This is a genomic window from Streptomyces massasporeus (assembly GCF_014648995.1).
GTDB lineage: Bacteria > Actinomycetota > Actinomycetes > Streptomycetales > Streptomycetaceae > Streptomyces > Streptomyces massasporeus.
Genome location: NZ_BMSE01000022.1, coordinates 1 through 114,160 on the forward strand (window position 1 = coordinate 1; position 114,160 = coordinate 114,160).

Here is a 114,160-nt window from a genome sequence, read left to right on the forward strand (position 1 = left end):
CCACGACACCAGCACCACCGACTCTCACCACCACCGACCCCACACCGAGAGACCGCAGCCGAGCGCGTGTAGCCGGCGTGGGCTGGTCAAGCCGCTGCCGCAACCGGCGGCAGCGGTGGGGCCGTCCTGTCGATTGTGAGACTCTCCTTATCCCGACGGCGGGCAGAACAGCGCAGCCTCCGCCTGTGGCACGTGTGGGTGGTCCTACCGCTGGTGTTTTTCACCGCAGCCGCTGTTGCCACGGGTGTGTTCTTGGCTGGGTGGGACCTACTCGGCGTGCGGGAACTCAAGACCGAGCGTCGCATCGACTCCAAGACGCTCTTCGACTTGGTGAAGCTCTCCTTCGGTGTGGTGGCCGGGGCTGGCGCTCTGGTGGCCCTGGTGGTTGCCTACCGACGTCAGCGGGTCGACGAGGACGGTGCCGTGCGTGAGGCGACCCGACTGCATACCGAGCGTTTCACCGTGGCTGTGTCGCAGCTCGGCGACGCCTCCGCAGCGGTCCGTCTCGGCGGCGTGCATGCCCTGGCTGGACTCGCCGACGACGCGCCCAGCCGGGAGCTCCGCCAGACCTGCATAGACGTGCTGTGCGCCTACCTGCGCCTGCCCTACTCAGCAGAGTCCGAGGTGGCAGCCGACGACTCGGCCGCCCGGCACGACTACCTGGCACTGCGAGAGGTCCGGCACACGATCATCCGACTGATCCGCGACCATCTCCGCCTGTCACACCCCCACCCGCGCTCCTGGCAGGGATACGACTTCGACTTCACCGGCGTCGTGTTCGACGGCGGGGACTTCTCTGCCGCAGAGTTCGCCGGCGGCAGGGTTTCCTTCGACGGCGCGGAGTTCACTGGTGGCTGGGTCTGCCTCAACGAAGCTGAATTCACTGGTGGCACGGTCACCTTCAGGGGCGCAGGATTCATCGGCGGCGCGGTCACCTTCGACGGCGCAAGGTTCGACGGTGGCACGGTCATCTTCTTCGCCACGAAGTTCACGGGAAGTACAGTCACTTTCGATGGCGCGACGTTTGCCGACGGCATGGTTGCCTTCGAAACTGCAAGGTTCTCCGGCAGCACCGTCACCTTCGCTGGCGCGTTTGCAGGCGGCACGGTCAGCTTCCACAACGCTGAATTCACCAGCGGCTTGGTCACTTTCGGTGGCGCGAGGTTTACCGGCGGCACGGTTGACCTATCGGCTGCTTCAGGCGTGGCTCCCGGTGGCCTGCCGCAATCTCCTCTGCCCGCCGGGCTGAGTCTGCCTCCCACCTGGTAGCTGACCCCAGACGGCAGGTAGGTCGGCTGAGCAACTCACCATCAGCCTGCCGCCGCAGGCCGGCAAGCTGCAGGAACTTGTCGACTCCAGCCTGGTCCCTGGTCCACCGCCTGCAAACCGAACCGCTGGTACGCGCCGACGCCGCACTCGCCACAGGCAGTCCTGATCACTCAACTCACCTGGCGCTAGGGCTACTCCGCCGTCCTCATCGGCCTGTCGTCTGCACCCTCACCGCGCCCTCCGGCGCAGCATGGTACTGATCATTCAGCCGGCCCTGACAGCCCACCGGCATCTCATCCACTACCAGTGCCGAGGTGCCGGGCAGCGGTCGGCAGGGCGCATACTCAGTGATCGTCGCACCAGCGGGTAGGCGGTGGCGTGCGGCGTTCGATCCGACAGACAGGCTGAAGAGGGCATGGGGATATGAGCGAGGCGAGTGGGCCGGTGATGCCGGAGACGGTGGACAGTCCCGCGCTGCGGGCGCAGCCGACCGGTGCGGCGGCTCGGTGGCTGTTGCGTCACCGGGTGCAGCCGGTGGGGCCGGCGGCCGGTGAGAGTCATGCCGAGCCGCATGCCTGGTGGAAGGTGATGTGCCTGACCGGCGTCGACTACTTCTCCAGCCTGGCCTACGTCCCGGCGATCGCTGCCCTCGCGGCGGGGGCCGTATCGCCTCTGGCGACGCTGCTGATCGTGGCCTTGACGTTGCTGGGGATGCTGCCGATGTATCGCCGGGTGGCCAGGCAGAGCCCGAACGGTGCGGGGTCGGTGGCGATGCTGGAGGACCTGCTGCCGTTCTGGTGGGGCAAGCTGTTCGTCCTGGTCCTGCTCGGCTTCGTGGCCACCTCATGGATCATCACCATCACCCTGTCCACCGCGGACGCCTCCGTGCACGTGGTGGAAAACCCCTTCTTCCCCGCCGCCCTGCACGGCCATGAGGTGGCCCTGACGGTGGCGCTGCTGGTGATCCTCGGCGGCGTGTTCCTGCTGGGCTTCAGCGAAGCGGTCAAGGTGGCCATCCCCCTGGTGGCTGTCTTCCTCGCCCTGAACGCCGTCGTCATCGGCGTCGGCGTGGCCCACGTGCTCACCGATCCCGACGCCTGGTCGGCGTGGACCGGCTCCCTCACCGACCTCGGCGGCTTCGGCGATCTCGCGGGCCCCGCCCTGCTGGCCTTCCCTCTGCTGGTGCTGGGACTGTCCGGCTTCGAAACCGGTGTGAGCATGATGCCGCTGGTCGCGGCCGACGGCGCCGACGACGAACAGCGCCTCAAGGCCCGTATCCGCAACACCCGCAAGCTGCTCACCACCGCAGCGCTCATCATGAGTGTCTACCTGCTGGCCGCCAGCTTCGTCACCACCGTCCTCATCCCCGAGGACGAGTTCGAGCCCGGAGGCGCCGCCAACGGCCGCGCCCTGGCCTGGCTCGCGCACGAACACGTCGGTGAGGCATTCGGCACCGTCTACGACATCAGCACCATCCTCATCCTGTGGTTCGCCGGCGCCTCCGCCATGGCAGGACTCATCAACATCGTGCCCCGCTACCTGCCCGACTACGGCATGGCCCCCGAATGGGGCCGCGCAGTACGCCCCGTCGTCCTCGTCTACACCGCCCTGTGCATCATCATCACCATTGCCTTCGACGCCGACGTCGACAAACAGGCCGGCGCCTACGCCACCGGCATCCTGGCCATGATGGTCTCCGGCGCCTTCGCCGTCACCGTCTTCGTCGCCCGCAACCACCGACGCCCGGCCACCATCGGCTTCACCCTGCTCACCGCCGTCCTGCTCTACGCACTGATCGCCAACATCGTCGACAAGCCCGACGGCATCGCCATCTCCGGCTTCTTCATCCTAGGCATCATCACCGTGTCCCTCGTCTCCCGCGTATCACGCACCACCGAACTGCGCGCCGACAGCATCGTCTTCGACGAAGCCGCCCGCCACTTCATCACCGACACGCTCGCCCACGACCAGTCCATCAACATCATCACCAACCGCCGCCAGGCCGGCGACGCCGCCGAGTACAGCGCCAAGGAACGCGAACAACGCGGCACCAACCCGGTGCCGGGCCCGGCCGACGTGCTCTTCCTCGAGATCGACGTCGTCGACCCCTCCGACTTCAGCGACACCCTCACCGTCCACGGCGTCGAGGTCGACGGCTACCGCATCCTGCGCGCCCAGGCCCCGGCAGCGCCCAACGCCATCGCCGCCATCCTGCTGGCACTGCGCAACGCCACCGGTGTGCGGCCGCACTGCTACTTCGCCTGGGCCGAAGGCAGCCCCCTGGTCCACATGTTCCGCTACTTCCTCCTCGGCCGCGGCGACACCGCCCCCGTCACCCGCGAGATCATCCGCAGCAACGAACCCGACCCCGACCGCCGCCCCGGCATCCACGTCGGCGACTGAACGCACCACCTGCGATGGGCAGATGAAAGGCAGCAGGAGCATGGACAAAGCCCTACCAGCCCGACCGTGGCATCCGGCGCATGCAGTACGTCCTGCTCCTGCTCATGGCTGCACTGGGAACCGCCGGGTACCTCACCGACTCCATGTGGCTGTGGGGGCTCGCTGCCTGGGCCCTGATCACAGCCGGCCTCATCGAAATGATCTACAGGCCCTGAGGCCTTTGATTCTTGGCCTCGAGTCACCGGGCCGGCCGGTCGGCCTCTCACCAACACTCGCTTCCATGCCTTCACCGATGCTGTCCGCCGCTTCGCCTTGCAGCTACCTGTCCGCAGTGGGCGCGCCAGAGTCGGGTCCACCAGGGCTACCAAGGGCTTGTCCGGCGGATCCTGCCGGCGAAGGCCGTTGAGCGAGAGCGGTGGCATCAGTACGTTCGAAGGTCCCACACCACCTTCTCGCCAGCGTGGAGGAACAGTGCTCAAAGGCATGACGGCCGTCGTCACGGGCGGATCCCGGGGGATCGGTCGGGCGATTGTTGAACGCCTGTGCCGTGACGGGGCCGATGTGGTCTTCAACTACGCCACCAGCGAGGAAGCCGCCGCCGACGTCGTCCGCGTCGTCCAGGCGGACGGTGGCAAGGTTCGGGCAGTGTGCCTTGACCTGAAGAAGCCGGACGCGCCAGAGCGGCTGATGGAAACCGCAGAGAAGCATCTCGGCGGCCTGGACATCCTGGTCAACAACGCGGCGATGGTTTTCAGCCCGGCCCCGCTCGCCCAGACGGAGGTGGAGGTATTCGACAGCGTGATGGGGGTCAACACCAGGGCGGTCTTCCTGACGATGCGTTACGCAGCCAGGCGGATGCGCGACGGCGGGCGGATCGTGAACATCTCCACCATGAACACCGTGCGTCCAGTGCCGGGTATCGGGCCGTACGCCGCCAGCAAGGGCGCGATCGAGCAACTGACCGCGGTCGTCGCCCGAGAGCTCGGACCACGGGGCATCACAGTCAACAACGTCTCCCCCGGCGCGACCGACACGGAAATGCTCCGTGGCACCAATCCCCCAGAGGCGCTCCAGGCGGTCGCCGGCATGACACCTCTCGGCCGACTCGGGGAGGCGTCCGACGTGGCCGCTGTCGTCGCGTTCCTCACGGGTCCGGAGGGAAGGTGGATCACCGGCCAGAACCTGCGGGCGACGGGCGGACTGGCCTGAGCGCGGCTCGCGGCCCCGGTGCCGGCGGCACGGTCGGGTCCGCCGGTAGCGTCCCCCGCGGATTTGCGCGAACGGCCCGGACCCGCCCGGTCATGAGTCCGGGCCCCTTCTACCGTGAGGTGCGCTTCACCGGCCTCATCGGGCGTCGGCCGTTACATCGAGGCCGGACCGGTGATGTCGCTGCGGGGCGGGTCGGCAAGGGCGTAGCCGGCGCGCATCACGTGCTTGTCCGGCGCCGTACGGTCACCGTCCGCATCAGATCGCAATGGCCTTGTCCTCACTTCCTACGCGCCGGTGCCCGGGTACCGCGTGTACCGCCATGCATGTCGCGCTGATCGTGCGCGCATGCTCGCCTGGGTGCATCCGGCCGTAGCGTTGGGGCAGAATCACCGCGCCCCGCTCCGACAAGGGCAAGCCTAGATCGCAGTCGAGGAGACCGTGACCCGTACCGAGCAAGCAGACCAGCCCGACCATCTCTCTGCCGAGCACCGAGTGATCGACGGGGTCCGTGTGGTGACCCTGCGCGGCGAGATCGACCGCGACGTCCAGGGCGCATTCCGCGAGGCGCTGCTGGGTGCGGGCGAGACGGTGCCGACACGGATCGTCGCTGATCTCAGCAATGTGACCTTCATGGACTCCAGCGGCATCAACGTCCTGATCGCCGCCCACCTGCAGACCAAAGACGTACAAGGGTGGGTCCGCATCGCCGGCGCCCCGCCTGCTGTCCTGCGCGTGCTCCAGGTGACCGGCGTCGGCACCTTCATCTCCTGCCACCCCAGCGTCGAACAGGCCCTGACCGCCTAACCCGCCTCCTGAGGAGGATCAGGGTGGCCATCGGCACGTGGATGCCGCTGGACGGCCTTGTCGAGCTCTGTGGCCACTGATGGCGGCAGGGCCGCACCCAGCCCCCAGTCGATCACCATCTCCGCCAGGGCACGCACCTTGATGTTCGTGTGCTGAGATACCTCCCGCAGTACCTCGAACCCGTCCTGCGGGCCAATCCCGTACAGCGGGATGAGGACGCCGATGGCCTGGTCGACCACCGCATGCGAACCAACCGCCTGCCTCAGCTGCGCAACCTCAGCCCCCAGCCGCGCCAATGCATCCTCTTGGCCGGCAGCAGTCAGGGGCCGCTGCGCGCGGAACGCCGTCATCACCAGCTCTCCCAGCACGGGGCGGGGGTCTGCTTCCAGTACGCCTGCCCGCTCGCCGAGCTGCAAGACCTGCCAGCGCAGTGAAGATCACACCGCTGTGAGAGCAGGGTTCTTCGCCAGCGCAAGTCCGTACATAAAGGCAGGGCCTCCCGCGGCGAAGACGCCGACGTCCACGAGCTGCCGAAGAAGTCACGCTCCTCCTGATCGGCTCCAGCACGGTGAGCACCGCTGTCTGTCTGTTCGCCCGGTAGGGAGCGGGTACAGCTGCGCCAACCGGGGTCAGCGACGAGCCGACTTGCCCTCGGGGGAGGGTCCGAGCGGGCCTGTCGTACGGATGTGTGACCCGCGGAGCCGGCCCCGGCCCCAGGGGTGAACCCGGGGCCGTGCGGGTGGCGGTGTCGGCTTCGGGCGGGAGCAGGCTGAAGGCTGGGGTGCAAGACGGGTCCCCGCCCCGTTCCCGCTACGCGAAGGACTTGCCTCACGGCCACGCTTGCGCCGATCGGCGCTGAAGTCCCCTGCAGCTCGCTCGCCATCGACACTCCCCTGAAGGTCGGGGCCGAGGTGCTGTCCGTGGACTTCCGGGGGGCTTCAAGCACCGTGTCGAAGCCTCCCCCGACGACCCAGCGTGCGCCTGCGCCTGATCGGCCTCTAGTACACGGCGGATCTTCCTGACGGAGACGGCACGGTGACACTCGAGCAGACCGACATCGATGTCGATTCGAAGTCCCGGTTGACGCAGACTCAGCCGTTTCCACCCAAGTGCAACATCTCAATGGACCCGGGCGGCTGCAGCCTGACGATCGCACAGCCAGGTGACGAGCCGCTCGTATTGATGCGAAGGAGACCGATCGAGGGCACGCTCGCTACGCAGGCCCGCACGTTGCGAGTTACCCACCTCGTGGAACTGTTCAGATACAGATCGGCCTGTTCAGATGCAGATCACGATCTTTCCTCGGGTGCGCCCACGCTCGGCGTGCGCGTGGGCGTCGGCGATCCGCTCCAGGGGGTAGGCCTGTTCGATACGGGGTGTGTAGCGGCGTTGCCCGCCCAGTCCCGCCGCCACGGACAGGAGAGTGGAATCGTTCATCGCGTTGACCACCTGCGTGCCCAGGCGCTGCCCGCCCGCATGGTCGGCGACCGTCGCGACGCGCTTCGGGTCCCCCGCGATCGCGACGAGGTCGTCCAGGGAGCCGGAGGCCGCAGTGTCGAGCACGATGTCGACGCCGTGCGGAGCGAGGGTGGGGAGGCGCTGAGCGAGGCCGGGGCCGTAGGTGGTGGGAACGGCGCCGAGAGAGGTGAGGAACTCGTGGTTGCGTTCACTGGCTGTCCCGATCACAGCGGCACCTTGTGCTATCGCGATCTCGACTGCCGCGCTGCCCACGCCTCCGGCGGCGCCCTCGACGAGGAGGGTGCGCCCCGCGAGGGAGCCGAGCGCGTTCAGTCCACCTATCGCGGTCACGGACGCGAGACCGGCACCAGCGGCCTGCTCGTCGTTCCACGTGGTGGGGGTGTGCGCCCAGGCCGACAGGATGAGCAGCTCCGCGGTCGCGCCGGTGACGCCGCCCAGCCCGAAGACGCGGTCGCCGATGCTCACCCCCTGCACCCCGTCACCGATTTCGTCGACCACACCGGCGGCGTCGCGCCCGGGAATGGCGGGCAGCTCCAGGGGAATCAGCTGGTGCAGGGCGCCGGCGCGCAGTTTCCAGTCGATGGGATTGACGCTGGCCGCCGCGACGCGGACACGGATCTCACCGGGTCCGGGGTGGGGGTCGGGGGCCTGCTCGATCACCAGGCTCACCGCTCCGCCGTATTCGTGGAACCGGGCTGCGCGCATAATGGTCTGCCTTACTTTGACGGGCCGGAATGACGTGTTCATCCGACGCTCGTCACTCTAGAACCTGACGTTGACGTGAGGTGCAAGCCGCAACTGCCGCCCGGCCGGAGGAGGGCAGGCGCGGATGGGTGAGGTTGCCGAGCGGGCGGGGGTGAGCGTGGGGGGCCTGCGCCACTACGAGGGATCACGCCGCCCATCACGGTCGACACCCATGTGCCCTCGGGCGGGCTCGGCGATCCCGGCACGACGCGAGGACTGCCGCACGTACGTGAACTGCGTGAACGCCCGCGGGTCCGCCACCGGGTCATGATCAATCTCTGCGCCGGCAACGGTTCGATCGGCCCCCAGGGCTGCCCACGGAGCCGGTGTTGCTAGCCTAAACCTGACGTCGACGTGAGGTACGAGCGGGAAGGGAGTGACCTGCGTTATGCGCATCGGACAGCTCGCCAGGCGGTCAGGGGTCAGCGTGCGGGCCCTGCGCTACTACGAGGAACAGCGGCTCCTGGAATCGGCGCGGACGCCTGGTGGCCAGCGCGACTATCCCGACGAAGCGCTGGAGCGGGTCCAGCTCATCCAGGACCTCTTCGCGGCCGGCCTCTCCAGCCGTACCGTCGTCGAACTCCTGCCGTGCGTGAGCACCGGCGTCGCGACCCCCGCCATGCTCGACCAGCTCATCATCGAACGCGACCGCATCGCCGCACGCATCCAGGACCTGACCCGGGCCAAGACCAAACTCGGCCGCGTGATCGAAAATGTGACCGCGGCGAAGGTGGTGCAGGACTGATCAACCCGTCGCGAGGGGCGGGGCCCCGACCTATCCGGCATCTACCGGACGACATCGCACGTGGACAGGCCTCCCCACCCGGTCGGGTCCGTGACGAGGGCGGCGACCAGCTCAAGCGGCGTGCCCAGTCCAGCCGCTGAGGCGGTGTAGCTTCCGGCTCGGCTCCCTCCTGCGGATCGGCCGTGGTGCGTCTGGGCTCGGCCGCGCCGACTGCCGCCGGTGACCGTCGCGGCCGCGGCACGGCCGGCCCGCCGCGGGCGGTGGGAGAGGTGCGGGCCTGTAAGGCTCGCTCGCCAGCACGCTGGAGTTGTCGGGTGCGTCGGTAGGGCAGAGTATTTGACTCCAGCCCCGCGGGCATCCGCAGCGGTTGCGCGACAAGTCGTGTGCGCCTCACCGGCGGCGGCACCAGTGGCTAAAGGCGTCAGGGGTCCGGCAGCGGCGTAATCCGATGTCGATGCGGGAGGTCGGCCAGGCGGCCGGACTGTCCAGCACATCGTCAGTCGCACACCAGCTGATGGCACTGGAGCGCAAGGGGGTTCCTCCACCGGGGCCTGCGCCCCTTCTGCTAGGTAATACGCGGCGCCGATCAGGCATCGCCGTGCAGCCCATCCTCACGGCCGGGATGCCCGCCATGTCGTGCAGCTCCCGCGCCTGCCGCATCACTCTGGCCCCGGTGAGGACGTCTCCGGCGGTCCGGTGGGGCGTTCGGCCCCGCCCAGCGACCAGCGACCAGCGACCGACGGCAGCAGTGAACGGACAAGACGCCGACCAAGCCTCACCTGCCGCAGAGTCGATGTCCCCTCCGACTTCGCTGGCTGTAGTGGTGTTTCCGGTCGTAGCTACAGGTTCCGGACGATCTGGCGCAGCTGCTTTTCCACCTCAACCGGCGCCTACCTCTGCGGAGAGCGGTGCGTTCGCATGGGTCATGTATTGATTCGCCTTCCATACAGGTCGGGGCTTCGCGGGACGGGACGAGGCAGTTACACGAGCATGTCTCGTTGCGTGTCGGCGGCTGATTGTCGGTCGACGGCCCAGATCATGAGTGCGCAGAGGGCGAAGGCGGCGCCGAGGAGGCTCGATCCCGCCCACCCTGTGGCGGAGTACACCGCGGTGGTGCCGGTTGCCCCGACGGCGGAGCCGAAGGAGTAGAAGAGCATGTAGCCGCCGATGACGCTGCTCGTCTGGTGTGAATATGCGGCCGTGAGCAGGTGTTGATTGCTGACGTGTACTGCCTGCACCGCGAAGTCGAGGACGATCACGCCGACGACGACCGCCCAGAGCGACCAGGACGCTTGTCCGGTCGCCAGCCATGAAGCGGTCAGGAGCACAAGTGCGCCGCCTGTGATGACGTTGGCGCGGCCGGCATCGGCCCCCTGCCCGGCTCGAGAGGCGCCCAGCGCCCCGGCGAGCCCGGCGATACCGAAGAGGCCGATCTGGGTCGTGCTCAGGTGCCATGGCCCGGCTGCGAGCGGCAGAGCCAGGCCGCTCCACAGCACGCCGAAGGACGCAAACAGGAAGAATGCAATCAGTCCCCGCGAGACGAACAGGCGCTCACGAAACAGGCGACTCACCGAGATCAGCACCGCGCCATACGTGACCCGGACGTTGTGCGGGTCGGATGGTAGGAGCTTCAGCACGAAGCAGGTAAGCGCGATGAGGAGCACGGCGAGCACCACGTAGATGCTTCGCCATCCCCAGAGTGCAGCGAGACTGCCCGCGAGCACGCGCGCTCCGAGAATGCCGATGATGACACCAGAGGTAACGGCGCCGAGTGTGCGGCCGCGTTCCGCTGCCGTGGACAGGTCGGAGGCGAAGGCCACAGTGATCTGAACGACGACCGCGAACAAGCCTGCGGTGGCCAGCCCGGCAAGCAGGAGCCAGAGCTGGGCGGCGAGTGCGGCCAGGGCCATGCCAACCGCAGCGAGGAGAAGATGCACGGCAATGAGCTTGCGCCGGTCGAACATGTCCCCCAGAGGGACAAGAAGGGCCAAGCCGATCAGGTAGCCGAGCTGCCCTGTGGTGACGATCCATCCCAAGTCGGCTTCCGGTAGGCCCAGGTCGTCGCCGATCTGGGCCAGTACGGGCTGCGCAACGTAGATCGTCGCGACCGCGACCGCACAGATCACGGCGAACAGCATCCTCCGGCAAGACGTAAGACTCACCAGCACCCCTCCAATGAGTAGCATATTGCAACCAAAATGAAGGTAAGACAGAATGGTTGTGATCCGCAACTCTTTAGGAGGAGTGATGGCTCGCACAGCGCCCCGTGCCGAGGGGATGTCCTGGACCGACCCCGCCTGCCCCGTCGCGCGCACCCTCGACCTGGTCGGAGATCGATGGAGCCTGCTGATCATTCGCGACGCGATGGACGGTGCGCGAGCATTCACCGACTTCCAACACCGCACCGGAATCGCGCGCAACATCCTCACCGACCGGCTGCGTCGCTTGGTCGAACGAGGGATCCTCGATCGTCAGACCGCCCCGACGGGGCGGCGACAGAACTACGTCCTCACTGAGGCGGGCCGAGACCTCTTCACCGTCATCGTGGCTGCGCGTCAGTGGGGCGAACGGCACGCCTTCGCGCCAGCTGAAACTCACTCAGTTCTCGTTGATGAAAGCGGTCTCCCGCTCCCCGAGCTGCGTCCCACCGACGCGCACGGCAGGCCCATGGATGTCGATACCACCTCAGTGCTGCACGATCGCTGACCCCAAAGGAAGCCACCTGACACTCCAGGCGGCCGGCGACGTGTTCGGCCGTCAACGCCGGGACAACCGCAAGATGGTGGGTAACGCCTCTCGGTGGGTCACTGTGCCGTTGGCGCAGAGCAAGCCCGACCGCTGCGGCCCCCTACGGCCGGCGTCAACAACCTCCTGGCCCGCAACAACTAGCGCTGGGTCTGCGCCATTGCGGCGATCTCGTGCGCCGTCGCCGTGGCCCGCCGGCCTCCCTGGACGTGCTGGAGTCGTTTGAGAGTGGCAGCCAGCGCGTCATGGGCGTCTGTGGGATCCGCGCCCGCGTCCTCCACTCCGACTCGGGCGATGACGGTGCCGGACCTGCTGCAGCCGTAGACCGTGCCACTCGATCCACTGTGCGCGAGGAAGACCGACTCCTCTCCGACTCGACCGGTCTCGAGGGGGGCCGTTTCATCCGTGTCCGGCCACAGGTCGTACGCCGCCTTCGTGTGCGCACCATTGCCGAACTTGCCTCCGGCAGCGGACCTGCCTCCCTTGGCGGGACCTGCCGCCCCGCTTCGGCAGGTGGAAGAGGGTTCATGACCGTCATCGCAGGTGGTCGACGGACGGCCGTGGGAGAACATCCCACAGGCCGTCCAGGCCGACGCCGATACCGAAGGCCGGATCGACTGGAGCATGGTCAGCGTCGATTCCACGACCTGCCGCGCTCATCAGCATGCGGCTGATGCCTCCACTCGTGCCCCGAAGATTCCGGGTCGGCGAAGGAGACCGGCGCGTCACCGGTCCGATGAGGCCCTGGGACGCTCGTGAGGCGGGCTCACCTGCAAGATCCACCTTGCCGGGGAAGGCGGGTGCCGCCCTCTCGGGTTTGTCATCACGCCCGGCCAGTGGGGGGACGCACCCCAGATGATTCCCGTGCTGGAGGAGATCCGCGTGCCCCGGCAGGCTGGTGGACGACCGCGCACCCGGCCCGACCACATCGGGGGCGATAAGGCGTACTCGTCACGCCGCAACCAGCGCCACCTGCGCAGACGCCAGATCAAGCACACGATGCCCGCGTGACCAGAGTCGGTGCCAGCAGGGTGGATCGAGCAGCACAGGCTTGACCCCCGCCGCACTGGCCGGGTCCTGGTCATGAGGCGTGGCGGAAGGCGGCGGGGCCGATGGCGTCAGGCCCGTACTCGTCGCGGACGCGGTCGATGGCGGCTTCGGACACCAGACGGGATTCGCGGGCGGTGTCGAGGCTATGCGGCGGGGGCGGGCAGCGCGGGGGACGACCGGGCGCGGGTCGACGCCTCGGGCGCGGCGAGCGGCCGGGCCGGCCGCCCAGGAGCCGCTGCACCGTGGCGGGCGAGATCGCGGCGAACAGGCCGACGCTGTGCACGCCGTAGTCGCACAGCGCCGCCGCCTGGCGCGGGCCGATGCCGTGCGAACCCAAGCCGCCGTTCCCGATCGCGCGGGGATCATCACCCGACTGCGTGCACAGCGCAATCATGTAAGTCTCCGGCCCCCGAAGCGGTGTTGCTCCGCCGACCTGATCGGCTGCAGCGTCATGAGTTTTCTCGTCACTCCACAGCGCGGCCGATGAGTTTCTGGCTCCCGGCCGGTCCAAGCTCGTAGCACCCTAGGAAAGGACACCGCCATGTCGGAGCTTCTCGTCGACTTCATCACCTCCCTCGACGGCCACGCATCGGGAGAGGGATGGCCCGGGTTCTGGGGCCTCGAGGGCCCTGAGTACCTCGCATGGCTCGGCGAGCAGCCCGAGGCCACCTACCTGATGGGAGCGAACACCTACCGCCTGATGTCGGGCTTCGCCGCAGGCGAGGTCCCGAGTGGCCAAGACGAGTTCAGGCCCGAAGAAGAGGCATCCGTCGACGAGCTCACGCAAGCGTCCAAGGTGGTGTTCTCCTCCTCACTCGAGGAGCCACTGACGTGGGCCAACTCCACGCTCGTCCGCGACGACGCCGTCGAGGCGGTTCGCACCATGAAGTCGGGTGGCTCCGGGCTCCTCAGCACGATCGGCAGCCTCAGCCTGTGCCGGTCCCTGCTACGAGCCGGACTCGTCGACCGCTTCCGTGTCGTGATGTTCCCGGTGATCACCGGGGCCACGGGCGAAGAACGCATCTACGACGGCTATCCGGACATTGCCCTCGAGATGACCGAGCACCGCACCTTCGACGGCCGCATCCAGCTGGTCGAGTACAAGCCCCGCGTGCTCGAGCACCCGCCGCTAGGCGTCCCTGCGTGACGTCGCCCCGTCCGCCGGCCTGGACAGCCGCCAGGCCGGCGCCGGCGGGCACGGAGCCAGACCTCGTAGGGGGCGAACGGCCAACGTCAGGACGCCCGGTCCAGCGACAGTGTCGGCGGTCGTCAAGGACACATGCCCCGCGGCCGCTTGGCAGGCTGTGACGCATGAATCGCTACGAGCCGGCGGACCAGCAGGGGGAGACGCCCTGCCCACTCCCCCTCGTCACCGAGGACCGTCCTCGTGTGTTCCTGCTGCGGTTGTGGGTTCTCTCACTTCGTGGTCGTGCGACAGTGCTCCAGCCTGCGGGCGTTCGGGCGGTCTCGCGTCGTGTCCCTGACAGGCACTCTCACGGCCCTTTGCGAGTCCTTGGGCAACCGCAGCATGGTGGATACGCGTGTGCTGCGGATCCTCGCGCCCTACTGGTTGGCCTCGTACGCACCGTCCGGTCAGGGCCCGCCCCGTGCCGAGCGGCAGCCGAGTTGATGCGGCTCGCCGGCTCAGTCCTCGGCGACGCGGATGATCGTCTTGCCGTGAGTCCGCTTGTCCGGTGTGAACGCGGCGACCGCTTCGGTGAGCGGCCGCACGTCACCGATCATCGGATTGAGGCGTCCGTCCCGCACCCGATGGGCGAGGTCGCTCAGGCGGACGCGGTCGGGTTCGACGACGAAGAAGACAGCACGTCCGTCGCGGGGGTGGACGGTGACCGGCTCGGTGATGGTGACCAGGGTGCCGCCGGGGCGGACCAGAGCGGTGGAACGCTCGAGGATTGCGCCGCCGATCACATCGAGCACCACGTCGACCTCGCCGATGTCCTCCAGTTTCTCGGCCTGGAGGTCGACGAAGGCGTGGGCGCCCAGACCCAGTGCGGTGTCGCGGTCGCCGGCGCGTCCTGTGCCGATCACCTGGGCGCCCGCCGCGCGGGCCAGCTGCACGGCGATCGAGCCGACACCGCCCGCGGCGCCGTGGATGAGGACGCTCTGCCCGGTTTGGAGGTGGGCGTGGTCGAACAGGGCCTGCCAGGCGGTGAGTCCGGAGATGGGCAGCGCGGCGGCCGTGACGTGGTCGACGTCGGCGGGGAGCGGGGCGAGGTTGCGGGCCTCGACCGCGGTGTACTGGGCCAGCGTGCCGTTGCGGGCCCAGTCCGTCAGGCCGTACACGCGTTGCCCGATGGTCAGACCGGTGGTGCCGTAGCCGAGTTCGGTGACGACGCCGGACAGTTCGTGGCCGGGCACGCTCGGGGTCCGGTCGCGTCCGGCCCGATCGGTCCAAGTACCGGGCCAGTCCAGCTCGCCCGGCGTGAAACCGGCGGCGTGGACCTGCACGATCACGTCGTTCTCCGCGGCGTGCGGGTGGGGCAGCTCGCCGAGGACCAGGCCGCCGGCACCGGCCTCTCGGTCCTGGACGGTGATGGCTTGCATGAGGGTTTCCTCCGAGGTACGGGAGGTGGGCGCTGGCGTGCGCCACGGTGCTCAGCTTCGACCATAAGGTCCAGGCAGCCCAAGCATGTGGGCCATTCCTTACCACTTCGAGTGGGCCATTTACTCACGAGGACACTGAGCGTGACGTCTGTGAACGACGTCCCCGGCCGGTCGAAGATGAGCCGCGACGAACGCGTCGACGCTCTCGCCCGCGCTGTGGCCAGCCGTGCCGTGCCCGGGTCGGCGCCGTCGTCCAGCAGGCCGGGCTCAATGCGGTCGGCGTGCGGGTGTAGGCCCTGCCCGAACGGCAGCGAACGGGCGGGCACCGACCGCCTGGCCGCGCGGACGATGTGCGTCGTCGCCCCGCTCACCGCTCGTCCTCCCAGCCATACTCGGGGGACGGCAAGGGATCTGTGACCCAGCCCGCGGTCAGCACGAGCCGCGTGTGGCGATGCACGGCGAGGAAGCCGAAGGGTAGGTCGAATGCGGCACTGATCTGGGTGGTGACGTAGCGGAGGTCGGGTAGACCGCCGGGGACCGCGCCGAACGCCGTCACCGCGGCGGCCTCGAAACCCAGAGCGCCGAACTTCGCCATCGTGTTCTGCTCGGCCGACCCGATGGCGAGCGGAGAGTCGCTGATGCCGGGGAAGTGCCCGCGCGAGATGTCCCGTGCCGTCGTGAGCCCGAACAGCCGGTGCAGCTTCAGCAGATCATGGCTGGCGTTCATGTGGTATGCCACGGTCGTCACCTTCAGCGACGGCGGCTCGGGCCGCCTGCAGCGCACCTTCTCCACCCACAGGCCGGGGCCCACGTTCCCGTACGGCAGCTGCAGCCCCGGCACGACCGCATACCGGCCGGCGAGGATGTCGACCCCGGCTCCCAGTACCTGCCCCGGCTTCATGTCCTTCTCGCCGAGCAGCAGGTGCACGTCCAGGGCATTGTTCCCCAGCACCTTCAACTCCGTGACGTATCCGCCGAGTGTGTCCGCCACCCCGACCCGGTCCAGCACGGCGCTGGAGCGCCGCAGGCCCAACCGCGGCTTGGTGGACCAGGGCTCGTACGCCGTCTCCAATTCCACCTCGTGGAAGGGGCTCAGCCACCGCGTGCGCATGGTCAGCGCGCTCGCCAGCACCATCTGCGTGTCCTCGGTCAGCGTGACCGGCATACGGTCGATCAGCCCGCCGGTCCGCTTCACCGTCCAGGTGTCCAGCGCCCGGTGGTCGGCCGCAGGGTCACCGGTAAGCACCCCATGGGCGTCGGCCGGCAGGCCCGCCTCCCACTCGTGCCTCAACTCCAGCGTTCGCTTCGTCCATAGCCCCAGAGCTGTGTCCAGTCCCCGCATGGCGCCCATCGCCGCGAGCAACTCACGTGCGGCGTCGCTCGCTTGCCCGGCAGGGAGCCCGAGAGCCTCCGCCAGCTCGGCTCGCGCCGCGCCCTCGGCCCCGTTGGCCAAGTGGGCCAGCAGCGGCCATACCCCCGCCGCCGAGAACACCGTGCCGTCCTCCGAAACACCCGCCCACCGCGCGGTCAATCCGTTCACCGCACGAACCGTTGTCGTCGCGACTCCCATCCCACCCCCATCGTCAGCGCGCCTAGGAGGAGACGCGCCCTCCAACTCGTCCGGCCCCTCTGTACCAGGTTATGAGGGCCGGGGACTTGGAAGGACGCTCACCGGCCGGGGACTCCGGATCCCGGCCCGGGTTGGGCTGTGGCGTGTGCTGCTGGGCGGCGGGACCGATCGCGTCGGCCGACTGCTCTGTCTGCTGCCGCCGCAGCACCGCCGCATTGCGGTACGGCTCGGCCGCCTCCTGGCGCCTGCCAGGCGGGAGATGCGGCAGCTCCGCTGCGTGAGGGCTTGTACAGGTAGGTGGGTGTCCCGGGTGAGCAAACGGCGGAGACCAGGCCGGCGCGTGACAGGCGGGGCCGCTTCCACCCGTTCCTCAGCGGACTTTGGCGGCTCTCTTAAGGCTTCTTGAAGATGACCTTCGAACGGAGGTCTGAGCCCCGGCCGGGTCCTAGGCTCTCGAACACCCCCCACAGGTCCGGTGGCCGCGATCGCGGCCACCGGACACGGGGCCGAGTCAGCCCACCGACCAACCGAGGTGTCCTGCATGGGTTCCCGCCGAGCCGCTCGCCCGTCCCGCTTCCGCGCCCTCCCCCGCAGTGGGCCGAAGACGCGTGGTCCCGCGCTGGCCATCGGAGCCGTCGCTGCGATCGCGGGCGTCGGGATCACCCTGGCCGTCGTCAGCGGCGAGGACGGCGACACGTCAAACCGGGTGGTCGCGAACAGCACGGACGGGACGCCGGGCGCCGGGGACGCCGCCGGCGGTGAGGCGCCGCTCGCCTCTGCTTCGGCGAGCCCGAGCACCACGGCGAGCAGCTCGCCGAGCGCGAAGCCGAAGCAGAAGCGGAAGCAGTCGGGGAGCCCCACCCCCCATGCACGGAAGACGTCCCTCCCCGCGTCGAAGGCACCCGTGGGGACGGTGGCGAAGAGCAGCGGCGGCGAGTCGGCAAGCGGTTCTGGCAGCATCCGGCCGGGCGGCACCGGATCGGACTCCGGGTCGGGTTCCCAGTCCGGTGGCGGGACCGAGGCCCAGGTGCTCGCGCTCGTCAACAAGGAGCGGGCCGCGGCCGGCTGCTCGCCGGTCACGGCGAACGACCGGCTCACCCAGGCCGCCGACGACTACAGCGACGTCATGGCGAGCAGCGGCGTGATGTCCCACACCGGCCCCGACGGCTCGACGATGACGACCCGGGTCGAGGCCGCGGGGTACCAGTGGTCGACCCTGGGCGAGAACATAGCGCGGGGCCAGGCGGACGCCGCCTCGGTGATGAAGTCCTGGATGAACAGCCCCGGACACCGCGCGAACATACTCAACTGCTCTTTCAAGGAGCTGGGCGTGGGCGTCCACTTCGGCGACGGCGGCCCTTGGTGGACGCAGAACTTCGGCGCCGGTCGCTGACCTCGCTCACCACCCGCCGGTGCCGGTCACCGACCCCGGTCACCTCACCCCGCCGCCGGCCCCTCCCACGTCAGTCAGTACGAACGACACCCGCACCCGGGCGCCGCCCAACGGCGCCCGGGTGATCGTCAGTTCGCCGTCCGCCGCGCGGGACGCCCGGGCCACGATGTCCAGGCCCAGCCCCGTCGAACCGCCGACGCTCACACCCCGCGTGAGCGCTGCGTCGGGGTCCGCCACGCCCGGTCCCGCGTCGTCGACCGTGAGGAACACGTGCCGGTCCGCCCGCTCCACGCGCACGGCGAAGGCGGTGCCCTCCGGGGTGTGCCGGAAGACATTGCCGATCAGGGCATCGACGACGGCCGAGAGGTCGTCCTCGGGGAAGGCGACGGGCACCAGTCGCGGCGTGAGGGAACGCTCGTAGGGCCGTCCTTGCTTGGCGGCGAGAACCGACCAGAAGTCCAGACGCATGGCGACCACCTCCGCGACATCGCACGCCTTCACCGCGCCGGTCGCCGCACGGGCCGACTGCGCAGACGCCAGCGGTGTACGGGCCGCGGCGATGATCGAGTCCAGTTCGCTCTCCAGCTGGCCGGCCGCCTCCGCGACCCGCCGGGCGCTGGGCGTCGACCCCATCCGGTCGGCCTCCAGGTAGAGAGCAGTCAACGGGGTGCGCAGCCGGTGCGAGAGGTCGGCGACCAGCTCGCGTTCCACGGCGAGCAGGTCGAGGACGCGGTCGGCCATGGTGTTGAACGCCGCACCGGCCTCCTGCAGTTCGGGCGGGCCGTCGGGTTCGACCCGCGCGTCCAGGTCGCCGGAGCCGAGAGCCAGTGAGGCCCGCTTGAGGGTGCGCGAGGAGCGGACGACGCGGGCGCCGAGCCGGTCGGCCACGAGTACCGAACCGCCGACCAGACCCAGCGCGAGCAGCGCCATGACGCCCCAGGACGCTGCCACGCCCCGGGTGAGATCTGCGGACGGCACGAAGGCTTCCACGACCGCGACCCGGTCGCCCTGCAGGACGACGGGCTGGAGGTAGACCCAGCCGCCGGCGGTGTCCACGGCCAGCGTCTCGCGCCCGCGCACGGCCCGGTCGAGCGCGTCCTCGGGCGCGTGCGGCGTGCCGACGAAGCTGCCGTCGGGCAGACGCACGACGAGCTGGTCGGAGGAACCGAGCTCGGCGACGGCCTGCTGCACGTCGGCGCGCCGGGTGGTGAGGGCGAGCACCGGAGACAGGGCGGACGCCCGCTGCTCGGCAGCCGTGGTGGCCCGGTCCCGTACCTGTTCGCGCACGAGGAGGGCGAGGGGGATGAGGAAGGACAGGGCCACCATCGAGGTGACGGCCAGGGCGATCCCGGCGAGGGCACGTCTCATGGCGAGCTGACCAACTTGATGCCCAAGCCGCGAACCGTGCGCAGATAACGGGGCTTTCGCGCCTTCTCGCCCATCTTGCGGCGGAGCGCGGAGAGGTGGACGTCGACCGTCTGGTCCTCGACGTACGGCTGCTGCCACACCTCGGTGAGTATGCGCTGCCGGGTGACGACCTGGTCGGCGTGGGCGGCGAGGTAGGCGAGCAGATCGAACTCACGGCGGGTCAGGGGCAGTTCCCGGCCGGCCAGGTGCGCGGTGCGCGCCGTCGGGTCGATGCGCAGGTCTGCCACCTGCAGGACGGGCCGCCGGGCCGCGGTCACGTCGGCGGGCGCCGACCGGCGCAGCACGGCGGCGAGCCGGGCGGCTAGCTGGCCGCCGGAGAACGGCTTGACCAGGTAGTCGTCGGCCCCCGCGTTGAGCAGCCGGATGATCTCGCTCTCGTCGTCACGGGCGGTGGCGACCAGGACCGGCACGCGGGAAATGCCCCGGATCATCCGCAGCACGTCCAGGCCGTCGAGATCGGGCAGCCCCAGGTCCAGCACCACGATGTCCGGCGTGCTCTGGGTGATCTCACGCAGCGCCTCGAAACCCTGATGGGTGGTCCTGACCGCGTAGCCGTGCCCGGTCAGGACCTCGATCAGCGCGGCCCGGATGACGGGGTCGTCCTCGACGACAAGTACGGAGGCCATGAGCAGGCACGTTAGCCGGTCCGTCACTATGGTGTCGTGTCCCGCCTCCTGCGCTACCTGATCATATGGCTGGCCTGCACGGCAGCCAGTGTCACCGCTGTCATCCTCACGATTCACTTCGTGGTGGGGTCGACCCGGCCGACCGCGCCGGTCGCGCAGTCCGCGCCGAGTAAGCCCCTGAAGCCCCCGCGGCCCAGCCCCACCATCACGAAACCCTCCCCGAGTCCCTCGGCGAGCAGCCGCAGGCCCAGCCCGCCGCCCCGGAGCAGCGAGCCGGCGACCGATCCCAGCCCGACGCCCACGCCGACACCCACCGCCCGCACCAGCACCCCGGGGGCGTCGACCGGCGCGGACGGCTCGGGGTGCCAGGAAGGCGGCGTCGGCGTCTACACGGTGGCGTCCGAGGGCGGCAAGGCCACCGTGCGGTTCGGCGACGACGCGGTCTGCCTGATCTCGGCCGTGCCGAACCAGGGGTTCACGGTGAGCACGAGCCGGACCCAGGCACAGACACTCAAGGTGACGTTCTCGGCCAGCCGCCACCGGTCGGAAGTCACCGCCACGACCCAGCCACAGAGCCGAGCCAACGTCCGCGAGGTGTCGTGGTGACACCCCATTGCAGGAACTCTCTGCAGTCCGAGGGTGAGCGATGAGTTTGTGCAGCCGGCCGGGTCTGCCCTGGTATGACTCGCATCATCGCTGACATCTCGGTTTCTCTGGACGGCTTCGTCACCGGGCCCGACCCCGGCCCGCGCAACGGTCTGGGCACGGGCGGCGAAGCCCTGCACACCTGGGCGTTCTCCGACGACCCCGAGGACCGTCGGGTCCTGTGCGAGGCGACCGCCCGCTCAGGCGCCGTCATCCTCGGTCGCCGGCTCTTCGATGTGGTCGACGGGCCAGAAGGCTGGGACGGCTCAACCGGCTATGGTGCCGGCGAGGTCGGCAAGCCCGCATTCGTCGTCGTGACGAGCACGCCACCGACGTCGGTGCGGCTCACCGACCTCGACTGGACGTTCGTCACCACCGGTCTGGCCGACGCCGTCGCCACCGCGCGCGTGCGAGCCGAGGCGGCGTCGTCGGCCGGTGGCAAGGACCTCGATGTGATCCTCATGGGCGGCGGCGCAACGGTCGGCTCGGCGCTGGAGGCCGGGCTGGTCGACGTGCTGTCGCTGCACCTCGCGCCCGTGGTGCTGGGCGCCGGGACGCCCCTGTTCACTGGTGGAGCGCCGCGCACGCTGGTGCAGCGAAGCGTGATCTCGACGTCGACTGCCACGCACCTGACCTACGACGTCTCCGGGTGATCCGATGACCACGGTCAACGCCCGGGGAATCACTTCGGGCATCGAATCGTTCGGTGACGACAACGCGCCACTGGTCCTGCTCGCCGGCGGGACGACGATGCTCTCCTGGCCCGACGCGCTGTGCGAGCGCCTGGCCGCCGGCGGGCGCCCCGTGGTGCGCTACGACCTGCGCGACAGCGGGAAGTCCACGACAACGGATCCGCAGGCGCCCGCCTACACCCTGCGCGACCTCGCCGCCGACGCGGCGGCCCTTGCCGACGCGCTCGGCAGGGGGCCCGCCCACCTCGCCGGGATCGGCGTCGGTGGGATGGTCGCCCAGGTGGCCGTCCTCGACCACCCGAGCGCGTTCTCGGCGCTCACCTTGGTCGGCACCCGGCCGGTTGCCCCTGGCCCGCCCGACGACGACCTCCCCGACCATGACCAGGTGACGATGAGCCGGCTGTTCGCACGCCCCATGCCCGACTGGGCCGACCGCGAGGCGGTTGCGGAGTTCGCCGCCGCCGGCGCTGAGATCCTGGGTGACGACCCCGTCGCCGCGCGGGCCATCGCCGCCCGCGTCTGGGACCGCACGCCCGGTACCGCTCCCCCGGTCCAGATGGCCAACCAGATGGGCATGGTGTTTTCCAGGCTCGACTGCAGACCGCGCTGGCGCGAGCGCCTGCCCGAGATCGAGGTCTCCACGCTCGTCGTCCACGGCCGCCGCAACCGGTTCTTCCCCGTCGGCAACGGCGAGGCGATCGCGCGTGTGATCCCCGGGGCACGGCTGCTCGTCCTCGAGGAGGCCGCCACCGCGGTCCCCGATGCGGCGGCCGACGAGGTCACCGAGGCGATACTCACGCTGGGTTAGGGGACGGCGGTCCCTGCTGCTCTACCCGGCGGGACGGCCGTCCAAGCCGGACCCCGAGGACGAAGGACGTGAACTGTGCTCCTCCCGAAAACCGCAGCCGAGCACGTCGATCCCTGAATTCACGCGGGGAGAAGCGCACCACTCAGTTTGCCGCTCACCCTTCGGCAACGGTCTGCCGGCCGGGGCGGGGCTCCACGCCGAGAATGTCTGCATGGTCGTCCGAGCGACTGACGATCCCCCCTCGGGTTCAGCACTGCGGGGCAACGAAGTTCCAGTGACTTGCTAGCGTGGCCCAGCAATTGCCTACTGCGTCTGTGTCGGTCCGGGGGGATCATGCGCCATGTCGCCGGAGCTGCTGTGCTCGCCGCAACCTGTCTGAGTCTTGCTGCCTGCTCTGAGGGCACGAGTGATCCGCAGCCGAGCCCTCGCCCCGCGCTCAGTTTCGGAAAGACCGCCGACACTGCTGGCGCCGACGGGAAGGGCACCGCGCAGATCACCCCAGAGACCGTCGTCTACGTCGATAAAGCCGGCGCCGACGCTCCAGAGCACGGTCTCTTCGCTGTGGTCACGTTCAAAGCCGGAAATCGGGCCGAGGAGTCGGTGACGACCACTGCCGTGCGGGGCGGCTTCCGGTGGAAGACGCTCGACGGGAAGACCATCAAGGCCGGAAACAGCAAAGGGGCACGAAGTGTCGCTCCCGTCGGCTTCAACGATGGCGGTGGCAAGCCAGCGGTGCGGGCCAACACCTACCAGGTCAACACCGTTGCATTCGACATCACCAGCGTCGAGAAGGGCGGCACCCTCGTCTACGTCGACGGCGACGGCGTCGCGTTTCGTTGGAAGGTTCCTTCCAACGATTCAGGGCCCACCGCGATGGCGCTGAAGTCCGCGTTGGAGTAGGTCGTTCCTGCCGAGGAGTCCTTGCGGAAGGCGAAGGGCCCGGCAACGTGAGGAGGGCGTCGCGGCGGACCGCAGCGGGCGCCGCCGCAACGCTGACGCGGGAGACGGCTGCCCACTGGGGACCCGGAGTCCGGAGTTGGGTGAGGCGGGTGTCCACGACCAGCACAGTTGGGGCTGGACATCACCAGCAAGACTGTCCGCAGGCCACCCGGCCCCTAGGGTCTGTCCGGCGAGGGGGTGCCTTCACATCTCGGGGGGCGGAACCTACGGTTTGTGGGTTACCCAGAGCAGTTCCGCGGGCCAGCGGTGTGCCCAGTCGGGTGGGTCGGTTTCGTTGTAGCCGTTGGGTGTTCCGCGTTCGGGCCGCGGCTCGATGAGGTCGTCGATGATGAGACCCGCGCCGCGCAGGACCTTGACCCAGTCGCCGTAGGTGAGCTGATAGCTGGTCGCGCCGTCGTCTTCGGCGATGGTGTTCAGCCCGAAGTAGTCCTGCTGCAACGTCGTGGTCACGCGGCTGGCCGCTTCGTCGTAGCAAGCTTCGAACCAGGGGCTGGCGACGTTGAACACCAGGCGCCCGCCTCGGCCCAAGACGCGTGCGGCCTGCGGGACGGCCAGGTGCGGAGGCGCCCAGCTCAGCCCACCGAAGTCGCAGAACACCAGGTCGAAGCTGTCGGCGGCGAAGGGGAGTTGTTCGGCGGCGCCTTGCACCAGCGGGTAGCGGGCCGCTCCCATCGCGCGGGCCGCTGCGGCGAGTTGGGCTTCGGACAGGTCGAGCCCGACCACGGTGGCGCCCTCGGCGGCAAGCGCCCTGGACCACTGGCCGGCGCCGCAGCCGAGTTCGAGGACGCGCTTGCCGGTGACGTCGCCCAGGGCGTGCAGGTGCGCGTCGGGGATGGAGTACATGCCCCACAGCCGGGGTGCGGCGCCGATGTGCGGGTCGTGCTCGTGCTGGTAGGCGCTGCTGATCCGGTTCCAGAGCCGCCGGTTGGCGGGGATGCTGTCCACGTGCCGACTCCAGCACTGTGTGCCGTAGGCGGTCAACACGATTCGGGCCGCCCTCCGCCACTGCCGCGATCACGGCGCCTCCCGGAGGGGAACTGATCGCTGATCACCTGGCCGCCATAGCCCGCTTGACCGAGTCACCACATACCCCCGCCATGACGGACGGCCTGGTCACGATTCGTCCTCCCGCGTGACCGCGTCCCCCAGCCGGACCGTGCACGCCGACCCTGCCGGCTGTCCTGCACGAAGGCCGGTAGCTCGCCCGTGCCCACCAGCAGGTTCGGACGGAACCGACGCGGATCGACATCGCCGGTGGGATGCGCGGATCGCAGTGTTGTCAGCGAAGAGGTGGTGACCAGGTGGACCCGGCCGAAGTCGAAGAACGTTCCTGACGCGACCTTGCCGACCGTGATCTTCTCTCCGGTGTCGTCCACGGACGCCGACGCTCGCACGGCATCCGGGACACCTCCCTCGTACTCCGGCCGTCCGGCAGTTCGACCTCGACGGTGTCATCCTCGGCTACCCGGCTTCGACAGCCCAGCAAGGGCCCCCACTTACGGGGGTGCTTGGCACTCCCGATCGCGCCGGTCTCATCGAGAACGGCGTGCGTCCGGTCCCCAGACAGTCCCGTGCGCAACACCACGGCAGACACCAGTGGCTCGCCCCGCATGGACTTCACCGAATACCGGTACAACGCCGTCACAGTTCCCATAGCGATCAATGGCGTCGCCCCCGGTTCCACGTCTCGCGCGCAGCTCCGCGCGTCCGGCACCAGGCATGCACGATGGCCGGAGACGGCGTGATCAGTTCTGCCGGTGTCATCGTCATGGCCGCGAGCCGAAGAGCCCTGAGCCGCGGCGCCCTGGCAGACAGAGCCGCAGGCCGCCCGTTCTGCGGTGATCCGGCTCAGCCGTTCAGGATGCCGGAGACCTCGGAGACGGGGACCGTGTCCCCGGCCCGCGGCACCGTCACGCGGACCGGCTCACCGATGTCCGAGAGGGCCATGGTCAGTGTCGACCGGGCCCCGGACATGTTCACGCTCATGCGGGTCTGCACCAGCCGTCCCCGGCCGTCGACCCACGCGTCGGCGAAGACCGGGAGGTCGCTGCCCAGGGTGTCGCGAGCCCGGTTCATCTTCGTGCGCACGTCCGGGGCCATGCGCAGGGTGACGGTCCGGTGGTCGAGGATGCCGCGGTAACGCACGGCGCGCACCCCCTGGATGTTCTCCTCGCGCTCCCGGGAGATCTTGCGCATGGCGGCGATCTGCTCCAAGACGTGCTCGGGGTCGTTGAGCGGGGCCCGCAGCAGGTAGTGGGACTCCGCCTCGTCCCGGGGCACGACCCCCCAGGCATCCTCGTCGATTCCCTGGGCGCCGCTGATGTAGATCTTGCCGTCCGCGAAGACCTGGTCGCTGTGGTCGATGGCGCCGCCGGGGAGTTCGACCGCCAGGTGGCCCTTGTCCGCGGCGAAGTCGAAGCCTCCGGTGACGGTGAGGCCGTACACCCGGCCCTCACCCTCCAGTTCGACCTCCTGGCGAAACCTCGCACTGCCCTCGCGGAGAGCCGCCACGGCTGCTCGTACGGCGGAGCGGGAGCCGGAGGACGATTCAGACGGTGACGTGGCCGCGGGCTTGTCACGGTTTCCGGCGTCGGCCGCGGAACAGCCGGCACACAGGAGCGCAGCGACAGCGGCGAGGACGAGTGGACGGCGCATGGGATTCTCCGAGGTTTCAGGGCGAGCACTCGGCCACTGCGGCACCGCCTCGCCCGAGATCTTACGGAGGCATGCACAACACTGGAGGCACGGGAGCGAAACCCAGTTCCCGGAACAGCCATGTCAAGGACCGCCGCTGCGGTGTCAGTCTGCTGACGTATCCTTCCCGTCACCGCGCCCACCGACTTCGAGGACCAAGAGAATTGACCGGCCTGTCCGCTTTACCCTTGCCCTTTCAAAGTTCCCGTTCGATAGCGTTCGCGACACCCCGCACGCTGCGGGAACTCCAGATGATCCAGTGCAGCGCACACATCCGGGCGAAGCCGGGGTGGGTCGAGAAGATGAACGATCCGGACATCGTCGCGAGGTGGACACGAGAAGCGGTCGCTCAGGGTCTCACCGAGGCGCAAGTTCGCTACGTGCTTGCCGAACTCGTGCACTATGCCGCGCTGCGGGACGCGCAGACCGGCGTCGAGGCGTCCGCCGTCGACGGGGTGTGGCAGTCGGACACCCTCGTCGACGACGAGCTCAGATCGCGACTGCGCACGGCGGTTCAGGTTCTGGAACAGGTCCCCGAGGCGGAACAGGACTGGCATCCCGGATCCGGCCGCCAGGTGTTGGATTTGGTTCATCCCTCGCTGTTCTGTCTGGTGAGAGAGGTGAGCGAGGCACCCGAGCGAGCTTGGCAGAACCCGACGAACCGCTACTCGAAGTACGAATTCTCGGAGAGGTTTCAGTGGCTGCCCACCGAGGTCGACGTCAGTGACGACGGTGACGTCGCCTTCCGCTCGTACGTCAACAACATCCACCCCGACACTCATCGCGAACTGGGATCCGTCCTGCCGGACTTGTTCGCGCGCATGCGCCCGCTGCTGGAGAACGTACTCACCGATCTGCGTCATCCGCGGCCCCTGCGGATCGAGGCCGATCCCTACGGCTGGTACGACTCGGAGCCGGAGTATCCGAACAAGTCCTCCTACGGTGATGACGAGGCCTACGCAGAAGCCCTCCGTGCATGGGAGGTCGCCCAGGACGACTGGTGGGAAAACCGCCGGCCGATCATTCCGGACGCCCCGGCCTTCACTGCGCCCGAGTTGCCGGATGAATCCGCCCGAGTTGATCTGCGCGGCCGGCGTCTCCAGGTCATCGTCAAGCTCGCGACCATTCACCTCACGCCCGACAAGCCCGACTACACCGGCGGTTCATGGCATGTCGAGGGCATGTTGAACGAGCGGATCGTCTCCACCGGCATCTACTACTGGGACAGCGAGAACATCACCGAAAGCCGGCTGAGCTTCCGAGCGGCACTCGACGACCCGCACTACGAACAGAACGACGACAACGGTCTCCGTGACGTCTACGGCCTGGAGGACGAAGACGCACTGAACCAGATGCTGGGATCGGCATCAACCCCGGCGGGCCGCTGCGTGGCATTTCCGAACATCCTGCAGCACCGTGTCGACCCATTCCGCCTCGTCGACCCCACCCGCCCGGGGCACCGCAAGATTCTCGCGTTCTTCCTGGTCGACCCTTCGGAAAGGATCGTCTCGACCTCTGATGTGCCACCGCAACAACCGTGGTCCGACACCTCGACCATGACGCTTGAGCAGGCCAAGAACTTCCGCGAACAGCTCATGCAGGAACGCAAGTTCTTCGTCGATGAACACAACGAGCAGCTCTATGAGCGAGAGTTCTCCCTCTGCGAGCACTGAGCCCGAATCCACCGGCTGATACTGGACGGCGTTGCGGCGTGCAGCCGCGGCGGACCGTGTAATCCGTCGCGGTCAGCAGGGATGTCGCGCAGACTCGTCGCGCGGCGCGTAGGCCATCCAGTCCACGATCTGTACCGCGGCCCCCGCGGCCTCCATGCCCCGGCAGTGGGTGTGGTGCCTGCGGGCGATGCCGTCCAGGTCGAGGTGGGAGCCGAAGGCGGGGTGCGCCGCCAGCCGCCGTGCGTACGCCCACACGTGGGGGTGCCCTGTGATGCGGTGCACCGCGGCGGCGTCGAGGTGGTGGCGGTGCACGGTGTCCAGCTGCACGAGCGACACCCACAAGTAGACGTCTGCGAGGGTGAGTTCATCTCCCAGCGCGCACTCCTGGGATGCGAGCCGCCACTCCAGCAGATCGAGCGTGCGCAGCAAGGTGGCCAGCGCCGTATCGCGTGCCGCCGAGTCCCCACCGGATTGCCCGGCGCGCTGGGCGGTCCAGGTGATGCCCTGCTCGCAGAGCCGCCCGACGGTGTCGATGGCCTTCTCGGTAGCGCGGGGATAGAGATCGCGGCCATGTCCGTCGAACCGCCGGGCCAGGTCCCGCAGGATGTCGGGAGTGTGGGTGCTGACGATCGTTCCCGTCCAGTTGTCACTCAGGACCGGTGCCACGGCCGGTCCTGAATGCTGGTGCGAACTTGCTTCGTACAGCGGGCGCAGGGCCACGTGTCCGCCGTCCGGAGCGTCGGGCACAGCGGGCAGCAAGGCCACGTGGAGGACGCGGTCGAGGCCGAGCAGGCTGTGCGTGACGGCGATCTGCAAGGAGTCCGGACAGGACAGCGAGAGGTGGAGCCGGTAGCGCTGCGGCGCGGCGTAGAAGCCGCCGCGCGTGTCACAGCCGATCCTGCTCCGGAAGGACGGCACGGAAGTCGGGGATGAGGCGGACATGCGTCTCCCAGGGTGCTCGGTCACAGACGTACGGGCATACGGGGACGGCGGCTCGTGGCGGCTTCGGCACGGCCGTGATCCGGTACTGGTGTGAGGATCAGGCGCGGGTGGACATGCACTCACCGCGCAGGGAACTCGCCGCACTGCATACGCGCAGAAGGTCGATGTGGCGGCGGGACGTCAGCAGGGGCAGCATCCGGACGACGGCGCGGACAGCCTGACGGCCGAGGTCCAGCACAGTGCAGTCCATCTTTCCCTACCGATTCACTAGGACTTCCTGCACTCGAGTGTCGTGTCGCGAACAGGCCTCGTCAAGAGTGCGCGTTACACCTTCCCCGGACCGTCTCACCACGTGAGAAGACCCGCGGGCGGGCAACCGGTGACGGGCCTATCCGAAGCGCTCCGCCTGCTGAGTGACCGGTGATGCCGGACTCACAGGGCCCCAGGCGAAGGGTGGGTCCGGGATCTGTCGACGCAGCACCGGGGCAACCTCGCACTGGAACAGCTCGAGGGAGGCGCGGTGCTGAGCGTTCGTCAGCCCTGCGGCATCAGCGTGCAGGTGAAGCACGGTGTGCCCGAGCCTCTCGTGATAGCGGTGTACCTTTTCGATGACCTGTTGCGGGCTGCCGATCAGTGCGGAGCTGCGTTCGACGAAGTCCTCCAGGGTCTCGAAGACCACGGGGAGGCCCGCCTGCCTGAAGAACGCCAGGTTGGCTTCGAAGATCGGCCGATAGGTGGCCAGGGCCTGCTGGGAGGTCGGGGCCACGTAGATGCCGGCCGTACCGGCGCCGACCGCGATCAGTGCCGGGTCACGGCCGTAGGACTCCCAGCGCTCGCGGTAGTACTTGATCAGCTCGGCGTACGGCTCGACGGGGTGGGTGACGTTCGCCGAGAACAGCGGGTCGCCGTAGCGGGCGGCCAGGTCGACCGACTCCTTGCTGGTGGCGCTGCCGTGCCAGACCCGGATCGGCCGTTGATACGGCCGTGGCCACACCTCGGCGTCGGTCAGCGGGGGACGGAAGCGGGTGTCGGCGGTGACCTTGTCCTGGCGCCAGATGCGCCGGAAGACCTCGTAGCTCTCGGCGTTGCGGTCCCACTGGTCCTCGGACGTGACGTGGAACAACTCGCGCTGGGCGGTGCCGTTGCCCTTTCCGATGATCAGGTCGAGGCGCCCGTTGGACAGGTGGTCCAGGGTCGCGTAGTCCTCGTATGCGCGGACCGGGTCCAGCAGGCCGAGCGTCGTGACGGCCGTGAACAAGCGGATCCGCTTCGTCAGGGCGGCCACATGACTGAGTACGACGGTCGGGGACGAGGAGATGAACGGCCGCTCGTGCCGCTCCCCCACACCGAAGCCGTCGAACCCCAGTTCCTCGGCCAGCAGCGCGCTGTCGAGGACCTCACGGAAGCGCTCGTGGGTCGGCTTTCGCACCCCGGTGATCGGGTCCGGGCGGTGCACGATGAGTGTGATGGCGAGGAACTTCACGACGCCACCCCCCGCTCACCCTGCGCGTCGTCCGGGTGGGCGAGGCCCAGATGGTGGCGGAGCGTCGGTCCCTCGTACTCGGTGCGGAAGACGCCCCGTTCCTGGAGCAGCGGGACGACCTTGTCCGCGAACTCGTCGAGACCGCCCGGGGTGATGTGCGGGACGAGGATGAAGCCGTCACTGGCGTCGGCCTGCACCAGCTCGTCGATGGTGCGGGCGATCGTGTCCGGCGAACCGATGAAGTTCTGCCGGTTGCCGGTCTCGATGACCAGGTCGCGGATCGACCAGTTGTGGGCCGCTGCGAGCTCGCGCCACTCGCGGGCGGTGGCCAGCGGGTCGCGGTACATGCGGACCTGGGCGCGGCCCTGGGAGATGTGGCTGTCGCCGACGTCGGGGTCGATGTCGGGCAGCGGCCCCTCGGGGTCGTAGGAGGACAGATCCCGGTTCCAGACGAATTCCAGGTGCTTGATGGCGGTGGCGCCGCTGACCTGCTGCCGGCGCACCTCCTTGGCCAGTTCCTCGGCCTCTTCGTCGGTGTCGGCAAGGACGAAACTCGCGGCGGGCAGGATCAGCAGCTGGTCGTGGTGGCGACCGTACTTGGCGAGGCGGTTCTTGACGTCCGTGTAGAAGGCCCGGCCCGCCTCCAGAGTGGCGTGCCGGCTGAAGATCGCGTCGGCTTCGGAGGCGGCGAACTCACGGCCCTCCTCGGAGTCGCCGGCCTGGAAGACGACGGGGCGGCCCTGCGGTGAGCGTGGGACGTTGAACCGGCCGTGGATGTCGAAGTGCTGCCCGGTGTGGACGAAGGACCCCGCCTTGGCGTCGCGCAGGAACGTGCCGGTGTCCTGGTCGGCGAGGATCTCGTCGCCGTGCCAGGAGTCGAAGAGCTCGTTCGCCGTGGCGAGGAACTCCTTGGCGCGGGAGTAGCGCTCCTCCTGCGGCAGGAAGCCTCCGCGGCGGAAGTTCTCGCCGGTGAAGGCGTCCCAGGAGGTGACGACGTTCCACGCGGAGCGGCCACCGGAGAGGTGGTCGAGGCTGGCGAACTGGCGGGCCACCTCGTAGGGCTCGTTGAAGGTGGAGTTGATGGTGCCGGTCAGGCCGAGGTGTTCTGTGACGGCTGCGAGCGCGGCGAGGATCGTGAAGGTGTCGGGGCGGCCGACGACGTCCAGGTCGTAGATCTTCCCGCCCTGTTCACGGAGTCTGAGCCCTTCGGCGAGGAACAGGAAGTCGAACTTGGCGCGTTCGGCCGTCCGGGCGAAGTGGGCGAAGGAACTGAACTCGATGTGGCTGCCGGCCCGTGGGTCGCTCCACACGGTGGTGTTGTTGACGCCGGGGAAGTGGGCGGCCAGATGGATCTGCTTCAGCGGCTTGCTCATGGTGGTCCTCTCTCCGTCCGGCTCAGACTGCGAGGTAGCGGTTGGCGGGGCGGGCAAGGCCCAGCAGCCCGCGCAGGGTGTCTGCCTCGTAGGTGCGGCGGAAGGCGTCGCGGCGCTGGAGTTCGGGCACCAGGCCTTGCGTGATCGCCGGAAGGTCGTGGCCTGCGACGGCCGGTCGCAGCCGAAAGCCGGTCAGGCCCGCGGTCTGCAACTCGCTCAGGTAGTCGGCGAGTTGGGAGGGCGTGCCGGTGAAGATCGGGGCGTCGCTCGTGTACGTCTGTCCCGCGAGGGCGTCGAGGCGTTCGCGGCGGGCTGCGGCCTTCGCGGGGGCGTCGTCCAGGAAGACCACGAGGTCGCCGAAGATGTGCAGCGGTTCGTCGACACGGCCGGTGGCCGTCTGCTCGGCGCGGATCTCCGCGACGATGGCACGGGCCTGGTCGGTGTCGTGCGGGGTGACGTAGCCGACGTCGGCGGCGCGGGCCACGAGCCGGTAGGGAATGGTGTCGTGAGCGAGGGCGGTAACGATCGGCTGGCCCTGAGGCGGCCGGGGCGTGATGGACGGGCCTTTGACACTGAAGTGGCCGCCCTCGAAGTCGATGTAGTGCAGCTTCTCGCGGTCGATGAAGCGGCCGGTGGCGGCGTCCCTGATCTCGGCGTCGTCCTCCCAGCTGTCCCAGAGGCGGCGCACCACCTCGACGTGGTCGGCCGCCTCGTCGAAGAGGTCGGTCACCACCTCCCGGGCGGTGGGGCTGTCGTAGGCCTGGATGCGCGGGATGGTGCGGCGGCCGAAGTGCGCGGCCTCGTTGGGACGCGCGGTGATCTGCACGCGCAGGCCGGCGCGGCCGGTGCTGATGTGGTCGAGGGTGGCGATCGCCTTGGAGATGTGGAACGGCTCCGTGTGGGTGGAGACCACGGTCGGCACCAGGCCTATGTGCCGGGTCAACGGTGCCACGCGGGAGGCGATGAGCACGGCGTCGAGCCTGCCGCGCACCTGGTCGGTGCGGTCGTCCGGGTCCAGCCAGTGGGAGGACTGCGGGCCGAGCCCGTCCTCGATGGTCACGAAGTCGAGCAGTCCGCGCTCCGCCTCGGCTACCAGGTCCGCCCAGTATCCGGCGGTGAACAGGTCCCGGGGCCGGGCAACCGGCTCGCGCCAGGAGGCGGGATGCCAGCCCGTGCCGTCCAGTGCCACGGCGAGGTGCAGGGTCGAAGGATGAATTGAGGACACGAGTCAGCGCCTTCCTGGAAGTCCGCAACGAGAACGCCGGATCCCCGTACACGAGGGTGACGGCGGTGAAGGAACGGGTCAGGGGCAACAGAGCGCGGCGGCCACACGCTGAAGATCGATGTGGGGCCGGGAGTGGAGATGGACGGCGTGGAAGACGTGGGTCACGTCCGCAGCCCCCATCCGTCGGGGCGCACGTCTCAGCGTCTCGCGCATCTCGTCATGCGTCACAGTGCCCTCACCTCGCGCGGTCTTCCCGGGCTGCGGACCAGCAGGATGGGCGAACGGCGGCGCAGGGTGAAGCCGATGGACTCGTACAGCCGGATCGCCTGGGTGTTGCCCGCGGCGGCGTGCAGGAAAGGGAGGTCGCCGCGGGCGCGGATGCCCGCCGCGACGGCACGCACGAGGCGCGTGCCCAGCCCGCGGCCGCGATGCTCCGGGTGTGTGCAGACGGCGCTGATCTCCGTCCAGCCGGGTGGCCGGATCCGCTCGCCGGCCATGGCGATCAGTCGGCCCTGGTGCCGAATGCCGAGATAGGTGCCCAGTTCGACGGTGCGTTTCAGGAAGGGGCCCGGTCTGGTGTGCGCGACCAGGTCGAGGATCTCGGGGACGTCGTCGGGTCCGAGTCGTACCGCTTCCGGGGCGGGCTCTGACCGCAGGGCGGTGTCGACGAGCTGGACTCCCTGACCGCCACCCACGACGTCCCATCCGGAGGGTACGTCGTCGACCGGCTTGAGCCGTACGACGGTTCCGGGTCCGACGAGCTCGCGCAGATCGGCCCAGGCAGCCAGGTCGGTCGGCTCGGCCAGGGCGGCGAAGTCGTAGACGTCGGCGGGGTAGCGGGCAGCGCGGCCCAGCCGTTCGGCGAAGCGGGCGTGCGGGCCGTTCAGTGCTGCCCAGACAGCGTTGTCCAGAGGCCGCGCGCTCGGGTCGGCCGGGGCTTCGCCGCCACGAACCTCGATCGAATGTGTCACAGGGGGCGGAGTCCTTTGAGGTCGGCGGGTTGCCGCACGGGCCACGGTCTGCGGTGCGGCACCTTGAGAGGTCGCCCCACCATGTCTAGCAGGCAGTTGGCGGACAGATCATTGCAGGTGCATGAATTTCAGGTCCGGCCCGCGCTTCCGCGCGATCTCTCCGCGTCGCGGTGATCACCCATCACCTGATCTCACTATGAGAGATCTCCGAGTCCACAATGCGAACGCACTCTTTGGATTCAAGCCACCTTCTGCCACTATCCCCAGCAATCAGGTAGGAAAGCTAGGGAATGAGGGGGTGGCCATGCGCACGTTCTTCAGCCGTGCATCTCGGTCGCTGCCCCTTCTGACCTCGCGCCGTCACGTCGACCTCCACCGCACGGCCAGCGCCATCTGTCGACCCGTGTGACGCCTCGGAAATCCTGGCTCGCCACACGCCTCCGCACCGAGATGCAGTGCGGGCCCGCTCGTTCGTATCTCCTTGATCACTCATCCTTGAGAGGACACCTTCGTGTCTGCCGTAAGACCACGCGTCGCTCTGCGCGCCCTCGCCGTCACAGCCGCACTCCCCCTGCTGCTCACCGCCTGCGGCTACGGTTCCGATGCCACTGACGACGACAAGCAGAGTGGCGTCGCGGCAGACGCCGAGAAGCTCTCCGCCGATGACGTGAAGATCGGCTACTTCCCCAACCTCACGCACGGCACCGCGCTGGTGGGCGTCCAGGAGGGGCTGCTCCAGAAGGAACTCGGCGGCACCACGATCAAGCCCTCGACGTTCAACGCCGGCCCCTCCGAGATCGAGGCGCTGAACGGCGGCTCCATCGACATCGGCTGGATCGGCCCCTCCCCCGCGATCAACGGCTTCGCCAAGTCGAAGGGCAAGAACCTGCGCATCATCAGCGGTTCCGCCTCCGGCGGCGTGAAGCTCGTCGTCAACCCGGACACGATCAAGTCCGTCGACGACCTCAAGGGCAAGAAGATCGCCACCCCGCAGCTCGGCAACACGCAGGACGTCGCGTTCCTCAACTGGGCCGCGGAGCAGGGCTGGAAGATCGACCCGCAGAGCGGCAAGGGCGATGTCTCCGTCGTCCGCACCGACAACAAGATCACCCCGGACGCCTACAAGTCCGGCTCCATCGACGGCGCCTGGGTGCCGGAGCCCACCGCGTCCAAGCTGGTCGCCGAAGGCGGCAAGGTCCTGCTCGACGAGTCGACCCTGTGGCCCGACAAGAAGTTCGTGATCACGAACATCATCGTGCGGCAGCAGTTCCTCAAGGAGCACCCGGACGTCGTCGAAGCCGTGCTGCGCGGCGCGGTGAAGACCAACGAGTGGATCAACGCGAACCCGGACAAGGCCAAGGCATCCGCCAACGAGGCACTGGCGAAGCTGTCGGGCAAGGCACTGCCCGCCGACGTCATCGACCCTGCCTGGAAGTCCATCACCTTCCTCGACGACCCGCTGGCCGCCACTCTCAACACCGAGGCGGAGCACGCGGTGAAGGCCGGTCTGCTGGAGAAGCCCGATCTCAAGGGCATCTACGATCTCGCACCGCTCAACAAGGTCCTCAAGGCCGAGGGCAAGGACGAGGTCGACGACGCCGGTCTCGGCGCCGAGTAGCCGCACCGGATCCGACAAGTTCCCAGGAGGTGCCCTGATGTCGCGCCGGGCGAGTTCGTCGGCCTCCTGGGAACTCCGGCTGCGGTACGTCGACGCCGCTCGGCCTGGTCGCGGGCCGGACTGCTCGTTCGTTCTCAGCCGATACCACCCTGAGCACGTGGCCACGTCGACCTCGGTGCCGCATCCCGTCGTGCCCAGCGCGAAGTTCACGGTCGTCGGTGGTGTCCCGGCCGGCTCCGGCCGGTGGCCTGGGTTCCGCCGTGTGGACGCCAGTTGGTGCGGGGCTGCGGCTCCTGTAGAAATGGGCCTCATGATCTCCGAGTCCTTGGTGCGACGCCTGGTCATCGACCTGTGCCGACGCCCGGGCTCGTGTTGTCGTTGATCCAGCCCTTGTGACGCGCCCGACGTGCGGTGACAGCACCCGCACCAGGGCACCTCCCCCGCTCTGCTCCAGGGCGCGCGCTCCCCCCTTCGTCCGGCATCACTCTCGCTCGGGGTCGGCAGCAGCCCTTGTCGTGTTCGACGGCGGCTGCTCCTGTCCCAGCGCTACTGGAGGACGCTCCATGTCCACAACTCCCGCTTTGCTCAAGCCTGATGACCGGGCGGACGTGATCCCCGAACCTCGCGTGCATGCGCGGGGCGGCTGGACACGCGTCCGCCATGTCGCGCTGCCGTTCGGCTCACTCCTGCTCTTCCTCGCCCTGTGGCACCTGCTGGCGGCGAGCGGAACGTGGAGCGAGACACTGGTTCCACCGCCGGCCAAGGTGTGGGACGCGTTCATCGAGGTCTCCGGCACCCATGGCGGCGTTCGGGGGTACAACGGCACCACGCTCGTCGAGCACCTGGGCATCAGCCTGCGGCGCATCGCGCTCGGCGCCGGAGTCGGCATCACCGCCGGAGTGGTGTTCGGACTGCTCATGGGCACCGTCGGCTGGCTTCGCTCACTGTTCGAGCCCTGGATCACCTTCCTGCGAACACTACCGCCCCTGGCGTACTTCTCGCTGCTCATCATCTGGCTGGGCATCAACGAGGAGCCGAAGATCACGCTGCTGGCCGTGGCCGCTTTCCCTCCCGTGGCGGTGTCCACCACAACGGCCGTCGCGGCCGTACCGAAGAGCCTGACCGAGGCCGCCCGTGCGCTCGGTGCGTCGCGGTGGGACGTCGTCAGGGACGTCGTCGTCCCGTCCGCCCTTCCGGAGACTCTCACCGGCATCAGGCTCGCCGTGGGAGTGGCCTACTCCTCCCTGGTGGCCGCCGAGTTGGTCAACGGTCTGCCCGGAATCGGCGGCATGGTCAAGGACGCGGCCAACTACAACAACACTCCTGTGGTGCTCGTCGGCATCATCGCCATCGGTGTCTCCGGCCTGATCATCGACGGCCTGCTGCTACGGCTCGAACGCACCGTCGTTCCATGGCGCGGTCGCGCGTAGTGCCCTCTCTCCTCCCCCTCTCCCCTCTGCACAGAAACGGCTCCACCATGTCCCGTGCCTCCCAAGGCCCGTCCCGCCGACTCCTCCTCGCCGGTGCGCTGGCCACCGTGTCCGCGGCCGTCACGGGCTGCTCCTCGGACGGTGAGGCGTCGGCGTCCGGCGGCTCCAAGCAGCTGCGCATCGGCTACTTCGCCTTCCCCAGCGGCGACTTGCTCCTGAAGAACAGAAAGCTGCTGGAGAAGGCGCTGCCGGACTACAAGATCACCTGGATCAAGTTCGACTCCGGCGCCAGCGTCAACCAGGCCTTCATCGGCAAGTCCCTCGACATCGCCGCGCTGGGCTCCAGCCCCTTCGCCCGCGGGGTGTCCGGCAGTTCGCCCATTCCTTACAAGGTCGCCTGGATCCTCGACGTCGCCGGCGAGAACGAGGCTCTGGTCGCGCGCAAGGCGACCGGTATCTCCGATGTCGCCGGCCTCAAGGGCAGGAAGATAGCCACCCCCTTCGCCTCGACCTCGCACTACAGCCTGCTCTCGGCGCTGAAGGAGGCCGGCCTGAAGCCGTCGGACGTCGAACTCATCGACCTGCAGCCGCAACCCCTCCTCGCCGCCTGGCAGCGGGGCGACATCGACGCCGCCTATGTCTGGCTGCCGACCCTGGACGAGCTGCGCAAGACCGGCACCCAGCTCACCAGCAGCAAGGAGATCGGCGCTGCGGGCAAGCCGACCCTCGACCTGGCCGTCGTCTCGGACGACCTGATCGCCAAGGACCCCAAAGCGATCGATGCCTGGCGCAAGGCGGAGGCCGAGGCGCTGCGCCTGATCAAGTCCGACCCGGACGGCGCGGTCAAGTCCGTCGCGGCCGAACTCGGCATCAGTGCGGCGGACGCCCGGGCGCAACTGTCGCAGGGGGTGTTCCTCACCCCGGAGCAGGTGGTCTCCGCAGACTGGCTGGGTACCGACGGCAACCCGGGCAAGCTGCTCACCTACGTCACCGACACCGGCCGGTTCCTGGCCGATCAGAAGCAGATCGGCGCCGCGCCGGCCGAGGACGTCGTCCGTGAAGCGTTCTACCTCAAGGGGCTGCCCGATGTCCTCAAGTGAGATCACGCAGGCGGCTGCTGGGACGGGCACCGTGCCCGCCGGATCGGTCCGCCTCGACCACGTCACCCACCGCTACGGCCGGGGCGGCGAGGCTTTCACCGCGGTCGGGCCGGTCGATCTGACCGTCCCGGACGGGGAGTTCCTGGTGCTGGTGGGTGCCTCCGGCTGCGGCAAGAGCACCCTGCTGCGGCTGATCGCCGGCTTCGAACAGCCCACGCAGGGCTCCGTGCTGGTTTCCGGTGGCCGGCCGCGGCCCGGTGAGACGGCCGGCGTGGTGTTCCAGACGCCACGGCTGTTCCCATGGCGAACGGTGCGGGGCAACATCGACGTGGCGCTGCGGTACGCGGGTGTCGACCGCGGCCAATGGCCCGAGCGGCGTCGGGAGTTGCTGACCAGGGTCGGCCTCGAAGGCACCGAGAACCGGCGCACCTGGGAGATTTCCGGCGGCCAGCAGCAACGCGTCGCGATCGCCCGTGCCCTCGCCGCCGAGAACCCGCTCCTCCTGCTCGACGAACCGTTCGCGGCGCTGGACGCGCTGACCCGGGAGCGGCTTCAGGAGGACGTCCGCCGGGTCGCCGACCTCACGGGCCGGACCACGGTGTTCGTCACGCACTCGGCGGACGAGGCGGTGTTCCTCGGCTCCCGCATCGTGGTGCTGACCAGGAGCCCCGGGACCGTGGCCCTGGACCTGCCGATCACCCTGCCGCGCGGGGATGTCGACGCGGAGGAGCTCCGCGGCTCCCAGGAGTTCGCCGAGCTGCGCGCGGAGGTGGCCCACGCCGTCAAGGCCGCCGCAGCGGCCTGAACCCCGTAACCAGGAAAGGACACCCCCCATGAACATCCTCAGTGAGCGGCCCCTCGTGACCCGGCTGCCCCTCACCGAACTCGGTCCGCGCTTCGGCGCCGAGATCCATGGCATCGACCTCGCACGCCTCGACGACGACCAGGTCCAGGCCCTGCGCGAGGCACTCGTGGCGTACAAGGTGCTGTTCGTGCGCGGCCAGCACAGCCTCGACGACGCCGCGCAGATCGAGTTCGGCAGACGGCTGGGTGAGGTCACAGCAGGGCACCCGGTCCACGACTCCGGTGACGTCGCCCCCGAGGTGTACTCCCTGGACAGCCAGGACAACGGGTTCGCCGACGTGTGGCACACGGACGTGACGTTCATGCGGCGGCCGCCGGCCATCTCCGTCCTGCGGGCCGTGGTACTCCCGCCGAACGGCGGCGACACCAACTGGGCCGACAGTCAGCTGGCCTACGAGTCGCTGTCGCCGGGCCTGCGGGCGTACGTCGACACGCTCACCGCGATCCACGACGGCAGCCGTGAGTTCGGCTACTACCTCGCCCAGCGCCGGCAGGGCCGCGGCAACCTGTGGGACGGGGAGGTGGTCACCGAACTGACGCCGACGGAGCACCCGGTGGTACGGGTACACCCCGAGAGCGGCCGCAAGGGCCTGTTCGTGAACCCCGGCTTCACCTCGCACATCGTGGGCGTCTCGGAGCACGAGAGCCGCGGCATCCTCGACATCCTGTACGCCCACCTCACCAAGCCCGAACACGTGGTACGCAATCGATGGCAGCCGGGCGACGTGGCCCTGTGGGACAACCGCAGCACGGCCCACTACGCCAACCGTGACTACGGCGACCAGCATCGCGTCATGCACCGGATCACGCTGCGCGGTGACACTCCGGTCGGCCCCGCCGCCACGGGCCGCTGACTCACGCGTCGCGCAGGTCGCCGGCATGCCGACGGCGACCGCCCTTCACGCTCGGGCGGTCGCCGGGCCGACAGCAGCGGGACGACATCGGCGAGAGGGGCGCCCGCCTAGGCGATCACATGCGTCATCGGGGGGATCCCGTGCCAGCGAACGGGACCTGAGCCGATGCCACGGTCTGCGGGAAGGGATGCTGCCACAGGCCCTGCGCCTCGAGCCTCGGCAGGACGCCCTCGCCGAACCAGTAGGCCTCCTCCAGGTGCGGGTAGCCGGAGAGGACGAACTCCTCGATGCCGAGGGCCGCGTACTCCTTGATGCGTTCGGCGACCTCGTCGTGGCTGCCGACCAGGGCGGTGCCCGCGCCGCCGCGCACCAGGCCGATGCCGGCCCACAGGTTGGGGTGGATCTCCAGGGCGTCCCGGTTGCCGCCGCCGTGCAGGGCGAGCATGCGCTGCTGCCCCGCGGACTCGCTGCGGGCGAGTCCGGCCTGCACGGACGCCACGGTCTCCGGGTCGAACCCGTCGAGCAGCCGGTTCGCCTCCGCCCACGCCTGCTCGGAGGTGTCGCGGGTGATGACGTGCAGCCGGATCCCGAACCGGATGCTGCGCCCCTGCTCGGCCGCCAGCTTCCGGATCCAAGCGATCTTCTCGGCGACCTGCGCCGGCGGTTCGCCCCAGGTGAGGTACACGTCCACGTGCCGGGCGGCGACCTCTCCGGCGATCGGCGAGGAGCCCCCGAAGTAGACCTCGGGGACCGGGTCGGGCACCCGGGCCAGCGTCGCGTCCGCCACCTGGAGGTGTTCGCCGTGCAGGTCGACGGTCTTGCCCTCCCACAGCGCCCGCACGATCTGCAGGAACTCGCCGGTGCGGCGGTACCGGGCGTCCTTGTCGAGGAAGTCACCGTAGGCGCGCTGTTCGTGGCTTTCGCCGCCGGTGACGACATTGAGCAGCAGTCGACCGCCGGTCTGCCGCTGGAAGGTGGAGGCCATCTGCGCGGCGAGGGTGGGCGAGACGAAGCCGGGCCGGAAGGCGACGAGGAACTTCAGGCGTTCGGTGTGCTGGGCGACCATGGCCGTCGTCAGCCACGCGTCCTCGCACCACGCGCCGGTGGGCGTGAGCGCCCCGACGAAACCGAGGTCCTCGGCGGCGCGGGCGATCTGGCTCAGGTAGGCGACCGTCGGCGGCCGGTCCCGGCCGGACGCGGTGGCCGGGGTGCCGTGGCCGCCGCCGACGACATGACGGCTGTCGCCGTTGGTGGGCAGGAACCAGTGGAACGTGAGGGACACCGAGGGTCTCCGATCGTGAGGTGGGGGTGGTCAGAGCAGTCCGTGCCGGGGCGGTCTGGTGCCGTTGAGGACGTAGCGGCCGATGTGCTGGACCTTCCAGCGGACCGGGTCGTGCAGGGTGTGGGTGCGGGCGTCACGCCAGTGGCGGTGCAGGCCCAGGGAGTCGAGCGCCGAGCGGGTGCCGGCAACCTCGAAGAGGGCGCTGGCGACCTCGACGGCCGTCTCCGCCGCGCTCACCTTCGCGGTGGCCACCGCGATCGACGCCTCGGCGGCCGAGTCGTCGGTCAGGTCGTCCCGGGCGGCGTCGACCGCCCGGGCGGCCTCGCGCAGCAGAGCCTCCGCCGCGCGCACCCGGATCGCGAGCTCGCCGAACCGCTGGATCAGCAGCGGATCCTCCGCGGCCGTCTCCAACCCGCTCTCGAACCAGGGCCGGCTCTTCGTGCGGACGAACTCCACGGCCTCCGCCAGCGCGGCGGAAGCGATGCCCGCATCGATGGCGGCATGCAGCAACTGAGCTATTGCTCCGTGAAGTTGAGGTCCCTGGAAGGTGAGATGGTGAGGTACGACCCGGTCGGCGGGTACGGGCACCCCCTCCAGTCGGACGGTTCCGCTGGCCGTGGTGCGCTGCCCCATACCGTCCCAGTCGTCGACGACCGTCAGGCCGGGGGCGTCGTGCGGTACGTACGCCACGTGCAGGGTGTCGTCGTCGGCGCGGGCCAGGACGGGGATCCAGTGGGCGAACAGCGCGCCCGTGGAGTAGTGCTTGAGGCCGTCGAGTACGTACGAACCGTCCGGGCCGCGCGCGAGCCTGGTGCGGATGTCCTGCACATGCTTGGTGCCCGCCTCTGACTGGGCGTTGCCGAACCGCCGGCCACGCAGCACCTCCCCGAAGAAGAACTCCTGCTGGGCGTGTGTCCCCTGGCGGCGCAGCACGTTGACGTAGACGAAGTGGCTCTGCGGGATCTGAGCCAGGCTGGCGTCGGCGGCGGCCAGCAGCCGGAAGATCTCGGCGAGCGTCCCGGCCCCGACGTCGGCGCCGCCGAACTCGGCCGGCACGCTGACGGCCGGCAGACCCGAGGCGGACAACCGTTCCAGTTCCGCGTGCGGGAGCCGGCGCCGCACGTCCCGTTCAGCGGCCTCCTTGCGGAAGTCCGCGGCCAGTTCGGCGGCGACGGCGAGAGCCTCGGCGTCATCGGCGATCACGTGGACCGCGCTCATCCGGTCGCCGCCAACAGTGCCGTACGGCCTCCCAGCGCGGCGGAGAACTGGTCCGTGACCTGGGCCAGCGCCTCGGCCGAGCCGGGTGCGACGGTCAGGGAGCCGTCGTCGCCCACGGTGATGTCCTTGTCGAGGGTGAACCAGCCCGGGACGATGTGCGCGGCACCCATGGAGCTCAGCACGGGCCGCAGGGCGTAGTCGATGGCCAGGACGTGGGCGGTGGAACCGCCGGTGGCCAGCGGCAGGACCGTCTTGCCGGCCAGTGCGTACTGCGGGAGCAGATCCAGCAGGGACTTCAGCAGCCCCGAGTAGGCGGCCTTGTAGACGGGGGTGCCCACCACCACCCCGTCCGCCTGTTCGACCAGGGCGGTGGCTCGGACGATCTCGGGGTGCCGGAAGTCCGCCCCGAGGAGCGCTGTGGCGGGGATGGTGCGGACGTCCAGCGGGATCACTTCGTGTCCCTGCGCGGTGAGCCGTGCGTCGAGGTGGCGCAGCAGTCGCTGGGTGCGGGAGGTGGCGGAGGGGCTGCCGGAGAGCGACAGGATGGTGGCCATGCGAGGACCTTCCGTTCGTGGGCTGTTCGAGGGCGCGCGGCGTTCAGGCCTGGGCGGTGACGGCCTCGGATTGCGGCTCCTGCGCCTCCAGTTCGCGCACGAGGGGCAGTACTCGCTTGCCGAAGTACTCGACCTCCTCGTGGTAGTGCAGGAAGCCGAGGAGGAAGAGGTCGACGCCGAGTCGCTTGTAGGCGACGATCCGTTCGGCGATCTGCTCGGGAGTGCCGATGAGCCCCGTACGGAAGCCGTCGTTGTACTGCACGAGGTCGTCGAAACCGGAGTCCTGCCACATTCCCTTGCCGTCGGCGGTGGACTGTCCGGCCTGCCGGACGGCGTCACGGAAGCCGTGCACGGCTTCGGTGTCGGCGTGGGCGACGATCTCGCGGAGCGTCTCGCGTGCCTCGGCCTCGGTGTCGCGGGCGATGAGGAAGCCGTTGAGGCCGAACTTCGGTGGCGTACGGCCTGCTTGGGCGGCGGAGGCCCGGACGTCGTTGATCTGCTCGGTGACGCCGTCGAAGTCCTTGCCGTTGCTGAAGTACCAGTCGGAGACGCGGCCGGCCATGGCGCGGGCGGCGGTGGAGTTGCCGCCCTGGAAGATCTCGGGGTTCGGGCGCTCGGGAGTGTTGAGGGGTTTGGGCTTGAGGGAGAAGTCGCGCACCCGGTAGAAGTCACCGGCGAGTTCGGCGTGGTCCTCGGTCCAGATGGTGCGCAGGGCCGTGATGAACTCCTCGGCGCGCCGGTAGCGTTCGTCGTGCTCCAGCCACGGCTCGCCGAGGGCGGTGAACTCGCCCTTGAACCAGCCGCTGACGACGTTGACGGCGAAGCGTCCGTTGGACAGGTGGTCGGCGGTGGCGCCGAGTTTGGCGAGGACGCCCGGGTGCCACAGGCCGGGGTGGACGGCGGCGATGACCTTCAGCCGCTGGGTGGCGAGCAGCAGGGCGAGGCTGAAGCTGGTCGACTCGTGCTGGTACTCGGCGCCGTAGCTGGCCATGTAGCGGACCTGGCTGAGGGCGTAGTCGAAGCCGTTGTTCTCGGCGAGGACCGCGAGCTCACGGTTGTAGTCGTAGCCCCAGTCGGTGCGCTGCTCGACGGTGCTGGTGACCAGGCCGCCGCTGACGTTCGGCACCCAGTAGGCGAAGCGGACGGGGTCGGATACGGGCGGTACGGACATGGGGGGACTCCTGGGGAGAGCAGAGATCGCGCGCGAAGAACGCAGGCGTCGGCACAGGAAGGTGCTCGCCGGAGGGAATTCAGGCGCGCCGGAGCAGCGGTGCCGGAAATTCCGTCAGCGGGACGGAAAAGGTCCGGGACCGCAATTCATGATCGGAGGAGGCGCAGAAAGCGAGTGGGAGGGTTTCCCTCGGGTGCGCTGCGCTCAGACGCGGCAGCGACAACAGGAACTGCAGACACGCGCGAGGTCGACGTGGCGTCGTCGCGTGAGGTCCTGTCGCTTCATGTCAACAATCCAACCAAGCGTGAGTCCGACCGGTCAAGCAGAGCCGGAGGTGAATCCACATGGTGAGAGTCGGTATTCACGAGGTTGTGACAGGGATTCCCTTGAACCCGGTCCGCGGTCGGCACAGTCTCCTGTCGTGCGCATAGAACAGCTGGAATACATCGCCGCCGTCACCCGGTTCGGTTCGCTGCGGCGCGCCGCGGAGGAACTGCACTTGTCACAGCCCGCGTTGAGCGAGACCGTGCGCAATCTGGAGCGGGAGCTCGGCGTGGACCTGCTGGAGCGCAAACGGTCCGGGGCGAAGGTCAGCGACGAGGGCAGGGAGCTGCTCCCGCACATCATGACGGTGCTGGACGCGGTGGACCGGCTGCGCGGCGCGGCCGGTGATCAGCACCGCATCAGCCGCATGGTGCGGCTCGGCACGGTCAACACCGCCACCGTCCCGTTGCTCATCCCGACCGTGCGGGAGTTCCGGTCCGCGCACCCGGCCACCCAGGTCGAGGTGGTCGGCGCGCAGCAGGCAGACATCCAGCGCGGACTGCTGGAGGGCGCCTTCGATCTGGGACTGGTGAACTATCTGCGGGGCGACGACATGCCGCCCGGCTTCGACACGACCGAGCTGCTGCGCGGGAGGCCCGTGGTGTGCGTGCGTCCCGACAGCCCGCTGGCGGCCCTGGACGCGGTGGATGTGGACAGCCTCCTGGCCGAGCCCCTCATCGTGATGCGGTCCGGCTATGTCATGCACCGCTTCGTCCACCGGCTGCTGCGCGGCAGGGCACCCTCCTTCTCGTACTCCACCGACGGCGCCGAGATGGGCAAGCTGATGGTCGCCGAAGGGCTGGGGGCCACGGTGCTTCCCGACTTCAGTGTCATCGGCGACCCCTTGGAGCGGCTCGGCACCATCACCGTGCGGCCACTCGCCGGGGACGAAACCGACGTGCTGCTGGTGCTGCAACGCCGCCACGCCGTCTCCGTCCCCCGGGCCGTGCGTGATCTGCACGCGTTGTTCGTACGCAATGCCGGACGGCACCGAGCGGAGTAGGACGGACACGGGCTGCTCGCGGACCGGAGACGGCGGACCCGTCCCCGAACGGCAGCGCCCTGGCCACGGCCCTCGCCCGGACGGACGTGCCTGTCCCGAGCTCCGTACGCTCGTCGAGGCGGTCCCCCGCGAGGCTGGTGGTACACGACCAGGGTTCCGGCCGGACAAGTGATCGCACACCTCACGGACACCGACCTGACCGACTCCGCACTGCGCACCGCCGAGGGACTCCTCGGCGGGATCGGGAACACCCGCCACGTCCGCACCCGCCTGGACGGCTACGACCCGGCCGACGCCCCGGCGCCACGCTGGACCTCGGCGCACGGGCTGCGCCTGTACCCGGCAGCCGGTCCCGGATGGATCGCCGCCGGAGACGCCGCCCTCGCCTTCGACCCGCTCTCCGCATCCTCGACGCCCTCCACACCGGAGCCCGCGCCGGCCTGACCGTCGACCGGTGCCTGTCCGGCCAGCCGGCCGCCCTCGCGGACTACTCCCTGTTCCTGAGCAGATCACGGGCGCCTACGCGCGGCCTCGCGCCGAGACCTATGGCCAGGAACAGCGTTGGCCGGGCCATACCTTCCGGAAACGCCGGCAGCACGCACACTGACGCGGTGCGCCGCGCGACGCGGAGGGGAGGAGTAGGCCTGTTTTGCGCCTGTCCCCCACCGCCCGGTCCCGACACACTGGCCCCCGGACCAGACCTGTCCGAGCCCGGGTTCGTCCAAGCAGGGGGAAGGATGCTCATGAGGTTGCGCATGCTGCTCGCGGGAGGCGCCGCCACCATCGCGGCTCTCGGCCTGACGACCGCCCCGTCCGGCGCCGCGGACCAGGAGTCCACCGGCCTGAAGTTCGGTCGCTCGGCGCTGGCCTGGGACTGCCCGCAGGGGTACGTCTGCTTCTATTCCGGCGCCGACGGAACCGGCGCCTGGTGCGGGTCGGAGGTGTCGATCGCGAACTCGGGGTGTGGCGCTCGCCGCTCGTTCTTCAACAACGGCTACGCCTCTCCCGGCCAAGATCACGTGCGTGTGTACAACAGCGCCAACTACACGGGCGCCATGCACGGGTGCCTTCACTACGGGTGGGCCGAGGGGCGCGGCAACTTCGCCGGTGCCGTGAACATCGGCTCCTACCGGTGGGGAGGGGAGTGCTGACGCTACAGCGCACGGCTCCAAAGGCCCTGCGCGCGATCCCGCCCCACCCCGGCGCCGAACTGGCTGGGACTGATCAGCGAGGCCGGATCGCCGCCTCGGCCGCTGCCTTGATCCGGGCACCGAAGGCGGAGGCGTCCTTGCGGGCGGCGGTGAGCGCCAGGCCGACCAGCAGCTTGCCGAGTCCATGGCCTTCCAACACGTTGTAGAGACGGACCCGCGTCCTGCCCTCGGCCAGCGGCTCCAGGTCGTAACCGCCCTCAGCCACAGCCACGCTGTTCTTGGACACCTCGGTCCACCGGATCCGCGCAGGGGCTTCGAGTTCGGTGACACGGAACTCCCTGGCTGTCTTCACCCCGGCGTCCTTGACCGTGCTGCGGAAGACCGTTCCCACGGCGGTCGGGGCCTCGGGAAGCCGCTCGATCCTCAGCACACGGGGGCTGAACTGCGGATCGTTGCGCCCGTCGGCGAGGTATTCGAACACCTCCTCGACGGGCCGGTCGATCTCGGTGATCGCTTCGAACTGTCCTGACATGAGGGCTCCTCGGTCACATGGCCCGCGCGGTCGTGAAGGTCGTCAGTGCGTCCTGCTGTAACGGCATCGAGACCCTACGGGAGCGCCAGGCGTCCCGCGAGGCGACAAGCAGGTCGGACATCTGCCGTGCATAGCGATACCCCTGGAACGTAAGGTCCGTCGTTCTGTGTCTGGCGGTGTGCGAGGAAGGCCGGGGGGGGATTGGAGGGCCGCGATCGCTGGACCAGGTCCGGGGTCAGGTTGCGCAGGGTCTCGAAGCGTGAAGGGCCGTGGAACGGGCTGTTCGTTCCCGGCGGGCCGGGGCTGGGGGCCGAGTCCGTGGCGGGGCTGGCCCTTGCGGTCGACGTCCCGGGCACGGCGTGGCTGGTCGACCTGCCGGAAGATGGTTCCAACCGTGGTGTGTCTCAGGTGCCCGCCCGTCCCTACGAGTAAGGGCCGACTGTGCTGGCCGAGGCGGCCCGGCTTCTGGACGACGTGGTCATGGTCGGCCATTCCACGGGCGGGATGTTCATGCTGCCCTGCCCCGAGCTGGAAGGGCAGCTCGCGGGTATGGCTCTGGTGAGCAGCGCCCCGCAGGCCGGCCGGCGCCAGACCCTTGCCCGGTGGGCCGGGGCCCGTCCGGTCGCGGGTCCGGCAGAGGCGGCCGATGCCTGCGGACAGGACCCGAACGACGAAACCTTGCGCCTGCTCATCCTCGCCGCCGCGGAGTGGAACTTCACCTCTGAGGGATTGGCCGCCCGTCATACCCTGCTGGACGGTCTCCCCTACTGTCACGACGCGGTTGCCTGGGCCGACGCCCACTTCGATGCCCCGTACCGGGCCCGCTGGAAGCCGCACAGCGGCCTTCCGGCGCTCATCGTGAGCGGCGCCGAAGCCCACGTGGTCGACCAACACCTCTGGGGGCGAACCGGCCCTCGGCCGGGCCCACGTGCTGCGGCGCACGATCGAGGGCGCCGCCCACCTCCCCTGGGTCGCAAACCCCCGAGCGGTCGGCGCGGCGTTCGCAGAGCTGAGCGCTTCACTGAGCCGCGGCAGGTGACCGAGCTCCGCGCGGGCGCTTCCGGGCCCACCAGCAGGTGACCCCTCACCCCCGTCGGCCTTGCGGAGTACGGGACGTGGGGCTGCTGCCCGCCATGGGGCAGCAGCCCGGGCCGCCAGGGTGAACGGTGCGCTGCCGCTTCAGGCGTTCGTGACGAACCGCTCCCACGCGCGGTGCTTGGACATCGGTTCCCGCAGCTGCTCCAGAACGGAGATACCGTGCCGGCCGACCACGACGCCCGGCGCGTCGGCGGGGATCCCGGCCGCTTGAAGCGCCGCGTCGCCGCCCGCCCAGGCGCCGATCGCCTTGCCGTGGCGGAATGCCTCCGACAGCAGCAGGCTCACCCTCGGGTCGACCGCCCCGGGCGCACCGGCGGGCTGTGCCTTGGCGTCGCGGGAGCCGTAGGCGTCGCTGCCGGCGGCGGGTGCCCCGGCCACGAGCAGTGCGTCGAACTCGATGGACCGGGCGGTCACGAACGTACGCTGTACGGTGACCGCGTCGTCGCCGCTGCCGAGCTTGCCGCCCGAGGGGGCGATGATCAGCGGCACCATGTCCGCGCCGAGCACCGCCTCGCGCACCGCCCGCACACCGTCCAGATCCCCGTCCGGACCGGTGACGATGCCGATGAGGCGGCCGTCCGTGGGCCAGGACTGCCCGACCTGGGACAGCGCCGGGCTCGGTTCGACCTCGGCCGGCGGCACGGTCGGCTCAGGGGCCGGCAGCCCCAGGCCCTCGGCGACGCCCGCGCACAGCTCCGCGTCGATGTTGGCCAGCACCTGCAGGGCCCGCTCCTTGATGGCCTGTTCGTAGCATTTGCCGAGCTCGAAGGTGTAGGCGGCGATGATGTGTTCCCGCTCCACCGCGCTCATGCTCAGCCAGAACCTGCGCGGCTGGCTGAAGTGGTCTGAGAAGGACTCGGGAGCCTCCCGGACCTTCGTCGCCTCCGGCACCCGTACCGGCGTTTCGATGTACGCCCCGGTGTCCGCGCCTGCCAGGAACGGGCAGCCGCCGTCGAGCGAGTTGGGGCGGTACGGTGCGACACCCCGGTGCACGGCGTCCTGGTGGAAGCCGTCCCGCAGCATGTCGTTGACCGGCGAGTGCGGCCGGTTGATGGGGATCTGGGAGAAGTTCGGGCCGGCCAGCCGGGTGATCTGGGTGTCCAGGTAGGAGAACAGCCGTCCGGCGAGCAGCGGGTCGTCGGTGATGTCGATGCCGGGCACGAGGTGACCGACGTGGAAGGCGACCTGCTCGGTCTCCGCGAAGTAGTTCGACGGGTTCCGGTTCAGTGTCAGCAGTCCGATCGGCTGGACGGGGGCGAGCTCCTCGGGGACGAGGTTGGTCGCGTCGAGCAGGTCGATGCCCTCGAAGGTCTGGTCGGGGGTGTCGGGGAAGGTCTGGATGCCCAGCTCCCACTCCGGGTACGCGCCCGCCTCGATGGCGTCGGCGAGGTCGCGGCGGTGGAAGTCGGGGTCGACGCCTCCTGCGATCTGTGCCTCCTCCCACACCAGGGAGTGCACACCGAGCTTCGGCTTCCAGTGGAACTTCACCAGCGTGGTGGAGCCGTCGGCGGCCACCAGGCGGAAGGTGTGGACGCCGAAGCCCTCCATCGTCCGGTACGAGCGCGGGATGCCCCGGTCGGACATGTTCCACAAGGTGTGGTGGGTGGCCTCGGTGTGCAGCGTGACGAAATCCCAGAAGGTGTCGTGCGCGCTCTGGGCCTGCGGGATCTCCCGGTCCGGGTGCGGTTTGCCGGCGTGGATGACGTCCGGGAACTTGATGGCGTCCTGGATGAAGAAGACCGGGATGTTGTTGCCGACCAGGTCGAAGACGCCCTCTTCGGTGTAGAACTTGGTCGCGAATCCGCGGGTGTCCCGCACCGTGTCGGCGGAGCCCCGGGAGCCCAGCACCGTGGAGAAGCGCACGAACACCGGGGTTTCCGCGCCCGCCGCCAGGAACGCCGCCTTCGACACGGTGGCCGCGGTGCCGTAGCTCTTGAAGACGCCGTGGGCAGCGGCGCCGCGGGCGTGCACGACTCGCTCCGGGATGCGCTCGTGGTCGAAGTGCATGATCTTCTCGCGCAGGTGGTGGTCCTGCAGCAGTACCGGCCCGCGTGGGCCTGCCTTGAGCGAGTGATCGGTGTCGTACAGGCGCGTGCCCTGAGCATCGGTGAGGTAGGCGCCGGACTGGGCCATGCGTGCCTGGGCCGCGCCGGTCGCCTGTCCTGTGGGTGACATCGTGTCCGGGCCGCTCTGGTCGGGCTTCGGCGGCAGGGGCTCGCGCGGTTCCGTGGACTCCGCGACACCGGGGGATTCCGGGGCCGGCTTGCCCGGGATTCCTTCCTCCGGTCCCGCCCCGGCGCCCTGGACGGCTTCGGTGACCTTGTCCGCCGCCCGCTTGAGGGGATTGGGCTGGCTCATCGTTATCGTTCCTCCGCGTCTGACCGGCCACGGCCGGCGCGGCCATGTGCACGGGGGGTGCCGTGAGATCCGGCGCCGGGTACCCGGCTGTTCCGTACTAATCACCGGTCGGGCTCGACGGGCACGGTCATCACAACGGTTCCACGCGGCCGTGCCCTTCGCACCCGGCGGGTGTCAGGGGGGTGAGGGCACCGTGCTGTGGGTGGGCCGGTGGTTCTTGCCACTGCAACGCACCGCGGGCATGCCGCATCAGTCACGCGTCTGAAGCGCCTCGCGCATGGTGCGCAGCCGGCGGTGCTGGAGGTTGCCGTAGAGGACGAGCCAGGTCAGGAAGGCTCCGGCGAGCACGGTCATGCCGACGGTCTGCCGCAGGCCCGCGGTGAGGGCCATGAGGACCACGAGGGTCGCCCACATGACGGCGAGGCCGATCTGGGCCGCGACACGGTGGCGGGTGCGGTGCAGACGTTGATCGACCAGGTCGCGCATGGCGTGGCGTGCCTGGGGATCGGTGGGCACCTCGCCCCGGCGCAGCATCCTGTCCAGCGACACGAGGTTGTCTGCCGAGCCACCTGCGGCGCGTTTCTCCTTCCTGCGTACGACCAGCAGAACGACGACACCGCCGAGGGATGTGACAGCCACGCGGGTCACGACCGAGACGGGCGAGCGCTCCGGGAACAAGAGCCAGACCACGGCGCCGGCGACAAGAATGGACAGGAGGACCTGGAGCCACAGGTGCTTGCCGAGATAGGAGTTGACGCGTTCCATGAGCGGCCTCCCTTCCTATATCCGGGCCCGGCGGCGGACGACCACGACCCGCATCGCCAGTGCGACGGCCAGCAGCACCCAGGCTCCGACGCAGTAGCCCCACGCCGTCACCCCGCGCACGACGCCGACGGAGGCCCAGACTGCCCACAGGGCGACGAGGACCCACAATGCGGTCCAGGCGATGTCGGCTATACGACTGGGCAATTGGGCGCGCTGTCTGGTACCGGGTTCGAGGGTTCCGAGCTCTGATGGCTGCGGCGTTTCCCGTCGTGTCATGGCTGGTTCCTCCGGGTGAGAGTGGGTCTCTGGGACAATTTCGAATTCCCCGGGGGTGAGGCTGCATGCTGCCCCATACGTGCCCCTATGCGGAATATGAGACTCCGCAGCGAAACGCATGTCGTCCCCGTGGGACCTGGAGGAGATTGACAAGGTGTCCGGGTACGCGTGCTCGGCTTCTCGACGCCGTGTCAATTGTTCGGTTGTGAACGGACGCGGCATGCTGCCCCCATGCCCCCGAAGACGCTCCCTCCACTCTCCCGCCGTACGTTGCTGCGCGCGTTGGGCTCCGGTACGGCGCTCGGCGGACTCGCCGGGTGTGGTGTCCCGGCCGCGTATGTGCGGCCCGGCGACCGCGCCGCCGCCGATCTGTCCTCCACCGAACAGCGGCTGAACTGGGCGAACTGGCCGCTGTACATCGACACCGATGACGAACACCCCTCGCGGCGGCCCACTCTGGAGGCCTTCGAGAAGCGCACGGGGATCTCGGTCGAGTACATCGAGGAGATCAACGACAACGACGAGTTCTTCGGCAAGATCAGCCCGGCGTTGATGAACCATCAGTCCACCGGCCGCGACCTGATCGTCGTCAGTGACTGGATGAGCGCGCGGTTCGTGCGGCTCGGCTGGGTGCAGGAGATGGACCGGGTCCGGCAGCCGAACGTGACCCGGTACCTCGACCCGCAGTTGCGATCGCCCGCCTTCGACCCCGGCCGCACATGCACCGTGCCGTGGCAGTCCGGCATCACCGGCATCGCGTACAACCGGCGCAGGACCGGCCGGGAGATACGGCAGGTCTCGGACCTGTGGGCGAGCGACCTGAAAGGCCGGGTCACACTGCTGTCCGGTCTTGACGAGGCGTTCGCGCTGTTGATGCAGGGCAACGGCGTCGACATCACCCGCTGGACGGCCGACGACTTCCACACCGTCTGCGACCAGGTGGAGAAGCAGGTGAAGGGGGGACAGATCCGACGCTTCACGGGCAACGACTACATCAAGGACCTGTCCAGTGGTGACGTCCTGGCCTGCCAGGCGTACTCGGGGGATGTGATCCAGCTCCAGGCCGACGACCCGGACATCGAGTTCGTCGTCCCCGACGAGGGCGCCGAACTCTGGGCCGAGTCGCTGATGATTCCCAACCTCGCCCGCCACAAGGCGAATGCGGAGCGGCTCATCGACTACTACTACGATCCCGAGGTCGCCGCCGAGCTGGCCGCCTGGGTCAACTACGTCTGCCCGGTGCCGGCCGCCCGGGACGTCCTGGCCTCCGCCAAGGACGAGGAGAGCGCCGCCCTCGCCGAGAACCCGTTGATCTTCCCTGACAAGGAGATGCGCAGCCGGCTCGCCATCGCGCGGGACATCGGCTCGGACGAGCGGGTGGAGTTCAGCAAGCGGTGGAATCGGATCGCGGGACTGTGAGGGCGGCGGCGGCCGGGGGCGGGAAAGGTGCGGTTGTCGTCGACAGCCGGACCGTGTCCTTCAGGCACGGGCCGGCGGTACCGGGTCCTGGTAGGCGCGGCGGCGGGCCGCGCCGGGGCGGCAGCGCAGCAGGCGCGCCAGGATCAGCCGACCGCCGCGGAGGGCGCCGTGGTGGTGGAGTGCCTGTACGGCGTACGTGGAGCAGCTCGGGGTGTACGGGCAGCACGGCGGCCGGGTCGGGCTGACCGCGACGCGGTAGTGCCGCACGGACCGGTACATCGCGGCGGCCACCCGGCCGCGCGGCGGGGGCGCGGCCGGGTCGGCGCCGTGACCGGTGTGGAGCGAGGGGTGCAGCAGCGTGAGCCACAGGGCCGCCGCCTGTGACCACACGCCACCGCAGCAGCACGGGTGCGTCAGCGTGTCGAGCGTGGCCGCGCAGCAGCCTTCGTCCGTCTCGCCGTTCTGCTTTCTCCCCCGGCCGCGCCTGCTGTTCCGCGCCACTGCCCACCCCGTTTCTTCGCAACGAGGAATGATCATACGAAGCAGCGCGAAGGCCCGTCCGCCTGCACGGAGCGGGTGGACGGGGTGGCTTGTCTCTCGCAGAGAGGTTGGGTGCCTGGATCTTCCAGAGCGGGAGAGCTGCTCCGCCTCCCCCAGTACCGTGGCTTCGCATGACCGACTCCGACATCCAGATCACCGCAGACCTGGTCCGTGACCTGCTGCGGGAGCAACATCCAGACCTTGCAGGGCTGGCCATCCGCGAGGTGGCGGGCGGCTGAGGCAGTCAAATGTGGCGCCTCGGGGACGAGTTGGCCGTGCGCATGCAGCGCATGGACCCCACCCCGGAACTCCAGCTCAAGGAGCGGCGGTGGCTACCGGTGCTGGCCCCGCGCTTGCCGCTCCCGGTGCCGGCCCCGGTGCGGTTCGGTGAACCGTCCGAGCGCTTCCCCAAGTACTGGACCGTGATGACGTGGGTTCCCGGCGAGCCGCTGGACCACTGCTCGATCAGCCGCGGCACCCACGCGGCCGACACACTGGCGGGCTTTCTCCGGGCGCTCCACGTGGAGGCTCCCCCCGAGGCGCCGATCAGCTCGGACTTCGGTGCTCACCCCAAGAAGTGCACGGACGGCTTCGACCACTTCTTCCACGCCGTCGTTCCCGACGACATCGCCGACGATGTCCGGGTCGTTTGGGACGACGCTGTCGCGGCGCCCGAGTGGGAGGGCCCGCCGCTCTGGGTGCACGGCGACCTTCATCCCGCAAACGTCGTCGTCCGGGACGGAACGCTCTCGGGCATCGTCGACTTCGGTGCCATGTTCGCCGGCGATCCGGCGTGGGACCTCGCGGCCGCATGGGTGCTGCTCCCCGCAGGCACCGCGTCACGGTTCTTCGACACGTACGTGAATGCAGACGAGGCGACGATCCGGCGCGCCCGCGGGCTGGCCGCCATGAAGAGCCTCTTCCTGATGCTCATGGGGCACAACGGAGATCGGGGCCTTCCCGGCGGCAAGCCGAACTGGGGACCTGTCGGCCGGGCGGCACTCGATCGTGTACTTCAGGACCGGTACTCATCCCCATCCCGGCCGTGATCCTGCTCGCTTCCACGGCCAATCGGGCCCATTGTGGCTGCACCGCACTGCCGACGGTGAGTAATTTTCGAGTACCGGGCTGCATGAATACCTGGCTCTGTGCGAGCGAGAAGGAGTCGATCCGCTGACTGCGAGCCGGACGCACGTGGCGCTCAGGACGTGTGGTTATGCGCGGAGATGACGAAGAAGCCCCGTTTCAGTTCGCCGCCGAGCTGCCCCTGAGGCCTTTCGCCCGGACCCTCGGTATCGACATCACCGTCGCCGTCGAAGGGCAGCGAACCGCAGCCGGCCTGGGCTGCCTATGGGCGGAGGCCAGACCAGCCCGGTCGTCGATGCCCCGCACCGACAACGACGCGCATACCTGGAGACTGTCGCCCCGAAGAGTCCGTCCACCCGGGGACCACCTGATGGCACCTCATGAAAGACATCGGGCTGGGCGCGTCGCCCAGCCCCGTTCAGCCATGGGCTTCAGCCGAGATCGAAGGCATTCGGCAGCCCGAGGAGGTGGCGAGTGCGGTCGTGACGTCTGAGAGGTTCCAGTTCGGGGGCTCGGTACAGGGGGGTCACGGTGCAGCGTTGTGCCGTGGATCCGGATCGGTCCAGAAGGGCGTTGACGGCTTGCCGGGCCGAGGAGTTGGCGCCCTCCATGGTGGCGAGGTCGATGGGCACGGCCACGTAGTCGCCGGCCAGGAAGAGGTTGGGGATCTTCGTGGCCGACCGTGGGCGGTGGTGGAAGGTGCCCACCGGGTGGATGAGCAGCTGTTCGTCGTTGACGGGATGCGGCGTGCCGAGGCCGTCGACAGCGGGGTCGAGGAACCAGGAGTGCAGCACCGAGTCCTTCAGGACCGTACGGCCGCTGTCGTTGAGCGACGCCTTGAGCTGAGCCCACACCTCGCGTGCTACTTCGGTACGGGTGCATTGCTTGGCCGTCTTGCCGTAGAGGATGCCCGGGCGGTCCCACTCGGAGACGTCCACGGACAGGCAGTCGGCGACCGTGCCGTCGCCGTAGTCGGCCGGGAAGTCGCGGCCGGGCCAGTGCTGGGCCTGGGCGATCGCGGTCAGCGACCACGGGGAGTCGATGAGGTCGAGATGGCCGTGCACGATCGGCGTGCGTTCGGTCAGGTAGAACTGAATGCCCGTCATCCAGTCCGTCTCCAGCCGGTCACACTCGGCCAGCTGGGGGTCGGCGGCGCGGACGGCGGAGTTCCATGTGCGGCGGGCGTGTTCGACGGGCATCGCCGAGATGTAGTGGTCGGCGGTGACGGTCCGGCGCACGCCTGAGGGGTCCTCCACGACGGCTCCGGCGATCGCACCCGCGTCCAGGGACAGGTCCCGTACGGTCCAGCCGACGCGGAACTCCACTCCCAGTGACTTCAGGTAGGTCACCCAGGGGTCGATCCAAGCCTCGTTGGTGGGCGCGTTGAGGATCCGGTCCAGGGGGCCGTCAGCGCCCCGCCCGAGGAGATTGAAGGCGAAGGCCTCCAGCAGTGTGCCGACCGTACGGGTGCTGGCCTCCTCCGCCTTGGTGGCCACGATGTTGCGGGTGATGCCGACGGCAAGGACGCGCTGGTAGTCGTAGGACATCCGTCCGGCCCGCACGAAGTCCCACCAGGGCGTCCGCTCCCACACGGTGTCGCGGCGCTGGTCGCAGCTGGTGAGGAAGACCAGGATGCGGTTGGCGAAGTAGAGGGCCTCGTGGAGGGGGAGGTTGAAGGCCGTGTCCAGAACGGCGGTGAGGGCGCGGCGGATTTCGTCGGGGGTGAGTTCGGCCGGTGTGCTGTCGGGCCAGGGCAGCGGGATCCGGATGTCCTCGCGGCCGCCCGACCGGGCGAACAGCATCTCCTTGGGGGCGACGAGGTTGTCGTGTACGCCGCCCGGGTTGCCGGGGAACGGGATGCGCCGCATCGTGTCGGGCAGGTTGTGGTAGATGCCGGGGATGAAGCGGAAGCCGTGCTCGCCCGGCAGGGGGCGTCGGCCGCCGGCGGCACTGTCCGGTACGTCCATGCTGCGGGCCTTGCCGCCCAGGGCCTTGCGTTCGTAGACCGTGACCCGGAAGCCGCGCTCGGCGAGTTCGTGGGCGGCCGTGAGCCCGGCGACGCCGCCGCCCAGGACCGCCACGGTCTGCGGTGTGGAGTTGTTCTCGGCCGAAGCCCGTCCGGGTGTTCCGAGGGCCACCCCGCCGCCGGCGGCGGCCGCGGCAGTGCCCAGGAACCCTCTGCGCGTGGTGCCGCTCATCGCCATCCCTTACCGTCGGTAACATCGGCCGCACGAGGATATGGGCGAGGCATCGATCCCGGAAGTCAGCCGACGTAACTTGGCTTGATGGCACATCACGTGGCGAGGTTCGTGTCCCGAGTTCTCGTCCAACTCCAGGTGAGATGCCGTCAGTTGTCTCGAAGTCAGCGGCGGACGATGCGAAGGAGAGCCACGTGCCAGCGCGTCTCGACGGCTCCCGGGTCGGCAGCGACACGCGCCGCCAAGCGGGTTCGGAACTCGGTCATCAACTCGGCGACGGCCTGGGAACTTCGGCTGCCGGGGCTCAGGGCGCTGAACAGGGACGGTCCGAACGCCGCCTCGAAGAATCCGGCCACCCGGTCTGCGAAGTGCTCGACGTCCCGCGTCGCGTGACTCATGCGGGCATCGTCGTCCGCATCGAGCAGTCCCCACTCAACCAACTCGACGAAGACCGCGTTCGCCGTGTCCATCAGAACTTCGGCGCCGCTGGAACCGTCGTCGGCCGCCGCTCCGCCCATCGGCTACGGACCGCTGCGTCACCGCTGCGCGGTCGAGATCGTGGAGCAGGACCCCGACGCCTACTGGCGTGGCGCGGTCTGGAGCAGCACCCCTCCCACCAGGGCGAGGTCGAGTTCAGGCCGACGGAGTCCGGCGGCACCGCGTTCACCGTCCGGGTGCTCCTGCAACCGCGTGGAGCCGCGAGGATCCTCACCCGCTCGTCCAGGGCCGCCCGGCTGACCGCCCGGCTGGTGCGTGGCCAACTCATGAACTTCAAGCAGTTCATCGAGGGGCTGGGGCAGGAGGGCGGGGCCTGGCGCGGCACCATCCTCACCATCCTCAACGGTCGCGTGCAGCACGATCACCCGGAACCGCCGTGGAGCCGCGTGGCCCAGTGGCCCGTCGGCTGAGCGGCGTACCGGACTTGGCAAGAGAAGGGCGAACCGATGCAGAACCCGCCTGGCGAGGAGCCGGAGCCCCCCTCTCCGTGACACCGCCGAAGAAGTGGGCTGCCGGGCCCTCCGCGGTCGTGCTCACGCTGGGGTACTCCCTGGAGCAGACCTCCCCGCGCAAGACCGGCGGGGAGCAAGGGCATCGTCGTCCGCCTCGAACCCACCCTCGACCGGACACAGCGCACACGCGCCTGACCGACGGCACGATCCCGAGCGGGCGCGCGACGACAGAGGGCTGCCCGCGGGTGAGGATGGCCGCACCGACGGCCGGATCTCGTCACCACGACGGCATTCGGCCAACACTTCACCCCTTTCCGCCCTTCGGACAACCGCGCAACCGGTCCGTTCCTCTCACAGCGCGGGCGGAGCAAAACGCCCTTTCGGGACGGCCCCGGCGCGGACCTCGTGGACGCGCCGTGCCGCCTGCTTCCTTCTCACAGCACCGGAGGACGAGGGAACCATGACCAGAAGACGCACCGCTCGGCTGCGGCGTACGCTGCTCGCCGGCACCACGGCCATCGCCGTGACGGCCGTTACGGCCGGCATCGTGGCCGCGGCTCAGGAGCCTGCGCAGGGCGCGAAGGGCCCCGAGTTGAGCCTCGTCGCGGCGACCACCTCGGTGACGCTCACCTCCTGGAAGGAGGAGCCGGGGGTGTACCTGGACCTCGGCACCTACCTCATCGCCGAGGGGACGCCGCTGGAGCTCAAGGTGACCCGGAAGTCCTACAAGGACCCGGTGGCCGTCACCCAGACCGTGTACGAGGGCGGCAAGCCCAAGGCGAAGAAGCTGCCCGCGGGCACCGTGAAGGACTTCTCCGGACTGCCCGGCTTCTCCGAGATCACCCTCACCGACAAGGCCGGCAAGAAAGTCCTCACCCGCAGCGAGAGCTTCTGCCCGAACAACGCCAGCGGCCGCGTGCGGCCCGACGCACCCTCGAAGTCCAAGTATCCGGAGAGCTGCCCCACCAACCCCTTCACCCTCGGCTCCGTGTGGGGCGTCGAGAAGGGTTGGGCGGCCAACACCTACGCGGGCTCGTACGGCGAGCCGGTCCAGCTGCCGGCCGGTACGTACACGGCCAAGGTCGGTGTCGCCAAGAAGTACCGCGACCTGTTCGGCATCGCCGACAAGGCGGCCACGGTCAAGGTGACCGTGGTGGAACGAAGCGAAGAGGACGAAGAAGGCTCCGCCGGGGCGGCGCCCCGTTCCGCGACGGCCGGCGAGCACGCCGGGCACGGTGCCGGTCACCAGGCGCCGACCGCGCACGCCGGTCACGGGCCGGGGCATGCCCCGAGCCGCGCCGAGGCTGCCGCGCCGGTGACGAGCGGTGCGGGTCCCTCGTACAACGTGGGCCACGGTCCACTGAAGGCCGCGCCGCCGGCCCTGCCGTGGGCGCTGAAGAAGAAGCAGCAGTCCGCACTGTCTCAGCAGGCCAGGGACGTCGGCGGCCAGACCGACGGCTCGCGTCAGGCGCCCGCTCTCAAGCCGCTGTCGAAGCGGCCCGCCGGCAAGCCCTCCGTGCCGGACGTCCCCAAGCCGGACCTGCGCTCGCTGCCGGCCTACGGCATCACCATCAGCGACGGCGACACGGACATCCCGGGCAAGGACTACCTGGCGTTCAGCGCCAACGTCTGGAACGCCGGTCCGGCGCAGCTCGTGGTGGACGGGTTCCGTTCGCCCGGCAAGGCCAAGATGGACGCCTTCCAGTACTTCTACGACGCCAAGGGCAAGCAGGTCGGCTACACCCCGACCGGCACCATGGAGTGGGACCCGCGCCCGGGGCACGTGCACTGGCACTTCACCGACTTCGCCAGTTACCGGCTGCTGAAGGCCGACAAGAAGGAGGCCGTGCGCAGCGGCAAGGAAGCGTTCTGCCTGGCCAACACCGACGCGATCGACTACACGGTGAAGAACGCCAACTGGCACCCGTACAACACGGACCTGGCCACCGCCTGCGGTGAGGAGAACTCGATCTCCGTCCGCGAGGTGCTGGACGTCGGATCCGGTGACACGTACACCCAGGACCTGCCGGGCCAGTCGTTCGACATCACCGGCGTGCCCAACGGCACCTACTACATCCAGGTGCTGGCCAACCCCGAGAAGCGGCTGAAGGAAACCAACCTCGACAACAACAGTGCCCTGCGGAAGATCGTGCTCGGCGGCGAGCCGGGGAAGCGGACGGTCACCGTGCCGGCGCACGACCTGGTGAACGCCAACTGACCCCACTACGCGACGGGGAGGGCGTCCCCGCCCGAGGTCGGGGCGGGGACGTAGCCGTGGACGGTGCCGTGTTGAGCGGCGCGTGGCGGACGGCACAGAGCGCTTGAGGTTCCCTCACTTCTCCGTGACAAAGCCCACCGCACCACTTCCATGATCATAGTGGTGCAAATCAGCCTCTCGGTGATGTGTGCACACCAGCCAGGCATTAGCTTTACGACTTCTTCATTGCTTCATGACCATCTGACCAAGGGTCGAATACACAGCATGCACATATCACCGCCCGTTCCGGGGGAACGGGACTCTTCGCGCGCGCTCAGACGCGTGCCCCGCACCACTGCCCTGCTCGCCCTCTCCCTGACTCTGCTGAGTGGGGCCCTCCTGACGACGCCCCGGCCGGCCGTCGCGGCGACACCCGCCGTGGATGCGCCGACCGGGAAGCTCTCCGCTCCCGACGTGCCGTCCGCCCTCGCCGAGGCGAAACGTTCCGGCAAGCGGGTGGAGGCGCTGTCCGAGCGCACCGAGACGTCCACCACCTGGGTCAATCAGGACGGCTCCCTGACGAGCGAACTCACCGCGGGCCCCGTGCGGTTCGACCGGAACGGCAGCTGGGTCACCGTCGACACGGATCTCACCGAACGCCGTGACGGCACCGTGGCGCCCAAGGCGCACCCGGCCTCGCTCACCCTCGCGGGCAAGGGCGGGACACCCGCCTCTTCCCTCGGCGCCACCCGCACGGCGGGTGCGCGCGACCTCGTCACCCTCGGCGAGGGCGAGCAGCAGGTCACCCTCCAGTGGAAGGGCGGCCTGCCGCAGCCCGAGCTGGACGGCAGCCGCGCCACCTACCCCGATGCCGTCCCGGGCGCCGACGTCGTCGTGGAGGCCACCCGTACGGGATTCGAGCAGTACGTCGAGATCAAGCACCGCCCGTCCACGAAGGACTACGGCTACACCCTCCCGCTGCGTGCGGAAGGACTGCGCGCCAAGCAACAGCCGGACGGGAGCGTGCTGTTCACGGACCGCGAGACAGGCCAGGAGCGGGCCGTCATGCCCGCGCCGGTGATGTGGGACGCGACGGTCGACGAACGGTCCGGTGAGCACACCCGCCGCGTGCCGGTGGCGATGCAGGTGAAGCAGCACGGCTCCTCGATCGACCTCGTGGTCACGCCGGACGCCGCATTCCTGGCCGACCCCGCGACGCGGTACCCGGTCACCGTCGACCCCTCGACGTCCGTCCTCAGCAACGTCTTCGACACGTACGTCCAGCAGGGAGAGACCCGCGACTGGTCGACCGACACCGAGCTGGACTTCGGCAACCCGGGCACCAAGAACGCGGGCGGCACCCCGCGCACCGCACGGTCCTTCATCACCTGGGGAACGGCCCCGCTCGCCGACGCTCTGGTGACGGACGCCGAACTCAGCCTGTGGAACTTCCACTCGGGCAACACCGACTGCAAGCCCCAGCCGTGGACGGTCTGGTCGGCCGACAAGGCCTCCGTCTCGAGCCGCTGGTCGTCCCAGCCCACCCTGCACACCCAGCAGGCGACGTCCACCCAGACCAAGGGCAACCCGAAGTGCGGCGCGGCCGGCTGGATCAACGCCGACGTGACCTCACTCGTACAGACGTGGGCCTCCTCCAAGGCGCCGCAGGCCGGCATGGGCCTGAGGGCCGCCGACGAGTCCGTCGTCGGGCAGTGGAAGCGGGTCAACTCGGCCAACGCCACGAGCAATCCCCCCAAGCTGACGGTCACGTACAGCTTCCGTCCGCGGTCGGGCAACAACCGCCAGGCCGGTCCGCCCTTCACCGGGGACGCCTCGGGCACCTGGCAGGTCAACACCACGACGCCGACACTGCGGGACACGTTCTCCGACAAGGACGGCGACCGCGTCACCGGCACCTTCGAGATCGTCGACGCGGCGACCGGCAAGCAGGTGGGTGACTACCTCGTCTCGCCGCGCGTCGACTCCGGACGCGCCGCGGCCGTGACCGTCCCGGACGGTACGCTCAAGGACGGTGCGACCTACCGGTTCCGCACCAGCCCCTACGACGGCACGCACTACAACCTCGCCTGGTCCGACTGGGCCACCTTCACCGTCGCCACCGGGCGCCGTCCCGGCGGTCTGCCCGACATGCCACAGGCACTGGAGTCCGGAGCCACGCAGTCCCTCACCCCCCTGCTGTCGGGGCTGGTGTCCAGCCCCGAACAGGGCCGTGTACGGGCCGAGTTCGTCCTGCGCGACGCCGACGGGAAGCAGCTCGCCGGGGTGAAGGTCCCGGAGACCTGGGTGGACAGCGGCCAGCGTGCAGCGGCGCGTGTTCCCCAAGGCGCACTGCGCACGGGGACGACGTACCTCTGGGCCATGCGTGCCTGCACCGACCGGGGCTGCTCCGCCTGGTCCTACGAGCAGGAGTTCACCGCTGCCGACGCGGGCGACCCGAAGGCACCCGACACCACGTCCGTCACCCTCACCGGCCCCTCTCTCGATGACGCCACGGTGCCGCTGGGCGCCAAGGCCTGTGCGAGCGGCGGCTGCCCGGCCGTGACCGACGGCCGGCTGATGCTGGGCGGCGGCGCCGACAGTGAGCGGGCCGCCTGGCTCAAGCCGGATCTCGGCAAGGTGCCGGCGGGCGCCAGGGTGACCCGGGCCCGCCTGGTGCTGACTCCGGCCGAATGCGGCACCGGCACCTGCGCGCAGCGGCCGGTCGAGATGTACCAGCTGTACGAACCCTGGGCCGCCCCGCGCACCGGAACCGGCCTGCTGGACGTGCTGGACGACGCCCCGTTCACCGAATCCGCGCTCGCCGACACCCAGGACCTCGCGCCTCTGGTGCAGTCCTGGATCGACGATCAGTCCGGCGAGGGGTTCGCGGTGCGTCTCCCCGCCGCCGACACCGGGTCGTCCGTCTCCTACCACTCGAGCCGCAGCACGGACCCGGCGAAGCGGCCGCAGCTGGTCATCACCTATGTGGCACCCACCGCGCCCGGAGCCCCGCAGGACCTGCGTGTGACCGCCGGTGACGGTGGGCTCCTGGCGACGTGGAACCCGCCGCTGGACCTGGGTTCGTCGGCGGACGGCGCGGAGTACACCGTCGTCGTCACGAAGGCCGACGGCAGCGAGGCTGCCAGGGCCACCACGCGCGACGCGCACATCGTCGTGGACGGACTGAAGAACGGCACCACCCACCGGGTGACCGTGACGGCGCGCACGCCGCACGGCAGCGGTCCCGCCACGGCGTCGGAAGCACTCACCCCCGTGGCCGTTCCGGGTGGCGCGGCAACCTACCGGGAGATCGTGCAGCAGTACGTCGATGCCCGGAGCGCCATCCTCACCGACAAGCATCCGACCGCCGCGGCGGCCCTCGCCGCGAGCTCCCGCGGAGCCGCGTTCCAGGACATGCTCGGCGCCCAGTCCGCGGACCTCGCGGAGGCCAGGGACGTGCTGGCCAAGCGCGGTCAGCGCTACACCGGGATGACGACGAAGCTGTCCGACGTCCTGGTCGGGGTCGACGACAGCGGCACGGTGTTCCTGCGCGCGGTGCTCGATGACTCGGCCGTACTGACGGGCGGAGGCCCGACGGACCCGGGCGACGCGGGCGAACCAAGCGGCTCGGACGGCTCGGACGGCTCGGACGGCGAACCGGAGGAGGGACAGCGGGAGCAGCGTTTCACCTTCAGCACCAACAGTGGCGCCCCGATCCTCCACGTCGAGGCGGACGCCCCCGCGGCGGAAACCGTGCTGTCGGCGTCGGCTTCGGCCGCCAACGGCCTGGAGACCACCGACGACTCACTGGGTCCCATCAGCGAGGTGCCCGACGAGCCGATCGCGCTCGACGCGGACGGCCTGCCGACCGAGGAACCGGCGCCGGCCGTGCAGCAGTCGGCACTGCGCGTCAAACGCGCCGCCGCGCAGGTGTCCGGCTCCGGAACGGTCAAGTGGGCGTCCCGGAACGTCGGAACCCGCTGGGAATACGGCCAGGACTGCACCAACTTCGTGTCGAAGGCGCTGTACCACGGTGGCAAGATGAAGACCCGTCACGGCGGGCGCAAGCACGACCGCGCCTGGTGGCAGCAGTACTACCTCTTCGGCAAGATCAAGAACAAGAGCTACACCTGGGCCGCCGCCGAGAACTTCCGTCGGCACATGATCCGCTACCGCGGGGCCAAGCACGTCACGGCCCTCACGGCCAAGCCGGGAGATCTCGTGCTCTTCAAATGGAAGAAGGAACGGGGCTACAACCACGTGGCCATCGTCGAGCGCAAGCGCCACGGGCTTCAGCTGATCCAGCACGGCAGTTCGAACAGGACCAGCCTCGCCGCTGCCATCCTGCGGTACCGCGGCAAGCCCAACTACATCGAGCGGGTCACCATTCTCCGCCCGAAGGCGAGGTCCTGACCATGACACGGAAGACAAGGCTCACCCGCTTCGCACTGTCCGCCGTCGTCGTCGCGGGCGGACTTCTGACGGGCTGCACGTCGGACGACAAGTCCCTGACGTATCAGACCGACTACAGCAATCACCAACCCCTGAAGGTCGTCGGCTACCCCTCCGCGGGGAGTCTCGAGACGGTGCAGAAGGCGGTGTGGCGGCTCGCAGACGGTGATACCGACGGGCTGTCGGCACTCGCCGTCGACGACAAGCAGGCCGAGGCCACGGCCCGCAACTGGGTCAAGGCCTTCGGCGCCGCCGCCAAGGGAGACGTGACCGCGGACTTCTACGACGAGGGTTCCGTGCGGCAGGTCGTGGTCCTGTACTTCGCCAAGAGCGGCCAGGTCAAGGAGATCGAGGCCCGCATCGGCGAGGACGACTCCTGGGGACTCACCCTCGCCGAGCCCGATCCGGCCGAGGCGAAGGCCAAGCCCACATGGGCCCCGCCGAAGCCGGGCGGCTCCGGTTCCCGCACCTCCGGCGCCCCGTCGGAGAACTGACGGGCATCTGTCTCGCTCCACCCTTTGAGGACCGCACTCCGACCAACCGGGGTGCGGTCCTCCGCACTGTGTTCTACGCACACATGGGAGGTGTACGGGGCGACCGCAGGCGGTCGTGGAGGACCGCGAAGGCCGTGAAGGTGAGGGGGAGAGTCACGACCGCGGCGACCAGGATTCCGACGAGGATCGGCACGAGGATCCCGGCGTAGTACGCGGCGAAGAAGTCGCTCGTCGCCTCTTCGAGATCGGCGCGTACGAGGGGGCGCAGGGGCAGAGAAGGCTCTGTCACCAGCCGAACCGTCCCGGCGGTGAGCGCGGCCAGCGGCAGCGCGAGGGCGAGGACGCGGGCGAATCCGGAGCGCGTCCAGGTCAGTGACCAGGAACGGCGCAGGGCCGCGCGCGGGCCGAGGCCGGCGGCTGCCACTGCCGGGGCCGAGGCGAGGGCCGGACGCAGCAGCACGGCAACCGCCACAGCGGCCGCGGGAGAAGCCTGGACGAGGGTGTGGGGCCACGTTCCGCGTTCCAAGGGCTCGGGGGTGTCGAGCTGGTAGCCGGTGAGACGGTCCGCCACGACTGCGGTGAGCAGCGGCAGGGGCCACACGACTAGGCCGCGCAGCGCGTACACGGCGAGCACCGGTCGGAGTCGTCCGGGATCCGCGAGACGCGGCTCGTCCCCTTGCGGTGCCCTTGAGTCCCCGCTGCGACCGCCCGGGAGCACACAGTGTGCAGGGCTGCGCTGCCGGTGCCGAGCAGGACCAGGAAGAGCGGGAGCGTCCAGAGGGCGACCGGCCCCAGGTCGGTGTGGTCGTGAAGACAGGGATCCTCGACGTGGCGATACCAGATGCGGTGGTTCCGCAGGTGGGTGAAGACCGGCCGGGCCAGCGCGAATATCGTGGCCGTCATCAGCAGCGTGACCAGTCCGCACAGGCTGACGACCCGTACGGTCGCGCCCGCCACGGTGCCGCGGTGCCGTCGCAGGACGGCGAACGGGGTGGCGGTGACGCCGCGTTCGGGGCTTCCTCCTGTCGGTGGCACCATGCGGTCGGTCTGTGGGGGCATGGAGGGCGCGCCTTCTGTACGTTCCGGGTCTGTTCCCGGCAAGGACGCCGGCCGGACCGGACAGGGTTCCCTCTCGCCACCAGGTCGACTACACCCGGCCGGACACGGCCCGCCCACCTCGTCGGCGTGGTGGGCGAGCCGTGTCCTGCCGAGTCTCGTCTAGCGGTCGTTCTTGGCTCAGCCGCCGCTCTTGCGCCGGAACGACCGCTGGTTGGCGGCCGGACCGTGCGCGCCGCGGATCTTTGACGCGTGGGGATTCGCAGCGAGGTCGGCGGCATCCGCCTGCATACCGCGCTTGCGGGCCAAGGCTTCCCGGAACTTGCGCTTCAGATCGTATTGTCCGTCGGCGTCGGGCGTAATGGCGGGGCTCTCGGCGTCAGCCGACTCCGAACCTTCTGGTGATGAAGACTCTGCGGCCATGGTGACCTCCTGGGCTCGGACGTTGGAGAGCACAGCTTGTCATGCCGAGTCCCGCATGAGGCGCCGCCGAAGGGCATTGCCCGCCATTCCGGCTCACAGCCGGGGCTCGACGGTACGGGTCCTCAGCCACGGCGAACCGCTCCGAGGTGGGCGCGGTGCAGGCCTGGCGCGGTGAACCGCTGTGCCACCGCGCGCAGGACTCGATCCATCGCCTGGGCGGGTGGGGTGGCGGGGCGGGCCGTGGCACGGGCGAGGAGGATGCGGCGGGTGGGGGCCGGGACGTCGGACGCGAAGGGCAGCAGGCGTACGTCACTGCGCCGACTGGTGAGGGCCAGGCGGGGGGCGAGGGCGATCCCGAGGCCGGCGGCGACCATGGCCTGCGCCTCCTGGTAGTCGTGCGAGGAGTAGGCGATGCGCGGCTCGAATCCCGCCTGGCGGCAGCTGCGGCGAAGGACATCGGCGACGGGGTGGTTGTCGGCGCGGATGATCCACTCCTGGTCGGCGAGGTCGCCGAGTCGCACGGCGGGATGGGTGCGCAGGGGTGAGTCGGCGGGGACCACCAGCACGGTGGGGTCGTCCAGGAGGTGTGTGAGGGAGAGCGCCGGATCGTCGAGGCGGTTCCACTCGTAGTCCCAGAGCAGCCCCTGCTCCACCTCCCCGGTGTGCAGCATCTCCCGGAGCTCCGCGAGGACCCCGGCACGCACCTCGATGCGGATTCCGGTGTGGCGGCGCCGGAAACGGGTGAGCGCGAGCGGCAGCAGGGATGCGCTCGCCGTGGGGAAGGAACCGAGCCGGAGCGTGCCCTGATCGAGGGCGGTGAAGGAGTCCAAGTCGGCCTGCGCTGCGCGTAGTTCACGGCGGATCGCCTGACCGCGTTCGGCCAGCGCGGCGCCCGCCGGGGTGGGGCGGATACCGCGCGGCAGCCGCTCGATCAGGGGCTGTCCGGCCTCCTGCTCCAGCAGGGACATCTGCTGTGAGGCGGCGGAGGTGGTCATACCCAGTGCCTCGGCCGCGGCGGTGAGCGAACCGCGTTCGGTGGCTTCGGTGAGCAGCAGCAGTCGGCGCACGTTCAGCATGCCTGTGACTTTAGCTGAGCTAAACCCATGTGAAGCGAACTGCGATTGTTCCGAAGTCACGCCTCTGCGAAGGTCTCCGCAATCGCCGAGCGGTTCACCGGCCCGCAATGCGCCCTTCACCACCGACTCGGCCCTCCCTCCCCTCGTTGCATCAAGGAAGAGCCTCAGACGTGCACACTCCCGCGACCCTGGTGCGTGGCGGCACCAGCAAGTGCTGGCTGTTCAATCAGGTCGACGTCCCCGCCGGCCGTGGCGAACTGGAGAAGCTGCTGGTCTCCGCGTACGGCGCGACAGATCCCGTGGAACTCGACGGCGTGGGCGGGGCGACCCCCACCACCTCGAAGGCCGCGGTTGTCAGCGCCTCCCCCGAACCCGGCGTGGACGTGGACTATCTCTTCGCCCAGGTCGGCATCGGCACGGGCTCGGTCGAGTGGACGAGCAACTGCGGAAACTGCGCCACAGGGGTCGCCCTGTACGCGGTCGCGAAGGGCATGGTGGCGATCACCGGTGACCGGACGCGTGTGGTGATGCGCAACACCAACACAGGCGCGGTCCTCGAAGGGCTCGTGGGCACCCCCGGTGGCGTCGTACACCACTTCGGCCGCCAGACCGTACCCGGAACGCGTGCCGGCGGGGTCGCCGTCGGTCTCACGTTCCGCGATCCGGCCGGTGGCACCACCGGTTCACTGCTCCCCACCGGGCGGGCCGCGCAGGACCTTCCGGTCGCTGCCGCCGCACCGGTACGGGTGAGCATGGTGGACGCCGGAGCACCCGTCGTCCTCGTCGACGCCCCCGAAGCCGGCCGCACCGGCGCCGAGCCCTTGGAAAAGGTCAGCACCGACGTGCCCTGGCTGCGCACCGTGCGTCATACCGCCGCACCGCTGATGGGATTGCTCCAGCCTGGCGAGGAACCGGGCGACGCGGTGCCCAAGGTGGGCCTGGTGGGCCCGCCGGTGCCCTACACCACCACCCTCGGCGAACACGTCGCGGCCGAGGACTACGACATCTCGGTGCGCATGCTCAGCATGAACGCCCCGCATCCCGCGATCGGTCTGACCTCCGCCGTGGCCGTCGCGGCGGCCGGGCTCGTCGAGGGCTCCGCGGTCTGCCGGATCACGGGCGGCCCGACCGACGAGTGGCTGCGGCTCGGCACCCCCGCCGGCATCGTCGCGGTCCGCTGCACCGACGTACGGGACGGCATGCCGCGGCGGGTCACCGTGCAGCGCGCGGCACGGCTGCTGGCCGACGCCCGTATCTACGTCCCGGAAACAGGCCGTACGCAAGCCGCCTGAACCGGGACGGACATCACCTCGGTCGGCCGGTCCCCCAGCCGCACGCACCGGGATCCCCTCGCGCCCTCGGGGCGCGCCCCTCCCCCATCGCACCAAGGACAAAGATGTCTGCTGAAGTGATCTCCATAGGCGCGCTGCTGGTGATGTTCGTGGTCGGCACGGTGCTGCCGATCAACCTGGGCATCCTCGCCTTCGTCGCCACCTTCGCGGTCGGCACCGCCTCGCTCGGCCTCACCGAGGACGAGATTTTCGAGGGGTTCCCGGCGAAGCTCTTCGTCACCATCGTCGGGGTCACCTACCTGTTCTCCGTCGCCCGCCGCAACGGCACCATCGACTGGCTCGTCGCGGCCGGGGTACGGCTGGTGCGCGGCAAGGTCGCGCTCATCCCCTGGGTGCTGTTCCTGGTGGCCGCCCTGCTGACGGCGTTCGGCACGTTCACTCCCGCCGCGGTCGCGATCCTCGCGCCGATCGGCATGAACTTCGCCTACCGCTACAAGCTCAATCCGCTGGTCGTCGGCATGATGGTGATCAGCGGCGGTCACGCGGGCGCCTTCTCCCCGCTCGCCGTGTCCGGTGCGCTGGTGCTCGGCCTGGTCGACAAGACCGAACTGCAGGTCTCCGCGGTGACGCTGTTCAGCGCCAGCTTCCTGATCAACCTGGTGCTCTCGGCAGTCACCTACGCACTGCTCGCCAAGCACCCCGCCCCGCTGGCCGAGGGCTCCGAGGAAGCGGCCGAGGACGAGAGCCTCGCCGTGTCCGGCAGGCCCGACTGGCGCCAGTGGCTCACCCTCGCCTGCCTGGTCGCCCTCGTCGTCGGCGCCCTCGGCTTCCACCTGGAGATCGGCTTCCTGGCTCTCGCGGCCGGAGCGCTGCTCGCCCTGGTGGACATGAGGCGGCAGGAGAAGGCCGTGGACGGCGTCAGCTGGTCCACCCTGCTGCTGGTCGCGGGCATGATGACCTACATCGCCATGCTGGAGAAGGCCGGCATCATCGAGAACATCTCCGAGCACGCCGCGGGCCTGGGCGCACCGGTCGCCGTCGCCCTGCTGCTGTGCTTCACCGTGGCCATCACCTCGGCCTTCGCCTCCTCCACAGCGATCCTCACCGCGATCATCCCCATCGCCGTGCCACTGCTGCTCTCCAGCCACCTCAACGCCGCCGGGCTGATCGCCGCGCTTGCCGTCTCCACGACGATCGTCGACACCTCGCCCTTCTCCACCAACGGCGCACTCGTCCTCAGCAACGCCCGCGGGGTGGACGGTCGTCGCTTCTACCGCCAGATCATCGGCTACACCGGTGGGATCGTCGCCCTCGGCCCTGTCGTCGCCTGGGGCGCTCTGGTCCTGCCCTGGTCGTAGCCGCACGGCAGATCACCGTGACCACTCCCCCGCCGTGGTGCCGCCGGCCATCACCGGGCGCCATACCCTGAGGTGACCAGGTGCCTCGCCGCTGGAGGTCCGGGGTCGGCGTCAGGTCGGGCGGATCACCCCCCTGATCGCCGACTGTCCGGCGTAGAACACCGACTCCTCACAGATGCGTGCTCCCGGGCCCGGTGCGTGAATCATCGTGCCGTTGCCGCTGCATATGCCGACGTGGCGGAGGTCGTCGTGGAAGAAGACCAGATCTCCGACCTGAACGTCCGCGAGCGTGACCTGCGTCCCGGACCTCCACTGGGCCTCGGCGGTCCGGGGAAGCGTGACGCCCGCGGCCTTCCACGCGGCCTGGGTGAGACCGGGCGCGTCGTACGATCCCGGCCCGACCGCGCCCCAAACGCAGGGCCGACCGATCTGCGCTCGGGCGAAGGCGATCACCAGCTCGGCCTGGGTCCTGTGGGGGGTGTCCGGGGACTGCCAGAAACCACCGTAGGTCGCCGAAGTGGCGGTGGCGGAGGTGGTTTCCCAAGCCGTGGAGGTGACTTGTGTCGCCGGCATGGCAGCCGCTGTGGGCACCGCGAGGGCGGGTACGCCGGCCGGCTCGGCGGGCAGTGCCGGAGCAAGTGCCGTCGCGGCAGACGCAGGGATGTCCGGCAGACCGCTGCCATAGGTCGCCGTGGGGTCCGGACCGGTGGGCAGCGCCGCGGCGGGCTGTGGGGCGAGCACTGGGCCGGAATCCAGGGCGGGAGATGGCTCGGGCTCGTACACCGGCCATGGCGCCACCGCGTCGACGGAGGCCGGCTGCGCATCGGCACGCCAGGCGCTCTCGTCCCCTCGGGATTCGCCTGCGGCGCCCGGTGCGGCGGGCCGGCCGGAGACCTGCGGGAGGGCAGCAGTCGGCGGGGGTGGCTGAGCTGATCCGCCGGTCAGCTCCCACGCGACGTCGGTGGGCGCCTCGGGCACCTTGGGCGTCCTTGGCGCTTCGAGAGCGAGGGGCTCCGCGGGACGTTCGGCCGGGCGCACGGGGCGCGCCGCTCCGGGTGCGCGGTCGGGAACGGCCGGCAACCTTCTCTCCGGCAGCGACGCCGGCACCGTCGGGCCCAGCTTGGCACGGGCAGCGTCGAACCACTGCCGGGCAAGGCCTCCGAACGCAGGCTCCGCGTCCTGCCGGGAACGATCGCGGGTGGTCGTACCCCGCTGGCGCGGGATCCCGGCGGCGCGGGTCGCGTTGAACTTGCCGGTGTCGCTCTCGGCCCGGTCGTAGAGGCTGTCGACATACCGCCGGACCTCGTCAGGGCTCGGCGCCTCGCTCTCAGTCGTCAACGCGGGCACCAGCAGACTGCGAGAGTCGGACCTCGACAGTGAGGGCCTCCGGGGCAAGGGAGTTGGCCCTGGCCGGGAAGCCGGTCACTCCGGGGCGCGAGGTTCGTTCCGACGCCATGGAAGGGGCGCTCCTTTCATCCGAGAGTGCACAAGTCCCACCTGTCGATCGATGGAACTCGTGCAGACGGTGACCAACTTAGCCACCTTGTGTTCCTCTCGTGAAGATCGAAGCCGCAAATGCCCGATATGCTTTTGTGACCTTGGTCCCTTGCTGACCATCACGTACCGCTGATCACTCTCTGGGGCACGGCGAACACCGCGGAGATGGGTTCACCACGGCCGGCGGGCGCGAGCGGGGGCCGGATCGTCTCGGTCGCTCCCGGGGAACAGCTGACCGGCACCATCATGGGTGCCTTCATGTCCTACGTTCTCGTGCCCCGGGGTCACGACTCAACGCGCCTAGCTGCTCAAGGTCGTCATGCGAACCAGCCGCTGGGCGCCACCTGGCTGTCTGTGGGCGATCGGGTCATGGCTCGACGGCAGCTGCTGAACTTCAAAAGACTCGCCGAGCGGCATCCGGGCAAGGCCCCGAAGAAGTGGCACGCCCTGTCGTCGAGGAACGCGTGCCCGCCCGGCCCAGGAGCTGCCACCGAACCCGTCCCTTCGCCCTCGGCGCACGTCCGTGGTGCGATGGAAACGGGGCGAAAAGGAGGACGATCATGCCCGCAGCGAAGCGAACGGGTGTCGCCGCCTCGGTGTCGGTCCGCCCGCTGGTCGAGTCAGATCTGGACCGGGCCGACGAGATCTTCAGGGTCGCCTTCGGGACCTTCCTGGGGGCCCCTGAGCCGGAGACGTTCTTCGGGGCGGCCGACTATGTCCGCACCCGCTGGGCGGCAGATCCACACGCGGCCTTCGCGGCGACCGTCGAGGGCGAGGTCGTCGGATCGAACTTCGCCGCCGATTGGGGCAGCGTCGGGTTCTTCGGCCCGCTGACCGTACATCCGGATCTGTGGGACCAGGGCATCGGCAGACGGCTCATGGAACCGGTCATGGCCTGCTTCGACGCCTGGGAGAACCGCCACCTCGGCCTGTTCACCTTCTCGCACAGTCCCAAGCACCTCGAGGTCTACCGCCGGTACGGTTTCTGGCCCCGATTCCTCACAGCCATCATGAAGAAGCAGGTCACCGCCGGTGCCGCAGCCCCCGGCCGTGTGCTGTACGGCGAGCTGACCGCCGCCGAGCGGCCCGACGCACTGAGCCTCGGTCGCGCACTGACGGGGGCCGTGTACGAGGGCCTGAGCCTGGAGCGCGAGATCGTGGCCACACAGGCGCAGGGGCTCGGTGACACCGTCCTCCTCGAGGGCGCCGACTCCGACCTCGACGGTCTGGCCGTCTGCCACTGCGGAGCGGGGTCGGAGGCCGGTGAGGACGTGTGCTTCGTCAAGTTCGGCGCCGTGCGGCCTGGCCCGGACGCCGGGGACCGGTTCGAGCGACTGCTGAACGCGTGCGAGCAGCTGGCCACCGAGAAGAGACTGGGACAACTGGACGCCGGAGTGAACCTGGCCCGCCAGGATGCCTACCAGCGCATGGTCGACCGCGGTTTCCGTACCTGGCTGCAAGGCGTGACCATGCACAAGCCCAACGAACCCGGCTACAGCCACCCCGACGCCTACGTGATCGACGACTGGCGCTGAGTCCATCGCCATACTCGGCTTCGAGGCCGGAAACGTGCTCGGCGACAGACAAGCGATCGACGTCGATCGACGGCACTCTGTGCCATGCAACAGAAGCAAAGGGACGCCGGCGAAGGAGGCAACCCACGCGACGGGGGCCGCTCCCGGCAGCTCCCTGCAGCGACGCGGCAGCAGGTAAAGCGGTCCGTGAGGAGATCTTCGGGCCGGTCCTGGCGGTCATGCCGTTCGACACCGAGGAGGAGGTCGTCGGCCTGGCGAACGACACCGACTACGGTCTCGCGACCGGTGTGTGGACGCAGAACCTCGCACGGGCGCCCCGTGCGCAGGACCGCGGAGTGCACCTCGTGCATCAGCTCCCTGAGCTGCGCCGGCGAACGGCCCCGCGCGATCGTGATCGTGATCTGAGAATGACAGCTCCGCATCACGAACGGGTCGGCCACGGGCTCCTCGCCTGTGTTGATCGCTGCCATCGAGGAGGCAGGGACCTGTCCTCCTCGATGGCAGCATCCTGGCCGAGAGGGATTACCGCCCGCTGTTCGCCGGGTGGCTCTCGCTCACTTCAAGTGCCGGTCGAGGAACCGGCACCCGTCCTCCAGCTCGAACCGCGGGGTGCCGGTGTGCCCTCCCAGGTTGGCGTGCAGTGTCTTCTCCTTGCTGCCGAAGGCGTCGAACAGGTCCAGGGCCCGCTGCCGCGGGTTCCCTTCGTCGTCCCACTGCAGCAGGAACAGCAGCGGAATGGTGACCTGCCGGGCCTCCTCCCGCTGGGCACGGGGCACGAAGCCGCCGGCGAAGAAGCCCGCGGCCGCGATGCGCGGCTCGACCACCGCCAGCCGGATACCGAGGGCGGTCCACCCCCCGGAGTACCCCACCGGGCCTCCGGTCTCGGGCAGCTCGAGGAGGGCGTCCAAAGTCGTCTGCCATTCCGGGACCGCCTTTTCGACCATCGGGCCGATGAACGATTCGAAGATCTCGTCGACCGGTTCGCCGGCCTGCATCGCCTGCCGGAGGTGGGCACGGGCCTGCTCTTCGGCGGCGGACCGGGGACGGTCACCGCACCCGGCGGCGTCGATGGTGGCCACCGCGTAGCCGCGCGCCGCGGTGTACCGGGCCCGGGCCACGAGCCGGGGGTCGGCCTTGGGCAGGCCGTTGTTGTGGGCCATCAGGACCAGTGGGGCCGGTGCGATTCCTGGTGTCCACAGGGTGCCGGGGATCTCACCGAGGGTGAATTCGCGCTCGAGGACTCCGTCGTCGAGGCGCTGTTCGGAAGTGAAGTGCACGGTCGTGCCTTTCGGGAGGGCGCTGGAACGGCGCTCCCGGACGACCTATCGCCCGACCGTGACCCCGGAGGGGAGCACCCATGTCGATACTGCGTTCACAGGTACCACCTCCTCGTTGTGTCGCACGGCCTTCGGGAGGCTAGCAGCGGTCGCCCTTCACGGCCAACGGGTTTATGCAGCGCCTCTGTAGCGCCTGCTTCACCTGAAAGGGTTAAGGGATGCCGTAGAGAGCGGCCGGGATGAATACTCGGCCACCAGCCGGTGAGACATTCGGCATGACCGAACCCTTACCGGACATCCCGATTGCGGCGCTTGGCGTACCGCTTTCCGCCCCCGTCGTCTTCACGGCCGACTTCACCTCCACCACCCAATGGGTCGCGGGCCGTTCGTGGGCCTATCCCGGCGGAGGCCCGGTCAATCCGCGCGATGACAAGCTCGACCACTTGGTTTCCGACGCCGCGTACAGCCGCGCAGGGGTCCTCCGCGCCAGGCGACGACCGGACGGCCGGTGGAACACCGGGCTGCTCACCACCGAGGGCAGCGAGGAGGGATTCACCGTCCGCCCTGGGGACGTGCTGGAAGCCCGGGTACGGCTTCCCAGGGAAATCGGCGCCTGGCCGGCGATCTGGACCTGGCGGGACGGCGACCAGGAGATCGACGTCTTCGAGTACCACCCGGACAACCCGGACCTCCTCGAATTCACCAACCACGTGCGCGCTGCCAACCGTTACCACCACGACGAGGCGGTTCGACCAGGCGCACAGGTGAACCTGCGCACCGTGTTCGGCTCCCGATCGGTGGAATGGTGGCTCAACGGCAGGCGGGTCTTCGCCGACGGACGGGGCGTGGGCCGCAACTGGTACGCCTACCTCATCGTCAACCTCTCCGTGTGCGCCGGGCGTTACCACCCGCCGCCCCAGCCGGAAACGACCGAGATGTCATACGAGGTGAGCCACCTGGTCGTGCGGCGGCCCACGACGTCGGGCACGCACGCCGACGGGACTTAGGCGTTGTTTCGCGCTCGTCGCCGTCCCCCGCAGCTGCCGGGCCCCGGGATACACTGCCCTGCTCCCCCTGACTGGAGGTCAGCTGAGTGTTCCCAGCACGGGTACTTGCCGGTGCTCCGTTGGCGCTGGTCGTTCTCGCCCTTTCCGGCTGCTCTTCCCCGTGGGGCTGCACCGACACGACGGCGGAGCGCGGTGCGGCAGGTGTCAAGGTGCACGTCGAGGACACGTCCGGGCGGCCTCTCGGTGTCACCGCCGAAATCGTCGACTGGCGCCTGGAGCCCCACCCGCAGGTGCCCTCCGAAGGTGACCGGGTCCATTTCCACTACCGCTTCGACGGCGCCGACGAGACATCGGGCCCTGCGGTGGACGCCTGTGCGGTCGATGAGAAGCGCGTGGCGTTGGGGTGTCAGACGCTCTATTCATCCGAGGCGTTCGGGCCGGGTGGTGACCGCACGGGTGATGAATGGCTCGCCGTCGAGCACCCCGGGCAGGTTGCCGGAGTGCTGCTGATTCCCAATGACCAGTCCTACGACCGACGAACCTGCGAGCAGGACGTCAAGGACGGTGGCGGGCTGCATCCTCCGGAACCAGCCGGCAGGGGGGACCGACTGTAAGCGATGGCAATGGCTGCAGTGATGACGCCCTAGAACAACCGCCCCTGATACCCACGTTGGACGGGGCGCGAAGTGGGTCCGGCTGCTCCTGCCGGTACCGGATCGTCGCCGAAGAGAGGCGCCGTACCGCACTCGTCCAGCTCGGCGGGGATCCGTCCGTCCACCTCCGGGCGGGGCGGCGCATCACAGTCGAAGTCGTCCGGAGTCATGCACACCCAGTCGCGGCCACCTTGCTCACCCACTCGTCGTCACCGCCTCTCCCCCGGGCCTTCCCCAAGAAGGCTTCCCTGGATCAAGTGTTGCCCATCCTTGATCAGTTCCACCATCGGGGCACCTACACACCGCCTGGAGCCGGGGCGGATCCGCCGCGGGTGCGGCACGATGGAGGCGTGCGGATGCGACCAGTGCTGATCTTCGACGGAGACTGCGGCTTCTGCACCACGTCGGTGGACGTCGTCCAGCGTCTGGTGCGGCCCCGCTGTGAGGTTGTGGCATGGCAGCACGCGGACCTCGAGTCGCTCGGCGTCACTGAGGAGCGGGCCCGCCACGAGGCCCTGTGGGTGACGCCCACCGGGCGGGTGTACGGCGGCGCGCGGGCCGTGGCGAAGATCCTGCTGAGCGCAGGCGGCGTGTGGTCCGTCGTAGGAGCGGTCCTCACCCTGCCGCCCGTGCGCTGGGTCGCCCATGGCGTGTACCGGCTCGTGGCCGACAACCGGGGGCGACTGCCGGGAGGGACGGCGGCGTGTGCGGTGCCAGGTGCGAAGACTCGCGGGGAGTAGCCTGCGAGGTCACGACGTCCACGACGTCCTCAGCGGCTCAGGGCACCGCGGGATGGCGAGGGCACGACGAGACGAGACACGCAGCCTGTCGCGAGTCCTCCCGTCACGCCGCTCCGGCGTTGTCCCGTTGCAGTGCCGCACGCAGCCAGTCGTCCGCTGAGCCGGGCGTCGGCTGGGGGCTGCTGCCCGGCGGAGTCAGGACGACGGCGGTGAGTTCCCAGTAGCGGTCCAGGCGCGGATCGGCCGACAGGCGGGTGTCGAGCAGTCGGCGGAAGTCGGGGGTGTCTCGGCTGCGGTAGGCGCTCGCGTATGCCGCGACATAAGCGTCCAGGGCCTCGCCCGGATGCGGGTCGCGCGCCCTGCGCAGATGGGGGGCGGCGAGTTCGAATGCCTCCACGAGGCCCGCGTACAGCAGGGCGGCGCCGCCGGCGCCCGCTGCTCGGTGCACTTCTGGTTGGGGCTGACGGCCGCCTGGGCAGGGAGCCGTCGTCATGGCGTGGAGCTGGGCGAAGGCGAGTGCCTGGGACGGGTGCGGTTCGTCGGGCGGCTGGGGGACGGCCACCTCCAGGAACGCCGCGGTTGCCAGGCGCGGCATCCGTGGTGGCAGCCAGGTGCGCCAGAACCTGGCCAGTGGTGCGGTGCTCGGCGGGGTGTTCAGCGTGCCGAGCAGCCTCAGCCGGCCGGCGCGCTGGGCCGGCGGGCAGTCCCGCACCAGCTGGAGTGCCGCTTCCCGCCAGCGCAGGGCCTTCAGCTCGCTGCCGAGCTCGCGCAGACGGCTGTCGACGGCGTTCTCCAGCGCATGGCCGGCCGCGTCTTCGTCCTCGAGGATGCGGCGTATCTCGGGCAGGGGCAGGTCAAGAGTGCGCAGGGAGCGGATCAGCTGCAGTCGTTCCAGTGCCTGGGGGCCGTAGCGGCGGTGTCCGCCACTGCTGCGGGCGGCTTCGGGAAGCAGGCCTTGGTCGGAGTAGAAGCGGACGGTCTTCACCGTGGCACCGGCGCGCTCGGCGAGTTCCCCGATGCTCCACAACAGCTCGTGCGACGTGGACAGTTGAACCTCCCTTAAGGGGAGTTCCTACGGTACCGGTGCGCGGGGCGGGGCAGGTGCCGTGGCCCGCGGAGGATGGCGTACGCGACCGGCGCGGCGTCATGTGACGAATCCGGGGAGGCCTTTGTGCAGGTGTTCATCATGGTGGCGGGTGTGTTCACCGGGGCCCATGTCTGGCAGGAGACGGCCGAACGGCTGGTCGCGGCGGGCAGCGCGGCGCACGCGGTCCCGCTGACGGGCATCGACCCGTCCCGGCCCGCCACGTCGGGGCACGTCGGTCTGGAGACGCACATCGAGGACGTGATCGCGGCGATCGACGCGGTGGACGCGACGTCCGGGCCTGAGATCGTGCTCGTCGGTCACGACTACGGGATCCACCCGGTGCTCGGCGCCGCCGATCGGCGGGCGGAGCGCGTGGCACGCGTCGTGTACCTGGACTGCGGGATGCCGCAGAACGGTGTTCCGGCGCTGGCCGCCGTACCGGACCAGGCTCTGCGTGCACAGTTGACCGAACGTGCCGAGGCGGGTGAGCGCGAGGGTGTCCTGGCGCCGCCGGGCCTCGACGAGTGGGGACGCTGGGGCAGTACCGCCGGTGTCGGGGAGGCGGAGCTCAAGCGGCTGACCGCTCTGGCGGCGCCGCAGCCGCTGGGAACCCTGTTCCAGCCGCTGCGGTTGACCGGAGCGGTGGCCACGGTTCCCGTGACCGGCGTGCTGTGCGCCCGGAACGGCGCCGGCATCGACCAGGTGCAGAGGCTCGTGGACTTCGGTGATCCCGCGCTGGCCGTCCTCACCGAACCTCAGGTCACCTTCTTCGAACTGCCCACCGGGCACTGGCCGATGTTGTCCTGCCCCGACACACTGGCAGACGTCCTGCAGCGGGCGGCGGCGGGTGAGGGGCACCGCCTGCGGCCTGCCGGAGACGGTGCGTCGGCGCCCGCCCACCTGCGCCCGTTCCCACTGGACGTGCCCGAGCTGCCTCGCGACCGCCGAGGGCATGTCGATCTGTACGTCCCCGACGGTGACGGCCCGCGACCTGCGGTGATCTTCGTGCACGGCGGGCCGGTGCCCGCCGGGGCGCGGCCGCGCCCCCGTGAGTGGCCGGCCCTGGTGGGATACGCCCGCCTCGCGGCCGCCGAGGGCATGGTCGGCGTGACGCTCGACCACCGTCTGCACGACGTCGCGGACTACCACCGCGCCGCCGCGGACGTCGCCGCCGCGGTGGAACTGGTGCGGGCCGACACGCGGGTGGACTCGGACCGGATCGCCCTGTGGTTCTTCTCCGGCGGCGGCCTTCTCACCACGGACTGGCTGGCACGGCCACCCGCCTGGCTGCGCTGTTTGGCCGCCTCCTACCCCGTCCTGGCCCCCCTCCCCGCTTGGGGGATGGCCGGCAGCCGCTTCCACCCCGCCAGGGCGGTCGATCAGGCGGGGCCCCTGCCCGTCGTCCTCCTGCGCGCCGGGCGCGAGGCACCCGAGATCGCCGCGACCGTCGATGCGTTCGTGAGCGCGGCCAAGCGGTGCGCAGCGCGACTGGAGTTGGTCGATGTCCCGGGCGGCCACCATGGGTTCGAGACCATCGACCCACCGGAGGAGACGCGGCCGGCGTTGCAGCGTGCGATGCGCTCGGTGGTCGCCCACCTGACCGGCTGAGGGCCTGGCTGCGGTGTTCCCCCCACAGCATGGTGGCGCCAACTCCACCCCAGCTGGGGGGTGAACGCCATTCTGCCGCCGGAGAATGATCTGAATACTGAGCTCCATGAGCAAATCCATGGCGCTTCCGGTGGACCCGCCGAGGCAAGAAGAACGACAGGAGAAGAACAGGGGAAGTGACTTCTCTGAATTGTCTCGTCGTATAACCGAGGCCGGGCTTCTCCGGCGTCGCCCTTTGTATTACACGGTCCGATTCGGGCTGGTCGCCCTCACCCTCGCGGGGTGCGTCGGCGCGTTTCTCGCACTGGGGGACAGCTGGGGTCAGCTGTTTGTCGCCGTCGCTCTGGCCGTGGTCTTCGGCCAGCTCGGACTGGCTGCCCACGACCTCGCCCACCAGCAGGTCTTTTCCCGGCGGAGGCCCAGTGAGGCAGGCGGTCTGCTGGTCGCCGACCTGTTGCTGGGCATGAGCTACGGGTGGTGGATGAACAAGCACACCCGGCATCACGCGAATCCCAATCACGAGGGAAAGGACCCGGATGTCTCGCCGGACATTCTCGTCTGGTCGCGTCGGCAGGCGCGCCGGGCCCGGGGTCTGCCGCGTTTCGTCGGAAAGCACCAGGCCGCGCTCTTCTTCCCGCTGCTGACCCTGGAAGGTCTGAATCTGAGCTTCAGCAGCTTCCGCGCTCTGAAAAGTCCGTCGGTGAAAAGGCCCGCACTCGAGTGCACGCTGCTCGTGGCTCACTTCGTGGTGTACTTCGGCGGCCTCTTCGCCGTCCTCTCCCCCGCCAAGGCGCTCGTCTTCCTCGCAGTCCACCAGGGCCTGTTCGGCATCTACCTCGGTTCGGTGTTCGCGCCCAACCACAAGGGGATGCCGATGATCGAGGAGGGGACCCGGCTGGACTTTCTGCGCCGCCAGGTCCTCACCTCGCGCAATGTCCGCGGCGGTGCTCTGGTCGACGCCTTCATGGGCGGGCTCAACTACCAGATCGAACACCACCTCTTCCCCAGCATGCCGACACCTGCACTCGCCAGGGCGCAGGTCATCACCGAGCGGTACTGCGCGGAGCTGGGCATCCCGTACCACCGGACGGGGCTGATCGCCTCTCACCGGGAGGCTCTGCGCCACCTGCGGAGTGTCGGCGAGCCGCTGCGCGCCCCGGCCCAGAGCTGACCCGGAGCACGGCCCGGCAGGGACTGGACGGCCTCTGTGGGGCACCGCGCCGTCCCAGGGGGTGGCGCGGTGCCGTTACTCGCCGCGCCGGCGGTGAGCCGAGGCCGTGTCGGATCCTGCTGGGCGTCAGTGGAGCGGCTTGTCCAGGACCGCCTTGCGGTGGCTGAAGGTCTCGATGGAGTAGCGGCCGTGATAGTTGCCCATGCCGCTCTCCCCCACCCCGCCGAACGGCAGGTCGGAGACGGTGAGATGGGCGAGCGGAAGGCCGTGGCCGAGGCCGCCCGATGAGGTCTCGGCGGCGAACCGGCGCCGCGTCCCGTCGGACTCGCTGAAGACGTACAGGGCGAGCGGCTTGTCCCTGTCGTTGATGAAGTCGATCGCCTCGTCGAGACCGGGGACCGTCACGATCGGCAGGATGGGGCCGAAGATCTCCTCCCGCATGACGGGCGCGTCGGGGTCGACGTCTGCCAGGACGGTGGGCGCGATGTACTTCGCCGTTCGGTCACTCGTGCCGCCCACGACGGTGCGGCCTGAGTCGAGCAGGCCGGTGAGCCGGTCGAAGTGCCGTTCGTTGATGATCCGCCCGTACTCGCCGGAGGCCGCCGGGTCGCTTCCGTACAGCGCCTTCACGGCGTCCGCGAGCAGCGGCTCCAGGGCCGCCGCGGTCTCCGGGTCGGTCAGGACGTAGTCGGGGGCGACGCAGGTCTGTCCGGCGTTGAGGAACTTGCCGTGGGCAAGCCGCTCCGCGACGACGGCCAGGTCGGTGTCGCGGTCGACGAACGCCGGTGACTTGCCGCCGAGTTCGAGGGTGACCGGGGTGAGATGCTCGGCGGCGGCGCGCAGCACGATGCGGCCGACCGTGCCGTTGCCGGTGTAGAAGATGTGGTCGAAACGCTCCGCCAGCAGGGCCGTGGTCTCGGGAACGCCGCCCTCCACCACGGCGACCGCGTCGGTGTCGAGGTAGGCCGGCAGCAGCCGGGCCAGGGTGGCGGAGGTGGCCGGGGACAGCTCGCTCGGCTTGGCGACCACCGCGTTGCCCGCGGCCAGGGCGCCGACGACCGGGGCGAGCAGAAGCTGAGCCGGGTAGTTCCAGGGCGCGATGACGAGGACGACACCCAGCGGGTCGTACTGCGTCCAGACCGTCACGTCCGCGCCGAGGTGGTCCGGGGTCGGGGCGGGCTCGGGGCGCAGCCAGTCCGCGAGGTGATCGAGCGTGTGGTCGATCTCACGGACAGTGAAGTCGATCTCGGTGCGGTAGGCCTCGGTGGCGCTCTTGCCCAGGTCGGCGTGGAGGGCGGCGGCCAGGTCCGCGCCGTTCTCCGTGAGCATGTCGCGCAGCCGGCGCAGCTGGGCCGTGCGCCACTCGACGGGCTTGGTACGGCCGGTGCGGAAGGTGGCGCGCAGGCGGGCGACGACGTCGGCGGGCTGCTCAGGGGCGGAGTGGTTCACGGGTTCCTCGCAGAGTCACAGTCGGATGTATATACCAACCTTCTGACCGCACCTCTGGATTCCACCCTTCATGAACCGCGTCCGTGCCGTGTGTCACAGCGGGTCGAGTCCCCGCCGCAGGACGGGGGGCGGCGGGGATCGACCGGACGACTTTTGGGTGGCACCGTTCGGTCGGGGGGCCGAGGGGCCCTTCGGGGGTTATCGGGTCCTGAAGCGGCGGAAGAGGTTTCGGGCCACGTACACGCCCGGGCCGCCGAAGCCGACGATGTCGACGCGTCCGTCGCCGGTGATGTCGGCGAGGAAGCGGGGGTGACGGTCTACCCGCCAGGCGCCGGCGTCGTCGTTGTACCCGAAGCCCCGGCACACGAGCTGGGCCTGCTCGAATCGGCCACCGCCACGGTTGTGCGCCACCCAGACCCCTTCGTCGCCGAAGCCGACGATGTCCGGGGTGCCGTCGCCGGTGACGTCGGCGAGGAACCGGAGATGCCTGTCACTCGTCCATCCCTGGGCGAGCCCGAAGTCGTTGAGGACGAGCTCCGCGGCGTCGAACATGCCGTCACCGCGCCCGCGTGCGACGACGACGCCCTGCGGACCGAAACCGACGATGTCCACGGCTCCGCCATGGGTGGTGCCGACCAGGAACCGGGGGTGCTCCCCGGCCGTGCTCCACCCCTGGTCGACGCCGAAGTCGTCGAGGATGTACAGCGGGTCGGCGAAGGTGCCGTCTTCGTCCTGGAGTGAGATCCAGACGCCGTCGTCGTGGAAGCCGACGATGTCGAGCCGGCCGTCACCGGTGGTGTCGCCGAGGAAGCGAGGGTGCTTGTCAGCGAGCCACCCACCCGCCTTTTCTTCGTGGCCGAACGCCCGGAGGACCGGTTCGTCGGCGAGTGGCGCGAACTTTCCCTCCTCGTCCTGGAGTGAGATCCAGACGCCGTCGTCGTGGAAGCCGACGATGTCGAGCCTGCCGTCACCGGTGGCGTCGGCGAGGAAGCGAGGGTGCTTGTCGGCGAGCCACCCGCCGGCCTGTCTGCCGTGCCCGAATGCCTTGAGAGCCGGCTCGCCGCTCGTGAGTGCGAACGTTCCGGCCTCGTCCTGCAGGAAGACGCGGACACCGTCGGCGGCCAGCACGACGGCGTCAGGCTTGCCGTCGCCCGTCGTGTCCGCGAGAGTCCACAGGTCTTCGGTGCTCGGGGAGGGTGCGGGCGGGTGCAGGACGCGCTCACCGTCCTGGAAGGTGCCGTCGCCTCTGCTGGAGGCCGTCACTGCCCCCTTCGCGGGTTTGAGCCCCACGATGTCCGCCTGGCCGGCTCCCGTCGTGTCGGCGAGGAGCCGGTCACCGACCCACGCCCATGGGGCCGCTTGCCCGCTGTGGGAGCGGCCGTCTGCTCTGGTGCTCTTCCAGCCGCCGGCTGCCTGGTCGCTCCCGAAGCGTTCGAGGACCAGCAGCATGTCGCTGAAGGAGGGCGTCGCCTCGGGTGCGGGCCGCAGCGCGGTCGAGCGGGCCAGCCGCCAGGACCGGCGGCCGTTCCAGTGGCTCAGTGGTGCCCAGCGCAGCGCGGGGTCGCTGGTGCGCCGGGGCTCGGCCGGGACGAACCGCCAGCGCTGGCTCTCCGCACTGTCGTCGTACTCCCGCAGGACGACCCGAATGTCCTCCTTTCCGGGGTCGGCGAGGTCGAGAACGGCCCGGCCGGTCGCGTCCTCGATGAAGTAGAGGCCCGCTTCGCCCTCGACGGGGACGACGTGCCACTGCTGCGCCTTCTTGCCGGCGGCGGCGTCCCACTGACGGACGCCGCGGTCCGCGGCGGCGGGGTTGTCGAGCACCTTGCCGCTGACCGCGTTGCGGATCACATAGGTCTGGTCGCCCTGCGCGGCCTGGACGCGGGTGAGCTGCCACTGCTCCGGGCCGGGCCCGCCGTCGGGGAAGTCGCGGACGACGAGCGCCCCGTCCGTGCCCGGCGCGGCCTTGGCGCCGAGCGTCTTCCCCGTGGCGGCGTTGACGATCTGAAGCTTCAGTTCTTCCGTGGGCACGGGCATCGTGGTGCCTCTTCCAAACGGTGCGGGCATCGGATCGGGACGGATGGGGCACGGCGGTGGCCGCGCATCACGTGAAGACGTGGTGGTAGGGCACGTTCCACTCGTTGGGCAGTCGCGGGTAGAACGTGTTGATGACCGTCCCGGTGAAGTCCCCGCCCCAGTTGTAGGTCAGGCGCACCTCGCTGTCGGCCGTCACCGTGTGGTCCTTGAACCCGAGGATGGCGTCGGGGTGGGTGATCGGCACGAAGGTGATCCCGCCCCACGGAGTCACCGTGACGACCCAGAGCTGGGTGTCCTCGGGCGCACCGTTCTTCCCGCGCCACTTGTCGCCGACCTTGTCGGGCAGGCCGACCTGGACGGTGTCGGCTGTGCTCTTGGGGGCCTCTTGGTGGACGGTGACGCGCCTGCGCTGCGGTTTGGGCGCGCCGTCGTCGCCGCGCCCCGCGTCCCCGTCACTCGCCCCGGCGGGCGTGGGCGGCACCTGGCCGGCGGCGCTCTCGATGAAGTACAGCGGTCGCTGCCCGAAGAAGCCGGCGGGGGTGATGTGCCAGAGGTGACCCTGCGCGTCCTTGGTGGCCGGGTCGAGGGCGGTGGCCAGCTTGACCCCCTTGTCGTGACTGTCCTCCTTCAGCTCGGCAGGGCGCAGGTAGCCGCCGTTGAAGGCGTGGACGAGCATGACCGGCCGGTTCTCGACCAGCGCGGCCACGATGGCGTTGTCGTAGCTGTTCACCGCCACCGGGCCGCCGACCACCAAATTCGCCATCGTCGTGCGTTCTTGGGTGTACATCGCGGAACCTCACCTGTTCTCGATGCGGAGGACGAATACGCCGGGCGCTCAGTGCAGTGACCTGTATGCGGAATTACCGCAAGCACTATCCCTTTCGGCCGCGGAGATCGGAAGGCCGAGCAATCGGCGGGCGCCTCAACTTACCTTTTATTACTGCCAGTTGAGAGCCTCCGGCGAACCTCTTTCACTCGAATGAGCGTGATACGCAATGACGTCTTCCCGCTCAATCGGGTACCTGCTAGCTTCGATTTCCGTAATGCGCGCAGATCACTGTTTCCATTTCACCAAGTGCGGTTCTGCCGGATCGGCCAAGGATGTGAAATGCCTGCCAACGCGTACAACCTGGAACGGGTCAAACGCCAGCCGCTGACGAAGAAGAACCTGCGGGAACTGGACATCGACAGCACCTGGCAGTCGATCCTCAACCACCCCAACCTGGTCTACACCGACAACAACGGCGTGCAGCACAAGCCCATCGGGTTCTCCATCAACAAGGTGAGTTTCGGCGCTTTCCCCGGATCCGCGTTCGACCTGGGCTGGCTCGCCTACATGACCCTCGGGGAACCGCTGATCGAGGAGCGGAGCAACATCGCCCAGCCCCCGCCCGACACGTTCTCCTCACGCGCCTACGTCAACCGCAGCCAGACGTCTCCGATGACCTTCACCGACTCGGTCGATTTCACCGTGTCGAACGGGGTCACGTGGTCGCTCCACGGGGACGCCAAGCTCACCTTCGGCGGCAGCGTCGGCGCGCAGCTCCAACTGCAGCTGCAGAACCAGCTCAAGCTGGATCTCCAGGCGCAGCTCCAGACGCAGCTCCGCAACGACATGGCGAACAAGAACGCGAACACGGTGACCAACAAGAACAGCAAGGACAACGTCGGCGTCGACAACGCCAACTCCACCGAAACGGCCGCGACGAACTCCGTGGGAAACTCCGCGGCGAACTCGGTGACGAATTCGGTGGCGTTCACGACCCAGGGCAGCGCCACCGGCAACGCGTCGCTCAACGCGCAGTTGGCGCTGGGCATCGCTGCCTCCGTCGGCGGCTCACTGACCACCAGCTGGTCATCGAAATCGCAGATCTCCGGCCAGGTCCCGCCGAGCTCCCGCGTGGAGACCATCGCCACACAGCGGCGTACCCACAAGCACTTCACGTACGAAATTCCGGTGACTTTCTCCGGGTTCGTCGCGGTGAAGTACGCGGTACCGGTGGCGGTCCTGTCTCCCCCGCAGCCCGGGAACCTGCCGGGCCTCGACCAGGTGGTGGCCCGCGATATCGGGGACATCGACCTGGCGGGCGGCGCCGGCTTCCGCATGAAGGGACTGGCCGAGGTCGTCTCCGCCCTGGAGGTCCACCACACGATGTTCGACAACGAGAGCCTGACCTACAGCCAACGCGCGCTGTACAAGGGGCCTTGACCGGGGCCGCACCGCCGCCACGACGACCAGGGGTGATGACCATGGTGTTCGACAACATCTTCGACTTCGCGAAGAACAGCGCGGGGCTCTTCTCCGTGACCACCGACGCCACCAAGCAACAGCCGGGCGCGGACATCGACTTCGAAGACGCCGAGGAGGACACGTACGACGACAAGAGCACGAGCCTGTTCAGCCGTGAGATCCACGGGGCTTCCTCCCGAGCGAAAGTGGTGCAGGAGCAGTCGCCCGAAGCGCGGGCCGTACTGGTCTTCCTCGGCTCCTTCATCCAGACCACCCGGGCATCAGCCGGTGAACAGGCCCGGCACCCCCATGCCGGCTCGGTGTCCGACGCGGCCTCCGCCGGCATGAACCAGGCGAGTACGACGGTGACGGACCACAGCGGCCTGCAAAAGGACGAGGACCTGGAGAGCAGGCCGAAAAGGAGCGACTACACCAAGCCCCCCAAGACCCCGGAAGCCTCCAAGGCACCAGAAGCACCCAAGGCACCCAAGGCAACTGCCGAGACCCCGTCCAAGTCCCAGTGACGGACGGGTGATGAGGGGCAGGGGTGAGACCGTCCCTGCCCCTCGCGTGTCACACGGGCAGCAGTTGCCACTGCCGTTCCCGGTGATCGCCCTCCGACCCGTCCTGTTTGATCACCGCACGGGCATTGGTGTCGACCCGCAACAGCAGACCGCTGTTGTGGTTCGCGATCTCGTACACCCGCGGGATGTCGGTCACCGGCCCCACCGGGATCAGCCGCCACTGCTGGTGGCGGGCTTCAGCCCCCTCGTAGGCGCGCTGCGCCACCACTGCACCGGACCACTCCTGCGCTCCGACCACCTCCAGGACCTTGCCGCTGCGCACGTTCTCGATCCTGTACAGGACGTCGCCGTCGTCCTGGCCCGCGGCGACCAACCGCCACCGCTGGTGATCCCTGGAACTGGCGAGCACCTGCTGGACCTCGGCCCCGTCCTTGACGGACTCACGCACGACCCCCATGCGCAGCCTGCTCCGCACGTTGGCCCAGGCGACCACCGTGCCCGACTCGGGCCGCCCGGCCATCTTCGCCGACGCGATCTTCCGGGCCCTGTCGTTGGCATGGTCGGCGAAGTAGAGGGCGTCGACACAGTCCACGGCGAGCGCGTAGGGGTTACGCAGTTGGGCCGAGGCGGCCGGGCCGCCGTCACCGCCGAAGTTCGCGGCACCCGTGCCCGCGACTGTACTGATCATCCCGTCGACCGTGACCTTCCGGACCCGGTGATTGCTGTGGTCGGAGAAGTAGACGACGCCGGTGCTGTCCACCGCCACTGCCACGGGGTAGTTCAGCTGGGCTGCGGTGGCGAGACCGCCGTCACCGCTGAAGTTCGCCGTGCCCTTGCCGGCGAACGTGCCGATCTTCCCGTCAGGCGTGACCTTCCGGATCCGGTGGTTGTAGTAGTCGGCGATGTAGAGGTTGCCCGCGCCGTCCACAGCCACTCCGACCGGGTGCCTCAGCTGGGCTGAGACGGCAGGGCCGCCATCACCCAGGGCGCCCGGGGACCCGTTTCCCGCATACGTACTGATCTTCCCGTCGGGCGTGACCTTCCGGACCCGGTGGCCGCCGTGCTCGCAGATGTAGAGGTTGCCTGCGCTGTCCACCGCCACGCCGAGTGGGCTGTTCAACTGGGCGGCGGTGGCGAGACCTCCGTCACCGCCGGAGCTTGCCTGGCCGGTGCCGGCGAAGGTGCTGATCTTGCCGTCGGCCGTCACCTTCCGGATCCGGTGATTGCCTGCATCGGCGATGTAGAGGTTGCCCGCGCCGTCCACCGCCACCTCGCGCGGGTTTCTCAACTGGGCCGAGACGGCAGGGCCGCCATCACCCAGGGCGCCCGGGGACCCGTTCCCCGCACAGGTGCTGATCTTCCCGTCAGTGGTGACCTTCCGGACCCGGTGGCCGGCGTACTCGGAGATGTACACGGTGCCGACACTGTCCACCGCCACCCCCAGCGGACGGTTCAACTGGGCCGCCACAGCGGGCTCGGCGTCCCCTGTGGACCCCGCGACCCCGGTCCCCGCGAACGTGCTGATCACAGGGGCGGCTTGCTCGTCCCCCGTCGTCGCTGCTTGATCAGTGCTCATGGTCATCCCTTTCGCCGTTCACCCCAGCGCCGACTACAAGCGGTACTCGGCCGGCTGCGCACCGCCGCCACGCCGGTACCGGCGCTCTGCGATGGTGACGCCCACAAGGGACAAGCAGGGACGAACAGCGGGACTCCAGATCACGCAATCGTCTGGAAAAGGAGTGTTTGCCCAACCCGCCGCCCCGGGCGTCCTGTTGACGGGGTGAGGCGCTCACCAGGATGCGACCGAAAGGCCAGTCACCCTCAGGAGGTAATGACAGACGCGACGTTGACGCCGCCAGGGCGGGTGCGGAAGCGGGGGCATGGGCGGGATGGCAGCGCGGCCATGCCCGCCCTGCGGCGTCCCGTCAGCCGGTGGCGAGGAGCTGCAGCGTGTCGATCACGCGGTTGGAGAAGCCCCACTCGTTGTCGTACCAGGCGACCACCTTCACGTGGCGGCCGTCGACGCGGGTGAGGGCCGAGTCGAAGATGGACGAGGCGGGATTGCCCACGATGTCCGAGGAGACCAGCGGGTCGTCGGAGTACTCGAGGACGCCGGCAAGCGGCCCCTCGGCCGCGGCACGGTAGGCGGCGAGCACGTCGTCGCGGGTCACGTCGCGGGCGACCGTTGTGTTGAGTTCGACGATCGAGCCCACCGGCACCGGTACGCGGATCGAGTCGCCCGACAGCTTGCCGTCCAGGCCGGGCAGGACCAGTCCGATCGCCTTGGCGGCGCCGGTCGTGGTCGGCACGATGTTCACGCCGGCGGCCCGGGCGCGACGGGCGTCGCGGTGCGGACCGTCCTGCAGGTTCTGCTCCTGCGTGTAGGCGTGCACGGTCGTCATGAATCCGTGCTCGATGCCGGCGAGGTCGTCGAGCACCTTCGCCAGCGGGGCGAGCGCGTTGGTGGTGCAGGAGGCGTTGGAGACGATCGTGTGCAGGTCCGGGTCGTAGGAGTCGGTGTTGACCCCGAAGGCGAGGGTGACGTCGGCGCCGTCCGACGGCGCGCTGACCAGCACCTTGCGCGCGCCCGCGTCGAGGTGGGCGCGGGCGGCCTTGGCGGAGGTGAAGCGGCCGGTGGCTTCCAGGACGATGTCGACGCCGAGTTCGGCCCAGGGCAGCTGCGCCGGTTCACGCTCGGCCAGCACCTTGATCCGGCGGCCGTCGACGATGAGGACATCCCCCTCGACGGTCACCGGGCGCCCGAGGCGGCCGGCCGTCGAGTCGTAGGCGAGCAGCCGGGCGAGCGTGGCGGGCTCGGTGAGGTCGTTGACGGCGACGATCTCGAGGGCGCTGTCGCGCTCCAGCAGGGCGCGCAGCACGTTGCGCCCGATGCGGCCGAATCCGTTGATGGCGATGCGAGTCATGAGTGATGTCCCTTCGTTATCGCCACCAGGCTCGCTCGCAGCTCACGCCGCCGACAGTGGCGCGATCGCCACGGTTCAAAAGGATCCCGCCAAAGCGCCCGCCACGGATTCTTCCACGGACTTCTCCGCGGATCGCACCTCGATTCCCGTCGCGGATCCCGTCGCGGATCCCGTCGCGGCTACTCGCCCCGGGTGAAGGTGCGTCGGTACTCGCTCGGTGTGGTGCCCAGGATGTGCTGGAAGTGCAGGCGCAGGTTCGCGCCGGTACCGAGCCCGACGTCGGCGGCGATCTGTTCGACGCTGCGCTCTGAGCGCTCCAGCAGTTCCCGGGCCCGGTCGATGCGGGCGCGCATCACCCACTGCATCGGCGTGTAGCCGGTCTCCTCCACGAAACGCCGGGAGAACGTGCGCGCCGAGACCCCGGCCTGCCGCGCCAGCAGGTCGAGCGAGAGTGGCTCGCCGAGCCGGCGCAGCGCCCACTCGCGGGTGGTGCCGAAGCGCTCGCCGAGCGGCTCGGGCACGCTGCGCGGCACGTACTGGGCCTGGCCGCCGCTGCGGTAGGGGGCCGCGACCAGACGACGGGCGGCGTGATTGGAGGCGGCCACTCCCAGGTCGCCGCGCAGGATGTGCAGGCACAGGTCGATGCCGGAGGCGGCACCGGCCGAGGTGAGCACGCTGCCCTCATCGACGAACAGCACGTTCTCGTCGACCTGGACGCGCGGGTACCTGGCCGTGAGGGCTCGCGTGTAGTGCCAGTGCGTCGTGGCGCGCCTGCCGTCGAGCAGGCCCGTCGCGGCGAGCGCGAAAGCCCCGGTGGAGATGGCGGCCAGCCGCGCGCCGCGCGCATGGGCGGCGACCAACGCGTCGACGACGGGCGGCGGCGGGTCCTCGAGGTCCGGGTGCCGGTAACCGGGGACGAAGACGATGTCGGCCCACGCCAGCGCGTCCAGGCCGTGGGCGACGTGGTACGCGAGTCCGTCGCCGCCTGTCACGAGACCGGGTGTCGCCCCGCACACCCGCACCTCGTACGGCATGCTCGCGCGGGTCGTGAAGACCTGCGCGGGAATGCCGACGTCGAGCGGCTTGGCACCCTCGAGCACGAGGACGGCGACGCGGTGGAGACGGGAGGACGGCACGGAAGAGAGGCTACGGGGAGCGGGGCGCCGGAACGCCCACTGCCCGGGCCGAGCAGCCGACGCCATCCGGGCCGTCCTCCCTCGGCGCACTCCACACCCTGTCCCACCACCGCCCCGGCTGCCGCAGCGCGCAGGGCGTCGTCGGCGTTTTGGCCACCCCCGGTCGCAGCCTCGCCCTTTGCACGGCAAGGGTCGGTGCACTGCGCATGCTCCGTCGAGCGCTCAACCGCAAGGTTCCAGTTCCGTCCGAAACACAGGTGTTCGAACACCGGGCGGGGTCGTTGAGCCACGTGACCAGCCGCGACGAAGGGGGAGCCACGTTGACTTCAGCTGAATCTCACGGGCAGCAGGACACCGCGCCGCCGCCGTTTCCACCACCGGCGGAGATCACCTACAGCGGGCAGTACGCGGTCAACCCGCTGGCCGAAGTGTCCTTCGGGCGGATGTGCGCCCACATTCCCAAGGTGCTCCTCAGGATCGCCCGGTTGTCGTGGAGGACCGACCGGCGTGCGGTGCAGCTCCTGTTGGGCTGCCAGGTGATCACCGGTGTCTCGGCCGCCGTCCTGCTGACCACGACCGCCGAGGCCATGGAATCGCTCCTGTCCGACGCCGCCGTGGCCGACCGGCTGCGCAGTGCCCTGCCCGCGCTCCTGGTGCTGGCGTTGGCCGCCTCGCTCGGCCGTGGCGCGGGCTCGGTGGCCACGTATGCCGAGCGGCGCATCACTCCCCGGCTGACGACGGAGACGGACAGCGCCCTCGTCGAGGCGGTGTGCCGGGTCGAGGCCGCCGCGTATGCCGGGGACGGCTTCTCGGACCGTCAGGAAGCCGCCGAGATGGGGGTGATCCGTACGCACGTGATGGTCACCGACGCCCAGCGCTTCGTGTCCGCCCTGATCCGTATGGTCACCGCCGGCAGCGTCCTGTCGGTGCTGAACGTGCTGATGCTGCCGCTGCTGCTGCTCGCCGTGCTCCCCGCCGGCATCGGAGCCGTCATGACGGCGCGGGTGGACTACGAGACGCACTACGCCAACGTGGCCGACCGCAACGTGCGCGGCATGATGCGCTGGTGGGCCACCACCTCGAAGTACGGCGACGAAGTCCGCGCCAACTCGATGACCGACTACCTGACCTACTGGTACCGAGCCCTGTCGAACCGGTGTGACCGCCGCACCCTCGCCGCCACGCCACGGACCTTGCGGATCTCTCTGCTGTCCTCGCTGGCCGGCGGCTTCTTCCTCGTCGCCACGTGGGGAGCACTGGCCTGGCTCGTCGTCAGCGGACGCATCAACCTCGCGGTCGCCGCCACCGCCGTCGTCGCCGTGCAGACGACGCTCGCCGCCCTGTCCCAGGTCGTCGTCAACGGTGCAGCCGTCTTCCACACCAGCCTCTACCTCGGCGACACGCAGTCGTTCCTCGACGACGCCGCGGACCGCGCTCCCCGACGCGGCCCCCGCAGTGTGACCGCTCCGATCGAGGAGATCACGCTGGAGGAAGCCGCCTACCAGTACCCGGGCAAGGACAAACCCGCCGTGGAAGGCGTCTCCCTCAGGCTACGGCGCGGTGAGATCCTGGCGATCGTCGGAGCGAACGGCTCCGGCAAGTCCACCCTCACCCGGCTGATCACCGGGATCTACCTGGCGGACAAGGGCAAGGTCTGCTGGAACGGTATGGACCTCGCCGAAGTCGCCCCCGCCACCGTGTGGGCGAACACCGGCCTCGTGCCTCAGATCTTCGCCCAGTGGCCGCTGCGCGTCCGCGAAAACATCACTCTCGGACAACCCCGCGCCCATGACGACGCGGCCGTGTGGGAGGCCGTCGACGCCGCCGGCCTGCGTGAGGCCGTCGATGACCTGCCTGCCGGCCTGGACACACTGCTCGCCCGCGACATCTTCGGCGGATCGGAACTCTCCGGCGGCCTGTGGCAGCGCGTCGCCTGTTCCAGGGCCCTGTACCGCAAGCCCGGGCTGCTGATCCTCGACGAGCCCACCTCCCAGATGGATCCGCGCGGTGAACACGGCATCTTCGAACAGATCAAGGCCATCGCCGCCGACCGCATCACCATCGTGGTCACGCATCGCCTGGAGAACACCAGGATCGCCGACCACATCATCGTGATGGAGCACGGCCGCATCACCGAGCAGGGGAGCTACGACGACCTCGTCCACGGCGGCGGGACCTTCTCCGAACTGCTGGAACTGTCCCAGGACCGCTGATGTGAACCCCGATCGTCCTTCGGGGGTAGGACTGTGCGCCGCCTGGTACGGACCTCAAGGACCGCTGACCAGCAACGACGAAGTGGCCTAGTTCGTCGCCCAGTCCGACGGGCTCAAACTCTGACCCTTGCGGGTCGGCAGCTGCGGGACAGGCCCCGCCGAGCGATTGTCGCACTCATGATCTAGAGTCACCCTGCTCTTCCGGGGAGGGGATGACGCATGGTGCGTGGGGGTAGTCGGGTCGTGTGGTGCGCTGCCGTGGTGTTGGCGCTGGCGGGCTGCGGGCGGGCGGATGTGCCGCCAGAGCGGCGCCCCGCGTTCGAGAGTACGGAGGACCTGCCCGAGAAGCTCGGTGCGGACGGCACCACCATCATGGTCGGCGATCCCGACGCGAAGGTGAAGGTGCACCTGTACGAGGATCTGCGCTGCCCCGTCTGCGAGCAGTTCGAGACCTCGGGCGGGGGCCCGCAGTTGCGCAAGGCGATGCTCGACCGTACCGCGACAGCGCAGTACACCCTGGCCTCCTTCCTCGACGACGGGGTCGGCGGCAGCGGATCCAAGAAGGCGGTCAACGCACTGCGTGCGGCGCTGAAGGAGGGCAAATTCCTGGAGTACCACGAGGTGCTCTACCTCAACCAGCCCGAAGAGAGCGTCGACGGCTACACCGACGCCTACCTGCTGAAGCTGGCCGGCCAAGTCGAGGGCCTGCGCAGCACGGCGTTCGACGCGGCCGTCAAGAACATGAAGTACCGCGACTTCGTGGCCGCTTCGCAGAAGGCCTACGAGCGGGCCGGAGGAGCGGAGGAGCCCGAAGGGCCGGGCACACCCACCGCGGTGATCAACGACAAGCGGATTCCTGCGGAAGTCAGCGGCGTTCTTCAGGACGGCACCGCCTTCACCCAGCTCCTGCACCAGATCCACGCCAATCCGTGGGAGTGGGAAGCCACCACCTTGTGACCTCCACGCGGGTGCAGTCAGGTCCTACTTGCGCTTGCGGATCTGTGCCGCGCCGAGGACGACGAGGGCCAGGACGGCGATCCCGGACAACAGCCAGAGAGGTACACCGTCGAGCCCTTTGTAGGCCAGTACGGTCGCATCAGTGGTCGATGGCACGAGACCTCCCCGCCTCTCCCCGGTTGTCATGACGTTCAACGTGCCCCCGGGTCCACGGTTGAAGCCCATGAAGATGTCGGTCCGCACGACTGGCTGCGCAGGGTGCTGCTCCTTTCCCTGCGCCGCCAGGAATGCCTGCTTGAAATGCGTAACGGCGGGGCAAACGGATCCTCTGGAACAGGGAGGATGCCATGACCATGACGGATCGACCCGTCGAGCCGGAAGGCGAGAGCAGCGCGTGCTGCGCGCGGCACGACAGCCCGGGCGCGAGACCCGGCACCGAGGAGCCCGAGACAGCGCGGGAGCGGGTCAACCGGCGCTGGAACGAGATACTGCAGGAAACACGAGTCACACAGACGGGCGTGCAGATCCTCTTCGGCTTTCTGCTCAGCGTGGCCTTCACCCCTCTGTTCAGGGAATTGGAGACGCTGGACCGCGCCATCTACGTCACCACCGTGGTGCTCGGGGCCGCGGCCACCGGAACCCTCATAGCTCCCGTCTCCATCCACCGGTTCCTGTCCGGGCAGCGCATGAAGGACGAGGTAGTCGAAGCCGCCGGCCGTTTGATGATGTGTGGCATGGTCCTCCTCGCCCTGACCATCGGCTGTACGCTCCTGTTGATCCTCCGTTTCGTCGTTCCAGGCGTTCTCGCCGAAGTGCTCGTCGCCGGGGTCATGCTGTGGTTCGGACTCTGCTGGTACGCGCTGCCGCTGTATCTGCGACGTCGCGGGGACCAGCGTTCCCGGACCACGGACGCGTAGGGGCGCGAGTGCCATGGAACGGGGTCCTCGATGGCCGGCGCTCGACGGTGGCCTGCGGTCGCCGTTGACGGTGAAGGCGACATCTCACGAGAAGCACGTGGCGCAGGGGCCCAACCCGTACGCCACCGCCATGCCGTTGTCTTGTCGGCCTACACCGCGTAGGGCACCGGACGCACGAACCGCTCCCGCCCCGCCTCGTCACGCACCGGCGTGCACCCGGCAGCCAGCAGCCGCTCGGCCAGTTTCGCGCGACGGGTCGCGTTGATCCGGAGTGCGCCCAGCAGGAACGCCGGGGTGAGGACGGCGAGGGGCAGGAGAACGACGTACTTTCCGGTCAGCACGGCCAGCAGCAGGAACAGCAGCGGCCCAGCCCACGCCATGGCCAGCAGTTGCCTGCGGTTGGCGGCGGCGCCGGCCGCGTCGTAGCGGATGAGCGTGGTGATCAGGTCGACGTCCGCCTGCGCCTCGGGGACCGGCGTGAGCGAGCCCAGGTACATGCCCGGCACCGGGCGTCCGGGGCCGGGGTCGGGGAATGCCGCGCTGTTGGCCGCCGCGCGCTGCTGCGCCTGGGGGCTCGTGTCCCGGACGAGGCGGATGTGCGCCATCTTGTGCTTGCCGACCAGGCGGACGTCGGCATACCGGAATCCGTAGCACTCCGCGATGTACGCGAGCGCGCCGAACGTCTGCCGCTCGGCGAAGGGGTGGACGAGTTCGATCATGTCCTGGGTCGCGATCTGCCGCATGAGGGCGGTGATGTGGCGGTCGGCGAGGCTCAAGGTCACTCCTGGCTGGAAAGCACTGCTGAATTTCTGGTTCCGCACACCAGACTGATCAAGCGGCCCAAGGGTTGCCCTCCTGGCGGGCAGAGACGTGTCCCCCATTCTCCGTTCCAGCCTTTGCTTAACCTATCGACATTCGATAGATTCCCATCGTGCGTCGATGGAAGGATGGGCGATGGGGAAACTGACACTCGGTGCGTTGCGTGCCGTGCTCGCGGTGGTGCTCGTCGGCACCGTGTTCGTGCAGGCGTCGATGGTGTGGGCGTTGGCAACCGACCCGGAGGACGGGTCGCTCCCGCTGACCCCACTGCGCGTGATCACGATCCTGGGCATGGTCGCGGCACAGGTCGCCGCGGTCTGCGTAGGGCGGCTGGTGACGATGGTGCGACGCAGAACCGTCTTCTCCCCCGCCGCCTTCCGGTACGTCGACGCCGTGATCGGCGCGATCGTGACGGCCGCCCTCCTTTGGTTCGCCGTCACCATCATCAATGCGCCGGGGCAGCGGGAGGACCCGGGCGTCACCGTCATCATGGGCGGGATCGGCGTGGCCATCCTGGGTGTCGCGCTCATCGTGCTCGTGCTGCGGATGCTGCTCGCCCAGGCCGTCTCGCGTGATGTCGAAGCGTCACAGATGGAGGCCGAGTTGGACCAGGTGATCTGAGGGTCCACTTCAGATCGTCGCAGAACGTCACGCCGACGGCCACGTCGTCCTGGCAGCGGACGGTCATGCTGGACTTGCCGTTGCGGTCGTCGTCCGGGAAGGTCATGGGCGAAGGTCGGGCAGTGAAAGGGGGAGGCGCGTGGAACAGAGCGAGGACCAGATCCTGGTGGAAGAGCTTGCTGCGCTGGGTGCCGTGAGTGGGGGCAGTGGTCGCTTGACCGGGCTCGTGGCCCGGCTGTTGAAGAAGAACGCCCACGAGATCGACCTTGTCGTCCCCTTGCCGTTCGACGATGCGGTGCAGCGCGTCGTCGGAGTTCTGGAGGGGGCGGGGCGATCCGGAAGGTCCGCGCATCTCGAATCGGGCGGGGACCAGGAGATGATCCGTGTCGTGGCCGGTGGCGGTGCCGGCGGGATGAATCCCGTAGTGGTCACTGCGCTGGTGACAAGGGGCGCGGGGAACCGCACGGAGGTCAAGCTCCGTGCAGCCGCAAAAGAAGGCCTGATCAAACAGCGAGCGGGAGAGAAGACGGCCGCCCGTCTTGCTGCATTGCTGAGTCAGTAGGGAGGAGCCTTCACACTCCCCTCATGTCTTCTTCGAGCTGACTGACCTGACTCAGGTGGTCGGCCGGCGGAGCCTGTTCCGCCAGGCGATGAGTGCCTGGAAGGGGCGAACGCCGTGGACCGCAGCCTTCATCAGCTGCTTGACCGTGCGGAAGCACTGCTCCGGAACCTGGTTCCCGCCCGCGTCCAGGAGTCCCAACACCAGCTTCGTCAGGCTCGCCCACGCCCAGAACGCGGCGATGACGTGCCCTCCTCGCACGTGCATGACCATGAGCGCGAAGAGAATCCCGACCTCCTGGCCGATCGCGTTGTCCGGGGGCAGATTGGTCAGGACCCAGGCGTACCCGGCCTTGGTCCTGTCGGCTCGTGGTGCGTCCCGAACGCGTAGGCCCAGGTCTCCGAGTGCTCTCCCCTCGCACCATGTGTCCTTCTGCTCGCGATAGATGCCGACCGCTCTGACCCGGGCCTCGACCGCCTCCAACCGGCGGCGTCCACATCTCAGCGTCGTGGCGAGGCGTTCCAGAGCCTCCGCTTCCTTGTGTCTGTCGCCGCGCGCCCGGGCCAGCTCGATCTCACGTTCCTGCACCTCGACGGCCTCCGTGATGCGCCCAGCCGTACGCAGTGCGATGCCGAGGTTGTTCAGCACCGTGAGCAACAGGCGTTCCTCGTCACGCTCCTCGTGGATGGCCGCCGCGTCCCGGTAAGCCGCGACGGCCTCCTCGTACCGGCCGAGCTGCTTCAGCTTGTCGCCCAGGGCGTTCAGCGCCACGGACTCCAGCGCGCGGTCGCACACCTTGTGACAGACGGCCACGAGTCGCTGGTAATTGTCCACCGCCTCTTCCGCGCTCATGTCGCTCACCGACCACAGGTGCTGGAGCGCGATGGCCTGGTGGTGCTCGTCTCCGCGCTCCTGGTAGAGGACGAGGGCGCGGCGGAAGGTCTCGACGGCCTCGGCGGACCGCTTCATCGCGAACAACGTGTCTCCGAGGCGCATGAGTTGCAGGCCCTCGGCATGCCAGTCACCCATCGCGGCGAAATGCCGTACGGATTCGTTGAGCACCTCGGTGGCTTCGTCGTACCGGGCTGTCTCGTACAACGTGTCGGCCAGGCCCATGAGCGCCTTGCCGATGCAGCCCTGGTCGCCGAGTTCCTTGCTGAGAGTCAGGCTCTCCGTATGGGCCTTGACGGCGTCCTCGAACCTCTCGGCGCACTGCAGCGAGGCCCCGAGGCTGGTCAATGCCGTGGCCTGTCGCATCCGGTCGCCGCGTGTCCGGCTGATGTCCAGGCTCTTTGACGCGGCCTCCACCGCCTCGTCCACCCTGCCGCAGTCAGGGAGGATCTGGCTCAGGTTGTTCAGGGCGGTGGCCTCACAGCACGGGTGCTCGATCTCGCGGGCACAGTCGACGGCGAGCCGGGTGACGGTCACGGCGTCGGCGGCATAGCTTCTTCGGCTGAGCAGGAACGGGCGCATCTTCTCCTGGAGGTCCAGTACCGCACGGGGATGTCCGGTGGCCGCGGCCCGGGCGATGAGCGCCATCAGGTTGGCCCGTTCGTCCTCCAGCCATTGCACGGCGTGTGCGCGGTCCCGGAAGTCGTCCGGCAGGGGCCCGTCGTCAAAGGTGTGCAGATGCGCGTTCGCCGCCTGCACGAGTTTTTGGCAGTGTTTCAGCAGACGGGTTAAGGCGGCGCTTCGCCACTTGGCGCTGTCGCTTTCCACCAGCCTGGCCGCGTAGACGCGCAGGAGGTCATGCATGCGCCAGCGTCCCGAGCCCACCGGCTGCTCCGCCAGCAGTCCGGCCCGGGCAAGCGCGGCCAGGCCGTTCCGCGTCCGGGCGCGCGGCTGTCCCCAGAGTGCCGCCGCCGCGTCCGTGCTGGTGTCCGGGCCGGGATTCAGCGCGAATTGCCGGAACAACTGGCGGTGGTGCGGAAGCAGCCGCTGGTAGGAGAGGTGGAAAGCCGCCTGGACCGCTGTCGTGTGCCCGCCGTCCTCGTAGCGCAGGACGTCCAGACGGGTGTGGGCGTCGGCGAGTTCGGCGACGAGTTCGGCGATGGCCCGGCCGGGGTCGGTGGTGAGCAGGGAAGCGGCGATCTGCAGAGCGAGTGGATGGTGGCCGCAGTGCCCGGCGAGTTCGGCGATCGCGTCGGTCTCCCGCAGCCGTGGATCGTCGGGCCGGGCATGCCTCAGCGCCTCGGCGATCAGGTCCGCCGCGCCCCGTGGTGGCAGTTCGTCCAGGCCGAACAGCCGGGCCTGGAACGAGGGTCCGGTGAGCAGGTGACGGGAGGTCACCAGCAGTCGGTGTGCGGAGCGGGCGGGCACGAGGCGTTCGATCTGGGCGGCGCTGGACGCGTCGTCGGCGATCAGCAGGACAGCCCTGCCCTCGTCGGCGAGCCGGTTGAGCGCCGCCTGGCACAGGCCCGTCTGCTCGTCCGGTGTCACAGCGTCGTCCACGCACAGGGCCCGCGCCAGCGTGCCCATGGCCTCCTCCGCGCCGACCGGACCGGCCGGGTCGTGCCCCCGCAGGTGGAGGAAGAGGGCACCGCCGGGGAACCACCCCCGCGCCACGGCCTGATGGGCGACATGGAGGGCCAGGGCGGTCTTGCCGATGCCGGGCAGTCCGGACAGCACCGAGACGACGGGTGTGGCACGCGCCCGGGACGAGGGGGCGAGCAGCGCCAGTACGGCCTCGGCCTCCTTCTCCCGGCCGGCCAGGTGCGTCGGCTCCGCGGGGAGGCGCAGCATCGGCGTCGGATCCTCGGGGCCCGACGCGCAGACCGTGTTGCCGTCGCCGCTGACCTGGATCACATGGCCGTGTCCGGATGCCGTGGCGGCCTGGGACCGCGCGGCCCTGCTCCTACCGATCCCCATGTACGGGACCTGTCGTGCCGTCGCTTCCGCCGACCTGGGTGATGCCGGCCCGGCCCGATGCCGTCGCGCGCTGCGTCACCCTGTCGGGGCGCTCCTCGGGACCGGCGTGTCCGGGATCTCGGTGCCCTGCGATCTGTGTGACCCTGCCGGCGTCCGACGCCGTCGCACTCTGCCGCACCTGGATTCCGGACCGGGGCGGGCCTGAGGTCTGCGGGGAGCGGTTGTCCGTGGCAACGGTGCCGGGTCGCCCCCTGTCCCCCGCCCACCAGGCCGCCGCCGCTCCGACCAGCGTGGTCACCGTGGCCGCGAACGTCGTCGCCACCAGCCATCGGTCGGCCTCCGCTCTGGGCAAGAAGCCGAATGGTGCGGCCCGGGCCGACCACAGACAGATCACGAACGAGCCCGCCCCCGCGAACACCGTGACGGCCCAACGCCTTGCGCGCTGCATGCGTCCCCCCTTGTCTCGACGCGTGATGTCAGAGGTACAGACGGAAACGAGTCGCCCGGAGCAAAACGTGGAAAGCAGGGACAGATGCTCGCGCTTCGGCTACCGCATGCAACGAGGGGCTTTCCCAGGCAGGGGAGCAACGGCCCCGGGCCGGTCCGGAAGGATCTCAATTTCCCTCGGCCGTACGTCAGTTGCGGACCGGCACCCGCGGGCATAGGCATAGACCTTTTCATGATCACGGGCTAGGCTCTGCCGCGCGTATCCGAGAGCGCTCTCAAGCTCTGCTGTTCCACCCCCACCCTGCTGGAACAACGAAGGGGCACCCCTTGAGACGCACCACAACCCTGCGCACCGGACTGTCCGCACTGCTGCTGCTCGGCACCTGGGCGACCGCCGCCGCCCTGCCGGCCGCCGCCGACACTCCCCCGCGCTCCACCGGAGCACCGGCCTCCTCGGCACTCCTCTCCGCGATGCAGCGCGACTTGGGGCTGACCCGGGACGAGGCCGAAGCGCGCCTGGCCGCGGAGAAGACCGCGACGGCCGTCGCACACAAGGCGCGGAACGCCGCCGGTTCGGCCTACGGCGGCTCCTGGTACGACGCCGGCAGCGGCAAACTCGCCGTCGCCGTGACCCGCGCCGCACACGCCGATGCGGTACGGGCGACCGGCGCGACCGTGCGGCTCGTGCGGTTCAGCGCGCGGCAGCTCGACGCGGCGAAGAAGGGCATCGATGCGCTGTCCGCGCCCGCCGGAGTCGGGAGTTGGCACGTGGATCCGAAGGCCAACAAGGTCGTCGTGGACGTCGTCGCCGCGCACCGGGACGACAACGATGTCCGGGCCTTCCTCTCCCGAGCCCGCGAGGCCGGTCCCGTCACAGTGCGGGAGACCCCGGCCGCACCGCATACCTTCGCCGCCGGCACCGTGGGCGGCGACCCGTACTACACCGGCAACGTCCGCTGCTCCATCGGCTTCTCCGTGCACGGCGGCTTCGTCACCGCCGGGCACTGCGGCTCGCCGAGTGCGGCGGTGTACGGCTGGGACCGGTCGTACATCGGCAACTTCCAGGGATCGTCGTTCCCGGGCAACGACTACGCCTGGGTGCACGTGGGCAGCGGCTGGTGGACCGTGCCGGTCGTGCTCGGCTGGGGCACGGTTCCCGACCAGCTCGTCCGCGGCTCCGCCGAAGCGCCGGTGGGTGCCTCCGTCTGCCGTTCCGGTTCCACCACGCACTGGCACTGCGGCACCGTGCTGGCGAAGAACGAGACGGTGAACTACAGCCAGGGCGCCGTCCACCAGATGACGAAGACGAGCGTCTGCGCCGAGCCCGGTGACAGCGGCGGCTCCTTCATCAGCGGCGACCAGGCCCAGGGAGTCACCTCCGGCGGCTGGGGCAACTGCGGCAGCGGCGGGGAGACCTGGCACCAGCCGGTCAACGAGATCCTCAACCGGTACGGGCTGCGGCTGCACACGGCCTGACCACTGATCAGCACACCGAGCGGGCGCCGTCTCCGCCACTTCGGCCGACGGCGCCCACCCGGACGCCCGCTGGATACCGGGCGGGCTCACCGAGATGCCGGTGACCGGCAGGTGGGTGACGAGCCTCCCGACTCGCACCGTCAGTCGTCCAGCTCGGGACGTAGAGCACGGGGCCAGGACGGCTCCGGGGGGCTTCACATCGGGTCGGGCAGGTGCAGGGGCAGGAGCGCGAGTTCGGCCGGGTCGACCACCGCGGTGATCTCGGTGATGAGGCCGTCGGCGACGGTGAAGGCGAGGGGGGAGAGCGGAGCGCCGTCCTCGTTCCAGGAGATGACGCCAGGGCGGCCGTTGACCGTCACGGCTCGTCCTCGTGCCGCGCTGCCGGCCACGCGCGCGCGGGTTGCGATCTCGGTGGCCCCGAGCGTGACGAACATGCCGGCCGGGGCGCGGTGAGTTTCACGTCGGGGTGCAGGACCCGCAGCAGCTCCTCGAACCGGCCGTCGCGGGCCGCGGCCAGGAAGGCCTGCGCCACTTCGCGTTGCTGCCGTCCGGTACTCGCGGGCTGGCGGGCGTCCCGTATCTTCCGGCGGGCGCGGCTGGCGGGCATCTTGGTCGCGTCGGCGGGCTTGCCGAGGATGGTGCCGATCTCGCTGAAGGGCACGGCGAACACGTCGTGCAGCACGAACACCAGTCGTTCGTCGGCGCGCAGCGGGTCGGGGCGGGGACCGTGACCAGCGCGAGGCCGACGGAGTCCCCGAGTGCCACGAGATCCTCCGGGGCGGGAGCGTCGTCGAGTCGCACGGTGAACTCGGACGGCTGGTCCTCGAGAGCGACTTCCCGGCGCGTACGGCCGGACCGCAGGACATCGAGGCTGATGCGGCCGACCACGGTGGTCGGCCGGCCGCCGAGATTGCCGATGATGTCGGCGTCCTGGCGGGCCGGACGCAGCCACGCCTCCGGTGCACGTGTCCCGGCGCGAACCCCCGCTGCGGGCCCGGCCACAGTACGGCTCCTTCACCCTCCCGGACGGTGCCGAACCTGTCATTCCGTGGTGCAGTCGGGTCATGGCATCTCCGCCCGCGCACGACCAGGGCTCCCCGACGCCTGCCCGGCGTGAACGCCCTTCCCGACTGATCGATGTCGGCGTTGCCGTGCTGCTCCTGGTCGCGGACGCGGTCATCGTCGTCTTCGCCGGGTTGCTGCTCGTCGCGGTCGGCATGGGGACCGCCCACGCGCCGCATTCCTCGCGCCCCGTGCAGTCGAGCGACACCCCCGTCCTGGTCTGGTTCGTCGTCTGGGGCGTGCCGGCCGTGGCGGCGGTCGGCGCCGTCGTGCATGCCCGACTGAGGATGCCCGTGACGGCCGTGGTGCAGAGCCTGTTCACACTCGTCTGCGGGCTCATGGCCGTCGCCTGGACGCGCATGCTGCTGTCCTAGGCCGGCACCGGAACCAAGATCGATTGTCAGTGGTGGGTGAGAGGATTGGAGCATCAAGTCGGAACAAGGGGGAGCTGTGATGTCCGGAACCCAGAATTACATCAATCACGTTGCTCTAGTGCTGGATGCGAGCTCGTCGATGTCGCACCTGAGCCGGAAAGTCGTCGACGTCGCCGACCAGCAGATCGCCTATCTCGCGCGCCGTTCCAGGGAATTGGACCAGGAAACCCGCGTCACGGTGTACGTCTTCGCCGACAAGGTGGAGTGCGTCATCTACGACAAGGACGTGCTGCGCATGCCGTCGCTGAAGCAGCTCTACCGGACCGGTGGAATGACGGCCCTCCTTGCGGCCGCGCTGAAGTCGCAGCGGGAGCTGGCTCAGACGGCCCAACTGTACGGCGACCACAGTTTCCTGACGTTCGTGCTCACCGACGGGCAGGAGAACGCGAGCCACCGCTGCCCGGACGCCCCCGTCAGGAATCCACGCCAACTGGTCCAGGCCGTGGCCGAGATGATCGAGCGGCAGCAGGACAACTGGACGCTGGCCGTGCTGGTGCCCGACCAGATGGGCAAGCGGGAGGCCATGCAGTGCGGCTTCCCCAAGGACAACATCGCCATATGGGACGCCACCAGCACGCAGGGCCTGGAGGAGGCCGGGCAGGTCATCCGGCAGGCCACGGAGAACTTCATGGTGGGCCGCACCCAGGGCATCCGGGGATCGCGTGCGGTGTTCTCCACCGGGGCGGAAGCGGTCAACGAGGACACCATCAAGGCGGCCGGCCTCACCCCGGTCGATCCGTCGACGTACCAGTTGATCCCGGTGGCCCGCGATGCGGGTATCAAGGAGTGGGTCGTCGAATGCGGACACACCTATCGGACCGGTGGGGCGTTCTACGAGCTCAGCAAGTCGGAGAAAGTCCAGGCGCAAAAGCAGATCGCGGTGCTGGAAAAGAAGACGGACCGCGTCTATACGGGGCCCGAGGCCCGATCCCTGCTCGGCCTGCCTGACACGGAAGTCCGCGTCAAGCCGGACCACAACGACCACTTCACCATTTTCGTGCAGAGCACCAGCGTCAACCGGAAACTCGTCCCCAACACGCGGCTGCTGCTCATGCTGTGACCATTCATGAAGCCGATGGGGTGCCGGAGGCTTCGCCGCCCCGGCTTCCCATCACGAGTCCGTTCCACGGCACCGTCGGCACGTCATGTTCGTTCAGCGCATGGCCGGCGACAGACCGAGTTCCCGCTCACCGAGCGGGGTGAAGAAGCGCTCGACATCGGCGTCGGTGACCTCGCCCAGGGTCTTCGGTGACCAGCGCGGCCTGCGGTCCTTGTCGACGACCTGGGCGCGGATTCCCTCCACCAGGTCGGGTGTGTCCAGGACCGCGCAGGAGACGCGGTACTCCTGGTTCAGGACCAGCTCCAGCGTGCCGAGCTTCCGAGCGCGGCGCAGGGAGGCGAGGGTGACCTTCAGGGCGGTCGGCGACTTGGCAAGCAAGGTCTCCGCGGCCTCCTTCGTGTCGGGGTCGCCGTGTGCGAGCAGCCGGCGCACGATCTCCTCGACGGTGTCGGCGGCGTAGCAGGCGTCGATCCAGTCGCCCCGGGCGGCCAGAGCGCCCTCCTCGGGGGTCCGCACGGAGCCGGCCAGGGCCTCCCCCACGGGCGACTCGGCAAGGGCGTCCAGGAGATCCGGCAGTGCGGCCGTCGGCACGTAGTGATCGGCGAGCCCGCACAACAGCGCGTCGGCGGCGCCGATCTGAGCGCCCGTCAGGGCGAGATGGGTGCCCAGCTCCCCCGGGACCTCGGCGAGCAGGTGGGTGCCGCCCACGTCCGGCACGAAGCCGATGCCGGTCTCCGGCATGGCGACCCGGGACCGCTCGGTGACGATACGGACGCTGCCGTGGGCCGAGACACCGACACCCCCGCCCATCACGATGCCGTCCATCACGGCGACGTACGGCTTGGGCCAGCGGGCGATGCGGGCGTTGAGGCGGTATTCGTCGCGCCAGAACGCGGCGGTGGCCGTGCCGTCACCGTCACGGGCGTCGTCGTGGATGGCGCGGATGTCACCGCCGGCACACAGGCCGCGCTCCCCCGCGCCGGTGATGACGACGGTCTCCACCGCGGGGTCCCGTTCCCAGGCGGTGAGCGCCTCGTCGATGCGGCGGACCATGGTGTGGGTGAGGGCGTTGAGTGCGCGAGGCCGGTTGAGCGTGATGCGGGCGGTGCGCCCCTGGGTGTGGAAGAGGACGGGTTCGCATTCTTCGGGTCGGCTCATCGGGACCCCTCCCCCGGGCCCGGCACGGGTTCGCGCGTGGGACGGAGCACCATGAGTGAGTCCTCCAGGGTCGCCACCATGGCGAAGGGGAACCGGTCGAGCTCGAGACAGAGTGCGACGTCGTCGGGGTGGACTCCTTGACGTATACCCTCCGCCAGCTCGGTGGCGGCGCGCGACTCTCCGGCGCGGCGGAGGAAGTCGGCTGCGTCCGTCCGGGGCTCGGTGGCCCTCCGGGCGATGTACTCGGCGCACGCCAGGTCTTCGTCGGCCTGTCCGTCCTCGCCCGTGACCACGAACGTGGCACTGCCGCCGGCACGCGTCCGCAGCAGCCGAGCCGTTGCCTCCGCCACCACGAAGCCGGCGCACAGCACCAGCGAGGCCTCCTTGACCGCCAGGGCGCCGACCGTCCCTGCCGTGGTCTTCTGCACGACGGTCCGTCCGGTGAGGTCGAGAGACCGCAGCAGGCCCGGCGAGTTGACCGTGTCGAACCCGGGCGCGGGCGGACCGTCCTTGAGTGCCACCCAGTCCGGGTGGCGAGCCTTGAGGGCCAGGGCTTCGTCCAGCGACTCGGCGAGAACGATCTTTTCCGCGCCCTGGCCGAAGGCCCAGGCAGCGACCGTGAAAGCACGCATGACGTCGATCACGACCGCCACGGAGGGGGTTTCGGTCAACTCGGTGATGCCGAGGAAGCGAGCGTCCATCCCGCCATGATCGCGCATGCCCCGAAGGACGCGGTCAGGCAGTGACGCGCATCACCTCGACCCGTCGACGGTGTCCCTTTGTGCCATCGCCGGCGATTCTTCGCACCCTCGCAGGCGATCATTCGCGCCACCGCCGGTGATCCTTCGCGGTGAGCCGGGCGCCGTTCGGCGGACGGCGCGTGTGCGCTACATTTTGCCTCTCTTTGACCGCGATCACTCATGATCTCTACGCTTCGGAGTTGGCAACCCCATGAGCGACATCGTCAACGGACTCGGGCGGGCCACTGCATACGGCGGTCTGGGGCTGGTTCTGTTGGTCCTCGGCATCGTCCTGGTCGACGTGCTGACGCCCGGAAAGCTCGGCCGTCAGATCTGGGAACAGCGCAATCGCAACGCCGCCACGGTCCTCAGCTCCGCGCTGCTCGGTATCGGCGGCATCGTGTTCACGTCCATATGGACGACGTACGAGGACTTCGGCAAGGGACTGGTCTCGACCGCGGCGTTCGGGCTGCTGGGACTGGTGATGATGGCGGTGGCGTTCCTGGTGGTGGACCTGGTCACTCCCGGGCGTCTGGGGGCGACGCTGGTCGAGGAGGAGCCTCATCCTGCGGTCTGGGTGACGGCCTCCTGCAACCTCGCCGTGTCCGCCATCATCTCGGCGTCCATCGCCTGACCGGCCGACAGGTCCTGCGCGTCACCGGCTCGACCGCAGTGCTGTCGGCACCTTCGTAGGAAGTAACTCCCGCCGCGCAGTGAACGCACAGCCACCGTCACTCCTCTTGCAGGGCGGAGCCCCCCAACTGAGAGGAACGTGCTGTGCGTTCACGTAGACGTATGCGGTCGCGTCTGTACCCGGCCGGGTCGGTGGTCCTGGCCATGGCTGCCGCAGGATCGGTGCTGGCCGGGCCGGCCGGCTCCGCCTTCGCCGCCGACGCGGGCGGACGCGCGGATCTGCGGGCGGATGTCAACCGCGACGGGCGGATCGATGTCGCCGGTGGCAGTGACACCACCGGCGAGGACGGCTGGTCCGTCGAGCGTGGGGCCGTGTATCTGCCCAACATCGATGACGACAGCAAGCGGTGTCCGGTGACCGGGCCCGGTGGCGCACCGCTGTCCGACGCCAAGTTGGCCGCTTGCAACGACGGCACGGACACGAAGGTCAACGGCACCGAGGACGCCGCCGACCTCGCCCGAATCCGTTCCGTGCCCCTGCCGGACCTCCCCGCGAACGCCACGGGCAGCCTGAAGATCGCCACGGGTGGCGCACACGCGCACCTCTTCCTCAAGCGCGCCGGGAAGTGGATCCTCGTGACGTCCGCGACCAGGTTGACGGCCGCCGAGCTGCGTTCGGGTGTGGAGTTCGGCGTCGAAGCCACCGATGTCGTCCGGGACAGCGCGAAATGGGACGGCCGCGCCGTGGTCCGCCTGACGGTGACGTCCGGGCGGAAGTCCACCTCCGACGCGGTCACCCTGCGCGTCGCGCCGCTGCTGACTCAGCATCACCTGCAGAACACACAGCAGGTGATGGTGTCCGAGGTCCAGGGCGATGGCCCGGACAGCCGCCTTCAGCGGGAGTTCGTCACGGCGCTCGGGAACGAGGTCGAGAAGGCGGGGATCACCACGCCGCTGATCACCTTCGAGAAGTACGCCGACCGCTGGGCCCAGGACTTCGTCGAGCCGGCCTACGTCAGCATGACCGGGCCGGGCGGCCGGCGGCATGTGATGCGCGTGATGCTGCGTTCCGCGCAGCCGGACCGGGACGCGGGCCGGGAACTGTTCGAGCGGGTACGCGGCCGGGACGTCGGCGTCGTGCAGGTGAACGACCCGGCGGAGCCCGACGACTGGTCGCTCAACTCCATGGGAAACCTGGAAACCATCCCGCCCTACGCGCACGGCGGTCGCTCCTTCCCGGCGGGGCGGATCATCATGGGCGAGCGCAAGGACAGCGGGGCGCGTCCGTCGAAGGTGATGCGGACCCTCCTCACGTCCCAGGGGATGCAGGACCCGCTGCTGCTGGACACCTCGTGGCTGAGCGTGGGACATGTCGACGAGTTCGTGCAGTTCCTGCCCGCCGACACCCCGCGCGGCTGGCGCATCGGGGTCGCCGACCCGCAGGCGGGGCTGCGGCTGCTGCGCGACGCCAAGCGCGACGGACACGGCAACACGAAGATGTTCTCCGTCCCGGGCCGCAGTGACACCCCGGCGCCCAAGGAGACCATCGACCAGGCGCTCGCCTCCCGTCACCTGGTGGCCGACAACGAGATGGCGGCCCGGCGCATCGCGGCCAACCTGGACATCCTCAAGCGGGAGACCGGGGTCACCGACGAGGAGATCGTGCGGGTGCCCGCGCTGTACACCCGGGGCTCGGAGGCTCTGAGCGCCGAAGGGCAGGAGATTCCCGTGCCCCGCCTGACGCGCATGGGCGCCGGCTCCGAGCTCGTGGACGGCCTCGGGGACCATGGCCAGCAGAAGTGGCTCGCTGAGAACCCTGCCCCGCGGGCCGCGGCTCCGGCGACGGTGACGACCGGTGCGTACGTTCCCGGTGCGGTCAACGGCCTGCTCCTGGGGCGCGACCGCTACCTCGCGCCACGCCAGTGGGGGCCCGTCGTCAACGGCAAGGACATCTTCACGGAGGCCGTCACCGCCGTCTACCAGCGGGTCGGCATGAAGGTGTCGTACATCGACGACTGGTACACCTACCACCTCGGCATGGGTGAAGTGCACTGCGGCACCAACACCCTGCGCGACGCGAGTGCCGCGTGGTGGCAGAACCCGCTGGTGAACCGCAACGAGTCGTAGACAGCGCCTTCAGCCGGCGCGGCGGGCTACCTGCTGCGGGTGCGGGGGCCGTCGTACCGCTCGTCGGTGACGGGCTCGGCCCACCGGGTCTCCGGGGTGGCGTCGCCGGTGCCCTCCCAGAGGGCGATGTGTTCCATGAAACGGTCGGGGGCGGCACCGTGCCAGTGCTCCTCGTCGGGCGGGCAGCTGACGGTTTCACCGGGGTGGGCTTCGAGCGTGGTGCCGTCTCGGGTGCCGATCAGGGCGATGCCGGAGACCACGTGCAGGGTCTGGCCCACGGCGTGGGCGTGCCAGTGCGTGCGGGCGCCGGGCGAGAAGCGGACGAGGTTCGCCCGCACCCTGGAGGGTTCCTGACCGGCGACGATCCCGTCCCACCAGACGTCGCCGGTGAACCAGTCGGCCGGCGCCTTGCTGGTGGGTCGGGGCTCGATGAACTCCATGGTTCTTCCTGTCTGTCTTGTTCGTCGGTGGGCGTTGGCGTCCGGTTCGATCGCGCCGGGGATGATCAGCTGGGTGGCGTGGATGTTCCGTTGGCCGTCCTGGCTGTCACGGCGTGAGGAGGGTCTTGATCGCGCGGCGCTCGTCCATGGCCCGGTAGCCCTCGCCGACCTGCTCCAGGGGCAGGGTGAGGTCGAAGACCTTGCCGGGGTCGATGTGGCCGGTCAGGACGCGTTCGATGAGGTCGGGCAGGTAGCGGCGTACGGGGGCGGGGCCGCCGCGCAGGCCGACGTGGGAGAAGAACAGTTCCTGCCCGTCGACGGCGACGTCGTGGGGGACGCCGACGAAGCCGACGCTGCCGCCGGGCCGCGCGGAGTGCAGGGCCTGCGGCATGGCCTGGGCGGTGCCGACGCACTCCAGGACGCTGTCGGCACCGATGCCGCCGGTGAGGTCCTTGATCCGGGCGACACCTGCGTCGCCGCGCTCGGTGACGATGTCGGTGGCGCCGAATTCCAGGGCGAGCTTCTGCCGGGACTCGTGGCGGCTCATCGCGATGATCCGCTCCGCGCCCCTCTCCTTGGCCGCGATCACCGCGCACAGGCCGACCGCGCCGTCACCGACCACCACGGCGGTGGAGCCGGGCCCGACCTCGGCGGCGTCGGCGGCCCACCAGCCGGTACCCATGACATCGGAGACGGCCAGCAGACCGGGCCAGAACTCCTCCCCCGGTGTCCCGTCGGTGGCGACGAGAGTGCCCTGGGCGTTGGGGATGCGCACGTACTCGGCCTGGCAGGTGCCCATGAACTCGCGGTTCAGGCAGTTGGACTGGAATCCGTTACGGCAGTTCGCGCAGGTGTTGTCGGAGGTGGCGAACGATCCGACGACGAACTGGCCCGGCCGTACGGAGGTGACCTCGCTGCCGACCTCCTCCACGAAGCCGACGTACTCGTGGCCCATCGGGTGGGGCTCGTCGGTCGTGTCGAGGCCGCGGAAGGGCCACAGGTCGGAGCCGCACACGCAGGTGACGGCGGTACGGATGATCGCGTCGGTGGGCTTGAGGATCTTGGGGTCGTCGAGCGTCTCGAAGCGGACGTCACCGGGGGCGTGGATCACTGCTCCGCGCATGAGGTGGTTCCTTACGTGCTGAGGGGACGGGCGGTGCGAGTCGGCGTGCAGGGGGCTCGTGCGTTCCCCGGTTGCCGGGTGGCGCGCCTTCCAGGCAACCGCGCATCCACGCGCGGAGCGAGTCACTGTTGAGGGGTGTACTGGCAGTACATGGCTCCGGCGGCGCTCGGGCCGTACGGTCGAGACATGGACAACCGTGATGAGGTCCGCGAGTTCCTGACCTCCCGGCGGGCCAAGATCAGCCCGGAGCGGGCGGGGCTGCCCGCGGGGTCCCGGCGCCGCGTGCCGGGGCTGCGCCGCAGTGAGGTCGCGGCCCTGGCCGACATGAGCGTCGAGTACTACGCCAAGCTCGAACGGGGCAACCTCGCCGGCGTCTCCCCGGCCGTCCTCGAAGCGGTCGCCCGCGTGCTGCAGCTGGACGACGCCGAACGCGCCCACCTGCTGAACCTGGCGCAGGTCGCCGACGGCTCCGACGCCCTCACCCGCCCCCGGCGCCGGCGTACCAAGGAGCAGTGCAAGCCCCACCGCAGTCTGCAGTGGACCCTGGACGCCATCACCGCCGGGCCCGCCTTCGTGCGCAACGGCCGCATGGACATCGTCGCGACCAATCAGCTCGCCCGCGCGTTCTACCGTGACATCCACGCCGCCCCGGGGAATCAGGCGAATCTCGCGCGGTTCCAGTTCCTCGACCCCGCGTCGCGGCGCTTCTACCCCGACTGGGACCTGTTCGCCGACATCGCCGTCGCCATCCTGCGCACCGAGGCCGGCCGCAATCCGTACGACAAGGATCTGCACGATCTCGTCGGTGAACTGTCCACCCGCAGCGAGGAGTTCCGCACCCGCTGGGGCGCGCACAACGTCCGCCGCCACGGCAGGGGGACCAAGCGCTTCCGGCACGAGGTGGTCGGGGAGCTCACATTGGCCTTCGAGGGCCTGGAGCTGGCCGCCGACCCCGGCCTGACCCTGACCGTCTACGCCGCCGAGCCCGGCTCACCGTCCGAACACGCCTTGCAGTTGCTCGCGTCCTGGGCCGCCACCGACGCCTATGCCGCTACGAACGAACGCCAGAGCCCTTCCTCGTCCTCATCGGCCTAGCCTGGGCACCGGAGCATCCTCTCCCCTCCGTGGAAAGACGATGCTCAAGGGGAACAACCTGCTGCGTCGGTCCGTACCATCGCTACACCGAGGCAACTCGCGGCACATACGGCGTCCTGTCGGGCCGCCGAGCCTGGCTCCCAGACAGGCAACCATCCGCAGTACGCCTCCAACGCCGAGGAAAGGCAAGCAGCATGTCCGAGACGACAACTCCCGCCACCGAACTGGCATCCCAGTACATCGCCCAGGTGACCGGCGACCTCGACGCGAACGTCAAGGAGCAGGAACGTGTCAGTGCGGAGATCGCGTCGCTGCAGGAGCAGCTTGCCGCTCTGCAGCGCGACCACGGCGTGCTGGTGAGCATGCACCAGGCACTCGGCATCACCGCGCCGCCGACCGAGTCCGCCTCCGACTCCGCGAGTGCCGTGGTGCCCTCTCCGCGGCGGAAGAAGGACGGCGCCGCGACCGGCGGGCGGCAGAAGGCACGCAAGTCCACCGCCGCGCCGGCCAAGCGGGCAGCCAGGAAGTCCGCGGCCAAGACGACGGGCAGCGCCAAGTCAGCGGGTACCACGACGGCGGCAGCCGCCGCCAAGTCAGCGGGTACCACCAAGGCGGCAGCTTCCACGAAGGCGGCAGCGGGCGCCACCAAGTCCGGCGAGCCCACTCTCGTCGAGCTGATTCGCCGCCACCTCGCGGAGCAGAAGGAACCGCGCTCCGCTGCGGAGATCTCCACGGCGCTCGGGCAGGCCCACCCTCACCGTGACATCGCGGCCAAGGTCGTACGCGTGACGCTCGAGGGACTCGTGGCCAAGAGTCAGGCCGAGCGTTCGAAGCAGGGCAGGTCGGTCTTCTACACCGCGCCCGCCGCACAGGCGGCGGCCGCGCCGGAGGCCGGGGCACAAGCCGAGGACTCCGACAGCTGACGACGCGGGGGCATGCCCGAACCCCGCCGGCTACGACGTGCCGGGAAACCGGACCGTGGCGGCGAGACCGCCGGCGGGGCGGGCGAGGAGGTCGAGGGTCCCGTCATGGGCACGGACGATGCTGTGCACGATGGCCAGGCCGAGCCCCGCGCCGGCGTGCTCGTCGGTCCGTACGCGTTCCGTGCCGCGCTGAAAGGGTTCGGTGAGGGTCGGCACCAGTTCCGGTGACACCGCCGGACCGGTGTTCTCCACGCGCAACACGCTCTCGCCGTTCCGCGCCTCTGTGTGGACGGTCACGGTGCCGCCGACCGGGACGTTGTGGACGACGGCGTTCTGGACGAGGTTCGTCACCATCCGCAGCAGGAGCTCCCCGGAGCCACTGGTCGGGGCCGCCCCGCCGGTGACGTCGAGCGTGATCCGGCGCTGTTCGGCGAGGGGAAGCAGCGTTTCGGCGGCCTCTTCGGCGACGAGGGAGAGGTCGACGCTCCCGCGGACGAAGGTCCCGCCGTCGCTGCGGCTGAGCAGCAGGAGGGCCTCGGTGAGGTCGATCGCGCGCGCGTTGACGGCCTGCAGGCGTTCGAGGAGTTCGTCGCGGTCGCGTGTGGGGTCCTTGCGCGCGACATCGAGCAGCGTCTGCGAGATGGCCAGCGGAGTGCGCAGTTCGTGGGAGGCGTTGGCGGCGAACCGCCGCTGCTCGGCGACATGCGACTCGAGTTGTTCGAGCATGGTGTCGAAGGTGTCGGCGAGTTCACGGAACTCGTCCTGGCGGCCCTCCATATGGATCCGGTGGGACAGCGACCCGCTGCCGGCCGTCCGTGCCGCCTCGCTGATCCGGGAGAGCGGTGCGAGCATCCGGCCGGCGAGGACCCATCCGCCGACCAGGCCGAACACCAGCAGGAGGCCCATCGCCACGGCCGCGGCGCGACCGAAGATGCGCGAGAGGAGGAACCGATTGGGGGAGACGCCGAGCAGGCCCTGGGAGTTGTCGGGTACGTAGCGCAGCAGGAACAGCCACACCACGGCCAGCAGGACGGCGCCGGTGACGAGGACGAGTCCGGCATAGCTGAGGGTGAGTCTCAGGCGGGCGCTGAGTCCCGGGCGTCTATTCATGTTCATGGGCACTGCCGGTGTCGATGCGGTAGCCGACGCCCGGCGCCGTGGCGATGATCCACGGTTCGCCGAGTCGTTTGCGCAACGCGGAGACGGTGATGCGGACGGCGTTGGTGAAGGGGTCGGCGTTCTCGTCCCAGGCCCGCTCCAGCAGCTCTTCGGAGCTGACGACACCGCCTTCGGCGGCGACGAGGACTTCGAGCACGGCGAACTGCTTGCGGGTGAGCGCGACGTAGCGTCCGTCTCGGAAGACCTCCCGGCGGAAGGGATCGAGGCGCAGGCCGGCGATCTCGCGGACCGGGGGTCGGACGTACGCGCGCCTGCGGTCCAGCGCGCGCAGCCGCAGGACGAGCTCGCGCAGCTCGAACGGCTTGGTGAGGTAGTCGTCGGCGCCGAGCTCGAAGCCGGACGCCTTGTCGTCGATCCGGTCGGCGGCGGTGAGCATGAGGATCGGGAGGCCGCTGCCGGAGGCGACGATGCGCCGGGCGACCTCATCACCGGAGGGGCCGGGAATGTCGCGGTCGAGGACCGCGAGGTCGTAGGAGTTGACGCTGAGCATCTCCAGGGCGGCGTCGCCGTCGCCAGCGATGTCGGCGGCGATCGCCTCCAGCCGCAGCCCGTCCCGGACGGCTTCGGCCAGGTAGGGCTCGTCCTCCACGATCAGTACACGCATGTCCGAAGCCTAAGCAGCGCCGCATACCGCCGACGTATGCAAAGACGAGTCACGGCGGACACACGACTCAGCGTGCCGGTACCGGCGCGGGGTGAGGCCGGCCCCCCGGTGCCTCCGTGGTGGTACGCCACCAGCGGCGCGACGCCAGCGCGGCCAGCACGGCGCCCGTGGCGTTCACCAGGACGTCGTCCACGGAGG

The 114,160-nt window shown here is 69.6% G+C and carries 103 protein-coding genes and 7 pseudogenes (1 of these 110 cut by a window edge); 56 read left to right on the forward strand and 54 right to left on the reverse strand.

What is annotated here, in order from left to right:
• The first annotated feature begins 276 nt into the window (after positions 1–276).
• From IE153_RS34185 to IE153_RS34200, 5 genes are all read left to right on the forward strand, one after another.
• Positions 277–1,269 (forward strand): pentapeptide repeat-containing protein, encoded by a 993-nt coding sequence (locus IE153_RS34185; protein ID WP_229829305.1) that lies wholly within the window; start codon positions 277–279, stop codon positions 1,267–1,269.
• A 447-nt stretch (positions 1,270–1,716) separates the two neighbouring features.
• The gene (locus tag IE153_RS34190; RefSeq protein ID WP_438817974.1) at positions 1,717–3,672 is read left to right on the forward strand and encodes an APC family permease; all 1,956 of its coding nucleotides are present in this window, start codon (positions 1,717–1,719) and stop codon (positions 3,670–3,672) included.
• 80 nt (positions 3,673–3,752) lie between these two features.
• Positions 3,753–3,887 carry a hypothetical protein gene (locus IE153_RS42490; protein WP_268251910.1) on the forward strand — a complete coding sequence of 45 codons (135 nt, stop codon included), beginning with the start codon at positions 3,753–3,755 and terminating at the stop codon, positions 3,885–3,887.
• Positions 3,888–4,155: 268 nt separating this feature from the next.
• Positions 4,156–4,881, forward strand: a complete 726-nt coding sequence (locus IE153_RS34195; RefSeq protein WP_189593600.1) for an SDR family oxidoreductase — start codon at positions 4,156–4,158, stop codon at positions 4,879–4,881.
• Between the two features lie 438 nt (positions 4,882–5,319).
• Positions 5,320–5,685, forward strand: coding sequence for an STAS domain-containing protein (locus IE153_RS34200; RefSeq protein WP_189593601.1), 366 nt, complete (start codon positions 5,320–5,322; stop codon positions 5,683–5,685).
• Here the strand turns inward: IE153_RS34200 and IE153_RS34205 are convergent.
• A complete protein-coding gene (locus IE153_RS34205; protein ID WP_229829306.1) occupies positions 5,682–6,101 on the reverse strand; it encodes an ANTAR domain-containing protein in 420 nt (139 codons plus the stop codon). The genes IE153_RS34200 and IE153_RS34205 overlap by 4 nt on opposite strands.
• 862 nt (positions 6,102–6,963) lie before the next feature.
• A complete protein-coding gene (locus tag IE153_RS34210; protein ID WP_189593602.1) occupies positions 6,964–7,869 on the reverse strand; it encodes an NADP-dependent oxidoreductase in 906 nt (301 codons plus the stop codon).
• Between the two features lie 427 nt (positions 7,870–8,296).
• Here IE153_RS34210 and IE153_RS34215 point away from each other — a divergent pair, with 427 nt between their 5' ends.
• On the forward strand, positions 8,297–8,653 hold the full coding sequence (locus IE153_RS34215) for a MerR family transcriptional regulator (protein ID WP_189593603.1): 357 nt from the start codon (positions 8,297–8,299) through the stop codon (positions 8,651–8,653).
• A 442-nt stretch (positions 8,654–9,095) separates the two neighbouring features.
• Positions 9,096–9,192 (forward strand): annotated as a pseudogene (locus IE153_RS34220) (LexA family protein); the annotation flags it as partial.
• Between the two features lie 441 nt (positions 9,193–9,633).
• Here IE153_RS34220 and IE153_RS34225 read toward each other — a convergent pair.
• Complete coding sequence (locus tag IE153_RS34225; RefSeq protein ID WP_229829307.1) at positions 9,634–10,791, reverse strand: MFS transporter; 1,158 nt, start codon at positions 10,789–10,791, stop codon at positions 9,634–9,636.
• Positions 10,792–10,900: 109 nt separating this feature from the next.
• Here IE153_RS34225 and IE153_RS34230 point away from each other — a divergent pair, with 109 nt between their 5' ends.
• A complete protein-coding gene (locus tag IE153_RS34230) occupies positions 10,901–11,359 on the forward strand; it encodes a winged helix-turn-helix transcriptional regulator (RefSeq protein ID WP_189593605.1) in 459 nt (152 codons plus the stop codon).
• Positions 11,360–11,861: 502 nt separating this feature from the next.
• Positions 11,862–12,403 (forward strand): annotated as a pseudogene (locus IE153_RS34235) (IS5 family transposase); the annotation flags it as partial.
• A gap of 76 nt (positions 12,404–12,479) precedes the next feature.
• Here IE153_RS34235 and IE153_RS34240 read toward each other — a convergent pair.
• A complete protein-coding gene (locus tag IE153_RS34240) occupies positions 12,480–12,842 on the reverse strand; it encodes a hypothetical protein (RefSeq protein ID WP_229829308.1) in 363 nt (120 codons plus the stop codon).
• 147 nt (positions 12,843–12,989) lie between these two features.
• On the opposite strand from IE153_RS34240, the gene IE153_RS34245 reads away from it, so the two are divergent.
• Entirely contained in the window at positions 12,990–13,595 is a 606-nt protein-coding gene (locus IE153_RS34245; RefSeq protein WP_189593606.1) for a dihydrofolate reductase family protein, read from the forward strand.
• A gap of 497 nt (positions 13,596–14,092) precedes the next feature.
• On the opposite strand, the gene IE153_RS34250 is transcribed toward IE153_RS34245, so the two are convergent.
• Together IE153_RS34250 and IE153_RS34255 are read right to left on the reverse strand one after the other, a co-directional pair.
• Positions 14,093–15,013, reverse strand: coding sequence for an NADP-dependent oxidoreductase (locus tag IE153_RS34250; RefSeq protein ID WP_189593607.1), 921 nt, complete (start codon positions 15,011–15,013; stop codon positions 14,093–14,095).
• Positions 15,014–15,380: 367 nt separating this feature from the next.
• On the reverse strand, positions 15,381–16,583 hold the full coding sequence (locus tag IE153_RS34255) for a serpin family protein (protein WP_189593608.1): 1,203 nt from the start codon (positions 16,581–16,583) through the stop codon (positions 15,381–15,383).
• 541 nt (positions 16,584–17,124) lie between these two features.
• Between IE153_RS34255 and IE153_RS34260 the strand changes: the two genes are divergently transcribed.
• Positions 17,125–17,976, forward strand: coding sequence for a CAP domain-containing protein (locus IE153_RS34260; RefSeq protein ID WP_189593609.1), 852 nt, complete (start codon positions 17,125–17,127; stop codon positions 17,974–17,976).
• Positions 17,977–18,015: 39 nt separating this feature from the next.
• Here the strand turns inward: IE153_RS34260 and IE153_RS34265 are convergent, their stop codons facing one another.
• Positions 18,016–19,344 (reverse strand): sensor histidine kinase, encoded by a 1,329-nt coding sequence (locus IE153_RS34265; protein WP_189593610.1) that lies wholly within the window; start codon positions 19,342–19,344, stop codon positions 18,016–18,018.
• Positions 19,341–20,030 carry a response regulator transcription factor gene (locus tag IE153_RS34270; protein ID WP_189593611.1) on the reverse strand — a complete coding sequence of 230 codons (690 nt, stop codon included), beginning with the start codon at positions 20,028–20,030 and terminating at the stop codon, positions 19,341–19,343. The genes IE153_RS34265 and IE153_RS34270 overlap by 4 nt, the downstream gene beginning before the upstream one ends.
• Positions 20,031–20,066: 36 nt before the next feature.
• On the opposite strand from IE153_RS34270, the gene IE153_RS42060 reads away from it, so the two are divergent.
• From IE153_RS42060 to IE153_RS34290, 4 genes are all read left to right on the forward strand, one after another.
• Positions 20,067–20,636, forward strand: coding sequence for a hypothetical protein (locus tag IE153_RS42060; protein WP_229829309.1), 570 nt, complete (start codon positions 20,067–20,069; stop codon positions 20,634–20,636).
• A gap of 74 nt (positions 20,637–20,710) precedes the next feature.
• Positions 20,711–21,328, forward strand: a complete 618-nt coding sequence (locus IE153_RS34280; RefSeq protein WP_189593612.1) for a dihydrofolate reductase family protein — start codon at positions 20,711–20,713, stop codon at positions 21,326–21,328.
• A gap of 4 nt (positions 21,329–21,332) precedes the next feature.
• Positions 21,333–22,175: an alpha/beta fold hydrolase gene (locus tag IE153_RS34285; protein WP_189593613.1), complete on the forward strand. Its 843-nt coding sequence runs from the start codon at positions 21,333–21,335 to the stop codon at positions 22,173–22,175.
• A 333-nt stretch (positions 22,176–22,508) separates the two neighbouring features.
• Entirely contained in the window at positions 22,509–23,075 is a 567-nt protein-coding gene (locus IE153_RS34290) for a hypothetical protein (RefSeq protein WP_189593614.1), read from the forward strand.
• A gap of 264 nt (positions 23,076–23,339) precedes the next feature.
• Here the strand turns inward: IE153_RS34290 and IE153_RS34295 are convergent, their stop codons facing one another.
• The 4 genes from IE153_RS34295 to IE153_RS34305 form a co-directional block, all read right to left on the reverse strand.
• Positions 23,340–24,080 carry a class I SAM-dependent methyltransferase gene (locus IE153_RS34295; protein WP_189593615.1) on the reverse strand — a complete coding sequence of 247 codons (741 nt, stop codon included), beginning with the start codon at positions 24,078–24,080 and terminating at the stop codon, positions 23,340–23,342.
• 134 nt (positions 24,081–24,214) lie between these two features.
• A complete protein-coding gene (locus IE153_RS42065; RefSeq protein WP_229829323.1) occupies positions 24,215–24,511 on the reverse strand; it encodes an MOSC domain-containing protein in 297 nt (98 codons plus the stop codon).
• Positions 24,415–24,789, reverse strand: coding sequence for an MOSC N-terminal beta barrel domain-containing protein (locus IE153_RS42070; RefSeq protein WP_308432226.1), 375 nt, complete (start codon positions 24,787–24,789; stop codon positions 24,415–24,417). The genes IE153_RS42065 and IE153_RS42070 overlap by 97 nt, the downstream gene beginning before the upstream one ends.
• A gap of 194 nt (positions 24,790–24,983) precedes the next feature.
• Positions 24,984–25,790, reverse strand: a complete 807-nt coding sequence (locus tag IE153_RS34305) for an SCO4651 family lipoprotein (protein WP_189593616.1) — start codon at positions 25,788–25,790, stop codon at positions 24,984–24,986.
• Positions 25,791–25,993: 203 nt separating this feature from the next.
• On the opposite strand from IE153_RS34305, the gene IE153_RS34310 reads away from it, so the two are divergent.
• The gene (locus IE153_RS34310) at positions 25,994–27,502 is read left to right on the forward strand and encodes a DUF4246 domain-containing protein (RefSeq protein WP_189593617.1); all 1,509 of its coding nucleotides are present in this window, start codon (positions 25,994–25,996) and stop codon (positions 27,500–27,502) included.
• Positions 27,503–27,574: 72 nt separating this feature from the next.
• Here IE153_RS34310 and IE153_RS34315 read toward each other — a convergent pair whose 3' ends face one another.
• From IE153_RS34315 to IE153_RS34340, 7 genes are all read right to left on the reverse strand, one after another.
• Complete coding sequence (locus IE153_RS34315) at positions 27,575–28,444, reverse strand: glutathione S-transferase C-terminal domain-containing protein (RefSeq protein WP_189593618.1); 870 nt, start codon at positions 28,442–28,444, stop codon at positions 27,575–27,577.
• 97 nt (positions 28,445–28,541) lie between these two features.
• On the reverse strand, positions 28,542–28,694 hold the full coding sequence (locus IE153_RS34320; RefSeq protein ID WP_189593619.1) for a hypothetical protein: 153 nt from the start codon (positions 28,692–28,694) through the stop codon (positions 28,542–28,544).
• 138 nt (positions 28,695–28,832) lie between these two features.
• A complete protein-coding gene (locus tag IE153_RS34325) occupies positions 28,833–29,927 on the reverse strand; it encodes an LLM class flavin-dependent oxidoreductase (protein ID WP_189593620.1) in 1,095 nt (364 codons plus the stop codon).
• Positions 29,924–31,300 carry an NtaA/DmoA family FMN-dependent monooxygenase gene (locus IE153_RS34330; protein ID WP_189593621.1) on the reverse strand — a complete coding sequence of 459 codons (1,377 nt, stop codon included), beginning with the start codon at positions 31,298–31,300 and terminating at the stop codon, positions 29,924–29,926. Before IE153_RS34330 ends, IE153_RS34325 begins: the two co-directional genes overlap by 4 nt.
• 22 nt (positions 31,301–31,322) lie before the next feature.
• Positions 31,323–32,525, reverse strand: coding sequence for an LLM class flavin-dependent oxidoreductase (locus tag IE153_RS34335; protein WP_189593622.1), 1,203 nt, complete (start codon positions 32,523–32,525; stop codon positions 31,323–31,325).
• A gap of 78 nt (positions 32,526–32,603) precedes the next feature.
• The gene (locus IE153_RS42800) at positions 32,604–32,738 is read right to left on the reverse strand and encodes a putative leader peptide (RefSeq protein ID WP_368858387.1); all 135 of its coding nucleotides are present in this window, start codon (positions 32,736–32,738) and stop codon (positions 32,604–32,606) included.
• An 11-nt stretch (positions 32,739–32,749) separates the two neighbouring features.
• A complete protein-coding gene (locus IE153_RS34340; protein WP_189593623.1) occupies positions 32,750–33,496 on the reverse strand; it encodes a GNAT family N-acetyltransferase in 747 nt (248 codons plus the stop codon).
• A gap of 304 nt (positions 33,497–33,800) precedes the next feature.
• Between IE153_RS34340 and IE153_RS42805 the strand changes: the two genes are divergently transcribed.
• The 6 genes from IE153_RS42805 to IE153_RS34365 all read left to right on the forward strand — a co-directional run bounded on the left by IE153_RS42805 (position 33,801) and on the right by IE153_RS34365 (position 39,362).
• Positions 33,801–33,905 carry a putative leader peptide gene (locus tag IE153_RS42805; protein ID WP_368858386.1) on the forward strand — a complete coding sequence of 35 codons (105 nt, stop codon included), beginning with the start codon at positions 33,801–33,803 and terminating at the stop codon, positions 33,903–33,905.
• 102 nt (positions 33,906–34,007) lie between these two features.
• Positions 34,008–35,114, forward strand: a complete 1,107-nt coding sequence (locus tag IE153_RS34345) for an ABC transporter substrate-binding protein (RefSeq protein ID WP_189593624.1) — start codon at positions 34,008–34,010, stop codon at positions 35,112–35,114.
• 563 nt (positions 35,115–35,677) lie between these two features.
• The gene (locus tag IE153_RS34350) at positions 35,678–36,544 is read left to right on the forward strand and encodes an ABC transporter permease (protein ID WP_229829310.1); all 867 of its coding nucleotides are present in this window, start codon (positions 35,678–35,680) and stop codon (positions 36,542–36,544) included.
• Positions 36,545–36,591: 47 nt separating this feature from the next.
• Positions 36,592–37,644 carry a taurine ABC transporter substrate-binding protein gene (locus IE153_RS34355; protein ID WP_189593625.1) on the forward strand — a complete coding sequence of 351 codons (1,053 nt, stop codon included), beginning with the start codon at positions 36,592–36,594 and terminating at the stop codon, positions 37,642–37,644.
• Positions 37,631–38,449 (forward strand): ABC transporter ATP-binding protein, encoded by an 819-nt coding sequence (locus IE153_RS34360; protein ID WP_189593626.1) that lies wholly within the window; start codon positions 37,631–37,633, stop codon positions 38,447–38,449. The genes IE153_RS34355 and IE153_RS34360 overlap by 14 nt, the downstream gene beginning before the upstream one ends.
• Before the next feature lie 28 nt (positions 38,450–38,477).
• Positions 38,478–39,362: a TauD/TfdA dioxygenase family protein gene (locus tag IE153_RS34365; protein ID WP_189593627.1), complete on the forward strand. Its 885-nt coding sequence runs from the start codon at positions 38,478–38,480 to the stop codon at positions 39,360–39,362.
• Between the two features lie 124 nt (positions 39,363–39,486).
• Here the strand turns inward: IE153_RS34365 and IE153_RS34370 are convergent, their stop codons facing one another.
• The 4 genes from IE153_RS34370 to sfnG are packed head-to-tail and all read right to left on the reverse strand — an operon-like array spanning position 39,487 to position 43,587.
• Positions 39,487–40,644: an LLM class flavin-dependent oxidoreductase gene (locus IE153_RS34370; RefSeq protein WP_189593628.1), complete on the reverse strand. Its 1,158-nt coding sequence runs from the start codon at positions 40,642–40,644 to the stop codon at positions 39,487–39,489.
• 30 nt (positions 40,645–40,674) lie between these two features.
• A complete protein-coding gene (locus tag IE153_RS34375) occupies positions 40,675–41,862 on the reverse strand; it encodes an SfnB family sulfur acquisition oxidoreductase (protein ID WP_189593629.1) in 1,188 nt (395 codons plus the stop codon).
• On the reverse strand, positions 41,859–42,416 hold the full coding sequence (gene ssuE, locus IE153_RS34380; RefSeq protein ID WP_189593630.1) for an NADPH-dependent FMN reductase: 558 nt from the start codon (positions 42,414–42,416) through the stop codon (positions 41,859–41,861). The genes IE153_RS34375 and ssuE overlap by 4 nt, the downstream gene beginning before the upstream one ends.
• 43 nt (positions 42,417–42,459) lie before the next feature.
• Positions 42,460–43,587, reverse strand: coding sequence for a dimethylsulfone monooxygenase SfnG (gene sfnG, locus IE153_RS34385; RefSeq protein ID WP_189593631.1), 1,128 nt, complete (start codon positions 43,585–43,587; stop codon positions 42,460–42,462).
• A 421-nt stretch (positions 43,588–44,008) separates the two neighbouring features.
• Here sfnG and IE153_RS34390 point away from each other — a divergent pair, with 421 nt between their 5' ends.
• The 3 genes from IE153_RS34390 (at position 44,009) to IE153_RS34400 (ending at position 46,065) form a co-directional block, all read left to right on the forward strand.
• On the forward strand, positions 44,009–44,914 hold the full coding sequence (locus IE153_RS34390; protein ID WP_189593632.1) for a LysR family transcriptional regulator: 906 nt from the start codon (positions 44,009–44,011) through the stop codon (positions 44,912–44,914).
• 168 nt (positions 44,915–45,082) lie between these two features.
• A complete protein-coding gene (locus tag IE153_RS34395; protein WP_189593633.1) occupies positions 45,083–45,358 on the forward strand; it encodes a hypothetical protein in 276 nt (91 codons plus the stop codon).
• A 299-nt stretch (positions 45,359–45,657) separates the two neighbouring features.
• Entirely contained in the window at positions 45,658–46,065 is a 408-nt protein-coding gene (locus IE153_RS34400; protein WP_189593634.1) for a peptidase inhibitor family I36 protein, read from the forward strand.
• Positions 46,066–46,138: 73 nt separating this feature from the next.
• Here IE153_RS34400 and IE153_RS34405 read toward each other — a convergent pair whose 3' ends face one another.
• Entirely contained in the window at positions 46,139–46,597 is a 459-nt protein-coding gene (locus IE153_RS34405; protein WP_189593635.1) for an SRPBCC family protein, read from the reverse strand.
• A 441-nt stretch (positions 46,598–47,038) separates the two neighbouring features.
• On the opposite strand from IE153_RS34405, the gene IE153_RS34410 reads away from it, so the two are divergent.
• On the forward strand, positions 47,039–47,677 hold the full coding sequence (locus IE153_RS34410; RefSeq protein WP_189593636.1) for a hypothetical protein: 639 nt from the start codon (positions 47,039–47,041) through the stop codon (positions 47,675–47,677).
• Positions 47,678–47,776: 99 nt separating this feature from the next.
• On the opposite strand, the gene IE153_RS34415 is transcribed toward IE153_RS34410, so the two are convergent.
• From IE153_RS34415 to IE153_RS34425, 3 genes are all read right to left on the reverse strand, one after another.
• On the reverse strand, positions 47,777–50,053 hold the full coding sequence (locus IE153_RS34415) for a catalase (RefSeq protein WP_189593637.1): 2,277 nt from the start codon (positions 50,051–50,053) through the stop codon (positions 47,777–47,779).
• A gap of 249 nt (positions 50,054–50,302) precedes the next feature.
• The gene (locus tag IE153_RS34420; RefSeq protein WP_189593638.1) at positions 50,303–50,818 is read right to left on the reverse strand and encodes a hypothetical protein; all 516 of its coding nucleotides are present in this window, start codon (positions 50,816–50,818) and stop codon (positions 50,303–50,305) included.
• Positions 50,819–50,833: 15 nt separating this feature from the next.
• Complete coding sequence (locus IE153_RS34425) at positions 50,834–51,022, reverse strand: hypothetical protein (RefSeq protein ID WP_229829311.1); 189 nt, start codon at positions 51,020–51,022, stop codon at positions 50,834–50,836.
• A 303-nt stretch (positions 51,023–51,325) separates the two neighbouring features.
• Between IE153_RS34425 and IE153_RS34430 the strand changes: the two genes are divergently transcribed.
• Positions 51,326–52,513, forward strand: a complete 1,188-nt coding sequence (locus IE153_RS34430) for an ABC transporter substrate-binding protein (protein WP_189593640.1) — start codon at positions 51,326–51,328, stop codon at positions 52,511–52,513.
• 60 nt (positions 52,514–52,573) lie between these two features.
• Here IE153_RS34430 and yidD read toward each other — a convergent pair whose 3' ends face one another.
• The gene (gene yidD, locus IE153_RS42075) at positions 52,574–53,014 is read right to left on the reverse strand and encodes a membrane protein insertion efficiency factor YidD (RefSeq protein WP_229829312.1); all 441 of its coding nucleotides are present in this window, start codon (positions 53,012–53,014) and stop codon (positions 52,574–52,576) included.
• A gap of 170 nt (positions 53,015–53,184) precedes the next feature.
• Between yidD and IE153_RS34440 the strand changes: the two are divergent.
• Positions 53,185–54,102: pseudogene (locus IE153_RS34440) on the forward strand (aminoglycoside phosphotransferase family protein).
• A 468-nt stretch (positions 54,103–54,570) separates the two neighbouring features.
• Here IE153_RS34440 and IE153_RS34445 read toward each other — a convergent pair.
• Both IE153_RS34445 and IE153_RS34450 read right to left on the reverse strand, forming a co-directional pair.
• Positions 54,571–56,337: a hydroxysqualene dehydroxylase gene (locus IE153_RS34445; RefSeq protein ID WP_189593641.1), complete on the reverse strand. Its 1,767-nt coding sequence runs from the start codon at positions 56,335–56,337 to the stop codon at positions 54,571–54,573.
• A 164-nt stretch (positions 56,338–56,501) separates the two neighbouring features.
• A complete protein-coding gene (locus IE153_RS34450; protein ID WP_189593715.1) occupies positions 56,502–56,855 on the reverse strand; it encodes a hypothetical protein in 354 nt (117 codons plus the stop codon).
• Here IE153_RS34450 and IE153_RS42645 point away from each other — a divergent pair.
• The 5 genes and pseudogenes from IE153_RS42645 to IE153_RS34470 all read left to right on the forward strand — a co-directional run.
• Positions 56,854–57,245: pseudogene (locus IE153_RS42645) on the forward strand (SRPBCC family protein); the annotation flags it as partial. The gene IE153_RS34450 and the pseudogene IE153_RS42645 overlap by 2 nt on opposite strands.
• A 502-nt stretch (positions 57,246–57,747) precedes the next feature.
• Complete coding sequence (locus tag IE153_RS34460; RefSeq protein ID WP_189593642.1) at positions 57,748–59,505, forward strand: lysyl oxidase family protein; 1,758 nt, start codon at positions 57,748–57,750, stop codon at positions 59,503–59,505.
• 264 nt (positions 59,506–59,769) lie between these two features.
• A pseudogene (locus tag IE153_RS42945) lies at positions 59,770–61,605 on the forward strand (DNRLRE domain-containing protein); the annotation flags it as partial.
• A gap of 456 nt (positions 61,606–62,061) precedes the next feature.
• A complete protein-coding gene (locus IE153_RS42950) occupies positions 62,062–63,897 on the forward strand; it encodes an amidase domain-containing protein (RefSeq protein WP_438817975.1) in 1,836 nt (611 codons plus the stop codon).
• Positions 63,898–63,899: 2 nt separating this feature from the next.
• Positions 63,900–64,430: a hypothetical protein gene (locus IE153_RS34470; protein ID WP_189593644.1), complete on the forward strand. Its 531-nt coding sequence runs from the start codon at positions 63,900–63,902 to the stop codon at positions 64,428–64,430.
• Between the two features lie 73 nt (positions 64,431–64,503).
• Here the strand turns inward: IE153_RS34470 and IE153_RS34475 are convergent, their stop codons facing one another.
• The 4 genes from IE153_RS34475 to IE153_RS34490 form a co-directional block, all read right to left on the reverse strand.
• Positions 64,504–65,064: a hypothetical protein gene (locus IE153_RS34475; RefSeq protein WP_189593645.1), complete on the reverse strand. Its 561-nt coding sequence runs from the start codon at positions 65,062–65,064 to the stop codon at positions 64,504–64,506.
• Complete coding sequence (locus IE153_RS34480) at positions 65,034–65,489, reverse strand: hypothetical protein (RefSeq protein WP_189593646.1); 456 nt, start codon at positions 65,487–65,489, stop codon at positions 65,034–65,036. Before IE153_RS34480 ends, IE153_RS34475 begins: the two co-directional genes overlap by 31 nt.
• Positions 65,490–65,666: 177 nt before the next feature.
• On the reverse strand, positions 65,667–65,909 hold the full coding sequence (locus IE153_RS34485) for a DUF5302 domain-containing protein (protein ID WP_189593647.1): 243 nt from the start codon (positions 65,907–65,909) through the stop codon (positions 65,667–65,669).
• 122 nt (positions 65,910–66,031) lie between these two features.
• Complete coding sequence (locus IE153_RS34490; protein WP_097214545.1) at positions 66,032–66,985, reverse strand: LysR family transcriptional regulator; 954 nt, start codon at positions 66,983–66,985, stop codon at positions 66,032–66,034.
• Between the two features lie 170 nt (positions 66,986–67,155).
• On the opposite strand from IE153_RS34490, the gene IE153_RS34495 reads away from it, so the two are divergent.
• Both IE153_RS34495 and IE153_RS34500 read left to right on the forward strand, forming a co-directional pair.
• On the forward strand, positions 67,156–68,277 hold the full coding sequence (locus IE153_RS34495) for a PrpF domain-containing protein (RefSeq protein ID WP_189593648.1): 1,122 nt from the start codon (positions 67,156–67,158) through the stop codon (positions 68,275–68,277).
• 116 nt (positions 68,278–68,393) lie between these two features.
• Positions 68,394–69,635, forward strand: coding sequence for an SLC13 family permease (locus tag IE153_RS34500; RefSeq protein ID WP_189593708.1), 1,242 nt, complete (start codon positions 68,394–68,396; stop codon positions 69,633–69,635).
• A gap of 111 nt (positions 69,636–69,746) precedes the next feature.
• Here IE153_RS34500 and IE153_RS42085 read toward each other — a convergent pair whose 3' ends face one another.
• A complete protein-coding gene (locus IE153_RS42085; RefSeq protein WP_229829315.1) occupies positions 69,747–70,973 on the reverse strand; it encodes a C40 family peptidase in 1,227 nt (408 codons plus the stop codon).
• Between the two features lie 719 nt (positions 70,974–71,692).
• On the opposite strand from IE153_RS42085, the gene IE153_RS34510 reads away from it, so the two are divergent.
• Entirely contained in the window at positions 71,693–72,667 is a 975-nt protein-coding gene (locus IE153_RS34510; protein ID WP_189593649.1) for a GNAT family N-acetyltransferase, read from the forward strand.
• Positions 72,668–72,843: 176 nt separating this feature from the next.
• Positions 72,844–72,987, forward strand: a pseudogene (locus IE153_RS34515) (aldehyde dehydrogenase family protein); the annotation flags it as partial.
• A 234-nt stretch (positions 72,988–73,221) separates the two neighbouring features.
• On the opposite strand, the gene IE153_RS34520 reads toward IE153_RS34515, so the two are convergent.
• Positions 73,222–73,944, reverse strand: coding sequence for a dienelactone hydrolase family protein (locus IE153_RS34520; protein ID WP_189593650.1), 723 nt, complete (start codon positions 73,942–73,944; stop codon positions 73,222–73,224).
• 275 nt (positions 73,945–74,219) lie between these two features.
• On the opposite strand from IE153_RS34520, the gene IE153_RS34525 reads away from it, so the two are divergent.
• The 3 genes from IE153_RS34525 (at position 74,220) to IE153_RS34535 (ending at position 76,344) form a co-directional block, all read left to right on the forward strand.
• The gene (locus tag IE153_RS34525; RefSeq protein ID WP_189593651.1) at positions 74,220–74,951 is read left to right on the forward strand and encodes a LamG domain-containing protein; all 732 of its coding nucleotides are present in this window, start codon (positions 74,220–74,222) and stop codon (positions 74,949–74,951) included.
• Positions 74,952–75,037: 86 nt separating this feature from the next.
• A complete protein-coding gene (locus IE153_RS34530) occupies positions 75,038–75,565 on the forward strand; it encodes a hypothetical protein (protein ID WP_189593652.1) in 528 nt (175 codons plus the stop codon).
• 389 nt (positions 75,566–75,954) lie between these two features.
• Entirely contained in the window at positions 75,955–76,344 is a 390-nt protein-coding gene (locus tag IE153_RS34535; RefSeq protein WP_189593653.1) for a thiol-disulfide oxidoreductase DCC family protein, read from the forward strand.
• Positions 76,345–76,447: 103 nt separating this feature from the next.
• On the opposite strand, the gene IE153_RS34540 is transcribed toward IE153_RS34535, so the two are convergent.
• Positions 76,448–77,392 (reverse strand): helix-turn-helix domain-containing protein, encoded by a 945-nt coding sequence (locus IE153_RS34540; protein WP_189593710.1) that lies wholly within the window; start codon positions 77,390–77,392, stop codon positions 76,448–76,450.
• A 123-nt stretch (positions 77,393–77,515) separates the two neighbouring features.
• On the opposite strand from IE153_RS34540, the gene IE153_RS34545 reads away from it, so the two are divergent.
• Together IE153_RS34545 and IE153_RS34550 are read left to right on the forward strand one after the other, a co-directional pair.
• Positions 77,516–79,039, forward strand: coding sequence for an alpha/beta hydrolase (locus IE153_RS34545; protein ID WP_189593654.1), 1,524 nt, complete (start codon positions 77,516–77,518; stop codon positions 79,037–79,039).
• A gap of 118 nt (positions 79,040–79,157) precedes the next feature.
• Entirely contained in the window at positions 79,158–80,210 is a 1,053-nt protein-coding gene (locus IE153_RS34550) for a fatty acid desaturase family protein (RefSeq protein WP_438817976.1), read from the forward strand.
• 126 nt (positions 80,211–80,336) lie between these two features.
• Here IE153_RS34550 and IE153_RS34555 read toward each other — a convergent pair whose 3' ends face one another.
• From IE153_RS34555 to IE153_RS34565, 3 genes are all read right to left on the reverse strand, one after another.
• Entirely contained in the window at positions 80,337–81,659 is a 1,323-nt protein-coding gene (locus IE153_RS34555) for an aldehyde dehydrogenase family protein (protein ID WP_189593656.1), read from the reverse strand.
• Positions 81,660–81,857: 198 nt separating this feature from the next.
• Complete coding sequence (locus IE153_RS34560) at positions 81,858–83,693, reverse strand: FG-GAP-like repeat-containing protein (RefSeq protein ID WP_189593657.1); 1,836 nt, start codon at positions 83,691–83,693, stop codon at positions 81,858–81,860.
• 67 nt (positions 83,694–83,760) lie between these two features.
• On the reverse strand, positions 83,761–84,480 hold the full coding sequence (locus tag IE153_RS34565) for a hypothetical protein (protein WP_189593658.1): 720 nt from the start codon (positions 84,478–84,480) through the stop codon (positions 83,761–83,763).
• Between the two features lie 321 nt (positions 84,481–84,801).
• Here IE153_RS34565 and IE153_RS34570 point away from each other — a divergent pair, with 321 nt between their 5' ends.
• Positions 84,802–85,902 (forward strand): hypothetical protein, encoded by a 1,101-nt coding sequence (locus tag IE153_RS34570; RefSeq protein ID WP_189593659.1) that lies wholly within the window; start codon positions 84,802–84,804, stop codon positions 85,900–85,902.
• Positions 85,903–85,943: 41 nt separating this feature from the next.
• Positions 85,944–86,447, forward strand: a complete 504-nt coding sequence (locus IE153_RS34575) for a hypothetical protein (RefSeq protein WP_189593660.1) — start codon at positions 85,944–85,946, stop codon at positions 86,445–86,447.
• A gap of 49 nt (positions 86,448–86,496) precedes the next feature.
• Here the strand turns inward: IE153_RS34575 and IE153_RS34580 are convergent, their stop codons facing one another.
• From IE153_RS34580 to IE153_RS34590, 3 genes are all read right to left on the reverse strand, one after another.
• A complete protein-coding gene (locus tag IE153_RS34580) occupies positions 86,497–88,023 on the reverse strand; it encodes an NHL domain-containing protein (RefSeq protein WP_189593661.1) in 1,527 nt (508 codons plus the stop codon).
• Between the two features lie 349 nt (positions 88,024–88,372).
• Positions 88,373–89,371 (reverse strand): type I glyceraldehyde-3-phosphate dehydrogenase, encoded by a 999-nt coding sequence (gene gap, locus IE153_RS34585; RefSeq protein ID WP_189593662.1) that lies wholly within the window; start codon positions 89,369–89,371, stop codon positions 88,373–88,375.
• Between the two features lie 179 nt (positions 89,372–89,550).
• Entirely contained in the window at positions 89,551–90,507 is a 957-nt protein-coding gene (locus tag IE153_RS34590; protein WP_189593663.1) for a GlxA family transcriptional regulator, read from the reverse strand.
• Positions 90,508–90,827: 320 nt separating this feature from the next.
• Here IE153_RS34590 and IE153_RS34595 point away from each other — a divergent pair, with 320 nt between their 5' ends.
• Together IE153_RS34595 and IE153_RS34600 are read left to right on the forward strand one after the other, a co-directional pair.
• Positions 90,828–92,720, forward strand: coding sequence for an ATP-binding cassette domain-containing protein (locus IE153_RS34595; protein ID WP_189593664.1), 1,893 nt, complete (start codon positions 90,828–90,830; stop codon positions 92,718–92,720).
• A gap of 219 nt (positions 92,721–92,939) precedes the next feature.
• Positions 92,940–93,677: a DsbA family protein gene (locus tag IE153_RS34600; protein ID WP_189593665.1), complete on the forward strand. Its 738-nt coding sequence runs from the start codon at positions 92,940–92,942 to the stop codon at positions 93,675–93,677.
• Between the two features lie 24 nt (positions 93,678–93,701).
• Here IE153_RS34600 and IE153_RS42495 read toward each other — a convergent pair whose 3' ends face one another.
• Positions 93,702–93,833 (reverse strand): hypothetical protein, encoded by a 132-nt coding sequence (locus tag IE153_RS42495; protein ID WP_268251913.1) that lies wholly within the window; start codon positions 93,831–93,833, stop codon positions 93,702–93,704.
• 191 nt (positions 93,834–94,024) lie between these two features.
• On the opposite strand from IE153_RS42495, the gene IE153_RS34605 reads away from it, so the two are divergent.
• Entirely contained in the window at positions 94,025–94,594 is a 570-nt protein-coding gene (locus IE153_RS34605) for a DUF6328 family protein (protein WP_189593666.1), read from the forward strand.
• A gap of 149 nt (positions 94,595–94,743) precedes the next feature.
• On the opposite strand, the gene IE153_RS34610 is transcribed toward IE153_RS34605, so the two are convergent.
• Entirely contained in the window at positions 94,744–95,376 is a 633-nt protein-coding gene (locus tag IE153_RS34610; protein WP_438817973.1) for a hypothetical protein, read from the reverse strand.
• Positions 95,377–95,548: 172 nt separating this feature from the next.
• Here IE153_RS34610 and IE153_RS34615 point away from each other — a divergent pair, with 172 nt between their 5' ends.
• Together IE153_RS34615 and IE153_RS34620 are read left to right on the forward strand one after the other, a co-directional pair.
• A complete protein-coding gene (locus IE153_RS34615; protein ID WP_189593668.1) occupies positions 95,549–96,034 on the forward strand; it encodes a DUF2975 domain-containing protein in 486 nt (161 codons plus the stop codon).
• Between the two features lie 139 nt (positions 96,035–96,173).
• The gene (locus tag IE153_RS34620) at positions 96,174–96,596 is read left to right on the forward strand and encodes a hypothetical protein (protein ID WP_189593669.1); all 423 of its coding nucleotides are present in this window, start codon (positions 96,174–96,176) and stop codon (positions 96,594–96,596) included.
• Between the two features lie 51 nt (positions 96,597–96,647).
• Here the strand turns inward: IE153_RS34620 and IE153_RS34625 are convergent, their stop codons facing one another.
• Positions 96,648–99,461 (reverse strand): tetratricopeptide repeat protein, encoded by a 2,814-nt coding sequence (locus IE153_RS34625; RefSeq protein ID WP_189593670.1) that lies wholly within the window; start codon positions 99,459–99,461, stop codon positions 96,648–96,650.
• 774 nt (positions 99,462–100,235) lie between these two features.
• On the opposite strand from IE153_RS34625, the gene IE153_RS34630 reads away from it, so the two are divergent.
• Positions 100,236–101,384: a S1 family peptidase gene (locus IE153_RS34630; protein ID WP_189593671.1), complete on the forward strand. Its 1,149-nt coding sequence runs from the start codon at positions 100,236–100,238 to the stop codon at positions 101,382–101,384.
• Between the two features lie 194 nt (positions 101,385–101,578).
• Here IE153_RS34630 and IE153_RS42955 read toward each other — a convergent pair.
• Positions 101,579–102,398: pseudogene (locus tag IE153_RS42955) on the reverse strand (sigma-70 family RNA polymerase sigma factor family protein); the annotation flags it as partial.
• Positions 102,399–102,448: 50 nt separating this feature from the next.
• Between IE153_RS42955 and IE153_RS34640 the strand changes: the two are divergent.
• Both IE153_RS34640 and IE153_RS34645 read left to right on the forward strand, forming a co-directional pair.
• Positions 102,449–102,820, forward strand: coding sequence for a hypothetical protein (locus IE153_RS34640; protein WP_189593672.1), 372 nt, complete (start codon positions 102,449–102,451; stop codon positions 102,818–102,820).
• Between the two features lie 79 nt (positions 102,821–102,899).
• On the forward strand, positions 102,900–103,940 hold the full coding sequence (locus IE153_RS34645) for a vWA domain-containing protein (protein WP_189593673.1): 1,041 nt from the start codon (positions 102,900–102,902) through the stop codon (positions 103,938–103,940).
• Between the two features lie 93 nt (positions 103,941–104,033).
• On the opposite strand, the gene IE153_RS34650 is transcribed toward IE153_RS34645, so the two are convergent.
• Positions 104,034–105,098 carry an enoyl-CoA hydratase/isomerase family protein gene (locus IE153_RS34650; RefSeq protein ID WP_189593674.1) on the reverse strand — a complete coding sequence of 355 codons (1,065 nt, stop codon included), beginning with the start codon at positions 105,096–105,098 and terminating at the stop codon, positions 104,034–104,036.
• The gene (locus tag IE153_RS34655) at positions 105,095–105,799 is read right to left on the reverse strand and encodes a 2-phosphosulfolactate phosphatase (protein WP_189593675.1); all 705 of its coding nucleotides are present in this window, start codon (positions 105,797–105,799) and stop codon (positions 105,095–105,097) included. The genes IE153_RS34650 and IE153_RS34655 overlap by 4 nt, the downstream gene beginning before the upstream one ends.
• A 250-nt stretch (positions 105,800–106,049) precedes the next feature.
• Here IE153_RS34655 and IE153_RS34660 point away from each other — a divergent pair, with 250 nt between their 5' ends.
• The gene (locus tag IE153_RS34660) at positions 106,050–106,472 is read left to right on the forward strand and encodes a DUF350 domain-containing protein (RefSeq protein WP_030850679.1); all 423 of its coding nucleotides are present in this window, start codon (positions 106,050–106,052) and stop codon (positions 106,470–106,472) included.
• Between the two features lie 161 nt (positions 106,473–106,633).
• Positions 106,634–108,598, forward strand: coding sequence for a protein-arginine deiminase domain-containing protein (locus tag IE153_RS34665; protein WP_189593676.1), 1,965 nt, complete (start codon positions 106,634–106,636; stop codon positions 108,596–108,598).
• A 26-nt stretch (positions 108,599–108,624) separates the two neighbouring features.
• On the opposite strand, the gene IE153_RS34670 is transcribed toward IE153_RS34665, so the two are convergent.
• Together IE153_RS34670 and IE153_RS34675 are read right to left on the reverse strand one after the other, a co-directional pair.
• The gene (locus IE153_RS34670; protein ID WP_189593677.1) at positions 108,625–109,038 is read right to left on the reverse strand and encodes a (R)-mandelonitrile lyase; all 414 of its coding nucleotides are present in this window, start codon (positions 109,036–109,038) and stop codon (positions 108,625–108,627) included.
• Between the two features lie 106 nt (positions 109,039–109,144).
• Complete coding sequence (locus IE153_RS34675) at positions 109,145–110,161, reverse strand: zinc-dependent alcohol dehydrogenase family protein (protein WP_189593678.1); 1,017 nt, start codon at positions 110,159–110,161, stop codon at positions 109,145–109,147.
• Between the two features lie 186 nt (positions 110,162–110,347).
• Here IE153_RS34675 and IE153_RS34680 point away from each other — a divergent pair, with 186 nt between their 5' ends.
• Positions 110,348–111,256 (forward strand): helix-turn-helix transcriptional regulator, encoded by a 909-nt coding sequence (locus IE153_RS34680; RefSeq protein ID WP_189593679.1) that lies wholly within the window; start codon positions 110,348–110,350, stop codon positions 111,254–111,256.
• Between the two features lie 194 nt (positions 111,257–111,450).
• Positions 111,451–112,179, forward strand: a complete 729-nt coding sequence (locus tag IE153_RS34685; RefSeq protein WP_189593680.1) for a hypothetical protein — start codon at positions 111,451–111,453, stop codon at positions 112,177–112,179.
• Between the two features lie 30 nt (positions 112,180–112,209).
• Here IE153_RS34685 and IE153_RS34690 read toward each other — a convergent pair whose 3' ends face one another.
• The 3 genes from IE153_RS34690 to IE153_RS34700 all read right to left on the reverse strand — a co-directional run.
• A complete protein-coding gene (locus IE153_RS34690) occupies positions 112,210–113,289 on the reverse strand; it encodes a sensor histidine kinase (RefSeq protein ID WP_189593711.1) in 1,080 nt (359 codons plus the stop codon).
• Complete coding sequence (locus IE153_RS34695) at positions 113,282–113,962, reverse strand: response regulator transcription factor (protein WP_189593681.1); 681 nt, start codon at positions 113,960–113,962, stop codon at positions 113,282–113,284. The genes IE153_RS34690 and IE153_RS34695 overlap by 8 nt, the downstream gene beginning before the upstream one ends.
• Before the next feature lie 67 nt (positions 113,963–114,029).
• Positions 114,030–114,160: the end of a VanZ family protein gene (locus tag IE153_RS34700; RefSeq protein ID WP_189593682.1), read on the reverse strand. The gene runs 574 nt beyond the window's last position; only the last 131 of its 705 coding nucleotides appear in the window; its start codon lies beyond the right edge, outside the window; it ends in the stop codon at positions 114,030–114,032.

Bases quoted from the DNA above. Each gene is read 5' to 3' on its own strand.
- IE153_RS34470 (WP_189593644.1), top strand. From the start codon at position 63,900: ATGACACGGAAGACAAGGCTCACCCGCTTCGCACTGTCCGCCGTCGTC.
- IE153_RS34240 (WP_229829308.1), bottom strand. From the start codon at position 12,842: ATGATTGCGCTGTGCACGCAGTCGGGTGATGATCCCCGCGCGATCGGG.
- IE153_RS34445 (WP_189593641.1), bottom strand. From the start codon at position 56,337: ATGAGCGGCACCACGCGCAGAGGGTTCCTGGGCACTGCCGCGGCCGCC.
- IE153_RS34640 (WP_189593672.1), top strand. From the start codon at position 102,449: ATGGCATCTCCGCCCGCGCACGACCAGGGCTCCCCGACGCCTGCCCGG.
- IE153_RS42490 (WP_268251910.1), top strand. From the start codon at position 3,753: ATGCAGTACGTCCTGCTCCTGCTCATGGCTGCACTGGGAACCGCCGGG.
- IE153_RS34575 (WP_189593660.1), top strand. From the start codon at position 85,944: ATGGTGTTCGACAACATCTTCGACTTCGCGAAGAACAGCGCGGGGCTC.
- IE153_RS34365 (WP_189593627.1), top strand. From the start codon at position 38,478: ATGAACATCCTCAGTGAGCGGCCCCTCGTGACCCGGCTGCCCCTCACC.
- IE153_RS34320 (WP_189593619.1), bottom strand. From the start codon at position 28,694: ATGGACTGCACTGTGCTGGACCTCGGCCGTCAGGCTGTCCGCGCCGTC.
- IE153_RS34280 (WP_189593612.1), top strand. From the start codon at position 20,711: ATGACTCGCATCATCGCTGACATCTCGGTTTCTCTGGACGGCTTCGTC.
- IE153_RS34355 (WP_189593625.1), top strand. From the start codon at position 36,592: ATGTCCCGTGCCTCCCAAGGCCCGTCCCGCCGACTCCTCCTCGCCGGT.
- IE153_RS34690 (WP_189593711.1), bottom strand. From the start codon at position 113,289: ATGAATAGACGCCCGGGACTCAGCGCCCGCCTGAGACTCACCCTCAGC.
- IE153_RS34600 (WP_189593665.1), top strand. From the start codon at position 92,940: ATGGTGCGTGGGGGTAGTCGGGTCGTGTGGTGCGCTGCCGTGGTGTTG.
- IE153_RS34660 (WP_030850679.1), top strand. From the start codon at position 106,050: ATGAGCGACATCGTCAACGGACTCGGGCGGGCCACTGCATACGGCGGT.
- IE153_RS42800 (WP_368858387.1), bottom strand. From the start codon at position 32,738: ATGCGCGAGACGCTGAGACGTGCGCCCCGACGGATGGGGGCTGCGGAC.
- IE153_RS34645 (WP_189593673.1), top strand. From the start codon at position 102,900: ATGTCCGGAACCCAGAATTACATCAATCACGTTGCTCTAGTGCTGGAT.
- IE153_RS34695 (WP_189593681.1), bottom strand. From the start codon at position 113,962: ATGCGTGTACTGATCGTGGAGGACGAGCCCTACCTGGCCGAAGCCGTC.
- IE153_RS34330 (WP_189593621.1), bottom strand. From the start codon at position 31,300: ATGAGCAAGCCGCTGAAGCAGATCCATCTGGCCGCCCACTTCCCCGGC.
- IE153_RS34550 (WP_438817976.1), top strand. From the start codon at position 79,158: ATGGCGCTTCCGGTGGACCCGCCGAGGCAAGAAGAACGACAGGAGAAG.
- IE153_RS34255 (WP_189593608.1), bottom strand. From the start codon at position 16,583: ATGGGAGTCGCGACGACAACGGTTCGTGCGGTGAACGGATTGACCGCG.
- IE153_RS34460 (WP_189593642.1), top strand. From the start codon at position 57,748: ATGACCAGAAGACGCACCGCTCGGCTGCGGCGTACGCTGCTCGCCGGC.
- IE153_RS34430 (WP_189593640.1), top strand. From the start codon at position 51,326: ATGCCCCCGAAGACGCTCCCTCCACTCTCCCGCCGTACGTTGCTGCGC.
- IE153_RS34675 (WP_189593678.1), bottom strand. From the start codon at position 110,161: ATGCGCGGAGCAGTGATCCACGCCCCCGGTGACGTCCGCTTCGAGACG.
- IE153_RS34210 (WP_189593602.1), bottom strand. From the start codon at position 7,869: ATGCGCGCAGCCCGGTTCCACGAATACGGCGGAGCGGTGAGCCTGGTG.
- IE153_RS34285 (WP_189593613.1), top strand. From the start codon at position 21,333: ATGACCACGGTCAACGCCCGGGGAATCACTTCGGGCATCGAATCGTTC.
- sfnG (WP_189593631.1), bottom strand. From the start codon at position 43,587: ATGTCCGTACCGCCCGTATCCGACCCCGTCCGCTTCGCCTACTGGGTG.
- IE153_RS34670 (WP_189593677.1), bottom strand. From the start codon at position 109,038: ATGGAGTTCATCGAGCCCCGACCCACCAGCAAGGCGCCGGCCGACTGG.
- IE153_RS34360 (WP_189593626.1), top strand. From the start codon at position 37,631: ATGTCCTCAAGTGAGATCACGCAGGCGGCTGCTGGGACGGGCACCGTG.
- IE153_RS34685 (WP_189593680.1), top strand. From the start codon at position 111,451: ATGTCCGAGACGACAACTCCCGCCACCGAACTGGCATCCCAGTACATC.
- IE153_RS34195 (WP_189593600.1), top strand. From the start codon at position 4,156: ATGACGGCCGTCGTCACGGGCGGATCCCGGGGGATCGGTCGGGCGATT.
- IE153_RS34525 (WP_189593651.1), top strand. From the start codon at position 74,220: ATGACCGAACCCTTACCGGACATCCCGATTGCGGCGCTTGGCGTACCG.
- IE153_RS34400 (WP_189593634.1), top strand. From the start codon at position 45,658: ATGAGGTTGCGCATGCTGCTCGCGGGAGGCGCCGCCACCATCGCGGCT.
- IE153_RS34490 (WP_097214545.1), bottom strand. From the start codon at position 66,985: ATGCTGAACGTGCGCCGACTGCTGCTGCTCACCGAAGCCACCGAACGC.
- IE153_RS34615 (WP_189593668.1), top strand. From the start codon at position 95,549: ATGGGGAAACTGACACTCGGTGCGTTGCGTGCCGTGCTCGCGGTGGTG.
- IE153_RS34190 (WP_438817974.1), top strand. From the start codon at position 1,717: ATGCCGGAGACGGTGGACAGTCCCGCGCTGCGGGCGCAGCCGACCGGT.
- ssuE (WP_189593630.1), bottom strand. From the start codon at position 42,416: ATGGCCACCATCCTGTCGCTCTCCGGCAGCCCCTCCGCCACCTCCCGC.
- IE153_RS34565 (WP_189593658.1), bottom strand. From the start codon at position 84,480: ATGTACACCCAAGAACGCACGACGATGGCGAATTTGGTGGTCGGCGGC.
- IE153_RS42950 (WP_438817975.1), top strand. From the start codon at position 62,062: ATGCTGGGCGGCGGCGCCGACAGTGAGCGGGCCGCCTGGCTCAAGCCG.
- IE153_RS34655 (WP_189593675.1), bottom strand. From the start codon at position 105,799: ATGGACGCTCGCTTCCTCGGCATCACCGAGTTGACCGAAACCCCCTCC.
- IE153_RS34405 (WP_189593635.1), bottom strand. From the start codon at position 46,597: ATGTCAGGACAGTTCGAAGCGATCACCGAGATCGACCGGCCCGTCGAG.
- IE153_RS34570 (WP_189593659.1), top strand. From the start codon at position 84,802: ATGCCTGCCAACGCGTACAACCTGGAACGGGTCAAACGCCAGCCGCTG.
- IE153_RS34485 (WP_189593647.1), bottom strand. From the start codon at position 65,909: ATGGCCGCAGAGTCTTCATCACCAGAAGGTTCGGAGTCGGCTGACGCC.
- IE153_RS34230 (WP_189593605.1), top strand. From the start codon at position 10,901: ATGGCTCGCACAGCGCCCCGTGCCGAGGGGATGTCCTGGACCGACCCC.
- IE153_RS34270 (WP_189593611.1), bottom strand. From the start codon at position 20,030: ATGGCCTCCGTACTTGTCGTCGAGGACGACCCCGTCATCCGGGCCGCG.
- IE153_RS34265 (WP_189593610.1), bottom strand. From the start codon at position 19,344: ATGAGACGTGCCCTCGCCGGGATCGCCCTGGCCGTCACCTCGATGGTG.
- IE153_RS34625 (WP_189593670.1), bottom strand. From the start codon at position 99,461: ATGGGGATCGGTAGGAGCAGGGCCGCGCGGTCCCAGGCCGCCACGGCA.
- IE153_RS34290 (WP_189593614.1), top strand. From the start codon at position 22,509: ATGCGCCATGTCGCCGGAGCTGCTGTGCTCGCCGCAACCTGTCTGAGT.
- IE153_RS34215 (WP_189593603.1), top strand. From the start codon at position 8,297: ATGCGCATCGGACAGCTCGCCAGGCGGTCAGGGGTCAGCGTGCGGGCC.
- IE153_RS34650 (WP_189593674.1), bottom strand. From the start codon at position 105,098: ATGAGCCGACCCGAAGAATGCGAACCCGTCCTCTTCCACACCCAGGGG.
- IE153_RS34450 (WP_189593715.1), bottom strand. From the start codon at position 56,855: ATGGGCGGAGCGGCGGCCGACGACGGTTCCAGCGGCGCCGAAGTTCTG.
- IE153_RS34580 (WP_189593661.1), bottom strand. From the start codon at position 88,023: ATGAGCACTGATCAAGCAGCGACGACGGGGGACGAGCAAGCCGCCCCT.
- IE153_RS34480 (WP_189593646.1), bottom strand. From the start codon at position 65,489: ATGCCCCCACAGACCGACCGCATGGTGCCACCGACAGGAGGAAGCCCC.
- IE153_RS34245 (WP_189593606.1), top strand. From the start codon at position 12,990: ATGTCGGAGCTTCTCGTCGACTTCATCACCTCCCTCGACGGCCACGCA.
- IE153_RS34560 (WP_189593657.1), bottom strand. From the start codon at position 83,693: ATGCCCGTGCCCACGGAAGAACTGAAGCTTCAGATCGTCAACGCCGCC.
- IE153_RS34350 (WP_229829310.1), top strand. From the start codon at position 35,678: ATGTCCACAACTCCCGCTTTGCTCAAGCCTGATGACCGGGCGGACGTG.
- gap (WP_189593662.1), bottom strand. From the start codon at position 89,371: ATGACTCGCATCGCCATCAACGGATTCGGCCGCATCGGGCGCAACGTG.
- IE153_RS34375 (WP_189593629.1), bottom strand. From the start codon at position 41,862: ATGAGCGCGGTCCACGTGATCGCCGATGACGCCGAGGCTCTCGCCGTC.
- IE153_RS34680 (WP_189593679.1), top strand. From the start codon at position 110,348: ATGGACAACCGTGATGAGGTCCGCGAGTTCCTGACCTCCCGGCGGGCC.
- IE153_RS34225 (WP_229829307.1), bottom strand. From the start codon at position 10,791: ATGCTGTTCGCCGTGATCTGTGCGGTCGCGGTCGCGACGATCTACGTT.
- IE153_RS34260 (WP_189593609.1), top strand. From the start codon at position 17,125: ATGGGTTCCCGCCGAGCCGCTCGCCCGTCCCGCTTCCGCGCCCTCCCC.
- IE153_RS42805 (WP_368858386.1), top strand. From the start codon at position 33,801: ATGCGCACGTTCTTCAGCCGTGCATCTCGGTCGCTGCCCCTTCTGACC.
- IE153_RS34605 (WP_189593666.1), top strand. From the start codon at position 94,025: ATGACCATGACGGATCGACCCGTCGAGCCGGAAGGCGAGAGCAGCGCG.
- IE153_RS34665 (WP_189593676.1), top strand. From the start codon at position 106,634: ATGCGGTCGCGTCTGTACCCGGCCGGGTCGGTGGTCCTGGCCATGGCT.
- IE153_RS34420 (WP_189593638.1), bottom strand. From the start codon at position 50,818: ATGGAACGCGTCAACTCCTATCTCGGCAAGCACCTGTGGCTCCAGGTC.
- IE153_RS34250 (WP_189593607.1), bottom strand. From the start codon at position 15,013: ATGCAAGCCATCACCGTCCAGGACCGAGAGGCCGGTGCCGGCGGCCTG.
- IE153_RS34415 (WP_189593637.1), bottom strand. From the start codon at position 50,053: ATGAGCCAGCCCAATCCCCTCAAGCGGGCGGCGGACAAGGTCACCGAA.
- IE153_RS34315 (WP_189593618.1), bottom strand. From the start codon at position 28,444: ATGTCCGCCTCATCCCCGACTTCCGTGCCGTCCTTCCGGAGCAGGATC.
- IE153_RS34510 (WP_189593649.1), top strand. From the start codon at position 71,693: ATGCCCGCAGCGAAGCGAACGGGTGTCGCCGCCTCGGTGTCGGTCCGC.
- IE153_RS34305 (WP_189593616.1), bottom strand. From the start codon at position 25,790: ATGCGCCGTCCACTCGTCCTCGCCGCTGTCGCTGCGCTCCTGTGTGCC.
- IE153_RS42070 (WP_308432226.1), bottom strand. From the start codon at position 24,789: ATGGGAACTGTGACGGCGTTGTACCGGTATTCGGTGAAGTCCATGCGG.